Source organism: Agromyces neolithicus (assembly GCF_039529735.1).
GTDB classification, from domain to species: Bacteria; Actinomycetota; Actinomycetes; order Actinomycetales; family Microbacteriaceae; genus Agromyces; species Agromyces neolithicus.
In genome coordinates, this window is record NZ_BAAANJ010000006.1 from 111,896 (window position 1) to 227,238 (window position 115,343).

Annotated in this window: 103 protein-coding genes and 1 riboswitch (2 of these 104 running past the window's edge); of the genes, 31 read left to right on the forward strand and 72 right to left on the reverse strand. The window is 70.1% G+C overall.

Annotated elements, in window-relative coordinates:
- Window positions 1-46, reverse strand: the 5' portion of a protein-coding gene (glyA, locus tag ABD164_RS09380; protein ID WP_344295625.1) for a serine hydroxymethyltransferase. It extends 1,244 nt beyond the left edge of the window; 46 of the gene's 1,290 nt are visible here — the first part of the coding sequence; the start codon lies at window positions 44-46; its stop codon lies beyond the left edge, outside the window.
- 70 nt (window positions 47-116) lie between these two features.
- A riboswitch (ZMP/ZTP riboswitch) is annotated at window positions 117-198 on the reverse strand.
- A 155-nt stretch (window positions 199-353) separates the two neighbouring features.
- Here glyA and ABD164_RS09385 point away from each other — a divergent pair.
- On the forward strand, window positions 354-2,003 hold the full coding sequence (locus ABD164_RS09385; protein WP_344295626.1) for a beta-N-acetylhexosaminidase: 1,650 nt from the start codon (window positions 354-356) through the stop codon (window positions 2,001-2,003).
- 40 nt (window positions 2,004-2,043) lie between these two features.
- On the opposite strand, the gene ABD164_RS09390 is transcribed toward ABD164_RS09385, so the two are convergent.
- From ABD164_RS09390 to ABD164_RS09400, 3 genes are read right to left on the reverse strand one after another with little or no spacing between them, the layout of a single operon-like run.
- Window positions 2,044-2,952: a carbohydrate ABC transporter permease gene (locus tag ABD164_RS09390; RefSeq protein ID WP_344295628.1), complete on the reverse strand. Its 909-nt coding sequence runs from the start codon at window positions 2,950-2,952 to the stop codon at window positions 2,044-2,046.
- A 3-nt stretch (window positions 2,953-2,955) separates the two neighbouring features.
- Window positions 2,956-3,939 (reverse strand): carbohydrate ABC transporter permease, encoded by a 984-nt coding sequence (locus ABD164_RS09395; protein ID WP_344295629.1) that lies wholly within the window; start codon window positions 3,937-3,939, stop codon window positions 2,956-2,958.
- A 49-nt stretch (window positions 3,940-3,988) separates the two neighbouring features.
- Complete coding sequence (locus tag ABD164_RS09400) at window positions 3,989-5,236, reverse strand: extracellular solute-binding protein (RefSeq protein WP_344295630.1); 1,248 nt, start codon at window positions 5,234-5,236, stop codon at window positions 3,989-3,991.
- 401 nt (window positions 5,237-5,637) lie between these two features.
- Here ABD164_RS09400 and ABD164_RS09405 point away from each other — a divergent pair, with 401 nt between their 5' ends.
- The 10 genes from ABD164_RS09405 to ABD164_RS09450 all read left to right on the forward strand — a co-directional run bounded on the left by ABD164_RS09405 (window position 5,638) and on the right by ABD164_RS09450 (window position 15,242).
- Window positions 5,638-6,507 (forward strand): SIS domain-containing protein, encoded by an 870-nt coding sequence (locus tag ABD164_RS09405; RefSeq protein WP_344295873.1) that lies wholly within the window; start codon window positions 5,638-5,640, stop codon window positions 6,505-6,507.
- Between the two features lie 5 nt (window positions 6,508-6,512).
- Window positions 6,513-7,493: an ROK family protein gene (locus tag ABD164_RS09410; protein ID WP_344295631.1), complete on the forward strand. Its 981-nt coding sequence runs from the start codon at window positions 6,513-6,515 to the stop codon at window positions 7,491-7,493.
- Complete coding sequence (locus tag ABD164_RS09415; protein ID WP_344295633.1) at window positions 7,490-8,482, forward strand: 1-phosphofructokinase family hexose kinase; 993 nt, start codon at window positions 7,490-7,492, stop codon at window positions 8,480-8,482. The genes ABD164_RS09410 and ABD164_RS09415 overlap by 4 nt, the downstream gene beginning before the upstream one ends.
- The gene (locus ABD164_RS09420) at window positions 8,479-9,366 is read left to right on the forward strand and encodes a class II fructose-bisphosphate aldolase (RefSeq protein ID WP_344295634.1); all 888 of its coding nucleotides are present in this window, start codon (window positions 8,479-8,481) and stop codon (window positions 9,364-9,366) included. The genes ABD164_RS09415 and ABD164_RS09420 overlap by 4 nt, the downstream gene beginning before the upstream one ends.
- Window positions 9,363-10,151 (forward strand): DeoR/GlpR family DNA-binding transcription regulator, encoded by a 789-nt coding sequence (locus tag ABD164_RS09425; protein ID WP_344295635.1) that lies wholly within the window; start codon window positions 9,363-9,365, stop codon window positions 10,149-10,151. Before ABD164_RS09420 ends, ABD164_RS09425 begins: the two co-directional genes overlap by 4 nt.
- On the forward strand, window positions 10,148-11,308 hold the full coding sequence (locus ABD164_RS09430; protein ID WP_344295637.1) for an N-acetylglucosamine-6-phosphate deacetylase: 1,161 nt from the start codon (window positions 10,148-10,150) through the stop codon (window positions 11,306-11,308). The genes ABD164_RS09425 and ABD164_RS09430 overlap by 4 nt, the downstream gene beginning before the upstream one ends.
- A gap of 343 nt (window positions 11,309-11,651) precedes the next feature.
- The gene (locus ABD164_RS09435; RefSeq protein ID WP_344295638.1) at window positions 11,652-13,412 is read left to right on the forward strand and encodes a sigma-70 family RNA polymerase sigma factor; all 1,761 of its coding nucleotides are present in this window, start codon (window positions 11,652-11,654) and stop codon (window positions 13,410-13,412) included.
- Window positions 13,413-13,452: 40 nt separating this feature from the next.
- The gene (purU, locus tag ABD164_RS09440) at window positions 13,453-14,328 is read left to right on the forward strand and encodes a formyltetrahydrofolate deformylase (protein WP_344295640.1); all 876 of its coding nucleotides are present in this window, start codon (window positions 13,453-13,455) and stop codon (window positions 14,326-14,328) included.
- A 34-nt stretch (window positions 14,329-14,362) separates the two neighbouring features.
- A complete protein-coding gene (locus ABD164_RS09445) occupies window positions 14,363-14,731 on the forward strand; it encodes a YrdB family protein (RefSeq protein WP_344295641.1) in 369 nt (122 codons plus the stop codon).
- Window positions 14,732-14,774: 43 nt separating this feature from the next.
- A complete protein-coding gene (locus ABD164_RS09450) occupies window positions 14,775-15,242 on the forward strand; it encodes a DUF2867 domain-containing protein (protein WP_344295642.1) in 468 nt (155 codons plus the stop codon).
- 50 nt (window positions 15,243-15,292) lie between these two features.
- On the opposite strand, the gene nagB is transcribed toward ABD164_RS09450, so the two are convergent.
- From nagB to ABD164_RS09500, 10 genes are all read right to left on the reverse strand, one after another.
- A complete protein-coding gene (gene nagB / locus ABD164_RS09455) occupies window positions 15,293-16,078 on the reverse strand; it encodes a glucosamine-6-phosphate deaminase (protein WP_344295644.1) in 786 nt (261 codons plus the stop codon).
- The gene (locus tag ABD164_RS09460; RefSeq protein WP_344295645.1) at window positions 16,063-16,974 is read right to left on the reverse strand and encodes an ROK family protein; all 912 of its coding nucleotides are present in this window, start codon (window positions 16,972-16,974) and stop codon (window positions 16,063-16,065) included. The genes nagB and ABD164_RS09460 overlap by 16 nt, the downstream gene beginning before the upstream one ends.
- Window positions 16,971-18,599: a glycoside hydrolase family 3 N-terminal domain-containing protein gene (locus ABD164_RS09465; RefSeq protein ID WP_344295647.1), complete on the reverse strand. Its 1,629-nt coding sequence runs from the start codon at window positions 18,597-18,599 to the stop codon at window positions 16,971-16,973. Before ABD164_RS09465 ends, ABD164_RS09460 begins: the two co-directional genes overlap by 4 nt.
- Window positions 18,596-19,528, reverse strand: a complete 933-nt coding sequence (locus tag ABD164_RS09470; protein ID WP_344295648.1) for a carbohydrate ABC transporter permease — start codon at window positions 19,526-19,528, stop codon at window positions 18,596-18,598. Before ABD164_RS09470 ends, ABD164_RS09465 begins: the two co-directional genes overlap by 4 nt.
- Window positions 19,525-20,490: a carbohydrate ABC transporter permease gene (locus tag ABD164_RS09475; protein WP_344295649.1), complete on the reverse strand. Its 966-nt coding sequence runs from the start codon at window positions 20,488-20,490 to the stop codon at window positions 19,525-19,527. Before ABD164_RS09475 ends, ABD164_RS09470 begins: the two co-directional genes overlap by 4 nt.
- Before the next feature lie 121 nt (window positions 20,491-20,611).
- Entirely contained in the window at window positions 20,612-21,907 is a 1,296-nt protein-coding gene (locus tag ABD164_RS09480; RefSeq protein ID WP_344295650.1) for an extracellular solute-binding protein, read from the reverse strand.
- Window positions 21,908-21,980: 73 nt separating this feature from the next.
- Window positions 21,981-23,168, reverse strand: coding sequence for an ROK family transcriptional regulator (locus ABD164_RS09485; RefSeq protein ID WP_344295874.1), 1,188 nt, complete (start codon window positions 23,166-23,168; stop codon window positions 21,981-21,983).
- Window positions 23,169-23,474: 306 nt separating this feature from the next.
- Complete coding sequence (locus ABD164_RS09490; protein ID WP_344295652.1) at window positions 23,475-25,370, reverse strand: heavy metal translocating P-type ATPase; 1,896 nt, start codon at window positions 25,368-25,370, stop codon at window positions 23,475-23,477.
- A 195-nt stretch (window positions 25,371-25,565) separates the two neighbouring features.
- Window positions 25,566-26,783, reverse strand: coding sequence for an NADP-dependent isocitrate dehydrogenase (locus ABD164_RS09495; RefSeq protein WP_344295654.1), 1,218 nt, complete (start codon window positions 26,781-26,783; stop codon window positions 25,566-25,568).
- A 147-nt stretch (window positions 26,784-26,930) separates the two neighbouring features.
- Entirely contained in the window at window positions 26,931-28,727 is a 1,797-nt protein-coding gene (locus ABD164_RS09500; protein ID WP_344295656.1) for a sensor histidine kinase, read from the reverse strand.
- A 179-nt stretch (window positions 28,728-28,906) separates the two neighbouring features.
- Between ABD164_RS09500 and ABD164_RS09505 the strand changes: the two genes are divergently transcribed.
- Together ABD164_RS09505 and ABD164_RS09510 are read left to right on the forward strand one after the other, a co-directional pair.
- The gene (locus tag ABD164_RS09505; RefSeq protein WP_344295658.1) at window positions 28,907-29,359 is read left to right on the forward strand and encodes a GNAT family N-acetyltransferase; all 453 of its coding nucleotides are present in this window, start codon (window positions 28,907-28,909) and stop codon (window positions 29,357-29,359) included.
- Between the two features lie 5 nt (window positions 29,360-29,364).
- On the forward strand, window positions 29,365-29,691 hold the full coding sequence (locus tag ABD164_RS09510) for an MGMT family protein (RefSeq protein ID WP_344295660.1): 327 nt from the start codon (window positions 29,365-29,367) through the stop codon (window positions 29,689-29,691).
- Between the two features lie 98 nt (window positions 29,692-29,789).
- On the opposite strand, the gene ABD164_RS09515 is transcribed toward ABD164_RS09510, so the two are convergent.
- Both ABD164_RS09515 and ABD164_RS09520 read right to left on the reverse strand, forming a co-directional pair.
- On the reverse strand, window positions 29,790-31,580 hold the full coding sequence (locus ABD164_RS09515) for a sensor histidine kinase (protein ID WP_344295661.1): 1,791 nt from the start codon (window positions 31,578-31,580) through the stop codon (window positions 29,790-29,792).
- Window positions 31,580-32,245, reverse strand: coding sequence for a LuxR C-terminal-related transcriptional regulator (locus ABD164_RS09520; protein ID WP_344295663.1), 666 nt, complete (start codon window positions 32,243-32,245; stop codon window positions 31,580-31,582). The genes ABD164_RS09515 and ABD164_RS09520 overlap by 1 nt, the downstream gene beginning before the upstream one ends.
- Window positions 32,246-32,469: 224 nt before the next feature.
- On the opposite strand from ABD164_RS09520, the gene ABD164_RS09525 reads away from it, so the two are divergent.
- Window positions 32,470-33,798, forward strand: coding sequence for a type III PLP-dependent enzyme domain-containing protein (locus ABD164_RS09525; RefSeq protein WP_344295665.1), 1,329 nt, complete (start codon window positions 32,470-32,472; stop codon window positions 33,796-33,798).
- A gap of 62 nt (window positions 33,799-33,860) precedes the next feature.
- On the opposite strand, the gene ABD164_RS09530 is transcribed toward ABD164_RS09525, so the two are convergent.
- Together ABD164_RS09530 and ABD164_RS09535 are read right to left on the reverse strand one after the other, a co-directional pair.
- The gene (locus tag ABD164_RS09530; protein ID WP_344295666.1) at window positions 33,861-35,666 is read right to left on the reverse strand and encodes an ABC transporter ATP-binding protein; all 1,806 of its coding nucleotides are present in this window, start codon (window positions 35,664-35,666) and stop codon (window positions 33,861-33,863) included.
- Window positions 35,663-37,600: an ABC transporter ATP-binding protein gene (locus ABD164_RS09535; RefSeq protein WP_425545933.1), complete on the reverse strand. Its 1,938-nt coding sequence runs from the start codon at window positions 37,598-37,600 to the stop codon at window positions 35,663-35,665. Before ABD164_RS09535 ends, ABD164_RS09530 begins: the two co-directional genes overlap by 4 nt.
- A 508-nt stretch (window positions 37,601-38,108) precedes the next feature.
- On the opposite strand from ABD164_RS09535, the gene ABD164_RS09540 reads away from it, so the two are divergent.
- Genes ABD164_RS09540 through ABD164_RS09555 form a run of 4 tightly spaced genes read left to right on the forward strand, consistent with a single transcriptional unit; the run spans window position 38,109 to window position 45,720 of the window.
- Window positions 38,109-41,171, forward strand: a complete 3,063-nt coding sequence (locus ABD164_RS09540; protein WP_344295667.1) for an FtsX-like permease family protein — start codon at window positions 38,109-38,111, stop codon at window positions 41,169-41,171.
- Window positions 41,168-43,987 (forward strand): FtsX-like permease family protein, encoded by a 2,820-nt coding sequence (locus ABD164_RS09545; protein ID WP_344295668.1) that lies wholly within the window; start codon window positions 41,168-41,170, stop codon window positions 43,985-43,987. The genes ABD164_RS09540 and ABD164_RS09545 overlap by 4 nt, the downstream gene beginning before the upstream one ends.
- A gap of 3 nt (window positions 43,988-43,990) precedes the next feature.
- The gene (locus tag ABD164_RS09550) at window positions 43,991-45,043 is read left to right on the forward strand and encodes an ABC transporter ATP-binding protein (protein WP_344295670.1); all 1,053 of its coding nucleotides are present in this window, start codon (window positions 43,991-43,993) and stop codon (window positions 45,041-45,043) included.
- On the forward strand, window positions 45,040-45,720 hold the full coding sequence (locus tag ABD164_RS09555) for an ABC transporter ATP-binding protein (RefSeq protein ID WP_344295671.1): 681 nt from the start codon (window positions 45,040-45,042) through the stop codon (window positions 45,718-45,720). The genes ABD164_RS09550 and ABD164_RS09555 overlap by 4 nt, the downstream gene beginning before the upstream one ends.
- A gap of 125 nt (window positions 45,721-45,845) precedes the next feature.
- Here the strand turns inward: ABD164_RS09555 and ddaH are convergent, their stop codons facing one another.
- The 7 genes from ddaH to ABD164_RS09590 form a co-directional block, all read right to left on the reverse strand.
- The gene (ddaH, locus tag ABD164_RS09560; RefSeq protein ID WP_344295673.1) at window positions 45,846-47,105 is read right to left on the reverse strand and encodes a dimethylargininase; all 1,260 of its coding nucleotides are present in this window, start codon (window positions 47,103-47,105) and stop codon (window positions 45,846-45,848) included.
- A gap of 29 nt (window positions 47,106-47,134) precedes the next feature.
- Window positions 47,135-48,229 (reverse strand): Glu/Leu/Phe/Val dehydrogenase family protein, encoded by a 1,095-nt coding sequence (locus ABD164_RS09565; RefSeq protein WP_344295674.1) that lies wholly within the window; start codon window positions 48,227-48,229, stop codon window positions 47,135-47,137.
- Between the two features lie 284 nt (window positions 48,230-48,513).
- Window positions 48,514-50,124, reverse strand: a complete 1,611-nt coding sequence (gene purH, locus ABD164_RS09570) for a bifunctional phosphoribosylaminoimidazolecarboxamide formyltransferase/IMP cyclohydrolase (RefSeq protein WP_344295676.1) — start codon at window positions 50,122-50,124, stop codon at window positions 48,514-48,516.
- Window positions 50,121-50,714, reverse strand: a complete 594-nt coding sequence (purN, locus tag ABD164_RS09575; protein ID WP_344295678.1) for a phosphoribosylglycinamide formyltransferase — start codon at window positions 50,712-50,714, stop codon at window positions 50,121-50,123. The genes purH and purN overlap by 4 nt, the downstream gene beginning before the upstream one ends.
- 9 nt (window positions 50,715-50,723) lie before the next feature.
- Entirely contained in the window at window positions 50,724-52,046 is a 1,323-nt protein-coding gene (locus tag ABD164_RS09580; protein ID WP_344295679.1) for a cell division protein PerM, read from the reverse strand.
- 31 nt (window positions 52,047-52,077) lie between these two features.
- On the reverse strand, window positions 52,078-53,610 hold the full coding sequence (locus tag ABD164_RS09585) for a hypothetical protein (protein WP_344295680.1): 1,533 nt from the start codon (window positions 53,608-53,610) through the stop codon (window positions 52,078-52,080).
- Window positions 53,611-53,664: 54 nt separating this feature from the next.
- A complete protein-coding gene (locus ABD164_RS09590; RefSeq protein WP_344295682.1) occupies window positions 53,665-54,213 on the reverse strand; it encodes a hypothetical protein in 549 nt (182 codons plus the stop codon).
- Window positions 54,214-54,553: 340 nt separating this feature from the next.
- Between ABD164_RS09590 and ABD164_RS09595 the strand changes: the two genes are divergently transcribed.
- Window positions 54,554-56,419, forward strand: a complete 1,866-nt coding sequence (locus ABD164_RS09595) for a hemagglutinin (protein WP_344295683.1) — start codon at window positions 54,554-54,556, stop codon at window positions 56,417-56,419.
- A 148-nt stretch (window positions 56,420-56,567) separates the two neighbouring features.
- Here the strand turns inward: ABD164_RS09595 and sucD are convergent, their stop codons facing one another.
- Window positions 56,568-57,470: a succinate--CoA ligase subunit alpha gene (gene sucD, locus ABD164_RS09600; RefSeq protein WP_344295684.1), complete on the reverse strand. Its 903-nt coding sequence runs from the start codon at window positions 57,468-57,470 to the stop codon at window positions 56,568-56,570.
- A 37-nt stretch (window positions 57,471-57,507) separates the two neighbouring features.
- Window positions 57,508-58,674 carry an ADP-forming succinate--CoA ligase subunit beta gene (gene sucC / locus ABD164_RS09605; RefSeq protein WP_344295686.1) on the reverse strand — a complete coding sequence of 389 codons (1,167 nt, stop codon included), beginning with the start codon at window positions 58,672-58,674 and terminating at the stop codon, window positions 57,508-57,510.
- A 289-nt stretch (window positions 58,675-58,963) separates the two neighbouring features.
- Between sucC and ABD164_RS09610 the strand changes: the two genes are divergently transcribed.
- On the forward strand, window positions 58,964-59,803 hold the full coding sequence (locus ABD164_RS09610) for a helix-turn-helix domain-containing protein (protein WP_344295687.1): 840 nt from the start codon (window positions 58,964-58,966) through the stop codon (window positions 59,801-59,803).
- Window positions 59,804-59,866: 63 nt separating this feature from the next.
- Window positions 59,867-60,448 (forward strand): dihydrofolate reductase family protein, encoded by a 582-nt coding sequence (locus ABD164_RS09615; protein WP_344295688.1) that lies wholly within the window; start codon window positions 59,867-59,869, stop codon window positions 60,446-60,448.
- Window positions 60,449-60,590: 142 nt separating this feature from the next.
- Here the strand turns inward: ABD164_RS09615 and ABD164_RS09620 are convergent, their stop codons facing one another.
- The 3 genes from ABD164_RS09620 to ABD164_RS09630 all read right to left on the reverse strand — a co-directional run bounded on the left by ABD164_RS09620 (window position 60,591) and on the right by ABD164_RS09630 (window position 65,750).
- Complete coding sequence (locus tag ABD164_RS09620) at window positions 60,591-61,658, reverse strand: FUSC family protein (RefSeq protein WP_344295689.1); 1,068 nt, start codon at window positions 61,656-61,658, stop codon at window positions 60,591-60,593.
- Window positions 61,655-64,123: an ATP-dependent helicase gene (locus tag ABD164_RS09625; protein WP_344295690.1), complete on the reverse strand. Its 2,469-nt coding sequence runs from the start codon at window positions 64,121-64,123 to the stop codon at window positions 61,655-61,657. Before ABD164_RS09625 ends, ABD164_RS09620 begins: the two co-directional genes overlap by 4 nt.
- Before the next feature lie 568 nt (window positions 64,124-64,691).
- On the reverse strand, window positions 64,692-65,750 hold the full coding sequence (locus ABD164_RS09630) for a glycerophosphodiester phosphodiesterase family protein (RefSeq protein WP_344295691.1): 1,059 nt from the start codon (window positions 65,748-65,750) through the stop codon (window positions 64,692-64,694).
- 153 nt (window positions 65,751-65,903) lie between these two features.
- On the opposite strand from ABD164_RS09630, the gene ABD164_RS09635 reads away from it, so the two are divergent.
- Window positions 65,904-66,713, forward strand: a complete 810-nt coding sequence (locus ABD164_RS09635; protein ID WP_344295693.1) for a Bax inhibitor-1/YccA family protein — start codon at window positions 65,904-65,906, stop codon at window positions 66,711-66,713.
- Window positions 66,714-67,084: 371 nt separating this feature from the next.
- Here the strand turns inward: ABD164_RS09635 and guaA are convergent, their stop codons facing one another.
- From guaA to ABD164_RS09650, 3 genes are read right to left on the reverse strand one after another with little or no spacing between them, the layout of a single operon-like run.
- On the reverse strand, window positions 67,085-68,677 hold the full coding sequence (gene guaA, locus ABD164_RS09640; protein ID WP_344295694.1) for a glutamine-hydrolyzing GMP synthase: 1,593 nt from the start codon (window positions 68,675-68,677) through the stop codon (window positions 67,085-67,087).
- The gene (locus ABD164_RS09645) at window positions 68,674-69,153 is read right to left on the reverse strand and encodes a DUF3817 domain-containing protein (protein WP_344295695.1); all 480 of its coding nucleotides are present in this window, start codon (window positions 69,151-69,153) and stop codon (window positions 68,674-68,676) included. Before ABD164_RS09645 ends, guaA begins: the two co-directional genes overlap by 4 nt.
- 9 nt (window positions 69,154-69,162) lie before the next feature.
- A complete protein-coding gene (locus tag ABD164_RS09650) occupies window positions 69,163-69,756 on the reverse strand; it encodes a TetR family transcriptional regulator (protein ID WP_344295697.1) in 594 nt (197 codons plus the stop codon).
- 106 nt (window positions 69,757-69,862) lie between these two features.
- On the opposite strand from ABD164_RS09650, the gene ABD164_RS09655 reads away from it, so the two are divergent.
- Entirely contained in the window at window positions 69,863-70,273 is a 411-nt protein-coding gene (locus ABD164_RS09655; protein WP_344295698.1) for a VOC family protein, read from the forward strand.
- A 33-nt stretch (window positions 70,274-70,306) separates the two neighbouring features.
- Here ABD164_RS09655 and ABD164_RS09660 read toward each other — a convergent pair whose 3' ends face one another.
- The 6 genes from ABD164_RS09660 to ABD164_RS09685 form a co-directional block, all read right to left on the reverse strand.
- Window positions 70,307-71,233, reverse strand: coding sequence for a S1C family serine protease (locus ABD164_RS09660; RefSeq protein ID WP_344295699.1), 927 nt, complete (start codon window positions 71,231-71,233; stop codon window positions 70,307-70,309).
- Between the two features lie 60 nt (window positions 71,234-71,293).
- A complete protein-coding gene (locus ABD164_RS09665; protein ID WP_344295701.1) occupies window positions 71,294-72,109 on the reverse strand; it encodes an SURF1 family protein in 816 nt (271 codons plus the stop codon).
- Window positions 72,109-72,633, reverse strand: coding sequence for a cation:proton antiporter regulatory subunit (locus ABD164_RS09670; RefSeq protein ID WP_344295702.1), 525 nt, complete (start codon window positions 72,631-72,633; stop codon window positions 72,109-72,111). The genes ABD164_RS09665 and ABD164_RS09670 overlap by 1 nt, the downstream gene beginning before the upstream one ends.
- A 31-nt stretch (window positions 72,634-72,664) precedes the next feature.
- Entirely contained in the window at window positions 72,665-74,395 is a 1,731-nt protein-coding gene (locus ABD164_RS09675; protein ID WP_344295703.1) for a glycerol-3-phosphate dehydrogenase/oxidase, read from the reverse strand.
- 162 nt (window positions 74,396-74,557) lie between these two features.
- Entirely contained in the window at window positions 74,558-75,682 is a 1,125-nt protein-coding gene (locus ABD164_RS09680; RefSeq protein ID WP_344295705.1) for a GuaB3 family IMP dehydrogenase-related protein, read from the reverse strand.
- Window positions 75,683-75,691: 9 nt separating this feature from the next.
- Window positions 75,692-77,392, reverse strand: a complete 1,701-nt coding sequence (locus ABD164_RS09685) for an ABC-F family ATP-binding cassette domain-containing protein (protein ID WP_344295706.1) — start codon at window positions 77,390-77,392, stop codon at window positions 75,692-75,694.
- Between the two features lie 131 nt (window positions 77,393-77,523).
- Here ABD164_RS09685 and ABD164_RS09690 point away from each other — a divergent pair, with 131 nt between their 5' ends.
- The gene (locus ABD164_RS09690) at window positions 77,524-78,690 is read left to right on the forward strand and encodes a MalY/PatB family protein (protein WP_344295708.1); all 1,167 of its coding nucleotides are present in this window, start codon (window positions 77,524-77,526) and stop codon (window positions 78,688-78,690) included.
- Between the two features lie 183 nt (window positions 78,691-78,873).
- On the opposite strand, the gene guaB is transcribed toward ABD164_RS09690, so the two are convergent.
- Window positions 78,874-80,376 (reverse strand): IMP dehydrogenase, encoded by a 1,503-nt coding sequence (guaB, locus tag ABD164_RS09695; RefSeq protein WP_344295709.1) that lies wholly within the window; start codon window positions 80,374-80,376, stop codon window positions 78,874-78,876.
- A 352-nt stretch (window positions 80,377-80,728) separates the two neighbouring features.
- Between guaB and ABD164_RS09700 the strand changes: the two genes are divergently transcribed.
- From ABD164_RS09700 to ABD164_RS09715, 4 genes are read left to right on the forward strand one after another with little or no spacing between them, the layout of a single operon-like run.
- Window positions 80,729-81,994, forward strand: coding sequence for a branched-chain amino acid ABC transporter permease (locus tag ABD164_RS09700; RefSeq protein WP_425545934.1), 1,266 nt, complete (start codon window positions 80,729-80,731; stop codon window positions 81,992-81,994).
- Window positions 81,995-82,005: 11 nt separating this feature from the next.
- Window positions 82,006-82,986 carry a branched-chain amino acid ABC transporter permease gene (locus tag ABD164_RS09705; protein WP_344295712.1) on the forward strand — a complete coding sequence of 327 codons (981 nt, stop codon included), beginning with the start codon at window positions 82,006-82,008 and terminating at the stop codon, window positions 82,984-82,986.
- On the forward strand, window positions 82,976-83,884 hold the full coding sequence (locus ABD164_RS09710; RefSeq protein WP_344295713.1) for an ABC transporter ATP-binding protein: 909 nt from the start codon (window positions 82,976-82,978) through the stop codon (window positions 83,882-83,884). The genes ABD164_RS09705 and ABD164_RS09710 overlap by 11 nt, the downstream gene beginning before the upstream one ends.
- Complete coding sequence (locus ABD164_RS09715) at window positions 83,871-84,644, forward strand: ABC transporter ATP-binding protein (protein ID WP_344295714.1); 774 nt, start codon at window positions 83,871-83,873, stop codon at window positions 84,642-84,644. Before ABD164_RS09710 ends, ABD164_RS09715 begins: the two co-directional genes overlap by 14 nt.
- Before the next feature lie 455 nt (window positions 84,645-85,099).
- Here ABD164_RS09715 and ABD164_RS09720 read toward each other — a convergent pair whose 3' ends face one another.
- From ABD164_RS09720 to groES, 3 genes are all read right to left on the reverse strand, one after another.
- A complete protein-coding gene (locus ABD164_RS09720) occupies window positions 85,100-86,404 on the reverse strand; it encodes an ABC transporter substrate-binding protein (RefSeq protein WP_344295716.1) in 1,305 nt (434 codons plus the stop codon).
- A gap of 265 nt (window positions 86,405-86,669) precedes the next feature.
- Window positions 86,670-87,626, reverse strand: coding sequence for an EamA family transporter RarD (gene rarD / locus ABD164_RS09725; protein ID WP_344295717.1), 957 nt, complete (start codon window positions 87,624-87,626; stop codon window positions 86,670-86,672).
- Between the two features lie 178 nt (window positions 87,627-87,804).
- Complete coding sequence (gene groES, locus ABD164_RS09730) at window positions 87,805-88,101, reverse strand: co-chaperone GroES (protein ID WP_108595970.1); 297 nt, start codon at window positions 88,099-88,101, stop codon at window positions 87,805-87,807.
- A 183-nt stretch (window positions 88,102-88,284) separates the two neighbouring features.
- Here groES and ABD164_RS09735 point away from each other — a divergent pair, with 183 nt between their 5' ends.
- Window positions 88,285-89,472: a class I SAM-dependent methyltransferase gene (locus ABD164_RS09735; RefSeq protein WP_344295719.1), complete on the forward strand. Its 1,188-nt coding sequence runs from the start codon at window positions 88,285-88,287 to the stop codon at window positions 89,470-89,472.
- Between the two features lie 51 nt (window positions 89,473-89,523).
- Here the strand turns inward: ABD164_RS09735 and ABD164_RS09740 are convergent, their stop codons facing one another.
- The 10 genes from ABD164_RS09740 to glmS all read right to left on the reverse strand — a co-directional run bounded on the left by ABD164_RS09740 (window position 89,524) and on the right by glmS (window position 97,544).
- Window positions 89,524-90,018 carry a DUF4190 domain-containing protein gene (locus ABD164_RS09740; protein WP_344295720.1) on the reverse strand — a complete coding sequence of 165 codons (495 nt, stop codon included), beginning with the start codon at window positions 90,016-90,018 and terminating at the stop codon, window positions 89,524-89,526.
- 17 nt (window positions 90,019-90,035) lie between these two features.
- Entirely contained in the window at window positions 90,036-90,731 is a 696-nt protein-coding gene (locus ABD164_RS09745) for a DUF4190 domain-containing protein (protein ID WP_344295722.1), read from the reverse strand.
- Between the two features lie 46 nt (window positions 90,732-90,777).
- On the reverse strand, window positions 90,778-91,263 hold the full coding sequence (locus ABD164_RS09750) for a DUF4190 domain-containing protein (protein WP_344295724.1): 486 nt from the start codon (window positions 91,261-91,263) through the stop codon (window positions 90,778-90,780).
- 148 nt (window positions 91,264-91,411) lie between these two features.
- Window positions 91,412-92,467: a tRNA (adenosine(37)-N6)-threonylcarbamoyltransferase complex transferase subunit TsaD gene (gene tsaD / locus ABD164_RS09755; RefSeq protein WP_344295726.1), complete on the reverse strand. Its 1,056-nt coding sequence runs from the start codon at window positions 92,465-92,467 to the stop codon at window positions 91,412-91,414.
- A complete protein-coding gene (rimI, locus tag ABD164_RS09760; RefSeq protein ID WP_344295727.1) occupies window positions 92,464-93,015 on the reverse strand; it encodes a ribosomal protein S18-alanine N-acetyltransferase in 552 nt (183 codons plus the stop codon). Before rimI ends, tsaD begins: the two co-directional genes overlap by 4 nt.
- Window positions 93,012-93,647, reverse strand: a complete 636-nt coding sequence (gene tsaB / locus ABD164_RS09765) for a tRNA (adenosine(37)-N6)-threonylcarbamoyltransferase complex dimerization subunit type 1 TsaB (RefSeq protein WP_344295729.1) — start codon at window positions 93,645-93,647, stop codon at window positions 93,012-93,014. Before tsaB ends, rimI begins: the two co-directional genes overlap by 4 nt.
- A 10-nt stretch (window positions 93,648-93,657) precedes the next feature.
- Window positions 93,658-94,158, reverse strand: a complete 501-nt coding sequence (gene tsaE / locus ABD164_RS09770) for a tRNA (adenosine(37)-N6)-threonylcarbamoyltransferase complex ATPase subunit type 1 TsaE (protein ID WP_344295731.1) — start codon at window positions 94,156-94,158, stop codon at window positions 93,658-93,660.
- Entirely contained in the window at window positions 94,155-95,309 is a 1,155-nt protein-coding gene (alr, locus tag ABD164_RS09775; RefSeq protein WP_344295733.1) for an alanine racemase, read from the reverse strand. Before alr ends, tsaE begins: the two co-directional genes overlap by 4 nt.
- Window positions 95,306-95,674 carry a holo-ACP synthase gene (locus ABD164_RS09780; RefSeq protein WP_344295734.1) on the reverse strand — a complete coding sequence of 123 codons (369 nt, stop codon included), beginning with the start codon at window positions 95,672-95,674 and terminating at the stop codon, window positions 95,306-95,308. The genes alr and ABD164_RS09780 overlap by 4 nt, the downstream gene beginning before the upstream one ends.
- Before the next feature lie 19 nt (window positions 95,675-95,693).
- Window positions 95,694-97,544: a glutamine--fructose-6-phosphate transaminase (isomerizing) gene (glmS, locus tag ABD164_RS09785; RefSeq protein ID WP_344295736.1), complete on the reverse strand. Its 1,851-nt coding sequence runs from the start codon at window positions 97,542-97,544 to the stop codon at window positions 95,694-95,696.
- An 84-nt stretch (window positions 97,545-97,628) separates the two neighbouring features.
- Here glmS and coaA point away from each other — a divergent pair, with 84 nt between their 5' ends.
- Entirely contained in the window at window positions 97,629-98,585 is a 957-nt protein-coding gene (coaA, locus tag ABD164_RS09790; RefSeq protein ID WP_344295738.1) for a type I pantothenate kinase, read from the forward strand.
- A 211-nt stretch (window positions 98,586-98,796) separates the two neighbouring features.
- Here coaA and glmM read toward each other — a convergent pair whose 3' ends face one another.
- From glmM to ABD164_RS09870, 16 genes are all read right to left on the reverse strand, one after another.
- Window positions 98,797-100,158 (reverse strand): phosphoglucosamine mutase, encoded by a 1,362-nt coding sequence (gene glmM / locus ABD164_RS09795; RefSeq protein ID WP_344295740.1) that lies wholly within the window; start codon window positions 100,156-100,158, stop codon window positions 98,797-98,799.
- Window positions 100,159-100,181: 23 nt separating this feature from the next.
- A complete protein-coding gene (gene rpsI, locus ABD164_RS09800; protein ID WP_344295741.1) occupies window positions 100,182-100,667 on the reverse strand; it encodes a 30S ribosomal protein S9 in 486 nt (161 codons plus the stop codon).
- Window positions 100,668-100,709: 42 nt separating this feature from the next.
- Window positions 100,710-101,156 carry a 50S ribosomal protein L13 gene (gene rplM, locus ABD164_RS09805; RefSeq protein ID WP_344295743.1) on the reverse strand — a complete coding sequence of 149 codons (447 nt, stop codon included), beginning with the start codon at window positions 101,154-101,156 and terminating at the stop codon, window positions 100,710-100,712.
- 136 nt (window positions 101,157-101,292) lie between these two features.
- Window positions 101,293-102,213 carry a tRNA pseudouridine(38-40) synthase TruA gene (gene truA / locus ABD164_RS09810; RefSeq protein WP_425545935.1) on the reverse strand — a complete coding sequence of 307 codons (921 nt, stop codon included), beginning with the start codon at window positions 102,211-102,213 and terminating at the stop codon, window positions 101,293-101,295.
- A gap of 189 nt (window positions 102,214-102,402) precedes the next feature.
- A complete protein-coding gene (gene rplQ, locus ABD164_RS09815) occupies window positions 102,403-102,954 on the reverse strand; it encodes a 50S ribosomal protein L17 (RefSeq protein WP_344295745.1) in 552 nt (183 codons plus the stop codon).
- Between the two features lie 43 nt (window positions 102,955-102,997).
- Window positions 102,998-103,984 (reverse strand): DNA-directed RNA polymerase subunit alpha, encoded by a 987-nt coding sequence (locus ABD164_RS09820; RefSeq protein WP_022893850.1) that lies wholly within the window; start codon window positions 103,982-103,984, stop codon window positions 102,998-103,000.
- A 175-nt stretch (window positions 103,985-104,159) separates the two neighbouring features.
- Complete coding sequence (gene rpsK / locus ABD164_RS09825) at window positions 104,160-104,558, reverse strand: 30S ribosomal protein S11 (RefSeq protein WP_092668574.1); 399 nt, start codon at window positions 104,556-104,558, stop codon at window positions 104,160-104,162.
- A 32-nt stretch (window positions 104,559-104,590) separates the two neighbouring features.
- On the reverse strand, window positions 104,591-104,971 hold the full coding sequence (rpsM, locus tag ABD164_RS09830) for a 30S ribosomal protein S13 (RefSeq protein WP_344295747.1): 381 nt from the start codon (window positions 104,969-104,971) through the stop codon (window positions 104,591-104,593).
- Window positions 104,972-105,206: 235 nt separating this feature from the next.
- Entirely contained in the window at window positions 105,207-105,320 is a 114-nt protein-coding gene (gene rpmJ / locus ABD164_RS09835) for a 50S ribosomal protein L36 (protein WP_129520984.1), read from the reverse strand.
- Between the two features lie 68 nt (window positions 105,321-105,388).
- Window positions 105,389-105,610: a translation initiation factor IF-1 gene (infA, locus tag ABD164_RS09840; protein WP_011186713.1), complete on the reverse strand. Its 222-nt coding sequence runs from the start codon at window positions 105,608-105,610 to the stop codon at window positions 105,389-105,391.
- 222 nt (window positions 105,611-105,832) lie between these two features.
- Entirely contained in the window at window positions 105,833-106,984 is a 1,152-nt protein-coding gene (locus tag ABD164_RS09845) for a mannitol-1-phosphate 5-dehydrogenase (protein ID WP_344295750.1), read from the reverse strand.
- The gene (locus ABD164_RS09850) at window positions 106,981-107,421 is read right to left on the reverse strand and encodes a PTS mannitol transporter subunit IIA (RefSeq protein ID WP_344295751.1); all 441 of its coding nucleotides are present in this window, start codon (window positions 107,419-107,421) and stop codon (window positions 106,981-106,983) included. Before ABD164_RS09850 ends, ABD164_RS09845 begins: the two co-directional genes overlap by 4 nt.
- Window positions 107,422-107,524: 103 nt before the next feature.
- Window positions 107,525-109,063, reverse strand: coding sequence for a PTS mannitol transporter subunit IIBC (locus ABD164_RS09855; RefSeq protein ID WP_425545936.1), 1,539 nt, complete (start codon window positions 109,061-109,063; stop codon window positions 107,525-107,527).
- A 19-nt stretch (window positions 109,064-109,082) separates the two neighbouring features.
- Window positions 109,083-110,762, reverse strand: coding sequence for a phosphoenolpyruvate--protein phosphotransferase (gene ptsP, locus ABD164_RS09860; RefSeq protein ID WP_344295754.1), 1,680 nt, complete (start codon window positions 110,760-110,762; stop codon window positions 109,083-109,085).
- 42 nt (window positions 110,763-110,804) lie between these two features.
- Complete coding sequence (locus ABD164_RS09865) at window positions 110,805-111,071, reverse strand: HPr family phosphocarrier protein (protein WP_344295756.1); 267 nt, start codon at window positions 111,069-111,071, stop codon at window positions 110,805-110,807.
- Window positions 111,072-111,159: 88 nt separating this feature from the next.
- Window positions 111,160-111,471 carry a PTS sugar transporter subunit IIB gene (locus ABD164_RS09870; RefSeq protein WP_344295757.1) on the reverse strand — a complete coding sequence of 104 codons (312 nt, stop codon included), beginning with the start codon at window positions 111,469-111,471 and terminating at the stop codon, window positions 111,160-111,162.
- 164 nt (window positions 111,472-111,635) lie between these two features.
- On the opposite strand from ABD164_RS09870, the gene ABD164_RS09875 reads away from it, so the two are divergent.
- Window positions 111,636-113,585 carry a BglG family transcription antiterminator gene (locus tag ABD164_RS09875; RefSeq protein ID WP_344295758.1) on the forward strand — a complete coding sequence of 650 codons (1,950 nt, stop codon included), beginning with the start codon at window positions 111,636-111,638 and terminating at the stop codon, window positions 113,583-113,585.
- On the opposite strand, the gene map is transcribed toward ABD164_RS09875, so the two are convergent.
- The 3 genes in view from map to secY are tightly spaced (at most 5 nt apart) and all read right to left on the reverse strand, a layout consistent with a single transcriptional unit that may run on beyond the window.
- Window positions 113,582-114,409 (reverse strand): type I methionyl aminopeptidase, encoded by an 828-nt coding sequence (gene map, locus ABD164_RS09880; protein ID WP_344295760.1) that lies wholly within the window; start codon window positions 114,407-114,409, stop codon window positions 113,582-113,584. The genes ABD164_RS09875 and map overlap by 4 nt on opposite strands.
- A 5-nt stretch (window positions 114,410-114,414) precedes the next feature.
- Window positions 114,415-115,062, reverse strand: coding sequence for an adenylate kinase (locus ABD164_RS09885; protein WP_344295761.1), 648 nt, complete (start codon window positions 115,060-115,062; stop codon window positions 114,415-114,417).
- Window positions 115,059-115,343, reverse strand: the end of a protein-coding gene (gene secY, locus ABD164_RS09890; RefSeq protein WP_344295762.1) for a preprotein translocase subunit SecY. Its footprint extends 1,038 nt past the window's final position; 285 of the gene's 1,323 nt are visible here — the last part of the coding sequence; its start codon lies beyond the right edge, outside the window — the gene reads right to left on this strand; its stop codon occupies window positions 115,059-115,061. The genes ABD164_RS09885 and secY overlap by 4 nt, the downstream gene beginning before the upstream one ends.

Sequence of the window (115,343 nt, forward strand, 5' to 3'; positions counted from 1 at the left end):
AGAGGGGGGCGTTCAGTAGTGATTGGGACGTGGCGGACTCGGCCAAGACTGGCTCCTTATGACGGGTACGGACCAAACGAGGGTGCTGCCTCGTGCGACTCGCGCCACGAGGCATCCGTACCGGCCCAGGCGAGCGGTCGGTGCGTGCCGGTCGCTCCCCGATGGGAATCCATCTCAACGCCAGTCGCGACGCACGCAAGCATAGCAACGGATGTCCCGTGCGGGCGGCTTCTCGTGCCGCCGCGGCTCGGCCGGGCTGCCGGAAGGGACTGTCGGAACGACGCCGGGCCGTGGCAGGATGGCTCGCAACCTGTGAGTTAGGAATCCTTCCCTATCGCGATCCGAGGCCCCACATGCACCGACGCAGCACCGCCGCACGCGCTACCCTGCTCATCTCCGTGCTCACCGCCGCGGCCCTCGGGCTCGCCGGGTGCACCGCAGACCCCGACGAGAACGGACCAGCAGTGACCGGCATCATCCCCGCCCCCGCATCGTTCACGCTCACCGGCGGCCAACCGTTCACGCTCACCGCCGACTCGCGGCTGGTGGCCGTCGGCGACGGTGCAGCGGCGGCGGCCGAGACGTTCGCCGCACCGGCACGCGCCGCCACCGGGTTCGCCCTGCCCGTCGTCGAGGGCGAGGCCGCGGCATCCGACATCGCCCTCGTCGTCGCCGACGGCGAGGCCGACGGTGCGAACGAGGGCTACACGCTCGAGATCGGAGGCGACGGCGTGCGCATCGGCGCCGCGACCGCCGCCGGGCTGTTCTGGGGCACGCAGTCGCTGCGCCAGCTGCTGCCCGCCGACATCGGGCGAACGGATGATCCGACGCCGCCACAGGGCGGATGGGTCGTGCCTGCGGCATCGGTGGCCGACCAGCCGCGCTTCGCGTACCGCGGCGCGATGCTCGACGTCGCGCGCCACTTCTTCTCGGTAGAGGAGGTGCTGCGGTTCGTCGACGCGATCGCACTGCTGAAGCTCAACGTGCTGCACCTGCACCTCACCGACGACCAGGGCTGGCGCCTCGAGATCGAATCGTGGCCAGAGCTCACCGGCATCGGCGCATCGACGTCGGTCGGCGGCGCCGGCGGGGGCTTCTACACGCACGACGATTACCGCCGCATCGTCGCGTACGCCGCCGAGCGCTTCGTCACGATCGTGCCTGAGATCGACCTGCCCGGGCACACCAGCGCGGCGCTCAGCGCCTACCCCGAGCTGAACTGCGACGGGGCGGCGCCGGCGCCGTACGAGGGCATCGAGGTGGGCTTCTCGTCGCTGTGCGCCGCGCCCGAACGGGCCGATACGACCGACCGGTTCCTCGCCGATGTCACGCGCGAGGTCGCCGAGCTCACGCCGGGGCCGTGGCTGCACCTCGGCGGCGACGAGTCGCTCGCGACCCCCGCCGATGCGTACCTCGACCTCGTGCGGCGCATCGCGCAGGCTGGCGCCGCGACCGGCAAGACGCTGATCGGCTGGCACGAGATGGGCGCATCGCGCGAGCTGCCGCCCGGCACCGTCGGGCAGTACTGGAGCTTCGTCGAGCCCGCAGGCGATGCGGTCGCCCAGACGCGATCCTTCGTCGAACAGGGCGGCCAGGTCATCCTCTCGCCCGCAGATGTCGCCTACCTCGACATGACCTACGCCGGCGACCCGCAGACCCCGCTCGGTCGGCCGATCGGACAGGACTGGGCGAAGGGCCCGACGACGCTCGAGGAGGCCTACCTCTGGGAGCCGACGGCGATCGTGCCGGGCATCGGCGAAGACGACATCCTCGGTCTCGAGGCGCCCGTGTGGACCGAGACGCTGACGACGATGTCAGAGGTCGAGTTCATGGTGTTCCCGCGGATCGCGGCGATCGCCGAGCTCGCGTGGTCGCCACGGCCCGACGCAGACACGATCCGCGAGACCGGCGAGTTCTTCGCACGCGTCGCGCGGTTCGGGCAACACCTCGATGCGATGGGGGTCGCGTACCACCGGGTGCCCGAGATCGCTTGGGCCGAATAGCCTGGCGGGTTTCGATCGCGTTCAAGCAACGGTACGCCGCCTACTTGACGCTTCCGGCGGTGAGCCCTCCGACCAGGCGCTTCTCGATGATCATGAACAGCACCACGACGGGGATGATCGCGACGATCGAGACGCCGAACACGTAGTGCCAGCTCGTCTCGTATTGCCCGACGAACTTCGTGAGCGCGACCGACAGTGGCTGGTTGCCCGCGGTCGAGAGGATCACGAGCGAGGCCGCGAACTCGTTCCAGCACGCCACGAACGTGAAGACGATCGCGGTCACGATGCCCGGCCACACGAGCGGCAGGTTGATGCGGAAGAGCACCGTCATGCGCCCGGCGCCGTCGATCTGCGCCGCCTCGTCGACCTCCTTCGGGATGCCGGCGAAGAACGAGTGCATGATCCATACCGCGAACGACAGGTTGAACGCGGCGTTGATGAAGATCATCGCCGCCCACGTGTCGATCATGCCGAGCGTGACGAACTGGCGGAACAGGCCGGAGGTGAGCACGGCGGGCTGCAGCATCTGCGTGACGATCACCAGGAAGAGGAACACCATGCGGAACGGGAACTGCATGCGCGCGGTGTAGTAGGCCGCGGGCATGGCCACCAGCAGTACGAGCAGCGTCGCGAACACCGAGATCACGATCGTCGAGATGAGGTTCTGCACGAGGGGCGTCTCGGGCGTCGACCACATGTTGAGGTAGTTCTCCCAGTGCCACTCCGTGGGGAAGTAGGTGGGATCGACCGAGCGGATCTGCGCCTTGGTCTTCACCGAGCCGAAGAACATGATCACGTACGGCAGGGTGAACACCAGCAGCACGATGAGCCCGGCGAGCATACGCACGAGCACCTTGCCGATGGGGACCTGGTCTTCGGTGTAGCGGCGCTTGCGAGCGGATGTCGCGGGCGGGGCGATGGTCTCGAAGGCGGGGGCGGTGACGGCCACGGCTCAGACCTCCTTCATGGGCTTGACCACGCGCACGTAGATCGCGACGATGACGATGACGATGAGGAACGCGACGACCGAGAGGGCGCTCGCCACGTCGACCTTGTGCTGGTTCTGGATGTACTTGAAGATCATCGTCATGATGGTGTCGGCGTCGTAGCCGGGTATCGACCCGGTCATGACCTTCAAGATCGGCAGCGAGTTGAACACGTTGATGATGTTGATGAGCACGGCCACCGAGAGTGCGCCGCGCAGCTGTGGCAGCACGACGCTGAAATAGGTGCGCGCGGGGCCCGCGCCGTCCATCTTGGCGGCCTCGAGCACATCGCCCGGCACCGTCGCGAGACCCGCCAGGATCGTGTACGTCGTGAACGGCAGCGACACGAAGATCGCGACCACGATCGACCACGCGAAGGCGGTCTCGGGGTTACGGGTCCAGCCGTAGCCCTCGGGGGTGGCGATGAGCCCCACGTCGACGAGGAACTTGTTGATGATGCCGAAGTACGGCTCGAGCCCGTAGTAGACGACCATCGTCGTCATGACGACCGAGGCCGCCCACGGGATGATGACGGCCAGCCGCACGATACGCCGGCCGGGGAATGCCTTGTTGAGGATCTGGGCGAGGCCGAGGGAGATGACGACGGTCGCGGCGACGACGACGACCACCCACACGATCGTGCGCCCGAAGATCGGCCAGAAGTACGGGAAGGTGAAGACCTCGATGTAGTTGTCGAAGCCGACCGAGCCCTTGTCGAGCCCCGAGATCGAGATGTCGCGGGTGGAGTTGTAGAACATGACGACGGCGGGGAACAGCACGACGCCGAAGATGAGGATGAGGGCGGGGCCGATCCACGGCAGCGAGGCGAGCAGCTCGCGCCCGCCGCGGCGCGGCTTCGCGGCGCCGCCGCTGTCGGGCCCGCCGGGGCGGGGGCGGCCGTCGGCCGCCCCCGCCCCGGGGATCGATGACACATCGGTGGTGGTACTCATGGTTCGGTGGTCACCGATCCCTCCGGGGTGTATTGCGATGGAACGGGAATCAGCCGGCGTCGGCCTGCGCCTGGATCTCGGTGAGGACATCCTGCGCGGGCTTGGTCTGGAGCTGCCCGAAGAGCGCCTTGAACGCGCCGTCGGTCACCGACCAGGCCGGGTTGGTGCTCGGGTAGAACTGCGCGTCGGGCAGCACCTCGAGGAACGGCGCGAGCGCCTCTTCGCCCGAGAGCTGCTCGGCGCCCGACTTCGTGACGGGGAGGAAGCCCTCGGTCTGCACCCACGGCACATAGACATCGGCCGTGTAGTAGTAGTCGAGGAACTTGGTGATGGCGTCCTTCTTGTCGCCGTCGTTCTCGAATGCCATGAGCTGGTCCATGACGCCGAGCGTGAACGGGCTGCCGTCGGCCGTGGGAATCGGCACGATCGAGTAGTCGAGTTCGGGGTTGCCCTCTTCGATCTGGCCGACGGTCGGCGGAAGGCCCACCTGCATGCCGATCTTGCCCTGCACGAAGATGTCCATGAGCGGCGAGCGGTCGGTCGAGCCGGGGTCGGCCTGCGTCGCGCCGGCGTCGATCATCTTCTTGATCTGCTCGGCACCGGGCAGGTTCGCGGGGTCGTCGACGGTGATCGCGTCGGCGTCGCCGAACGTGCCGCCGCCGCCCCAGAGCCACACGGCCGCCTCGGCCTGCGCCTCTTCTGAACCGAGGGGCATGCCGTAACCGGCCACACCGCCGCCGAGTGCCGAGACCTTGGTTGCGGCGTCGAGCAGCTCGTCCCAGTCGGTGGGCGGCGCCGCGACGCCGGCCTGCTCGAGCAGCGTGTTGTTCACGAACAGCGCACGGGCCGACGCGATGAGCGGCAGCGCGTAGGCGGTGCCGTCGACCTCTGCGTTCGCGAGGAACGACTCCTGGAAGTCGCCGAACGTCTCGGCCGAGACGACCTCTTCGGCCGGGTACAGCAGCTCATCGGCCGCGAAGCCGGCGAAGGGGCCGCCGTTGTAGATGTCGGGTGCCTCACCGCCCTGGATCTTCGTCGCGATGACCGACTCGAGGTTGTCCCACGACTGCACCTCGAGCTTGACGTCGATGTCGGGGTTCGCGTCTTCGAAGCCGGCGATCACGTCTTCCCAGAGGCCCTGGGTGTTGTCGGAGTAGCTGGGCACGAGCAGGTCGAGGGTGGTCGAGCCGCCGGCGTCGCCGCCGTCGGTGCCACCGCCGAAGCCGCATGATGCGAGCGTCAGCGAGGCGGTGGCGGCGAGCGCCACTGCGGCACTGAGGCGCAGGGACTTCTTCATGGATGCTTCCTCACTCTGGTGGATGGGTGCACCGCCGAGCTGGAGCCTCGCGACGGTGCGTGTGTTCGTGAACACGCACTCTCAATCGTCGGAGTGGTGTTTCGTGAACGTTTCGCCGAGTAAACGATCATGTACGTTCAATCGACGCTCGGCAATCTACGACGAATGACTTATGCGCGTCAAGGCGCGGAAGCCATTTGTTATCTGATTTTGTTCAGAACCCTCACAAAACTCAGTCGTGCAGCTGTCGTGACGGAACGATCTTTTCGATGATCGATAGACATGGATTGCGGTCATCTGCAATCATGGATGCGTCATCACGTTGCGTTCCTCCGCGACGCACACCGAACCGAGTGGAGCACACCGTGTCCCTGCAGTCCGCACCCGCCCCCGCCGCGCACATGGCGGCCGAGCTCGCCTCCCAGCCCGACACATGGGCCCGCGCCGCCGACCTCCGCGACGAGCAGTCGCGACTGCCCGCGCGCGGTGCACGCATCGCCGTCGTCGGCTGCGGCACCTCGTGGTTCATGGCCCAGTCGTACGCGTGGCTGCGCGAGACCGGCGGCCACGGCGAGACCGACGCGTTCGCAGCATCCGAGGCCTTCGTCGACCGCGGCTACGACGCGGTCGTCGCCCTCACCCGATCGGGCACCACGACCGAGGTGCTGCAACTCGTCGAAGGCCTGCGCGGTCGCGTCCCCACGATCGGCGTCATCGGCGACGCGGGCTCACCCCTCGTCGACCTCGTCGACGAAGCCATCACCCTGCCGTTCGCCGACGAGCAGTCGGTTGTGCAGACCCGCTTCGCCACCACGGCACTCGCGCTGTTCCGTGCCTCGCTCGGCGAAGACCTCGGCGGCGCCATCGCCGACGCGAGCAGCGTGATCGCCGACGACCTCGACCCGGTGCTCGTCAACGCCGAGCAGTTCACGTTCCTCGGTCGCGGCTGGTCGGTCGGGCTCGCCCACGAGGCCGCCCTCAAGATGCGCGAGGCCTCGCAGTCGTGGACCGAGTCCTACCCCTCCATGGAGTACCGCCACGGCCCCATCGCGATCGCCGCACCCGGCCGGGTCACTTGGCAGTTCGGCCATGCACCCGATGGCCTCGCCGCCGATGTCGCCGCCACGGGCGGCCGATTCGAGGCGAGCGCGCTCGACCCCATGGCCGAACTCGTGCGCGCGCAGCGCGTCGCGCTCGCTCGCGCCCAGGCAAAGGGCCTCGACCCCGACCAGCCGCGCAACCTGACGCGTTCCGTCGTGCTCGAGGCGTGAAGCCCATGACGACCGCCGATGCGCCGGGGCCACTCGGCCCAGGCGTGCCGGTGCTCGCGTTCGACGTCGGCGGCACCGATACGAAGTCAGCCCTCATCGGTGCCGACGGCGCGGTGCTCGGCCTACGCCGCACGCCGACCCCGCTCGATCCTGCCGACCCGGCCGGCGCCGTCGTGGCGTCGATCGGGACGCTCGCCCGCGCGCACCTCGACGAGGCTCCGGGCATCGCGCCCGTCGCCGTGGGCGTCAGCGTTCCGGGCCTCGTCGACGAGGTGTCGGGCGTCGGCATCTTCGCCTCGAACCTCGGGTGGCGCGACGCGCCCATCCGCTCACTCGCCGAGGCCGCCACCGGCCTGCCCGTCGCCTTCGGTCACGACGTGCGCGCCGCCGGCGACGCAGAGCACCGTCTCGGCGCAGCGCGCGGCTACGGCGATGTCGTGGTGCTCGCGATCGGCACCGGTATCGCGAGTTCGCTCATCCTCGACGGCCGCCCCTATGCGGGCGGCGGGTACGCCGGGGAGTTCGGTCACTCGCTCGCCGACCCCCTCGGCGAACCGTGCGCGTGCGGCGCGATCGGCTGCCTCGAGACCATCGCCTCCGCGGGCGCGATCGCACGACGGTACCGACAGGCGTCGGGCAACCCCGCGACCGGTGCGAAAGACGTACTCGCCGCCGCCACCACCGGCGACCCCGTGGCGAAGCGCGTCTGGAACGACGCCGTCGAGGCGCTCGCGCAGGCCCTCGCCCGGCTGGTGGCGAACCTCGCCCCCGAGGCCATCGTCATCGGCGGCGGACTCGCCCAATCGGGAACCGCCCTGTTCGAACCGCTCGGCGAGCGGCTCGATGCGCTGCTCAGCTTCCATCGGCGCCCCGCCCTCGTGCACGCCCAGCTCGGCGACGACGCGGGCCTGCTCGGCACCGCCCTCGCGGCGCGCGATCTCGCCGCCGCGCGCGCAGCTTCACGCACGACTGGGGTCGCCTCGTGATCGTCACCGTCACCCCGAACCCGGCCGAAGACCTCACCTGGCACGTCGACCGGCTGCTGCCGGGCGAGACCCACCGGGTCGCCGCGGGCGCGTCGCGCGCGGGCGGCAAGGGCATCAATGTGGCTCGGGTGCTCGCGGCCGAGGGGCACGAGGTGATCACGCTCGCCACCGCCGGCGGCGCGACCGGCGCGCGCCTCGCCGACGACCTCAGCCGCAGCGGCCTGCACCACGCACTCGTGCCGATCGCCGGCGAGACCCGCCGCAGCATCGCGATCGTCGACGAGACGAGCGGCGAGACGAGCATCCTGAACGAACACGGCGCGGCCCTCTCGCCGGCCGAAGCGGCGGCATTGGTCGCCGAGGCCGCGCATCTCGGGCGCAGGGCCTCGGTCGTCGTCATCAGCGGCAGCCTGCCGCCCGGGCTCGATCCCGACGCGATCGCGGCGCTCGTCGCTGAGCTCATCGCCGCCGGGGTCGCCGTCGTCGTCGACACGAGCGGGCCCGGCCTGCTCGCCGCGGCGCGGGCGCGCGCGACCGTGCTGAAGCCCAACCGCGACGAGCTCGCGGCCGTCACGGGCGAGTCCGACCCGGTCGCCGGGGCACGGGTGCTGCTCGACGAGGGCGCTCGCCTCGTGGTCGTCTCGCTCGGCGCCGAGGGGCTGCTCGTGCTCGACGCGTCGGGCGAGGCCCGGGGCATCCGTGCTCGCCTGCCCGAGCCGTTGCACGGCAACGCCACCGGCGCCGGCGACGCCGCCGTCGCCGCGATCGCGGCCGCCCTCGCCGAGCACGGCGAGCTGCGCGACGCCGGCGACGCCGATACCACGGCCGCGCGCCTCGCCATGGCCCGCAGGGCGACCGCGTGGTCGGCCTCGGCCGTGCTCATGCCGCTCGCCGGCGCCCTCTCGCCCGATCACGCGGCGCTCGAAGCCCAAGTCGTCGTCACCACCCTCGAACCCTCCGAACCACAGCAACCCCGGGAATCCGCATGACGCTCACCGCCACCCGCACGATCCTCGACGCCGCCGCGGCGGCACGCACGGGGGTGGGCGCCTTCAACGTGCTGCACCTCGAGACGGCAGAGGCGCTCGTGGGCGCCGCCGAAGACACGGGGCTGCCCGTGATCCTGCAGCTGTCCGAGAACTGCGTGCGCTACCACGGCGGCTTCGAGCCGATCGCACGTGCGACGCTCTCGGTGGCCGAGGCGTCGAGCGCAGCCGTCGCCGTGCACCTCGACCATGCCGAAGACCCCGAGCTCGCACTCGTCGCGATCGAGCACGGTTTCGGCTCGGTCATGTACGACGGCGCGAAGCTCGACTTCGCCGACAACGTCGCCACCACGCGCCGGGTCGTCGAGCGTGCCGCACTCGCGGGCGTGCTCGTCGAGGCCGAGCTCGGCGAGATCGGCGGCAAAGACGGCGCCCATGCACCCGGGGTGCGCACCGACCCCGACGAGGCGGCGCAGTTCGTCGCCGAGACCGGCGTCGACGCGCTCGCGGTCGCGGTGGGCTCGTCGCACGCCATGACCGAGCGCAGCGCCGCACTCGACCTCGAGCTCATCGCGCGGCTGCACGCCGCAGTGCCCGTGCCCCTCGTGCTGCACGGATCGTCGGGCGTTCCCGACGACACCATCGTGCGGGGCATCCGTTCGGGCCTCACGAAGATCAATGTGTCGACGCACCTGAACGGCGCGTTCACCGGCGCGATCCGCGACTACCTCGCGCGGCACCCGTCGGCCGTAGACTCGCGAAAGTACGTCGCGGCCGGCCGCGAGGCGGTGCGGCTCGAGGCCGGTCGCCTGCTACGACTGTTCGCGTCGGCACAGTCCGCATCGGCACAGTTCGCGCCGGCACCTGAGGGAAGCGAGATCGGATGAACCGTGCGGAACGCCTGAGCGCCGTGCTCGACCTGCTCGCCGAGACCGGCCAGGTCGAGGTCGACCAGATCATCGAGCGCCTCGACGTGTCGCCCGCGACCGCACGTCGCGACCTCGACGCCCTCGCGAGCCAGCAGCTGCTCACGCGCACGCGCGGCGGCGCGGTGGCGCACTCGGTCGCCTACGACCTGCCCATCCGCTACAAGAACCAGCAGCACCCCACATCGAAGGCGGCCATCGCCCGGGCGGCGAGCAACCTCGTGCCGCGTGGCGCGGTGATCGGGCTGTGCGGCGGCACGACCGCGACGGCGATCGTCGAGCAGCTGCTCACCCGCGGGGACATCATGGAGCCCTCGGCCGATCCCGGGCTCACCGTCGTCACCAACGCGATCAACATCGCCATGCAGCTGGCCGTGCGCCCGCAGATCAAGACGGTCGTCACCGGCGGTGTGGTGCACGCACGCTCGTACGAGCTCGTCGGCTCGTACACCGACGCGGTGCTCGGCAGCATCACGCTCGACTTCGCGTTCATCGGCGTCAATGGCATCGATCCCGTGGTCGGCCCCACCTCGCACGACGAACGCGAGGCCGCGGTCAACGCGCTCATGGCGTCGCGCGCGGCGCACGCCGTGCTCGTCGCCGACTCGTCGAAGATCGACAAGCGCGCGTTCGCGTCGATCGGCCCGCGACGGCTCTTCTCGACGCTCATCACCGACAGCGGCGTGACGCCAGAGCAGCGGGCACGCCTCGCCGATCAGGGCTACGACGTTATCGTTGCCGAGTGAGGTCTTCTTCTTCCACGGTCGTCCACTCCGCCCGGCTCGTCAGCGGGTTCGACACCGTTCCCGACTCGTGGGTTCGGTTCGAGGGCGAGCTCGTCGCCGCACGGGGCATCGGCGACAGTTGGCGCGAGGCGCTCACGCCTGACGCGGTCGTGACCGACGCCGCGGGGCGGCTGCTGGTGCCCGGATTCATCGACATCCACTGCCACGGTGCCGGAGGCGCCTCGGTCGATGACGGCGAGCAGGCGATCGAGACGGCGCTCGCGGTGCACAACGCGCACGGCACGACGCGTTCGGTGCTCTCGCTCGTGACTGCGGGAGTCGAACCGCTCGCCGCTCAGCTCGAGACCATCGCCCGCGTCACCGCACGCGACCCGCGCGTGCTCGGTGCGCACCTCGAGGGCCCGTTCCTCGACGCCGAGTTCCGCGGCGCACACGACCCTTCCCTGTTGCGCCCTGCCGACACCGTCTCGGTCGCCCGGCTGCTCGAGGCCGCCGACGGCACGCTGCGCCAGATCACGATCGCCCCTGAGCACGCAGGTGCTGCCGATGCGATCCGCCGGTTCACCGAGGCGGGCGTGCGCGTCGCCGTCGGGCACACCGGCGCCGACTTCGCGACCGCGCTCGCGGCGTTCGACGCCGGCGCGTCGATTCTCACGCACGCGTTCAACGGCATGCGCGGCATTCACCACCGAGCGCCAGGGCCGGTCGTCGCGGCGATGCGCGCCGACCACGTCACCCTCGAGGTCATCAACGACGGCGTGCACGTGCACCCCGAGGTCGTGAACCTCGCCTTCGCCGGGGCACCGGGGCGCGTCGCGCTCATCACCGACGCGATGGCGGCGGCGGGCTCGGCCGACGGCACCTACCTGCTCGGCTCGCTCGAGGTCGTCGTCGAGGCGGGCGTGGCGCGGCTCGCTCGCGGCGGCTCGATCGCCGGCTCGACCCTCACGCAAGACGAGGCGCTGCGACGGGCGGTCGTCGACAGCGGAATCGCACTCGAACACGCCGTGGCGGCGCTCACGAGCGTTCCCGCCGCGGCCATCGGCCGCGAGCGCGACCTTGGGCGACTCGACCCCGGGTTCGCCGCCGACGCCGTGCTGCTCGGGGATGCACTCGACGTGCAGGCGGTGTGGGGCGCGGGCGTGCGCCTCGGCTGAGCAGGGCAGGGCAGCCGGGCGAGGCGGGGCCCCGAGGCGTGTTCCCCATCGCCCCCGGGCCCCAGCCCGTTCGATCGGATGACGCTCCCCCGGGACATCCGACCACCGCCGGTTTCCCGGCGTCCGTCTCACGAGTTCGGGTCACGGAAGACGGCGGTTCCTGAGGGCCCGCTTGCGCATGCCCTCACCTGAGAGACGGGTGGCTGCGGGATCCATGACGCGATTCTGAGAATTTTCTGCTGAAATGGGTGCACCCGCCGAGCGCGCCGTCATGATCCACCTGTCGGCGCGTCTCTTCAGGTGAAGCCCGTCACCTGAAGATCCGCACCCGAAGGAGCCCCGCGTGCCCCCGACACGCATCGAACACGACGCAGACGCGGCGCTCATCGAGCGCACGCGCCAAGGCGAGAGTTCGGCGTTCGCGCAACTCTGGCAGCGGCACTCGGCATCGGGTCGCACGGTCGCTCGCTCCTACAGTTCGCTCGACCCCGACGATCTCGTCTCCGAGTCGTTCACCCGCATCTACGACGCGATCCTCGCGGGCAAGGGCCCGACGACGGCGTTCCGGCCCTACCTCTTCACGACGATCCGCAACACGGCGGCCAGCTGGGGTCGGGCGCGACACGAGACGAACCTCGAGACCCTCGAGTCGTTCGAAGACCCCGACACCAGCGAGGCGGCCACGCTCGAGGCGCTCGATCGCTCGACGACCGCACAGGCGTTCCGGTCGCTGCCGAGCCGCTGGCAGGAGGTGCTCTGGTACAGCGAGGTCGAGGGAATGTCGCCGCAGCAGATCGCGCCGCTCGTCGGCATGAGCGCCAACAGCACGGCCGCGCTCGCGTATCGCGCGCGCGAGGGGTTGCGCCAGGCGTGGATCCGCGCGCACCTGAAGCACGCGACCGAACCCGAGTGCCGGTGGACCATCGACCGGCTCGGCACCTACACGCGCGGCAAGCTGCGCGCGCGCGACACCGCCAAGCTCGAGACGCACCTCGACGACTGCGCCCGGTGCACGATCGTCGCCGCTGAGGCACGCGAGGTCGGTTCGCGGCTCGCGCTCGTGCTGCTGCCTCTGGCCGCGGGCATCGGCGGGGCGACCGCATATTCCGGATGGCTCTCACAGGGCGCCCCCGTCGCCGACTACGCGATGGGCGCGGCCGGGGTCGGTGCCGCGGCCGGCGCAGCCTCTGGTGCCGCGTCGGGCACGGGGGGTGCGGCCGGGGTCGCCGGCGCGGGGTCAGCGGGCGCTGCGGGTGCTGCGGGCGGCGCGGGTGCCGGTTCTGCGGGCGGCGGTGCCTCGGGCACCGGCATCGCGATCGGCGCCGGCGCCGCCGTCGCGGCGGCGGTCGCCGCCGCGGCCGTCATGCTGCCTGGCCTCATGGCCCCTGACGAGCCGCCGGCACCCGCACCGTCAGTCGAATCGCAGACGCAGCCGGAGGCGCCCGCACCGGTCACCCTGCCCGGGCCGACGCCGGTCGCCGAAGCTCCGCTGCCGCCGCGCACGGTCGGGCCCGACACCGTACCGGTGCCGGCGCCCGTGGCGGCGCCCGCACCCGCCGCGCCGCCACCGCTGCCCGCCGAGCCGATCGACACGAGCGCACCTGCGCCGACAGTCTCGTCGGTCGACACCGCCGGAGGCATCGCGCAGCCCATCGTGAGCGGCACTGCAGAGCCGGGTGCGACCGTCGCCGTCGCCGCGGACGCGGGTTCGTGGACGACCGTGGCAGGGTCATCCGGTGCGTTCTCGCTCGAGACGACCGGTCTGCCGGCCGGACACTCCGACCTCGCCGTCACGCAGACCGACGTCGCCGGCAACGTCTCGGAGCCCGCGCTCGTCGGCGTCGACCTGGTCGCGCCGACGCTCGTCATCGACTCGAGCGACACCCGGCGGCCGATCATCACGCTGTCGGGAGTGAGTGCGGCGACCGTCGAGATCCTCTTCGACGGCACCGTGACCGAGATCGTCGCGGTCGACGGCGGCAGCGTCGAACTGCGCGGCAGGGTGCTCTCGAACATCATCACCATGGCCGATCCAGAGATCTCACTGCGTTACCTCGTCGACGGCCGCGCGGGCGCCTGGGCCACCGCGACCTACGCCGGCTGAGCTCCGCGCGACGGGGCCCGAGCCCGGGTACTCTTGGCGGATGACCACGCCGCCGCCCGCGCCTGAGCACCTGCACCACTGGGTCGTGACCCTCAGCTGCATCGACGGCCCCGGCATCGTGCACGCGATCTCGGGCGCGATCGTCGCAGCGCGCGGCAACATCACCGAGAGCCAGCAGTTCGCGAGCCTCGACACGGGCCGGTTCTTCATGCGCCTGCAGGTCGAGTCGCAGGCCTCACGTGACGAATTCGAGGCGGCGCTCGCGCCCGTCACCGAGCGGTGGCAGATGCAATGGCACCTCGACGAGGTGGGTCGTGCGCTGCGCACCCTGGTGCTGGCGTCGACCGCCGGGCACTGCGTGAACGACCTGCTGTTCCGCCAGCGGGCGGGCCAGTTGCCCGTCGAGATCCCGCTCGTGCTCTCGAACCACGGCACGCTGCGCGACCTCGTCGACTTCTACGGGGTGCCGTTCGAGTCGCTCGCGGTGACCGATGCGGCGTCGAAGGCCGCGTTCGAGGCGCGAGTGCTCGCCGCGGTCGACGAACACGACATCGAGCTCGTCGTGCTCGCGCGCTACATGCAGATCCTCTCACCCGAGCTGTGCGACGCGCTCGCCGGCCGGTGCATCAACATCCACCACTCGTTCCTGCCGGGCTTCAAGGGCGCGAACCCCTACCGGCAGGCGCACGCCCGCGGGGTGAAGCTCATCGGCGCCACCGCGCACTTCGTGACCAGCGATCTCGATGAGGGGCCGATCATCGAGCAGAACGTCGTTCGCGTCGACCACTCGCGCAGCCCCGGCGAGCTCGTGGCCATCGGTCAAGATGAAGAGAGCCGCACGCTCAGCCAGGCCGTGAAATGGTTCGCCGAGCGGCGGGTGCTGCTCGACGGCGCACGCACCATCATCTTCCGCTGATCCGGCCGCGCCGCCGCCGGTAGGCTTGAGGGTCGTGAGCACCGCACCAGCAGACCCCCAGCAGCCGAAGATCGGCCCGAACGACGTCCTCCGATTCTTCCTCGAGCTGTTCGCGTTCGTGTCACTCGGCATCTGGGGCTTCCTGGCGTTCCCGCTGCCGTGGCCGGGGGTGCTCATCGGCATCGGCGCTCCGCTGCTCGCGATCCTCGCATGGGCTCTTTTCGTGTCGCCGAAGGCGGTGTTCCACATCGACCCGTTCGGCAAGGCGCTCGTCGAGATCGCCGTGTTCTCGGCGGCGGCCATCGGGTGGTGGACACTCGGTCAGCCGATCGTCGCGGTCGTGTTCGCCGTCGTCGCCGCGGTGAGCGGCATCCTGCACGGCCGCAAAGAGCTGGCAGGCTGAATCCCGGCCGCCGCTCGCGGCCCACTGTTCGAGAGGCGTTCGCATGGCATCGACCGGTCCGGTGTTCAACAGCCTCGTGTTCGACGAGATCGCGGCGCCTGATCATCTCGACCTGATCGCGGTGCCGTTGCCGCGGCGCGCGCCCGTCGATCCGGCGATCTGGGCGAGCGAGCTCTTCACGATCCCGTCGACCCCCGTCTGGGTGCGCGCGGCATTCCTCGTGCGGCAGGCGCTCGCACCCCTCATCGGAGTTCCCCGGGGTGATCGGGCGACCGCGTTCGCGGTGCAGCGGGTCGTCGGCGAGGAGGCGCTCATCGTCACGCCCGATCGGCACCTCGATTTCGCCTGTGCCGTCGGTGTCGACGTGGAACGCCGCCTCGTGCGGGTGGTCACCGCGGTTCGCCTGCACGGATGGCGCGGCCACGTGTACTTCGCACCGGTCAAGCTCGCGCACCCGCTCGTCGTCACCTCGATGCTGCGCCGAACGGCGGCGCGCCTCGGCCGCGCCTGACGAGTGGGGCGGCGGTCGAGTGGGGCAGCGGCCGGGCCGGGCTCAGGCCGTCAGATGCCCTGCCATGCGGGCTTGTTCGCGTAGGCGTACCGGTAGTAGTCGAGGTTCTCGAGCTGCGACGCGGCCGCCTCGTCGACGATGACCGTGGTGTGCGGATGCAGCTGGATCGCCGAGCCCGGCTGGTTCGCCGACACCGGGCCCTCGACGGCCGCAGCGACCGCGTGCGCCTTCGCCTCGCCGAACGCGAGCAGCACGAGGTGCCGGGCCCGCAAGATCGTGCCGATGCCCTGGGTGATGCAGTGCATGGGCACGTCGTCAGGGCTGTCGAAGAAGCGGGCGTTGTCGACGCGGGTCGGCTCGGTGAGGGTCTTCACCCGCGTGAGCGACGCGAGCGACGAGCCGGGCTCGTTGAACCCGATGTGCCCGGTGCGGCCGATGCCGAGGATCTGCAGGTCGACTCCCCCGGCGGCCGTGATCGCCGCCTCGTAGTCGGCGCCGGCGTGCTCGATGCCCGCCGGGTCGCCGTTCGGCACACGCACGAGCTCGGGGGTGAGCCCGAGCGGCTCGACGACCTCACGGGTGATGACCGCACGGTAGCTCTCGGGGTGACCGGCCGGCAGGCCGACGTACTCGTCGAGCGCGAACCCGCGCACCCCGCGCACGTCGATACCGTCGGCGGCGATGCGCGACGCGAGCGCACGGTAGGTCGCGAGCGGGGTCGACCCGGTCGCAAGGCCCAGCACCGCATCGGGCTTCGACCTGATGAGCGACACGATCGCACCGGCGACGAGCGCGCCCGCGGCATCCTGATCTTCGACGACTACGACTTCTGCCATTGATCTGCTCCAACCAGCGCAGCACCGACGGCTGCTGCCGGGAATCCGAGGGGTAGGACCTGCACGCGAGCCGCGAGGTCGAGCGATGCGAGGAACGCCGACTCGGCGGCCCACCCGTTCAGGATACGGTGCGTTCCCTCGAGGAGCGATTCGGCGAGCGCGGCGAGGCCGCCACCGATGACGATGCTGTCGACGTCGGTGGTCAGGGCCAGCAGCCGCGCGGCAGCGGCGACGCCGGTGAGGAACCGGTCGCGCACGTCGATCGCCCGGGCATCGCCGGCCTCGGCCGCGTCGAACAGGTCTCGGGCCGGCAACGCGGCCGAGGTCGGCCACATGCGCGCGATCGCCGAGCCCGACGCAAGGGTCTCGAGGCAGCCGCGTTGGCCGCAGCCGCACTTCTCCCCCGCGGGATCGACGGGGATGTGGCCGATCTCACCGGCGACGCCGCGCCCGCCGCGCAGCAGCCTGCCGTCGAGCACGATGCCCGCCGCGAGCCCCGTGCCGAGATTCAGGTACGCCATCGAATGCGTCGCGCCGAGCAGGTGGTGGGCGCCGAGGGTCGCGGCCTTCACGTCGTTCTCGATGCGCACGTGCACCCCGAGCCGATCGGCGAGGCGCGGGCCGAGGTCGAGTCCCTCGAGTCCGAGGTTCACGGCGTGCGCGACGCGCCCACTCTCGCTGTCGACGGCGCCCGGAATGCCGATTCCGATCGACGAGAACACGGATGTCCCGGCCCCGGCGATCTCGGCCATCCGCGCGACCGTGCGCACCGCGGTCTCGATGACCTCTTCGGCGCCGAAGCCCGTGGGCATGCGCACCTGCTCGCTCAGGTCGCCGTGGGCACCGATCACGACGGCGGCGGTCTTCGTGCCGCCGATGTCGATGCCGAGCCTCACGGCGCGGCCGGCGCGGTCGCCACTGGTGCAGCGGTCTCGGTCGGCGCGGTGGTCGCCGCGGTGGTCGCCGCCGTGATCGGCGACGCGAGCCCCTGCTCGACGAGCGCGATGAGGGCCTCGCCGACGAGACGGGAGGCCCCGAACGTGGCGACGTCGGCGTAGGCGCGGTCGTGCGACGGCCAGCCCATGTCGATCACGACGACATCGGCACGGTCGATGCGCAGAGCGTCGATCGCGGCCCGGGCGAACGCGTGCCGGTGCAGGTCCTTGCCGATCACGAGCACGGTGCCGTCGTCGGGGATGCCGGTGACGACCCCGGTCGCATCGTCTCGTCGGTCGCCGGGCTCGTCGTCGGCCACGGCGATCACCGGCACCCCGGCGAGCCACGACGGCGTCTCGCTCGCCGCCTCCGCGGCGAACGGGCCCCAGGGTGCGATGCCGATCGCGATGTTGGCGATGGTGTCGACTCGCACGACCGCGCCGATGCGCGAGGTCTGCGAGAGGCGCGAGCGCGCGGCATCCGTCATTTCGAACGCATCGACGACGCGCGCGATGTCGGCGGCCTCGTGGACGGGCTCGATCACGCTCGACGCCGTAGTGCCGGCAGCCACCGCGGGGGCACCCGTGGCGAGTCCCCGCACGCGGGCTGCCGCATTGCGAACGCGGTCGGCGGGGAGCCGTCCCGACGCGATCGCGGCCTCGACGGCCGCCACGATGTCGGCGATCTCGTCGTCGGTGTTGTCGGTGCCGATGCAGAGCAGGTCGCACCCGGCGGCGAGGGCGCGCACGGCCGCTTCGGGGATGCCGTGCGCACCGCTCGCCCCCGCCATGTCGAGCGCGTCGGTGACGATGACGCCATCGAACCCGAGCTCGCCGCGCAGCAGGCCCTGCAGGATGCGCGGCGAGAGGGTGGCCGGATTGTCGGCATCGAGCTGTGGCAGCAGGATGTGCGAGGTCATGATCGTGCGTGAGCCGGCCGCGATCGCCGCACGGAACGGTGCGAACTCACGGGCGCGCAGCGTCTCGACCGGTAGGTCGACCACCGGCAGCTCGAGGTGCGAGTCGGTCGCAGTGTCGCCGTGGCCGGGGAAGTGCTTCGCGCTCGCCGCAATGCCCGTCTGCTGCAATCCCTCGATCCAGGCCGCGGTGTGCCTGGCGACGAGCTCGGCTTCGGCACCGAAGCTGCGCACGCCGATGACCGGGTTGTCGGGGTTCGCGTTGATGTCGACGTCGGGGGCGAAGGTCAGCGTGCAGCCCGTGGCGACGAGCGCGTCGCCGACGGCGGTCGCGATGCGGCGCGTGAGTGCGACGTCGTCGATGCGGCCGAGCACGGCGTTGCCGGGGAAGGGCGCGCCGCGGTCGTAGAAGAGCCGGGTCACGTCGCCGCCCTCCTCGTCGATCGCGATGACCGCGACGGGGTTCGCGGCACGCAGGGTCGCATTCAGGGCACCCAGCTGCTCGGCCGACTCGACGTTCTGCCCGAAGATGCACACGCCGCCGAGGCCGTCGTGCAGGCGGTCGAGCACCCAGGCGGGCGCCTCGGGTCCGTCGAATCCGGGCAGGAGCGTCGTCAGGATGTCCCGGCGCAGGCTGGTCGCGTCGCCGGTCGCAGTCGCCGTGGTCATCCCTTGACGGCCCCGCTCACGAGTCCGCTGCTCATGCGGCCCTGCACGATGAGGAAGAAGACGATCACCGGGACCGCGACGAGCGTCGATGCCGCCATGACCTGACCCCAGTCGGTCTCACGCGTCGCGCTGGCCTGGATGAACCCGCGCAGCCACAGCGGCAGCGTGTGCATCTGCTCGGCGGGCAGCAGCACGAGGGCGACGGTGAACTCGTTCCACGCCTGCAGGAACGCGAAGACGCCCGACGCGACGAGCCCAGGGGCAAGCAGCGGGAACGTGATGCGCATGAAGGCCTGTGTGCGGCTGAGGCCGTCGACCATCGCCGCCTCCTCGAGGTCGGCGGGGACGCCCGCGACGAAGCCCCGCAGCATCCAGACGGTGAACGGCACGACCGCGGCGGTGTAGATGATGCTGACGCCGATGACGGAGTTCAACAGCCCCACGCTCGAGACCATCTTGTACTGCGCGATGAACAGGCCCTCGGCCGGGAGCATCTGCACGATGAGCACGGCGAGCACGAAGGTCTTGCGGCCCCTGAACCGGAACCTGCTGATGGCCACCGCCGCGAGGAACGCGAACAACAGGCAGAAGAACACGGCGATGAGCGTGACCGAGAGGCTGATGCCGAGGGCGGAGAAGAACGAGCCGTCTTCGAGCACGTTCTCGTAGTTCGCGACGGAGCCGCCGAACGGCAGGAACGTCGGGATGAACGACTGCAGCGTGCGGTTGGGCAACAGCGACGAGTTCATCATCCAGTAGACGGGGAACACCCACGCCAGCGAGATCGCGAAGGCGAGGATCGTGAGCAGCACACGGCGGGGGCGGAAGCGCCGGCTCCACCGCGTGCGGGTGCGCACGCCGGCGATGGGCACCGCCGACGCGGTGGCCCCGAGCTCTCCGCCCGTGGGGATCGTGACGGAGGTGGTCATGACTGTTCGTCCTCCTTGAGCAGGGAGCGTACGTAGAACCAGCTGATCGCCAAGGTCAGGGCGAGCACGAAGATGGAGACCGCCGAGGCCATGCCGAAGTCCTGGGATCCGGCCCCGAGCTTGTAGATGTAGGTGCCGAGCAGGTCGAACTCCGAGGCCTTCGACCCGGCGTCCTGCAGCATGGTGATCTGCGTGAACACGCGCAGGTCCCAGATGAGCTGCAGCAGCAGCACGATCATGATGACCGGCCTGATCATCGGCAGGATGATGTGGCGCAGGCGCTTGGCGCCGTTCGCGCCGTCGAGCTGGGCGGCCTCGATGACCTCGTCGGACACCTGTGTGAGGCCGGCGTACACCGAGAAGGCGACGAACGGCACCGACATCCAGATCACGATGATGCTCGCGACGATGAAGAAGGTGAGCGGGTTCGACAGCCACGAGAAGCGGTTCATGTCGACGCCCGGAATCATGTCGAGCAGGTAGTTCACGAGGCCGCGACGGCGGTCGAAGAGCCAGATCCACACGGTCATCGCGGCGACGACGGGCATCGCCCAGGCCAGCAGCAGCGAGACCTGCAGCGTCAGTCGCGCGGTGCGGCCGACGGCCGTCATCAGCACCGCGAGCAGCACGCCGACGACGAGCGTCAGGGCGGCGGTGATGAAGCAGAACAGCAGGGAGCGGCCGACGACCTGCCACATGGTGGGGTCGGTGGCGAGGTCGATGTAGTTCTGCAGGCCGACGAAGTCGGCGGGCTTGCCGAACTGCTGCTGGATGCCGAACTCCTGCATCGACGTGATGCCCTGCCACACGAGCGGGTAGCCCATGCCGATCAACAGGATGGCGATGGCGGGGATGAGGAGCAGGTGCGGCACGGAGATGCGGCGACGCTTCGCGTCGGGCGTCGGGCGCGGCTTCTTCGCGGTCGGCGCGGCGGTGGTGCCAGGGGCGATGGTGTCGGTCACGGTCTCATCCTCCTTTCGGTGTGGAGCGGGTCGTGCGAGGTTCAGGGGTGGGGCCGCGGGCGAAGTCTCGCCCGCGGCCCCGAGTAGTGCAGGTCGCGGATGCCGGGGCATCCGCCTCGTGCTAGTTGAGCAGCTCGTTCAGCTTCTCGTCGTACTCGGCCGCGAGGTCGGCGACGTCGCCGCCGGCCGAGACCTTGCCGAAGAACTCCTCGAGGATGCCCGCGCCCTCGACCGCCGCCCAGCCGGGTGCGGCGGGGGTCAGCTTCGAGCCGGCGGCCGACTCGATGAGGGCCTTGGCGAACTGGTCGTCGCCGAGGCTCGACGCATAGTCGAGGTTCGCGGGGCCGAGCCCGTTCTTGCCGAGCATCTGCTGGTACTCCTCAGAGAAGATGATCTTCAGGAGTTCCTTGGCGCCGGCCTGGTTCTCACTGGCCGCCGACACGGCGATGTTCGATCCGCCCGCGAAGACCGGGGCGACCCCGCCGTCGACGCCGGGGAGCACGAACGTGCCGAACACGTCGTCGTTCCAGGTCGCGACCGTCTTGGTGGCGTCCTTGGGGTCGGGCGCGAGGTCGCCGATCGACCAGTGCGCCCATCCGGGAGCGATGATCGTCGCGGCCTCGGGCTTGCCCGTGGCGTCGTTGTTGTTGATGTTCACCCACGGGGTGCTGTCGAACTCGGTGACCGGGGCGTTCGAGGCGCCCACGAACAGCTCCTGGAACTGCTCGAGGCCCGTGACCGACTCGTCGGACGACAGGGCGCCGACCCACTCGTCGCCGTCCTTCACGGCGAGGTCGCCGCCGTTGGCGAAGATCCACGAGATGCCGTTGCGCCAGTCGGAGCCGCCGAGGTAGAAGCCCGACTGGGCGTCGGTGCGCAGCGCCTTCACGGTCTCGCCGAACTCGTCGAGGGTGGTGGGAACCTCCTTGCCCGCCGCAGCCCAGATGTCCTTTCGGTAGAAGTTGTAGCGCGAGCCGAAGTAGTACGGCAGCGCGTACTGAGCGCCGTCGACCTCGCCGACCTCGACGAACGACTGGAGCAGCTTGTCGCCGCCGAGCTCGTCGTACATGTCGGAGAGGTCGGTGAAGGCACCCGCGTTGGTGAACGTCGGCGACCACGTGTTGCCGATCTCGGTGACGTCGGGCGTGTTCGCGGCGTCGGGGAGCGCGGTCGTGAGCTTCGCGACGGCATCGCCCCAGCCCTGCTCCTCGATCGTGAGCGTGCCGCCGGTGACGTCGGCGTACTCGGACTTCAGGTAGTCGCGCAGCTCGTCGGGCGTGTCGCCGCCCATGAGCCACAGCGTGATGTCCTGACCTTCGGCAGACCCGTCATCGGCGGGCTCGCCGGTCGCGCTGCAACCGGCGAGAACAAGAGCTGCGGCGGTTGCGATCGCCGCGACTGCGTACTTTCTCTTCATTGCGATTTCCTTCTCTTGGGGGGTGTGGTGCGCCGGATGCGGTTCGGGTGAACGCGTCCGGCTGGCGGGCCTGCTATGAGACCCCGAGTTGTCCGGAGAGGACCATGACGGCCGCGCCGCGCAGCACGATGTCCTGCGCCTGCTCGGACATCCGGAGCCTCAGATCACGGTTGAATTCCGCCATCGTCCGCTTCCGGAGGGTGTCGACGGCCGCCTCGTGGAAGGCACCGTCGAGCAGTTGGGCGGGGCCGCTGAGCACGACCTCCGACAGGTTGAGCGCGCCGACGACCGGCGCGAGCACGATGGCGAGCCTGCGGCCCGCTTCGCGCAGGATGTCGTCGCGAGCGGATGCCCCGGCCGAGTCGTTCTCGTCGAGCTCGGCGAGTTGCGCCGTGAGCCTCGGTGCCGAGATCCATGCCTCGAGGCATCCGTCGCGGCCGCACACGCAGTGAGGGCCGCCGTCGGTGCCGACGACGACGTGGCCGATCTCGCCTGCGGCGAAGCCGCCGCCGATGACGGGACGACCGCCGACGATGAGCCCGGCGCCGACACCGTGGCCGATCTTGATGAGCAGCAGGTCGTCGACGGCGGTGGCGCCATGCTCGGCGAGCACGGCGACGTTGGCGTCGTTGGCGACGTGCACCGGCAGCGAGGTCGCGGCGGCGACGCGTGCCTGCAGCGGAAGGTCAGTCCAGCCGAGGTTGGGCGCCGAACGCACGACACCGAGCGGATCGACGACACCCGGCGAACCCACCCCGATGCCGAGCACCGGGATCGTCGCGGCGTCGACCAGTTGCCTGACGAGCGCATCGACGAGGGCGAGAGCCGCCTCACCGGTGACGCCGTCGCGTGCAAGCTCGGCGTGCGCGACGATGCGTCCTTCGAGGTCCATCACCGCCCCGCGGAACACCTCGTGTTCAGACAGGTCGACGCCGACGATCTGGAACGCCGCGCGGGCGATGTCGATGAGGGTCGCGGGCTTGCCCGGCCGCGCGTCTTCGCGCTGGCCGAGTTCGATCACGAGGCCCTCGGCGATGAGTTCGGCGACGAGGTCGGAGATCGTGACCCGAGTGAGGCCGGTCTCGCGGGCGAGGTCGGCGCGGCTCTGCCCGCCCGAAGTGTAGAGCGTCTGCAGCACGAGCGCGCGATTGTGGCTGCGAGCATGCTCGGGCAACACCTTGCTCGTGGGGCGCAGGGCTCGTGGCCGTGTGAAGATCGGAGCGCCGGCGAACGGCGCCGTGAGCAGGTCGGAGGCACCCATCTGAGTGGGGGGCGTGGGCTCCGAGGGGATCGGGCTCCGCTGCGCATCCGTTGCGTTCACGTTTGTTAGTAAACCTTACGAACAAACTCAGCGCAAGTCTTCACCCCGATCTCCCCGAGGCGTTACCGACTTGTAACCGGTCGAGCGGGTGCCAGCCCGCCCGGATTTATTCCATCCCGAAAACAGGAAGACACGCCGCACCGACCGCGAGAACAGGAAGACACGCCGAGCGGATGCCCCTCCATGCCTGTTTTCGGAACCAGATTGCCGGGCCACTCTCAGCGCGACGCCAGCGGCGCGACGCCCTCAGCGACCCGCGACCGCACCCCGCGAAACCACCCCGGCAGCGACATCCGACCGCCCTGCCGCCTTCGCGTCGCGCCGCCCGCCGATGGCGCGCAGCGCTGCGAGGATCGTGACCAGGTCGACCACCTCCTGCAACAGCGCCCCCACGGTCGCCGGGATGAAGCCGAATGCCGCGACCAGCATGAGCCCGACGCTCACGATGATGCCGATCCAGATGCTCTGCAACGCGATGCGCACCGTGTCGCGGCCGATCTCGACGGCCTTCGCCACACGCGAGATGTCGTCGACGAGGATGACCGCCGACGCCGACTCGCTCGCCGCCGTCGCGCCCTTGGCCCCCATCGCGATGCCGACGTCGGCGGCCGCGAGCACGGGCGCGTCGTTGACGCCGTCGCCGACCATGATCACGGGGCGCTCGGTGATCGCTGACACCTCGTGCACCTTGTCGACCGGCAGGCAGTCGGCGCGCACACGCGTGATGCCGAGCTCGGCGGCGATGTGGTCGGCGGTCGCCTTCGCGTCGCCGGTGAGCATCATCGTCTGGTGCACTCCGAGGGTGTCGAGCCGCTCGAGCGTCGAGTGCGCGTTCGAGCGCAGCCGGTCGCTCGCGAGCAGCGCCCCCGCGTAGCGGCCGTCGATGGCCACGTACACGGCGAGCTCACCAGGCGCGATGGCCGTCCGTGAGGCATCCGGCGCGTGCTCGCGCACGAACGCGAACTTGCCGACGACGACCTCGCGACCGTCGATCTTCGCCTGCACGCCGTTGGTCGCGGCCTCGCGCGCCCACTCGGCGTCGGCGAGCGGCAGGTCGCGCTCACGGGCCGCCTCGATCATCGAGGCGGCCAGCACGTGCGATGAATACTGCTCGGCGGATGCCACGGCCGCGAGCAGTTCGTCGCCGCCGAAGCCGCGCGTGGGGCGAACCGCCACGAGGGTGGGCTCGCCGCGCGTGAGCGTGCCCGTCTTGTCGAAGACGGCGGTCTTCGCGGCCGAGAGCTGCTCGAGCACTCCCCCGCCCTTGACGATCACGCCGTTGCGGGCGGCGCGGCTCATACCGCCGATGAATGCCACCGGCGCCGCGATGAGCAGCGGGCACGGGGTCGCGAGCACGAGCACCTCGGCGAACCGCACCGGGTCGCCCGACAGCCACCACGCCACCCCGGCGAGCGCGAGCGAGAACAGGGTGAACGGCACGGCGTAGCGGTCGGCGAGGCGCACGACGGGCGCCTTCGACTCGCTCGCCTCGGCGACGAGCGCCACGATCTGCTGGTACTGGCTGTCGGCGGCAGTCGCCGTCGCGACGATCTCGACGGCCGACTGCCCGTTCACGGCACCGCTCAGCACCGCGTCGCCCGCACGTTTCTCGGCGGGCACGCTCTCGCCCGTGATCGACGACTCGTCGAGCGTGGTCTCGGCCGACCGCAGGGTGCCGTCGACCGGCAGGATCTCGCTCGGCCGCACGAGCAGCACGTCGCCCGGCCGCACCTGATCGGCCGGGATCTCGACGATGTCGTCGCCCTCGAGGCGGTGCGCGAGCTGGGGTGCGCGGGTCAGCAGCGCGTCGAGCTCGCGCTTCGCACGCCGGTTGGCGTAGTCCTCGAGCGCCTCACCACCGGTGAGCATCAGCACCACGAGCAGCGCGGCGATGTACTCACCGACCGCCACGGTCGCGACGATGGCCGTGACCGCGAGGATGTCGAGCCCCCAGTGCCCGCGCAGCATGTCTCGCACCATGCCCACCGCCTGCCATGCGGCGATCGCGAGGGCGTAGCCGCTGAAGATCCACGGCACGGCACTGCCCGCGTCCATGAGGGCGAGCACGATGCCGAGACATCCGATCGCGAGCGTCAGCGTGACGACCCAATATCGGCGAACGAGCTTCAGGAGGCGAGCCATACTCCCATCCTGCCCTGCCTTCCCGACCCACCCGAAGACGCGTCGTCCCGGAAACAGGAAGACACGCCGAACGGGCTCCGAGAGCAGGAAGAAACGCCGAGCGGATGCCCCGGCATGCCTGTTTTCGAAACGCGTCGCCGACACGAAAGGGGCGGATGCCGCAGCATCCGCCCCTTCGTGGAACGCGACCGCAGACTACGCCGCTACGCGAGCCTTGAGGTTCGCCGAGAGGGTCGCGAGGAACTCCTCAGTCGTCTGGTACGTCTGCTCGGGGCCGACGAGCAGCGCCAGGTCTTTCGTCATCGCACCCGACTCGACGGTCTTGATGACGACGTCTTCGAGGGTGTGCGAGAAGTCGATGAGCGCCTGGTTGCCGTCGAGCTTGCCGCGGTGCGCGAGGCCGCGCGTCCACGCGTAGATCGACGCGATCGGGTTCGTCGAGGTGGGCTTGCCCTGCTGGTGCTGGCGGTAGTGGCGCGTGACCGTGCCGTGCGCCGCCTCGGCCTCGACGACCTTGCCGTCGGGCGTCGCGAGCACGCTCGTCATGAGGCCGAGCGAGCCGAAGCCCTGCGCGACGGTGTCGCTCTGCACGTCGCCGTCGTAGTTCTTGCACGCCCAGACGTAGCCGCCCTCCCACTTGAGGCTGGCTGCGACCATGTCGTCGATGAGGCGGTGCTCGTAGGTGAGGCCTGCCTCGTCGAACTTCTGCTTGAACTCGGTGTCGAAGACCTCTTGGAAGAGGTCCTTGAAGCGGCCGTCGTACGCCTTGAGGATCGTGTTCTTCGTCGAGAGGTACACCGGGTAGTTGCGGTCGAGGCCGTAGTTCAGCGAGGCGCGCGCGAAGTCCTTGATCGACTCGTCGAGGTTGTACATGCCCATCGCGACGCCCGAGCCCGGCGACTGGAACACCTCGAACTGCTGCGGCTCCGAGCCGTCTTTCGGGGTGAAGGTCATCGTGAGCGTGCCCTCGCCCTCGAAGCGGAAGTCGGTGGCGCGGTACTGGTCGCCGAACGCGTGGCGGCCGACGATGATCGGCTTGTTCCAGCCGGGAACCAGGCGCGGGATGTTCGAGATGATGATCGGCTCGCGGAAGATCACACCGCCGAGGATGTTGCGGATCGTGCCGTTGGGCGAACGCCACATCTTCTTCAGGCCGAACTCCTCGACGCGGGCCTCGTCGGGCGTGATCGTGGCGCACTTGACGCCGACGCCGTGCTTCTGGATGGCGTGCGCCGCGTCGATCGTGATCTGGTCGTCGGTCTCGTCGCGCTTCTGGATCGAGAGGTCGTAGTACTCGAGGTCGATGTCGAGGTACGGGTGGATCAGCTGGTCCTTGATGGCCTGCCAGATGATGCGCGTCATCTCGTCGCCGTCGAGCTCGACGACGGTGCCTTCAACCTTGATCTTCGACAAGAGTGTCTCCTTGGATTGTCGGGGAATGGGGAAAGTCGTTGGGCGTGAGCACGCCGTCGACCAGCTTACCGCGTTCGTCGAATATCTCGACATCGAGACATCCGGCTCGAAATCAAGAGATCCCACGGAACGTTGTGCGCACGCGGATCACGCAGGCAACCGCGCGATGACCGTCGTGCCGGCGCCACGCGGGCTCTCCACCTCGAACGTGCCGCCGGCGGCCTCGACCCGGTCGGCCATGCCCGTCATGCCCGAGCCGGTCGCATCCGCTCCCCCTGCGCCGTTGTCGCGGATCGTCACCACCAGCTGGCCGTCACCGTGGGCGATGCGCAGCCAGGCGCGGCTCGCGTGCGCGTGTTTCGCGACGTTCGCGAGCGCCTCCGAGGCGACGAAGTAGGCGGTCACCTCGACGATCTCGGGCAGCCGCCCCACGTCGGAGACGACCTCGACGGGAACGGGGCAGCGGCCGGCCAGCTCGGGGAGCGCCATCGCAAGGCCCCCTTGGCTCAGCAGCGAGGGGTGGATGCCGTGGGCGAGCTGCCGCAGCTCGGCGAGGGCGTCGCCGAGCTGCTCGATCGCGCTCTCGACCTCGGCTTCGAGCTGCGGGTCGGCGACGATGTTGCGCCGTTCCGCAACCGAGCGCAGGGTGATCGCGAGGGTGACGAGCCGCTGCTGGGCCCCGTCGTGCAGGTCGCGTTCGAGGCCCTTGCGCGCGGTGACGGCGGACTCGGCGATGCGCTGCCGGGACTGCCGCACGTGCTCGAGCGTACGCTCGACCTCGGCACGCAGGCGGCTGTTGTCGATCGTGAGGCGAAGCGCGCTCGAGATGCCGTCGAGCAGGCGGGTGTTCTGCGTGAGCACCTTGTCGTGCAAGATGACCGCGATGGGCGCGCCCTCGCGCGAGGTGATGGCGAGCGTTCCTTCGCCCGCCGCATGGGCTTCCGCGGTCTCACCTGCCGCATCGGCGTACCGGCCCGACGATTCATCCCACCAGTACACGCGCATCGACTCGTCCCCGAGCACCGTCTTCAGTGCTTCTGCCCACTGCCCCCGATCGGCCCCCTCGCGCGTGATGCGCATGAGGTCGGCCACGCGCACGCGCATGTTCCGGGCGTGGATGACGCCGGCGACATAGGCGATCGGGATCGAGGCGACCGTGAAGAGGGCGACGGTGTCGATAACGATGTCGGCGGAGGTGCCGGCGAGCCGGAACGCCTGGATCACCACGAGCATGATGGTCCACGAGAGCAGCGCGGCCGGCATGATGAACGCGACCGCCCGCGCCGGCACGCTGCCCCGCACCCATTGCAGCAGCAGCCGTGCCGAGACGACGATGACCACCGGGATGCCGATCCCCCGGTAGATCAGATCCGCGATCGCCCACGGCACGGGATCGTCGGTGATCGCGTACGCGTTGGGCACGCAGATGCAGTCGTCGGCCTCGGGCTGCCGCAACAGGAGCGTCGCAACGAAGAACGCCGCGCTCAGGACGATCATCGCGACGGCGACGAACCTGTCGAACCGTCCCGAGAACATGCCGAACGGGTAACTCAGAACGATCAGCATGAGCACGACCGTCCAGCTCAACTCGACGCCGGCCACGATCGGCCAGACCGCACCGTACGACGAGACGACGTTCAGGAACGTCTGCGGTATCCATGCCACCGGGAAGACGACCATGAGCAGCGCGGCGATTCCCGCGCGGGCGCCCCGGGTCGACCAGATCGCGCCGGCGCAGAGCGCGAAGACGACCGCGACGAAGAGGTGCACCGTGACCCAGGTGGGGTCGGGCCGAAGGTACGCGGGCGCGGCAAGGAACCCCGACACCTGCATCGCCGCGTTGAGGGCGATCGCCGCCACCACGGCGACGGTGCGCACGGCCACGGTGCGCACGGCGACGGTGCGCACGGCCAAGGTGCCGGACGTCGCGCTGCCCTCGGGCATCCGTCGCCCCCTCTCGTGGGCACCCCGAGCGGCCGCACGGCCGCTGAAGCCGACGATACGCCCTCGATCGTCGGCGGGGCGACGCGGATTCGAGCGCGGTGGGTCGCACTCGTTCGCGACGCCCACCTCTGCCGCACCCGGCTACCGACTTGCGCGCCCGACAGGTTAGCCTTGGCAGCATGGCTGAGCTGAGACTGGAAGACCTGTCCGCGTCGAACATCGTTGCCGCGAACTCGCTTTCGCTGAAGCCCGGCCAGGAGCAGTTCATCGCCCCCGTCACCTATTCGGCCGAAGCCTCGGTCGTGAACCCCGACACCGCCTGGCAGCGGGTGGCGCTGCTCGATCAGCGCGTCGTGGGCTTCATCCACGGCAATTTCGACCCCGAGAACCCTCATGAAGAGTTCCGCGCCTGCATCTGGCGCATCAACGTCGACGCCGAGGTGCAGGGCAAGGGTGTCGGCCGTTTTCTTGCGACGGCCCTCGCCGAAGAGGCCAAGCGCCGCGGGTTCGATCGCATCACCGTGTTGTGGGAGCCGGGCGAGCTCGGCCCCGAGGCGTTCTTCCACCGCATCGGCTTCGTCGACATCGGCGAGACCGCCTATGGCGACGTGATCGGCGCACTCGAGCTCTGACGCTCGTGGCGCGCGCCGTACCCGAACAGCCGCAGGGCTTCGTCGAGGCGGTGCTCGCCGTCGTCGCCGACATCCCGCCGGGCCGGGTCGCGACCTACGGCGACGTCGCCGCGCTGCTCGGTTCCCGAGGCGCGCGCGCCGTCGGGCAGGTGATGGCGAGGTACGGGTCGGATGTCCCGTGGTGGCGTGTCATCCGTGCCGGCGGCCACCCTCCGACTGGCCATGCCGAGCGCGCTCGCGCGCATTACGACCGCGAGGGCACGCCGTTGCGCGCCTCCGCCGGCGACGACGGCTACCGCATCGATCTCGCCGCGGCTCGCTGGCGCCCCTGACCCCCGACGCACCCGACGGCCGAGTAGCGAGCGGAGCGAGTGTATCGAGACCCAGCGAGGTGTCGATACGGCGCTGGCGCGCCTACTCGACCGACGAGTCAACCCGCGGCGGCGAGCGGGATCCGCACGGTGATGGTGGTGCCCGCCCCCGGCGGACTCTCGACGGTGATCGTGCCGTCGACGGCGTCGACTCGGTCTGAGATGCCGACCATGCCGCTGCCCGCGGGCGAGGCGCCGCCGATGCCGTTGTCGCGCACGCCGAGTTCGAGGACGCCCCGCTCGTCGAGATTCGCCCGAACCCAGGCGCGCGTCGCCTTCGAGTGCTTGGCGATGTTCGCGAGTGCCTCGGCGACGACGAAATACGCGGTCGACTCGACCACGGCGGGCAGCCTGCCCTCGGGCTGCACCTCGACGACGACCGGCACCGGGCACCGGCCAGCGAGCTCGGGCACGGCGAGCGCGAGCCCGCCCGACGTGAGCAGCGAGGGGTGGATGCCGTGGGCGAGCTCGCGCAGCTCTTTGAGTGCGGTGTTGAGCATGGTGATGGTGCCGTCGAGTTCGACGCCGAGCGGCTCGACGCCCCGGTCGCGGGCCTGGTTGGCGGCGAGCCTGAGGCGCATGCCGAGTGACACGAGCTGTTGCTGCGCCCCGTCGTGCAGATCGCGCTCGAGCTGGCGCCTGGCCTTCTCGGCACCTTCGACGATGCGGCTTCGCGACTGCCTCACCTGTTCGAGGGTGCGCTCGATCTCGGAGCGCAGCCGCCCGTTGTCGACCGAGAGCCGCAGTGCGCTCGAGACGCCGTCGAGCAGGCGCATGTTGTCGGTGAGCACCTTGTCGTGCCGGATGAGCGCGATCGGAATACCCGTGGGCGACACGACGGGCAGCAGGCTGTGCTGGCCCACTTGACCGGCGGCGTCGCCCTCGAGCGGCTCGCCGCTGGCATCGGCATACCGGCCGTGCTCCTCGTCCCACCAATAGACCCGCACCGAGGCGTCGCGCAGGGTGCGCGCGAGCGATTCGGCCCAGAGGCCGCGGTCGGCGCCCTCTCGCGTGATGCGCATGAGATCGGCGACCCGCGCGCGCATGTTACGGGCGTGCGCGATGCCCGCGACGAAGCTCACGGGGATCGACGCGATCGCCACGAGCGAGATCGTCAGCATCACCTCATCGGCGGTCGTCTTCACCGCGTAGGTGATGGCGTACCAGGCGAGTGTCACGGCCCACGCGAAGAGCGCGATCGGCATCAGGAACGCGACCGTGCGCGCCGGAACGCTGCCGCGCACCCACCTGACGAGCAGCCGGCCTGCGATCACGAGCGCGAGCACCGCGCCGATGCCGCGGAAGCCGTAGTCGACGGCGGTGTACAGCGCGGGCAGGTCGGCGACCTGGTAGACATTCGGCACGCAGTCGCACGTCGCGGGATCGGCGGGCACGTCGATCAGGAGCACGACGGCGAAGAAGTAGATGACGGCCGAGCCGAGCGCGATCCCCGCAATCCACCGGTCCATGCGATCACCGAACCACCCGCGCGGGTACACGAGCACGATGAGTCCGGCGATGAGCCCCCACCACAGGTGCATGCCGTACAGCAGCGGCCACAGCCATCCGAGGTTCTCGACGACATGGAAGAAGGTCAACGGAATCCACAGCACCGCGAACGCGACCATCAACCGTGACGGCACCTTCGCCGGTCCGATGCTCCACGCCACGCCGGCGCACGCGAGGAACACGAGCGGCACCAACGAGTGCAGCGTCGTGTACGACACCTCGGGCCGATCCTCGGGTGACGTGATGAGCCAGCCCGAGACCTCCATGCTGAGCGACAGCACGGCCACCAGCGTGATGACGATCGTGCGCTTGATGATCCGGCCCTTGCGGCCGGGCGCCATCACCTCTCGCCGAGGAGCGTCAGCACCGCGAGCACCCGTCGATGGTGCTCCGGGGACTCCTCGAGGTCGAGCTTCTGCAGAATGCTGCGCACGTGGGTCTCGACCGTCTTCAGGCCGAGGAACAGGGTCTGGGCGATGCCGCCGTTCGAGTAACCCTGCGCCATGAGCTCGAGCACCGACCGCTCGCGTTCGGTGAGCCGTGAGAGGGGGTCGTCGGCGCGGGTGCGGTGCACGAGCTGCTCGACGACCTCGGGGTCGACGACCGACCCGCCGGAGGCGACCGTCTCGATCGCGCGCACGAGCGTCTGCGGCTCTGAGACGCGCTCCTTCAGCAGGTAGCCGGTGCCGCTGCCGGCGCCCATGACGCGCAGGGCGTACTCGGGCGTCGCGTACATCGACAGCAGCAGCACGCCGATCTTCGATCCGTTCGCGCGCATCTGCTCGAGCGCGACGATGCCCTCGTCGCGAAAGCTCGGCGGCATGCGGATGTCGAGCACCGCAGCGTCGAGGTCGAGCTCATCGATGACGTCGAGCAGTTCCTGACCGGTGCCCACCGATGCGACCACTTCGATGCCGCCGCCCTCGAGCACCTTCGAGATGCCCTCGCGCAGCAGCAACGCGTCATCAGCGATACCGACGCGCAGGGGGACGGTCGGATCAGCCATCGAACCTCCGTTCAGCGAGCATGGGCCATCGACGAGCGGTCGCCCCGCTTGACGCGACTGTACCGCGTTCCGGGCCGCCGCCGCGCCCCCATTCAGGGGGTGCCCTGATGCGCACCGCCCCGGAACGCCCTTGACGAACGGCATATGAGCTTCAGTGCATGCCCTCGACAGGTTCGGGGGTCCCATGGATGCCGCGACACGGTGCCTCGGCCACGATCGTGGACATGTTGAGCAGCGATTCCCCCCGCACCACTCGCACGGGCCCCACGCAGATGCACCTCGCCGACGTGCTCGTCGCACGTCCCCGCCGTATCGCGTCGCGGCTGATGCACCACACGGCACCCGCGACGACCGCCGATCGCGCGCCGCACCGCGAGCTCGTTCGCCGTGACCTCGCCGAGTACGCGAACCGCATCGACCTCGACGGCGTGGTGCGCCGGCACGGCAGCCCGCTGCTGGTGCTCGACACCGACCGGCTGACCACACAGCTGCTCACCCTTCGCCGCGAGCTTCCCGACGTCGCCATCCACTTCGCGACCGGCGCGCTCCCCCATGCCGCCGCTATCAGCGCGATCGACGCGTTCGGGGCCGGCTTCGCCGTCGCGTCGCGGTGCGAGATCGACCTCCTCGAGCGCGCCGGCGTCTCGATCGCGCGTTGCCTGCACAACCACCCGATGACGTCGATCGCCGACATCACGGGGGCCTACCTGCGGGGCATCCGCACGTTCGTCGTCGACAGCACCGCCCAGGTCGCGAAGTTCCGCGAACTGCCAGAGGTCGCCGTGCTCGTCAGGCTGGCGTTCCCGGCGAAGGGCGACCGATCGCCGAGCTTCGGGGTACGGCCCGAGGATGCGCCGGCGCTCGTCGACCACTGCCTGCACGCCGGGCTGCGGGTGGCCGGATTCACCTTCGACGTCGGAAGCCAGACGCGTTCGGCGTCGCCGTGGCAGCGCGCGATCCGCGGATCGCTCGCGCTCATCCGCGAGCTCGAGCAGCGCCACTCGATCCGGTTCGAGCTGCTCGACCTCGGCGGTGGGCTCCCGGTCGAGTACGACCAGCCGGTACCGGCCCTCGCCGTGCTCGCCCGCAGCATCCGTGAGGAGCTCGCCGCGGCGCCTGCCCACCTGAAGATCGCGATCGAACCGGGCCGGTTCGTCGCAGCCCCCGCCGCGACCCTCGTCACCCGGGTCGTCGGCACGGCCGATCGGCCCGACGGGCGTTGGCACTACCTCGACGAGGGCGTGCACGGCGCGTTCTCGAGCGCGGGTGCCGCCGGCGCTCACCCGCTCGTGTTCGCGGCCTCCGAGCTCACCGATCAGCCCACCCTCGATGAATCCGCCGAGCGCGCGACCCGCCGCCGCGTCGCACGCGGGCACGTACCGGTCACCCTCGCCGGCCCTACCTGCGACAGCGACGACGTGATCGCACGCCACATGCCGCTGCCGTCACTCACCGTAGGCGACCTGCTCGTGAGCCCCATGATGGGCGCATACACCGCCGCCACGAGCTGCAACGGCCTCACCCCGACGCCGTTCGTCGTCATCCCCGGCTGACCGTTCGAACCCATGACCCGAGCCGACGCGAGAGCGCCGGGCCCGGGTCATCCGTTCGCCGCCTACACGAGCGAGTCGCGCCAGGCCGCGTGCAGCGCCGCGAACCGGCCTGTGCCGCCGATGAGGTCGTCGGGCGTGCCGTCTTCGACGATGCGTCCGTGCTCCATGACGAGCACCCGGTCGGCGATCGCGACCGTCGACAGACGGTGCGCGATGATGACGGCGGTGCGGTCGGCGAGCAGCTTCGTGAGCCCCTCTTGCACGAGGCGCTCACTCGGGATGTCGAGCGACGAGGTCGCCTCGTCGAGGATGAGCACCGCCGGGTTCGCGAGGAACGCACGCGCGAACGAGATCAGCTGCCGCTGCCCCGCACTCACCCGCCCGCCGCGCTTGTTCACATCGGTGTCGTACCCGTTCGGCAGTCCCTCGATGAACTCGTGCGCGCCCACGGCCTGTGCTGCCCGCACGATCTCGTCGAACGACGCGTCGGGCTTGCCGAGCGCGATGTTGTCGGCCACCGAACCAGAGAACAGGTAGGCCTCTTGGGTGACCATGACGATCGCGCGCCGCAGGTCTTTCGGGTGCAGGTCGCTCAGTGCGACACCGTCGAGCGAGACGACGCCGTCGCTCGGGTCGTAGAACCGGGCGATCAGCTTCGCCAGGGTCGACTTGCCGGCACCCGTCGACCCGACGAGCGCGACCGTCTCGCCTGCGGGGATGTCGAGATCGAACCGGGGCAGGATGACCCTGCCCTTCGTGTAGGCGAACTCGACGGCCTCGAACCGCACATGGCCGTCGGCGTTCCACAGGTCGACCGGCTTCGCCGGATCGGGCACGCTCGGCTGCTCCTCGAGCACGCCCGAGATCTTCTCGAGCGCCGACGACGCCGACTGGTAGCCGTTGTAGAACATCGCGAGGTCTTCCATCGGGTCGAAGAAGCGCTTCGTGTAGAGCACGGCGGCGAGCAGCACGCCGACCTCGAGCGACCCGTCGATCACCCGGAACCCGCCGAGCAACAGCGTGACCGCCACGGCGGTGTTGCCGATGAACGCGAGGCCCGGGTTGAACACGGCGAACAGGCCCAGCACCTTGGCGTTCACGTCGCGGTAGTCCTCGGTGAGCTCGCCGAACTCCACCTCGTTGCGGCGCTCCTTGCGGAACGCCTGCACGGCGCGGATGCCGGTCATGGTCTCGACGAACTGCACGATGAGCTTCGCCGAGGCGACGCGCGAGCGCCGGAACAGCGCCTGCGAGCGCATCTGGAACCACCGGGTGAGAATGCCCAGCGGCACGAGCGCGACGAGCAGCACGAGCCCCGACTGCCAGTCGAGCAGCACGAGCGCGACCGCCGTGAACACCATGTACATGAGCCCGCGCACGAGCATCGTGAGGCCCTCGTCCATGAGCTCGCGAATCGCGTCGAGGTCGCTCGTCTGCCGCGAGATGATGCGGCCCGACGTGTACGACTCGTGGAACTCGAGCGACAGCCGCTGCGTGTGCAGGAACACGCGCGTGCGCAGGTCGATGAGCACCGCCTGGCTGATGCGTGCCGAGAGCCTGATGTACGCCGAGATGAGGAACGCGCCGACGATGCCCGTGATCAGGTAGGCGAGCCCGGCGAACGCCGCCGGGTACCAATTCTGTTCGATGAGGGCCGGGATGCCGCTGTCGATGCCGTACGCGATGATCGCCGGCCCCGCCACCTGCGCGGCCGATGACACGACGACCGCGGCCGCGGTCAGCCAGAGCCTGCCCTGCAAGGGCTTCAGCAGCGAGCCGAGCAGGCGCCGCGAACGCAGACGGATCTGCCGCGACTCGGCAGTGGAGTAGTCGTCGCGCTCTTCGCCCTGCACACCGGTGACGCTCATGATGCCGCCTCCTCTCGTTCGAACTCGGTCGGTCGCGTGGTCGTCGGTCGAGTGACGTCCGGCGAAGCAGGACGCGTATCGAGACCCTCCCTGTGGCGCCCACGCCGCTCTTCGTCTTCGAGACTCGAGATGACGAAGCGGTAGTGCTCGCTCTCGCGCAGCAGCTCGGAGTGGGTGCCGACCGCGGTGACGCGCCCGCCTTCGAGCAGCGCGACCCGGTCGGCGAGGGTCACCGTGGACGGCCGGTGGGCCACGATGAGCGCGGTCGTCGAGGCGAGCACCGAGCGCAGCTCGGCCTCGACGCGGGCCTCGGTCGCGACATCCAGTGCCGACAGCGGGTCGTCGAGCACGAGCACGGCGGGCTTCGCGGCGACCGCGCGCGCGAGCGCGAGTCGCTGGCGCTGGCCGCCCGACAGGCTCATTCCCTCTTCGCCGACCTTCGTGTCGACGCCGTCGGGCAGGTCGTAGGCGAACCCGGCCTGCGCGATGCGCAGCGCCTCGGTCAGCACCCGCTCGGCCTCGGCCACGACGGCGGGCGCGTCGCCCGACAGCTCGGGCCGGCCCAGCAGCACGTTCTCGCGCACCGACGCGCTGAACAGCGTCGCGTCTTCGAAGGCCATCGCGACGTGCGTGCGCAGCTCTTCGCGGCTGAAGGCGCGCACGTCGACCCCGTCGACGGTGATCGACCCCGCCGTGACGTCGTAGAGCCGCGTCGTGAGGGCCGTCATCGTGGTCTTGCCGCTGCCGGTGAGGCCGACGAGGGCCATCGTCTCGCCGGGCTCGACCACGAGGTCGACGCCGTCGAGCAGGTCTCCGAAGCGGTCGGGCGAGTCCTGGTAGCGGAAGCGCACGCCCGAGAACGCGAGCTCGCCCTTGGGACGGTCGAGGTGCTTCGGGTCGTCGGGGTCGACGATCGTGTTCTCGCTGTCGAGGATGTCGAAGAAGCGGTCGGTCGCGGTGCGCGCGTCGAGGGCGAACGCCAGGAAGAAGCCGATCGACTCGATCGGCCACGCGAGCACGGTCGCGGTCGCGAAGAACGCGACGAGCTCGCCGACGCTGAGTTGCCCGTTCGCGGCGAGCCAGACGCCGACCATGAGGCAGATCGCGAGCGCCACGGTCGGCACGATCATGATCCACACCCAGATGTTCGCGTCGAGTCGCGCCTTCTCGATCTCGGTGCGGCGCAGCGACTCGGCCTGCGCGCGGAACGTCGACAGCGCGTGCTTGCCGCGCCCGAACGCCTTCAGCACGCGGATGCCGTGCACCGACTCCTCGACGGCGGTCGCGAGGTCGCCGGCCTGGTCTTGGCTCAGGCGCGACTTCTCGGAGTACTGCCCCTCGAACTTCCAGCCGGCCCACCAGAGCGGCAGCGAGCAGACGAGGAAGATGAGTCCCAGCATCCAGTTCATCGACATCAGAATGCCCACGCCGACCACGATGATCACGAGGTTCGCCCCGGTCAGCACGAGGCCGAACGACAGCCACCGGCGAATGAGCCCGAGGTCGCTCACCGCCCGCGAGAGCAGCTGGCCGCTCGGCCAGCGGTCGTGGAAGCTCACGGGCAGGTCTTGCAGCTTCGCGTAGAGGGCGTTGCGCATGCGCGCCTCGACCTTGGTGCCCGGCCCGACCACGAGCCAGCGCCGCAGCGAGTACAGCACCGCCTCGACGGTGCCGAGCGCGAACACCAGCAGCGTCAGCGGAAGGATGGCCGCCGCGTCGCCGTGGGCGAGGGGGCCGTCGACGATCTGCGCCAGCACCTGCGGAATGGTCAGTGCGATGAGCTGGGCCACGAGCGCGGCCGCCATGCTGCCCGCGAACGCGGGCATGGCCGGTCCCGCGTACTCGCGCAGGCGCCAGAGTGCGCGCACGGTGGCCACGCGCTTGGTCGGTTCGGTCGCGACATGCGGATGCTGCGGCTGGACGGATTCGGACAAGTCCGGTTCTCCTCAGAGGGGATGCCGATCGCTCACGAGCGAGCCTGATCGGCGGGTGTGACGGTGAGTGTCGACGCGGAACGCGTCATTCGGGGCCGGCATCGACGACCGCATGGTCGGCGACGGCAGGGCCGCGAAACGTGCAGGCGAAGCCTGCGGCGGGGCCGGTGTCTACCGGGCGCGGCCTACGACGGGGAACGCCGAGCGACCAGCGCCATCGACCGCGACCGTGCTGGCATCGGTTTCTGTCTGCATGGTGTCCTCCTGCGTCGTGGTGTGCATCTCGCGTCGAGTCGTTCTGTCGAACCCTCGGGGCCGCCTGGGGTCGCCACGGCAGCCAGCCCTACAGCCTATGACGTCGCGGGACTGGCGTGCAAGACCGAGTTCCGGAGTAGGCTTCGGTGTCGTCGTCACGCGGGCCAGCGTGCCGCCGCCCCGCATCGAGGCTGCCGCGCTCCGGTCCCTGCACCCGCCCGCGTGCCCGGCCCGATCGACGAGGAGCGCGCGCGTGGGAGCTGCACAGACGGCGTTCGCACGCGCGAACGCCCGCCTCGGTGTGCTCGCCGGCATCGCGGCAGTCGTCATGCTGCTCGCCGGCCTCGGCGCCGGGGTCGTCGACGCCCTCACCGGCGCGGCGACGGGCGGCCTGCGCGCCGGCCTCGCCGCAGCGACCGGCACCGACGGCGCTGCGCGCTGGCAGATCCGGCTCGCGGCCGACCCCGACGCCCAGGCCGAGGCCGCACGCGAGGTGCTCGACCGCATGCTCGTGCGCAACGGCGCCACCTGGAGCCGCAGCGTGCAGACCGCGCCGGTCGCGGCGACCGTCGGCACGGCGGGGGCCGCGCAGGGCGGGCAGCCGTTCGGCGCGGTGCTGCTCGCCGACCCGACGCTGCGCGATCGCGCCGACCTCGTCGACGGGGCGTGGGCCGACACCCCCGAGTCGATCGGCGCCGCCGACGCCGAGGGCGCCCGCGCGACGACCTTGCACGCCGGTGCGGCCGCCGAACTCGGGCTCGCGACGGGCGACCTGGTCACGGTCGGCGGTGACGACCCGCGTTCATTGCTGGTCGTCGGAACGTGGCTGCCCGTCGATGCCAACGATCCGGCGTGGTTCGGCGAGCCGATCGTCGCAACGGGCGCGATCGAGGGCGGGTTCGGGCCGTTCGTCGTCGACGAGGGTGCGCTGACCGATGTGCCGGCCGCGGTCGTCGCACGCTGGACCGCCCTGCCCGACACCGCCGCTCTGACGCCCGATCCCGCCGCGGCGCTTGCCGCCACCCTTCCGAACGTCGAGCCCGCCCTGCGCGACCTGCCCGAGCTCGGCTCGAGCGGGCTCGGCGCCTCGGGCGACCTCGGCGCCACGCTCACCCGGCTGCTTGCGGGCATCGGCGCGGTGCGGGCTGTGGCCCCGCTTCCGGTGCTCGTGCTCGCGTTCGCGGGCATCGCCGCCCTGAGCCGGCTCGCGACGCTGCTCGGCTCGGCGCGACGCTCGGAGACGACCCTGCTGCGCGCCCGAGGCGCCTCGGCCGTGCGCCTCGCGGGCTCCACGGCGCTCGAGGTGCTCGTCGTCGGTGTGCCCGCCGCCGTCACCGGCGTGATCGCGGCCGAAGCGGTGCTGGCCCTCACCCGCCCCGGCGATGCCCGAGATCAGGCGATCGCGTGGGCCGTGGCATCCGTCGCACTGATCGCCGCGGTCGCGATCGTCGCGGGCCGCGCCTTCATCGACGCACGCCGCCCGGTGGTGCGCGGCTCGGGCGACGAGGTCGGCCGCGCGCCGCGCGCCGCGGTCGCCGGTGGTGCCCTGCTGGTCGCCGTGGCGGCAGCGATCGCCCTGTGGCAGTTCCAGCTCTACGGGTCGCCGCTCGTGACGAGTGCATCGGGCCGTGTCGACGTCGATCCGGTGGCGGTGCTCGCGCCGGTGCTCGTGCTGCTCGCCCTGTCGCTGTTCGCACTCGGGCTCACCGGACCGGTCGGCGCCGTGCTCGAGCGCCTCGCGGCCGCGCGCCCCGCGCTGGTGCCCGCGCTGCCCATGCGACAGCTCGCGCGCCGTGCCGCGCTCTACGCGTCGGCGTCGTTCGTCACGATGCTCGCCGTCGCCGGCCTCACGCTCACGGCCGCGTTCGCCGGCGCGTGGCAGTCGATCGACCATCAGATGTCGGCCCTCACCGCCGGCGGCGAGGTGCGGGTGGCGTTCGCCGGTCGCGACCTCGTGCGCGGCCCCGACCCGCTCGCGCTCGCCGACCCGTTCGCCGACGTCGACGGCATCACGGCCGACGCGCCCGTCTTCCACGGCGAAGTGCGCCTCGGATCCGATCCCGCGACCCTGGTGGCCGCGCCGGTCGACGAACTCGCCCGGGTCGCGCCCGGCATCGCCGCCGACGCCGCGGCACACCCGCTCGCGGCGTCGGCGGCCGCCGCGGGCGTCGCACTGCCCGAGGGTGCGTCGACGCTCGGCGTCGACGTCACGCTCCAGGCACCCCCCGGCACCGGCGGGCGGGTGGCGGTGTCGGCCTGGCTGCTCACCGAGGGCGGCGCCGCGACGCGAACGCCAGCGGGCGAGGTCGAGATCGCTGCGGGCGGCGGCCCGGTCGAGATCGAACTGCCCGATGCCCCGGGCCTGCGGCTCATCGGCCTGCAGGCGTCGCTCGTGGACGCCCCGGGAACCGAAGGCCTGCGCGTCGAGCTCAACCGCCTCGAGGTCGACGGCAGCGGCATGGCGAACGGACTCGCCGTCGACGGCCCGGTGCTGCTCTCGTCGGCCGAACCCGAGGCCCGCGCGAACCTCACCGCCGGCGGCAACGACCCGTTGCCCGTGGTGCTCGCCGGCGAGCTCGCCGCACGCATCTCGGCCGAGGTCGGCGACCGGTTCACGTTCCGCATCGTCACGGGCGGGGCCGAGCTCGACGCCGTCGTCGCCGGCACCGTGCCCGTCGTGCCGACGGCGGGCACGAACGCCGTGTTCGCCGACCTCGGCGCACTGAGCCGCGCCGCCTTCGACGAGGGCGGCGGCGTGCCGGCATTCGGGGAACGGTGGCTCGCGACACCCGACCCCGATCGAGTCGCGCGCACGCTCGAGACCGACCGGCGCTCGGCACTGTCGGCCACGACCCGCGCCGACGTTTCGTCGGCCACGCTGATCGGGCCGGCGGTCGCCGCCCTGTGGGCTGGAACCGCAGGTGCCCTCGCGCTCGCCGCCATCGCGCTCGTCGCGCTCGCGAGCGCACTCGGCTCGGCGCGGTTCGGCGAGGTCGTCGTGCTGCGCGCGCTCGGCGTGCCCCCGCGCACGCAATCGCGGTCGAGGGCCGCCGAGCTCACGGTCACGATCGGCACGGCCATCGTCATCGGTTCAGCCATCGGCGTCGTGACGGCGCTGGTCACGGCGCGCGAGCTCGCATACGCCGCAGTCGCCGGTACGCCTGCATCGGTGCAGGCGCCGTTCGCGATCGCGTGGGTGCCATGGCTGATCGCGGTCATCGTGTTCGTGCTGCTCGCCGGGGCCGTCATCGCCCTCGCGGCGCGTTCGGTGCGGCGCCTCGCCGCACGCCCCGGGCTCCGGCAGGAGGAGCGATGAGCGCGCGACACCACTCGCACCTGACGTCGGCGGGCCTGCTGCGCCGGCAGTTCCTCGCCGCGCCTGTCGCGTCGATCCTGCTCGCGCTGCTCGTGCTCGCGGGGGCGCTGCTCGCGACCGCGGTGCCGCGCGCCATCGCCGCGATGCACACGGCGGCACTCGGCGAGCGACTCGCCGAGTATCCGGCTCGCGAGCTCGACGTGCTCAACTCGACGCGGGCCCAGCCCGGGCTCGGCCCGTCGGCCGGCGGCACGACCCTTCCCGACGGTGTCGACGAGGTGTGGGGGGCGCACGAAGAGCATCTGTTCGACATCCGTGCACGCATGCCCGGGCCGCTCGCCGCCGTCACCGGCGACCCGCTCACCGTGCTGTTCAGCGGGCCGTCGGACGCGCGGCCCGAGGGAGCTGCGGCCGGCGGCATCTCGTACCAGTTGTTCACCGGATTCGACCCGCGGCTGCGCGAGCACGTCACGCTCACGAGCGGCGAGTGGCCCGAAGTGCTCGTCGGCAGCGCCCCGCCCCCGCCCGAGGTCGACGACGGTTTCGCAGCTCCCCCGGTGCCCACCCCGACCGACGAGCCGATCGAGATCGTCTTCGCCGACCCCGTCGCCGAAGAGATGGGATGGGAACTCGGCGAGGTGCGCACACTCGCCGTGGGCGCTGAGCCTCAGGGGGTTCGCCTCGTCGGCACGTTCGACGCGGTCGACCCGAGCGACGGGTTCTGGACCCACGTGCCCGTCGCACTCGAGCCCTCGGTGGCGTTCTCGGCCGCCGGTGACCTGCGCATCACCGGACTCGGCTTCGCCGACCCGAACTCGTGGGCCGCCTACGTGCAGACGCAGCCGCAATCGACGATGGACTCGTGGTTCCCGACCCTGACCGATCGGGTGCGCGCCGATGAGTCGGCCGAACTGCGCGCCGCGGTCGACGAGTTCACGAGCCGGGCCTACCAGCTCGGCACCGGCTTCGGCGACTTCGCATTCTCGCCGGTCGGTGAGGTGACGTTCTCGAGCGGGCTCTCCGACGCGCTCGAGTCGGCGGCCATCACCGCCGGGGCCACCGACGCGGTGCTCGCGACGATCGCCTCCGGTCCGATCGGCGTGATGGTCGCCGTGCTGCTGCTCGGGGCGCGCGTGGTGTTCGAGCGGCGGCGCAGCGGGCTCGAACTCGCGGCGGCCCGCGGTGCTTCAGACGGCCGGCTCCGAGGCATCCTCGGGCTCGAGGGCGTCGTGATCGGCGTGCCCGCCGCAGTCGTCGGCGGCGCGTTGGGCACCCTCATCGTGCCGGTCGACGCCGGGTGGGGCGCGTGGATCATCGCCGCGGTGTTCGCGCTCACGCCCGCAGCGCTGCTCGTCGCATCGGTGCCGGCACTCAGCCCGCTGCGGCGTGCGCGCGCCGATGTCCAGGTGCGCGGCGGCGCCCGCCACCGGTGGGTCGCCGAGGCGGCCGTGGCGGTCGTCGCGATCACGGCCGTCGCGCTGCTGCTGCGGCGCGGCCTCGCGACATCGGCGGCCGAGGTCGGCGTCGACCCACTGCTCGCGGCCGTGCCACTCCTGCTCTCGCTGCTCGTGTGCCTCGTCGTGCTGCGCCTCTACCCACTGCCGCTCGCCGCGCTCGTGCGGCGCAACAGCCGGCGCAGCGACCTCGTGCCGTTCCTCGGTTCGGCACGCGCACTGCGCGACCCGTCGGCGGGCATCGTGCCCGTGCTCACAGTGGTCGTCGGCGTCTCGGTCGCGGTGTTCTCAGCGGTGCTGCTCGGCACGGTGCAGACCGGCGTCGAACGTGCCGCCGACGCGCGTGTCGGCGCCGACGCGGCCGTCACCGGCACCCCGTTCACGCTCGAGCAGCAGGCCGCGTTCGCCGAAGTGACCGGAGTCGAGGCCACCGCGCCGGTGTACTCGACCGCACCGAGCACCATCGAGATCGACGGCCGGGTGCGCACGACGACGCTCATCGTGGTCGACGCCGACGAGATGCGGCGCGTGCAGGCGGGGCGCGTCAACGCGACGCCGCTGCCCGACGAACTCGTCGGCGGCAGCGGAGTCGACGGCGACCCCGCCTCCCCCGTTCCGGTAGTGATCTCGCAGGCCGTCGCCGACTCGATCGAGGGCGCCGACTCCGTCGAGCTCGACGGCGAGGAGTTCGACGTGCTCGCGGTGGTCGACGGCCGCACCGCATACTCGCCGCGGGCGAGCTGGGTGCTCATGGACCGTTCGCACGCCGCGCGGTTCGTCGACTCGTTCGTGCCGCGCACCGTGCTCGTGCGGTTCGCGCCCGACGCCGACGCCGACGCGGTCACCGACTCCCTCGTCGAGATCGCCGGGCCGAACGCCACGGTGGTCACCCCGGCGATGGTGCTCGACGGCCTGCGCGGGGTGTCGACGACGAGCGGACTCGTGCTCGCGCTCGTCGCGGCGATCGTGCTGTCGAGTCTGCTGACTGCGCTCGCGATCGTGCTCACGCTCGTGGTGGGCCGCCCTGCGCGCGACCGCCTGCTGCCGTTGCTCGCGACCCTCGGGCTGCGCCGCCGCGGCGAACGCGCGCTCGTCGCGTGGGAGATCGGGCCCGTCGTCGTCGTCGCACTCGTCGCGGGCGCGCTGCTCGGCGCCGCGCTGCCGTACGTCGTCGTGCAGGGCGTCGACCTGCGATCGTTCACCGGCGAAGACGCGCAGCCCTCCGTCGTCTTCGATCCCGCGCTCATCGCGGCGGTGCTCGCGGGCGCCGCAGTCGTCACGGCTGCGGCAGTGCTGCTCGCGTCGCGTATCGGGGGCGACGGCAACGCCTCGCGCGCGTTGCGCGCCGAAGAGGAAGGATGAATCATGGCCACCGCGCCTGAACCGCACATCCTGTGCACCGACCTCGTGCGCATCTTCACCGCAGAGGGCGTCGAGGTGCAGGCCCTGCAGGGGCTCAACCTGCGTGTCGACCCGGGCGAGATGGTCGCCGTGGTCGGGGCGTCGGGATCGGGCAAGTCCACGCTGCTGACCATCCTCTCGGGCCTCGACACGGCCACGGCCGGGGCCGCCCGGGTCGCGGGCCATGACCTGCTCACCATGGGCTCGCGCGAACGGGTCGCATATCGGCGGCACACCGTGGGCTTCGTGTGGCAGCAGACCTCACGCAACCTGCTCCCGTACCTCACTGCCGCCGAGAACATCGCCCTCGCCATGAACGTGGCCCGCGGCCGACGCGGGGCGGCCCGTGCCGCCCGCATCGAAGAGTTGCTCGAGTTGCTCGAGGTCGGCGACGCGCGCGATCGCCGCCCCGGCGAGCTTTCGGGCGGGCAGCAGCAGCGCGTGGCGATCGCCGTCGCGCTCGCGAACGACCCGGTCGTGCTGCTCGCCGACGAACCCACCGGTGAGCTCGACGAGTCGACTTCGGCGGCCGTGCTCGAGGCGATGCGCAGCGTCAACCTCGAGCTCGGCGTGACCACCCTCATCGTCACGCACGACCCCGGGGTCTCGGGGCACGTGCGGCGCACCGTGCAGATTCGCGACGGTCGCACGTCGACCGAGGTGCTGCGCTCCACCCGCGTCGACGAGCACGGCGAAGAGCAGCACATCGCCGAGGAGTTCGCGGTGCTCGACCGCGTCGGCCGGCTGCAGCTGCCGCACGAGTTCGTGCAGTCGCTCGAGCTGCGCGACCGCGTTCGCCTCGCACTCGAGCCCGACCACGTCGGCGTGTGGCCGGGTCACGACGGGCGAGCCGATGGCCCGGCCGGGCGGGCCCCGAACTCCGATGCCCCCGACTCGCCGAGGCCGCGAGCGCGGCACGCGGCCGGGGCATCCGACACCGAAACCGTCGCCGAACCTGCGGCGGTGGCATCCGACACCGAATCCCATGCCGATTCCCGACCCGAGGAGGAACGATGAGCGCGCTGCGCGCCGAATCCGTGAGCCGGGTGTTCGAGGGTCGCGGCGGTGCGGTGCACGCCGTCGACGACGTGTCGCTCGAAGTGCACCCGGGCGAGCTGCTCGTCGTCACGGGCCGCTCGGGCGCCGGCAAGACGACGCTGCTGAACCTGCTCGGCGGCCTCGATCGGCCGACCTCGGGCCGGGTGCGGCTCGGCGACGACGAGCTGTCGGCGCTCGGCGAGGATGCCCTCGCGACCGTGCGACGCGACCGGCTCGGCTACGTGTTCCAGTCGTTCGGGCTCGTCCCGGTGCTCTCGGCTGCCGAGAACGTCGAGGTGCCGCTGCGCCTTGCGCGCATGCAGCCCGCCGAACGCGAGGCACGGGTGGCCGAGTCGCTCGAGCTCGTGGGGCTCGCGGCGCACGCGGCGCAACGCCCCTACGAGCTCTCGGGCGGCCAGCAGCAGCGTGTCGGCATCGCGCGGGCGCTCGCCGCGCGTCCGCAGGTGCTGCTCGCCGACGAGCCGACGGGCCAGCTCGACAGCGGCACCGCCGCCACCGTCATGGACCTCATCGGCGAGCTCGTGCACGCCCGCGGCGTCGCCGCCGTGGTGACTACGCACGACGCCGCACTCGTCGGCCGCGCCGACCGCGTGCTCGAACTGCACGACGGACGCGTGCGCACACATGATCTCTGAGCCGGCGCCGAGTCGCAGGAGGATTCAGGCGACTCGCCGCGTGCCGACGGCGCGTCGCACCGATCATCCTTCAACTCAGCGAGCGCAGCCCCGCCCAGAGCGCAGCCCCGCCCAGAGCGCAGCCGTCAGCGCACCCGCACCGACATGCACGTGACGCATCCCTCGAGCTTCTCGAACTCGCCGATGTCGACGGTGACTACGCGGTAGCCGAGCGCCGACAGCTTCGCAGCCGTCTGCGGTGCCGACGCCGACATCAGCAGCGACGTCGGGCCGAGTTCGACGACCGCCACGCCCTCGGGCTCAGGCACGGGCAGGAAGGTCGCGAAGACGCTCGTGACATCGAGCAGTGCAGGATCGCCGATGATCGTGCCGTCGGGCAGTGCCGTCGCGGCGCTCTTCAGGTGCAGCGCCTTGGTGATCGGCACGGCGACGACCTGGTAGCCGTGCGGCGTCAGCAGCTCGCGCAGCTGGCGGATGCCCTCGGCGTTCGTGCGCGACGACGCGCCGACGTAGACGACGGGCCCGACCTTCAGCACATCGCCGCCCTCGAGCGTTCCCGGCGCCTCGATGCGCTCGACGGTGATGCCCGCGATCGCGCGCACCGTGCGCTCGACGGCATCGACCTCTGGCCGGCGCGACTCGGCCCCCGGGTTCGTGATCACCGCGAGGTCGCCGAACATCACGACCGTGTCCTCGACGAACACCGAATCGGCGAGTTCGGGCGCGGCGTCGATCTCGACGGTCTCCCAGCCCTCTGCTGCGAGCGCGGCGACGTAATTGTCCCACTGCTCGTCGGCGAGGTCGTGGTCGATGGGGCGGCGCTCGAAATGCGTGAGCTCGCCCTCGTCGAGGTTCGACGCGGGGATGCGCACGAGCGCGATGCGACGTGGTGGCCACTCGGGCGTGTGCCCGAGGACGCCCCGCATGACGCGCGGCGCGATGAAGACCTCGGCGAGGATCACCGCGAGGATGAAGATCAGGTTGAGGCTCACGAGCGAGCTGATCACGAACACGAACAGCGCCCCCGAGAACGGGTTGCGCGACGTGGCGCCCACCGTGAACGTCGTCGCGATGAGCGCCGCGAGGCACGACGACGCGAACCCGGTGAGCAGTGCGAGGAACCACACGCGGGTCGCACCGAGCGCGTTCGCGACCACGAGCAGCACCCAGCTGATCGTGGCCGCGAGCGCGAAATGCCCGAAGACCCGCCCGAACACCGTGGGCGCCTGCCCGTTGCCGATGAAGAACGCGAGCACGGCCGCGGCGAGCGCGATGAGCGCGACCGCCGCGGCCGAGAGCAGTACGGCCACCGTGCGTCGCGCCGGGCTCGCCTCGGGCGTGTACCGGGCAGGCGCCGACGACGGTGATGGAACGGGGGAGGTCATGGCACGAGCCTACTGGCCGTGCCGCGCCCTCAGCGTGCGGCGTCGAGCCGTGCGCGGGCGAGTCGCTCGGCCGCTTCGAGCGTCGTCGAGCCGCGCTGCTCGGCGTCGCGCAGCACGGCGACGACCGTTTCGCCGATGCCGGCGATGCGCGCGTCGAGTGCGGCCTGGTCGGCGTCGGGTTCGCTCGCCACGTCGAGGTAGATGACGCCGCCGGCGTTGACGACGAAGTCGGGCGCCCACACGATGCGGCGCTCGGTGAGCAACCGCGCGACGTCGCGCGAGGCGAGCTGATTGTTCGCGGCACCGACCACGGCACGCACGCGAAACTCGTCGACGACCTCGGGCGTCAGCACGCCGCCGAGGCCGCACGGCACGAACACGTCGGCCTCGACGCGGTGCGCGTCGGCCGGGTCGACCCACGCGGCGCCGAGCTCGTCGGCGAGGGCACGCTTGTCGGCCGCGACATCGGTGACCGTCAGTCGCGCACCGGCGGCCGCGAGGCTGCGCGCGAGGCGCCCGCCCACCTGGCCGAGGCCCGAGATGACGAGGTGGCGGCCGGTGGCGTCGGTCGAACCGAACACGTGGCCGAGCGTCGCGATGATCGAGGCGTGAACGCCGGCTGCGGTCGCGTCGGCGGGCTCGCCGACGCCGCCCTGCTCGGCCGGCAGGCCGCAGACGTGTTCGGTGCGCTCGTGCACGACAGCCATGAGCTCGGCGCTGGTGCCGACGTCTTCGGCGGTCATGTAGGCGCCGCCGAGCGACTCGACGGCGTCGCCGAGGTCGAGCATCGCGTCGCGCTTCTGCGCGTCGTCGAGCGTGACGCCCGCGGGGATGGCCACGACCGACTTGCCGCCGCCGCGCGCGAGGCCCGCTGCGGCGTTCTTCATGGTCATCGCCTGCGAGAGGCGCAGGGCGTCGGCGAGACCGTCGGTCCAGTGGCTGTAGCGCCAGAGTCGTGCACCGCCGAGGGCCTGGCCGAGCCGCGTCGAATGCACGGCCACGATGATGGTGAGGCCTGAGCGAGGGCCGCGGGTGATGAGCACCCGTTCGTGGTCGGGCGCCTCGGTGGGAAGTGCTGCGTTGACCTCGGCGGCAGGGGGAGCCGGGGCATGTGTGATCGTCATCGATCGTTCTCCTCGAATCATCCGCTTCGTGGGCGGAACGGTGCCCGCGCCTCGTGAGCGCAGGTTCACTTCAAGGGTACCGCCGCGCGCATGCCTCGGCGCGCATCGGAGACTCCTTGAGCCCTCCCATCCCTCCCGACTCTTCCCGGCTCCAGCGCCGCCACAACCTCGGAGATACGCCGTGAATCGGAGTCGGATCGCCGCATCGCTCCGATTCGGCGCAGATCTCCGAAGTTGCGGCGCGCACCCCGTACCCGCGCGCACGCCTCGGCGCGCATCGGAGACTAGTGGAAGAAGTGCCGCTCGCCCGTGAAGTACATCGTGATGCCGGCCGCGCGGGCCGCCGCGACGACCTCGTCGTCGCGCACCGAGCCGCCGGGCTGCACGACGGCGCGCACGCCGCCGTCGATGAGGATCTGCAGTCCGTCGGCGAACGGGAAGAAGGCGTCGGATGCCGCGACCGAGCCCGCGGCGCGATCGCCCGCCCGCTCGACCGCGAGCTTGCACGAGTCGACCCGGTTGACCTGGCCCATGCCGACGCCGACCGAGGCGCCGCCTGAGGCGAGCAGGATCGCGTTCGACTTCACGGCGCGGCAGGCGGTCCACGCGAACTCGAGGTCGGCGAGGGTGGCCGCGTCGACGGGGTCGCCCGCCGCGAGGGTCCACTCGGACGCCGGCGAGAACCGCCGGTCGGCCTGCTGCAGCAGCGCGCCGCCCGACACCTGGCGCAGCTCGACCGCCGTGGGCGTGAAGCCCTCAGGCAGCGTGAGCAGGCGGATGTTCTTCTTCTGGGTGAGCAGCTCGACGGCCTCGGCCTCGAACGCCGGCGCCACGAGCACCTCGGTGAAGATCCCCGAGACGGTCTGGGCCATCTCGCGGGTCACCGTGCGGTTGGCCGCGATCACGCCGCCGAACGCCGAGACCGGGTCGCACTCGTGCGCGCGACGGTGCGCGTCGGCGATGGGGTCGGATGCCCCGGGCGACGCCACGGCGATGCCGCACGGGTTCGCGTGCTTGATGATCGCGACGGCGGGCTCGTCGAAGTCGAATGCGGCCCGCACGGCCGCGTCGGCGTCGACGTAGTTGTTGTACGACATCTCTTTGCCGTGCAGCTGCACGGCCTGGGCGATGCCGGGGCGGCCACCCTGCGAGGCGTAGAGCGCCGCCTTCTGGTGCGAGTTCTCGCCGTAGCGCAGGTCGGCGTCTTTGGTCCAGCTGCCGCCCACCCAGGCGGGGAACGGCGACTCCGCTGCAGGCTGGTCGGGCGCGACGACGCTGCCGATGTACGACGCGACGGCGATGTCGTAGGTCGCCGTGTGCCGGAACGCCTCGCGCGCCAGCGCCGCGCGCTGAGCCAGCGTGGTGCCGCCCGCCTCGACCGCCGCGATGATCTCGTCGTACCGGTCGGGTGAGACGACCACCGCGACGTTGGCGTGGTTCTTCGCCGACGCCCGCACCATGGCCGGGCCGCCGATGTCGATCTGCTCGATCACGGCGTCGGGCTCGGCGCCCGCGGCGACGGTCTCGGTGAACGGATAGAGGTTCACGACGACGAGTTCGAAGGGCTTGATGCCGAGCTCGGCGAGCTGGCGTTCGTGGTCTTCGAGGCGCAGGTCGGCGAGCAGGCCCGAATGCACGCCGGGATGCAGGGTGCGCACACGGCCGTCGAGGTGCTCGGGGTACCCCGTGACCTCGGGCACCTGGGTGACGGGCAGCCCGGCTGCGGCGATCGCCGCGGCAGTGCCGCCGGTCGAGACGATCTCGACGCCCGCGCCGTCGAGCGCCGTGGCCAGTTCGACGAGCCGGCGCTTGTCGCTGACGGCGACGAGCGCCCGGCGCACGCGCACACGATCGCGGTGACGGTAGAGGCTCGAGTCGATCGAATGCGTGCTCATGATCTCGCGAGTTCCTTCAGGTCGAGGTGCGAATTGGCGATGTCGAGCACGGCTTCGATGAGCAGGCGTCGCTCGACGGGCTTGATGCGGTCGTGCAGGGTCGACTCGGTGTCGCCGGGCAGCACCGGGATGCGCTCCTGCGCGATGATCGGGCCGCCGTCGACCGAGTTGTCGACGACGATGAGGCTCGCACCGGTCTGGTCGACCCCAGCAGCGAGCGCGTCGCGCACGGCGTGGGCGCCGGGGAACTCGGGCAGGTAGGCGGGGTGCGTGTTGATGAGGTGCGGCGAGAACGCGTCGACGACGGCGGGCGGCACGAGCCGCATGAGCCCCGACAGCACAACGAGGTCGGGCTCCCAACGACGAACCTCGTCGATGAGGGCGGCGCCCCACGAGTCGCGGTCGGGGTAGGCGGTGAACGGCACGCTGAATGTGGGAATGCCGAACTCCTCGCCGAGCACGAGTCCGTCGGCCTGCCGGTCGGCGCCGATCGCGACGACCCGGGCGGGGAACTCGGCGTCTTCAGCGGCTTCGAGCAGTGCCCGGAGGTTGGATCCAGCGCCCGAGATCAGCACGACGAGCTTCTGCACCTCTCGAGCCTACCGGTTGCCGTTCCCTGAACCTGTCGAAGGGAGCCCAGACGAACGGTCCGGCGTCGCCGAAGTACGACCGGTGGTCGGCGCCCGCGTCTGCATTCGGGCGGTGAGACCGCCGGCGATCGATCCGACACCGACCGTCGCGGCAGCGACGCCGGCGACGACCCAGGCATCGGGCCCGACATCTGCGAGCCGTCCCGGACCGGCCGCGCCGCCCGACCACCATGCGAGCAGTCCGAGCACGACCCCCGCCACCGCTGCCGCGCCCGCGCCGACCGCGATCGGCCGCCACCACGGCACCGCTGCGCCCGGCGAGGCGGGCCCCGCCCCGGGCCATCCGTCGCGCACGTCACCCTGCACCAGCCAGGCGCCGATGAACGCGGCGAGCACGGGCACGAGCAGCCACAGGACGCCGACAAGGGGCGCGGCAGCGGGGATCGCGCCGAGCAGCGGAATGCCGGGAACGGGCCCGAGCAGGGTGCCCCCGGGCGCCACGACCGTTCCGGTGCCGAGAGCGAACCCTGGACCGAGCATCCAGGCCGCGAGCCACACCACCAGGTTGGGGAGGAACGCGAGCTCGCCGACGAGCAGAGCGATGCCCCCGTCGACGCCCGCGCCGAGCGACTGCGAGAGACCGGCGATCGTCGTGTAGTCGAGCGCGATCAGCACGGCAAGCAACCCCGCCGCGACAGCGAGCAGCGCGAACGCGGCGCCCGCGCCGATGCGCACCGCCGCGGTGATGGCATCGAGCACCCCGCGCGGAAGATCGCCGAGTCGTTCGCGGAAGAATCCCCCGGCGGCATCGGTCGGCGAGGGTTCGCGCAGCGTTTCGGCGACCGCGCCGATCGCCACGCCGATCGTCACCGTGACGGCGGGAAGCAGTGTCGCCTGCCAGATCGAGGCGCGCGCCACGTCGGCCCCGGCGACGATCGCGAGGGTGGCGCCGACGGCAGCGTAGACGACGACGGCCGCGACCGCGCCGGTGATCGAGTGACCGCCCGCCGCCGAACGGCGCCCGATGCGACGACCCGCCGCGACCGACAGCAGCGCGAAGCCGAGCAGCGCGATCGTGATCGCGAACGGCTGGTCGGCGCCGGGCAGGCCGAGGCCGCCCGCCGTGATCGGGTCGAGCTGCACGGTGAGGTCGACCCCATGGCCGAGCAGCCACACGTCGGCGGCGGCACGCAGGAACACGGTCACGTCGACCGTGAGCCCGTACTGCACCGCCCACAACAGCATGAGCGGCACGAGGGCGATTCCGAGTCCGATGAGCGCTGCGACGGCGGCCTCGAGGGCGGCCAGCAGGGCGATCGTCGTGCGTCTCATTCCTCGGGGAGCCTATCCCGAGGCGGCCGCGTCAGCCGACAGGACGTGCGGGGTCGGTCGGATGCCCGCTCGCCTCCGTCGCGTCGCCGGCGTCGAGCACCGACGTGTCGCCGAGCGCGGCGTCGGATTCGGGTTCGGATTCGGGCTCGATGACAGCGGTGTCGGATGTCGCGACCCCGGTGCTCGCGTCAACCGCGGCACCCTCCGATTCGAGCTCGGCGACCTCTGCGGGCGGCCTTCGCAGCAGTTCGACGATCACCACGGCGATGAGGGCCAGAACGACGGTCCAGATGACGGCACTCACGGTGACCGGCCGGTTGAAGAGCACCACGGCCGCGGCGATCACGGCGATGGCGATGTAGACCGCGCCGCGCCAGCGGTCGAGGCCGATGCCGAACGAGCCGGTCGTCACGCCGTGCCGGGCGGCAGCCCTGCGTGCGCTCGCGAATCCTGCACCGGCGAACTCCCTGGCCGCTCGCGCCGGGCGCCACGGGCCCGAGAACCAACCGATCACGGCGACGAGCAGTGAGAGCACGAGGAACGCGACGATGGTCGAGAGCATGAGCTCGACGAGGCCGTCGAACAACACCGACGCGGTGTCGGACGGCATGATCGACGGGCTCACGGTGCCGATGAAGAACGTGCGGCCGATGCCAAGGCCTGCGGCGAGGATGAGCATGGTCAGGGCGAGCCCGGCCGCAGTCCACACGAGCGCCACGGTGCGACGTTTCGCGACGAACACGCCCGCCGCGAGCAGTGCGAGGCAGACCCAGGGCAGCCACGTGCCGACGGCCACCGCGAGTGCATAGATGGTCTGGATCAGCACGAACGCGTCATTCTGGGCGATGACGATGCTGCGCTCGACCACGGGGATGTTGGCGGCGAAGGCGACCCCCTGTTGCTCGAGGCGGTCCTTCACGGCCTCGATGACCGGGCCGAGCTGCACTGAAACGGTGCCGTCACCGCCGATCGCGAGCGCGGCGTTCGGATCTCCCTGCACCGCGGCCACGAAGGCCTGGTGGCTGCGGGTGAGCGCCGCGCGCCAGATCTCGGCGAACGCCGGCGACTCGATGAGCCGGTCGACGATGCCCGAGACGAGCGACTGCAGCCCCTGGGTGGCCGGCGCCTCGAGCAGGCCGAGCGCCTGCTCGGCGCGCGGCGGCAGGTCGAGCTGCTTGAGGCCGTCGAAGAGGTCGGAGGTCAGCGTCGGGATGTCGACCTGCTCCTCGATCGCTGCGGTGACCTGGTCGCCGATGTACGACTGCACCGCTGGTTCTTCAGCGAGCGGCGCGAACGTGGCGACGAACTGGTCGGTGTCGACGAGTTGGATGCGCGCCCACGCCGAGATCACCGCGACGGGTGCGAGCAGCAGTGCGACGACCACGAGCACGACGGCGGCGACGGTGCGCCCGCGTCGGCGCTTCACTGGCGCTGCCGGCTCGGATGTCGCGGCCAGACCCTCACCGAGATCGGCGGTGGCAGTGGCATCGGAACGCAATCGTGCATTCTCGGCCTCGAGTTGCGCGATGCGCCCCTCGAGTTCGGTCTTCGTCATCGCAGCCATGAGGACCCCCTCTGGGATGAGGCTAGCGTCAGCGGCGAGCAGAGCGCATCACGCTCAATGGATGAATGCCTTCAGTCCGATCATGACGACGCCGAACGCCGCGGTGGCGAGGGCGCCGACGACCTGCATGGGCCACGCCGCCCCACGCCGCCGGAACGCGATGAACCCCAGCACGGCCAAGACGACGACGCCGGCCCACAGCGCGGTCCACAGCGCGAGTGCGTCGTCGATTGCGCGAGTGGCCCCGAGCAGCAGGATGAACAGCGGGATGAATGCCGACAGCAGCAGTCCGAGCGATCGCCGCAGCGAGGCGCTGAAGGCCTCCCGCAGGCCCAGGTCTTCGTCGTCGTCGAGCCCGTGGCGCGCCACGGTGCCGGCGTACACGTGCGCCGCCCAGAACACGATCACGGTACCGAGCACCTTCCAGAACACCGGCCAGACGCTCGCCTCGCCCGCACTGGCGACGACGATCATGCCCGACACGAGGATGACCCCGTACACGGCCTCCTCGGTGATGAACGCGGAACGCACCAGGAACGCGGCCGCCTCGTTGCCGGAACCCTCGCCACGCCGGCGCGACGCCTCGGGTCGCTCTCGTTGCATGCAGCCACTTTCTCACGATGCAGTCGTTCGCGCCTGTGTCCCCCGTTTTGGGTAGTGAGATTCACTCATATTCACTTCTCGCGGGGGCCGGCGAGGAGTAGCCTGCGGCGTGAGCCTGAGACTCCTCTCGGGTTCGATGCGCCCGGTCGACGATCACACCCGAGTGTCGACCGGGACCGACAGTCACCCGCACGTAGATCGCGCCCGCGCACCGCCGCACCGTCTCCACCGAGAGGACGCGTCCGAATCGACCGATTCGGACTGAATCCCCAACCCGGAGGCGATGATGCCATTCACAACCCGAATCCGAACATCCGACAAATCCACGAGGACGCGTCGGGTGCTCGCTGCAGGAGCGGCGAGCTGTCTTGCTGTCGCGATGATCCTGGTCGCGAGCCCGGCGCTCGCGGCGGACGGCCCGTTCGACATAGACGGCGTCGTGCCGGACGGCGGAACCACCGAGATCACCGATGTGTTCGGCAACGTGAAAGAGCTCGGACCGCTCAACTCGAGCACCACGAAGATCGGCGTCATCCACGATGATGCCGTGCCCACTCTGGGCGACACCAACCCGAACGCGCAGGTCGACCTGCGCCGAGCCTGGCTCGACGTCGAGAAGGAGGCCATCACCGACGACGACTGGCTGTACTTCGCCTGGGAGCGTGACAAGAACACCGGCAGCGGCTTCATCGCCTACGAGTTCATGAAGGAGAAGGCTCCCGCCGCCTGCGCCTACGAGACGGCGACCGAGGAAGACCTGATCGCCGACTGCAACCCCTGGGCCAACCGATCCGATGGCGACTTCATGATCCTCTGGGACCAGCAGGGCGGAAGTCTCGACCTGTTCCTGCGGGTCTGGGACGACAGCACGGGCACGCTGCTCCTCGGCGCGCCGACCGCGCTCAACGCCACAGTGTCGCAGGCGGCCTACAGCGCCGACGGGTTCCGTGGTGAAGCCGCCGTCAACCTGACGGACACCATCTTCGGGGGGTCCACCGCGTGCCTCTCCTTCGCCAACACCATTCCGAGCACGGTGACCGGCAACTCCGACACCGCGGACTACAAGGACACGATCCTCGCGACGACACCGCCGATCAGCAACTGCACCTCGACCACGGTGACCACGCCGAAGACCGGTGCCGGTGCCGGCATCCCGATGGGCGGCCTGTCGATCGGCACGGGCGTCGTACCCGTGAAGGACTCGGCTGTCGTGAGCTTGACGGGTGGCACAGCCACCCCGGCGGGCTCGGTGGCGTTCCACCTCTGCAAGGTCGACGCACCTGCTTTGTGCACCGCCGGAGGGACGAGCGTCGGCTCGACGAACCTCACGGGCGCTGCGTACCCGGTGACCGTTTCGTCGCCGACCGCCTACGTCACATCCGCCGGCCGGTATTGCTGGCGGGCGGAGTTCACCGGCGATGCTGCCAACGGCATCCCCGGCTCGAGTGACGCAAGCGCGACGGAGTGCTTCATGGTGAACCCGGTGACGGCGACCTTGGCGACCACCGCTGGTGCGGACGTCTTCCTCGGCAACGCCGTGACGGACTCGGCAACCCTGGGCGGGACGGCCACCCAGCCGGCCAACCCGGTCATCAACCTGACCGGCACTGCGGGGCCCGCGGCTGGAGGCACGATCACCTTCAAGCTGTTCGGGCCGGACGACTGCTCCACGCTTGCCTACACGTCGACCACGGTGGCAGTCAGCGGTGACGGCACGTACAACTCGCCTGCTCCGCAGTTCGTACCCACCGCTCCCGGCGAGTACCACTGGGTCGCCGTCTACAGCGGCAACCTGCCGAACACCGTCGGGCTCACCCACAACGCCGCGTGCACCGATGCCGACGAGGATGTGGTGGTCAACACCGTGCCCTCGACGCTGTCGAGCGCGCAGAAGTGGGTGCCGAACGACTCGGTGACCGTGTCGGCGCCTGCAGGTGGCAATCTGGCGGGCAACGTCGACTTCGAGCTGTTCGACAACGCGATGTGCACCGGCAGCCCCATCTACACGGAGCTGAACGTGGCCGTGGCCGGAGCCTCGCCGCAGACGGTGTCGACGACCAACACCACGCCTCAGCTGGTGAGCGGATCGTTCTCGTGGCGCGTCAACTACGACAGCACCAACCCGGCGCAGGAGGACATCGGCGCCACCTGCCACGAGACGTCGGTGCTGACCATCACGAACGGGGGTGATGTCAGCAGTCAGTGAGGTGAGCAGATGCTGATCCCGCTCGCCTGAGAATCGACATCGCGATCGATCCGTGACGTGAGAGGGAGTGCATGACGAAGCTGCCCCGCCGGGTTTCCGGCGGGGCAGCTTCATGCGAGCAGCGGATGTCGCGACATCCGCTCATCTCTTACAACGCGGCGTAGACCTCACGCAGCAGCTGCGCGGTCTCGCTGGGCGTCTTGCCGACCTTGACTCCGGCGGCCTCGAGTGCCTCTTTCTTGGCCTGGGCGGTGCCCGCCGAGCCCGAGACGATCGCGCCGGCGTGGCCCATCGTCTTGCCCTCTGGCGCGGTGAAGCCTGCGACGTAGCCGACGACGGGCTTCGTGACGTTGGCCTTGATGAAGTCGGCCGCGCGCTCTTCGGCGTCGCCGCCGATCTCGCCGATCATGACGATGGCCTTGGTTTCGGCGTCGGCCTCGAACGCGGCGAGCGCGTCGATGTGCGTCGTGCCGATGATCGGGTCGCCGCCGATGCCGATGGCGGTCGAGAAGCCGAGGTCGCGCAGTTCGTACATCATCTGGTACGTGAGCGTGCCCGACTTCGAGACGAGGCCGATGGGGCCCTTGCCGGTGATGTTCGCCGGGGTGATGCCGACGAGGGCCTCACCGGGGCTGATGATGCCGGGGCAGTTCGGGCCGATGATGCGCGTCTTCTCGCCCTTCTCCTTGGCGTAGGCCCAGAACTCCGCAGAGTCTTGCACGGGCACGCCCTCGGTGATGATCACGAGCAGGGGGATCTCGGCATCGATGGCCTCGACCACGGCGTCCTTCGTGTACGCCGGGGGAACGAAGGCGATCGAGACATCCGCACCCGTCTTCTCGATCGCCTCGGCGACCGACGCGAAAACGGGCAGCTCGACGGGGTTGCCGGCCTGGTCGTTGTGCAGCACCGTGGTGCCCGCCTTGCGGGCGTTCACGCCGCCGACCACCTGGGTGCCCGCCGCGAGCATGCGCGCGGTGTGCTTCGAGCCCTCGCCGCCGGTGATGCCCTGCACGATGACCTTGTTGTCCTTGTTCAGGAAGATCGTCATTGTTGGAGTCCTGTTCCTTCTCTGCGACGACGGCCGACTACGCGGCGTTCGCCAGCTCGGCGGCCTTGTCGGCGCCCTGGTCCATGTTCTCGGCGAGGGTGACGAGCGGGTGCGCCGCCTCCTCGAGGATGCGGCGGCCCTCGTCGACCTTGTTGCCGTCGAGACGCACGACGAGAGGCTTGTTCGCCTCTTTACCGAGCTCGGCGAGCGCGCCGACGATGCCCTTGGCCACCTCGTCGCACGCGGTGATGCCGCCGAACACGTTCACGAACACGCTCTTGACCTGCGCGTCGCCGAGGATGATCGACAGGCCATTGGCCATGACCTCGGCCGACGCGCCGCCGCCGATGTCGAGGAAGTTGGCGGGCTTCACGCCGCCGTGGTTCTCGCCCGCGTAGGCGACGATGTCGAGCGTCGACATGACCAGGCCCGCGCCGTTGCCGATGATGCCGACCTCGCCGTCGAGCTTGACGTAGTTGAGGTCGAGCTCTTTCGCCTTGGCCTCGAGCGGGTCGGCGGCCGCCTTGTCTTCAAGCAGCGCGTGGCCGGCGTGACGGAACTCGGCGTTCTCGTCGAGCGACACCTTGCCGTCGAGGGCGATGATGTTGCCGTCTTCGTCGAGAATGAGCGGGTTCACTTCGACGAGCGTCGCGTCTTCGCCCTTGTACACCTCGTAGAGCTTCACGAAGACGTCGGCGACCTGGTCGACGAGCTCAGCCGGGAAGTTCGCGGCGACCGCGATCTCACGTGCCTTCTCGACGGTGACGCCCGCGATCGGGTCGACCTCGATGCGAGCGAGCGCCTCGGGCTTCTCGACCGCGAGCTGCTCGATCTCCATGCCGCCCTCGACGCTCGTGAGCGAGAGGTACGAGCGGTTGGCGCGGTCGAGCAGCACCGAGAAGTAGAACTCCTGCGCGATGCGGGCGCCGCCCGCAACCATGACGCGCTTGACGACGTGGCCCTTGATGTCGAGCCCGAGGATGGCCTTGGCGGCCTCGTACGCCTCGTCGGGGGTCTTCGCGACCTTGACGCCGCCGGCCTTGCCACGGCCGCCGGTCTTCACCTGGGCCTTGACGACGACGACACCGCCGAGCTTCTCGGCAGCGGCTCGCACCTCATCGGGCGTATCGGCGACGATGCCGGGGAGCACCGGCACCCCGTACTTCTCGAACAGGTCTCTGGCCTGGTACTCGTAAAGATCCACGCTCTACTTCCAATCGATCCGCACGCGCGGTCGCGCACAGGGGCTGGTGGGTTGTGGCCCGGCCGTGCCGATTCATGCCGTGCCGAATCATCTCGACGTCAAGATAAGTTGGGCCGCCCTCCATGGTACTGCCTGCTGCGGCGAGCCGAGAATCGAGCGGATACCGCGGGGTGCGGTCCCCCGGACGACCGGTGCCCCGAGGCATGATCTGGTCGAACGTTCGGCACCGCCCCACTCGATGCCTGCAGCGGCGCGTGATGCCTGATGGGCCGTCGGCGATAATGTCGGCGTGGAGTATGTGTCGAGGGTGCCCGGTCCGCAGCTCGACGGGATGATCGACGACCTCTACTACCTGGAGGGTGACCCGCCGTACTCCCGGTTGCTGCTGCCGGCGGCGCCCGCGCCGCTGCTCATCGTCAACCTCGGGGCGCCGTTTCTCATCCGCGCCGGCACCGACGTAGAAGCCGTGGAATACAGCGACGGCTGCGCGGTCACCACGCCCACCCGTGCGTGGGAGTTCGGCTACCCAACCCCGACCCGGTCCGTGGGCGTCCACTTCAGGCCGTGGGGGCTGGCACCGTTCCTTCCGGTGCCCGCGGCCGAGTTGTGCGACCGACCGGCGACGGTGGAACAGATCTGGGGCCGGCCCGCTATCGCTGAGTTGCGACACCGACTGACCTCGGCGGACGCACCGCACGAAATGTTGATGTTGCTCGAGGAAGAACTGGTGCGACGGCTGCGCACGATCAACGGCTTGGACATCGTCCGCCACATGAGCAGCGCCATCGCGGAAACCGGCGGAGCGGTGCCGATCAGCGAACTCGGCGCGGCAGCCCGCGTCAGCAGCACGTACTTGGCGAAGCGATTCAAGGAGGTCGTCGGCGTCACGCCGAAGCGGCTGGCGCGAAGCTACCGATTCACCGCCACCGTGCTGGCGATCAACGTAGCCGCACCTATCGACTGGGGCGACGTTGCCGCTGGCGCAGGCTACTTCGACCAGGCCCACTTCGTCCACGAGTTCCAGGAGTTCACCGGGCTCACGCCGACCCGCTATGTCGAGGTCCGGCAACGCTTCATCCGCGAACATCCCGACCACGCGCTGGAGGGCTGGCCGCTGCCGGCCGATTGATTTCTTACAAGAGCGCCGACTCACGACCCGCGAGACTGGGGACTTCGAGCAAAGGAGAATCCCATGGGGAACGTGGTCATGAACGCGTCGGTCTCGGTGGACGGCTTCATCGCGACTGAGAACGACGATCCCGGCGCACTGTTCGAATGGTTGGTCAACGGTGACGTGCCGTTGGACGACAGTGGCGTACTGAACGTGTCGCAAGCGTCCTACGACCACATCCGGCCGTACTGGGACCAGATCGGGGTGACGATCGCCGGCCGCCACAGCTTCGACATCACCGACGGCTGGGACGGGAAGCCTCCGAGCGGGATCGACCACGTCGTCGTCGTGACGCACCGCCCGGCGCCCGAAGGGTGGGACCCCGCCGCGCCCTTCCACTTCGTCGACGGCATCGAGGCGGCCGTGACCAGGGCTCAGGAACTCGCGGGTGACCGCATCGTCGAGGTCGCAGCCGGCGACGTCGGCGGCCAGATGTTCGCCGCAGGCCTGGTCGACGAGGTGCGCATGGATGTCGCCCCCGTCGTTTTCGGGTCGGGCAAGCGCTACTTCGGCTCCGTCGACGCGCAGCACCTGCTGGAAGACCCAGACGTAGTTGTCCAGGCCAGCCGGGTGCTTCACCTGCGCTATCGGGTGCGCCGCTGAGTTCGCGACGAGAGACGCCGCGTTCGGCGTGCAGCATCGCCACGCGGTTGTGCACCACGTCGGCGCGGTCGGGACGGGCGGCCGCGGCGCCACGACCGCCGCGGCCACGCGATGACTCGCTCGCGACGCTCCTGTTCCATGATCAGCGCCCGTCGGCCGGTGCGAGCCGGCCCCACCGCGACTCGACGAACCTGCCGGCGAGCACGAGCACCACACCCACCGCACAGCCGATCACCGTCTCGATCACACGATCGACGAGCAGCCCGCCGGGGTCGCTCGGCGACGCGATCCACGACACGACGAGCGCGAGCGGGGTGACGAACAGCATCGCGGCGCCATAGTGACGCCCGACGAGCACCTCGGCACCGAACTGCGCGATGCCGATCACGATGATGAGCACCCAGACCGGCGGGTCGGGCCAGAGGATGAGCGCGGTCACGAGCACGCCGCCGATCGTGCCGAACACGCGATGGCGCGCGCGAGTGAGCGAGTGCGCTGCGCCCGGCGGCGGCACCACGGCGATCGCACCGACGACGGCCCAATACGGATGTCCCACCCCGAACGCGAGCGCGACCGCCCCTGCCCCGACAGCGGCGAGCACGACCTGTGCGATGTTCAGCCAGACCGCCCGGTCACCGAGTGCGTCGAACCGAGCCGGCGGATGCTTCGGCAACTCTTTCAGCACGGCCCGCACCCGCTCACCGCCGAACCGGCGCAGCATCCACCCCGAGACGGAGAGGCCGAAGGCGAAGGCCGCCGACAGCGCGGTGATCGCGATGCGCACGGCCACCTGGTCGGTCGGCGTTGGCACCTCGGCGCACACGAGCAGGGCGAAGACGAAGAACAGGGTGGTCGGCGGGCCGAGGCGCGCCACCGCCACGACGAGCGTGCCGACGATGAGCACGGCGACGAGTGCGAGCGCTTCGGCCCAGAGCGGTGCGTCGGCCGCGGCGAGCAGCGTGCCCGCCGCAACGCTTGCGACCAGCGCGACCGCAGCCGTGCCGACGGTTCGCGCGCGTGCGCGGTAGTGCTCGCCTCGCCCGAAGATCGCGGTCATGCCACCGAACGCAGCGTATGGGGCGAGTTCGACGTGCCCGAGCATGAGCAGCACGACGAGCGGAATCACCGCGGCGAGCGCGGCGCGAATGCCGACCTCGAACTCGAGGGTGCGCAACGCACGCAGGCGCGAGGCGGCGCCGGTCGGGCTCACAACTTCTCGATCGGCGCGATCTTGATGAGGAGCTTCTTCTGCCCGGCGGTGTCGAAGCTCACGTGCGCGATGCGCTTGGTGCCCTCGCCGGTGACCTGCGTGACCTTGCCCTCACCGAAGTCGGAGTGGCGGATGCGGTCGCCGGCCTCGAGGGTGAGGTCGCCGTTGTCGCGCACATTGCCGGTGACCCGGTTGGCCCATTCGGTCTTGGGCTTCTCCGAGCGAGTGACGCTGAACCGCTCGAGGTCGCGGTCGCGGGTGCCCCACGCCCCGCCGGGCCGGCGCGCGTTGAGCGCGCGCGGCTGGGTGCCGCCGCGGCTCGTGGCCATGCCGGGCGACTGCCGCCAGTCGATGAGCCCCTCGGGGATCTCCTGCAGGTACCGCGACGGCATGGCCACGGCGACCTCGCCGAACTGGGCACGACTCATCGCGAGCGAGAGGTGCAGCTTCTTGCGCGCGCGGGTGATGCCGACGTAGAAGAGGCGCCGTTCTTCGGCCGGGCCGCCCGGCTCGGAGGCCGACATCTGGTGGGGCAGCAGCCCCTCTTCGAGGCCGGTGAGGAACACGGCGTGGTACTCGAGGCCCTTGGCCGTGTGCAGCGTCATGAGCGAGACCGTGCCCGACGCGTCGTCGATCTCGTCGGCGGCGGCCACGAGCGACACCTGGGTGAGGAAGTCGACGAGCGTCGCCCCGGGGTTCTCGCGGTCGAAGTCGCGGGTCTGCGCGACGAGCTCTTCGACGTTCTCGGCACGGGTCTCGTCTTGCGGGTCGCGGCTGTTGCGCAGGGTCTCGAGCAGCCCCGAGCGCTCGACGAGGAACACGAGCACGTCGGAGACCTTCGACGCTCCCTGGTTGGTGCCGGCCGCCATGCCCTCGGCCGAGGGCACGAGCATCGCCGCCGCCTCGTCGAGCACGGTGGCGAGCGTCGTGATGGCGGAGGTGACCTTCGGGCCGAGGCCGAGACCGTCGGCCGCGCGCATCGCCTCGCGGAACGACAGCTCGTTCTGCTCGGCGAAGCTCGCGAGCGCCGTCTCGGTTGCGGGGCCGATGCCGCGCTTGGGCGTGTTCAGGATGCGTCGCAACGCGAGCTCGTCGAGCGGGTTCGCGACGGCGATGAGGTAGGCCATCGCGTCTTTGATCTCGGCGCGCTCGTAGAACTTGGTGCCGCCGACCACGCGGTAGGGTAGCGCCGAGCGCACGAAGATCTCTTCGAGCGCACGGGTCTGCGCGTTGGTGCGGTAGAACACGGCGATGTCACGGTAGGCGACGCCCGCGCGGTGCAATGACTCGATCTCGTCGGCGACGAACTGCGCCTCGTCGTGCGCCGTGTAGCCGGTGTACCCGATGATGGGGTCGCCGTCGCCGTCGGCCGTCCACAGCTTCTTGTCTTTGCGGTCGAAGTTGTTCGAGATCACCGCGTTCGCCGCCGACAGGATGTTCTGCGTCGACCGGTAGTTCTGCTCGAGCAGCACGACCTTGGCGCCCGTGAAGTCGCGCTCGAACTCGGAGATGTTTCGGATGTCGGCGCCGCGGAACGCGTAGATCGACTGGTCGGAGTCGCCGACCACCGTGAGGCTCGCACCCGGGATCGCCCCCGAATCGTCGGCGATGCCGCGCACGAGGATGCCGTGCGCGTCGAGCTCGTCGACGATCTCACGAGCCACCGGGCGAGTGAGTTCGCGGATCAGCGAGTACTGCGCATGGTTCGTGTCTTGGTACTCGTCGACGAGGATGTGCCGGAACCGCCGCTGGTAGAGCGCCGCGACCTTCGGGAACGCGCGGAACAGGTAGACCGTCTCGGCGATCAGGTCGTCGAAGTCGAGCGCACTCGCGTCGCGCAGCCGCCGCGTGTACTGGCGGAAGATCTCGAGGAACATGACCTCTTGCGGGTCGTTCATGTTCGCGTTGCGCGCGAACGTCTCGACGTCGGCGAGCTCGTTCTTGAGCTTCGAGATCTTCGCCTGCGCGCTCGCGGGCGTGAACCCCATGGTGTCGGCGTCGAGCTCTTTGATGATGCGCTTGAGGATCGTGCGCTGGTCGGCGGAGTCGTAGATCGTGAACGTGCTCGACAGCCCCAGCGACTCGGCCTCGCGACGCAGGATGCGCACGCACGCCGAGTGGAACGTCGAGATCCACATTCCGGATGCCCCTTCACCGAGCAGCGCCTCGACGCGCTCGCGCATCTCGGCAGCGGCCTTGTTGGTGAACGTGATCGCGAGGATCTGGCTCGGCCACGCCTCACGGCTCTCGATGAGGCTCGCGATGCGGTGGGTGAGCACGCGGGTCTTGCCCGAGCCGGCGCCCGCGACGATGAGCAGCGCCTGCCCGCGGTACTCGACGGCCTCGCGCTGCTGGGGGTTGAGCCCGTCGGTGAGGCGCGAGCCGATGGAATTCGGGGTACCAGCGGATGCCGTCGGCGCCTCGCGCCAGCCGGCCGGGTCGTCGGGGTCGAGGATCAGCGTCATGTCCCCTCAATTCTAGGCGCGGCATCCGACACCCACCCCGTACCCTCGCCGTCAACCGCCCTCCCTGCGCCCACGCCCTCGCCCTCGCCCGCCCTCCGGGCCCTACCGACCCTCGTGCCGTCGAGTCACCCGAAACGGTCGTCAAGCCCCGGCACGAGCGACGATTCGAGGTGAGTCGCAGCAACCGAGGGCGGCTGTGGAGAACCGCCGCCTTCACCGGCGCGCGTGTGGCAGCCTCGGCCAATGCCGCGCCCCCGCCCCCTGCCGCACGAGCTCGCCCTCGCCCCGTTCAGCGTGGTCGAGGCGCGGAGTCATGGCGTGACCCCTCGCCGACTGCGCGCGCCGCCTCAATGCCCTCGCGCGGGCCGGTTGGCACGTCATCAGAGTGCACCGCGAGACACCGAGCGACACGATCCTCGAGTTGCTCGACCACTCGCCGCGCCGCAGCGGCTGGCGCCCGTGACGCACCGACCTTTCGCGAGTCGAGTGGTCTCGATACGGCGCTGGCGCGCCTACTCGACCGACGAGGTGACGCGCCTGCTCGACCGACGAGGACGAGGTAGCGCGCCTACTCGACCGCCGCCGCGCGCGCGTCGACGCCGAGGTCGGGGTGGTCGACGAAGATGCCGTCGACGCCGGTCGCCAGCACCTCGGCGAACTCGGCGGCCCAGTCGCCGTAGGCGGCGCGCACGCTGCCACGCCGAAAGCGAGGTTCGAGGAACCGGTTCTCGGGGCGAAGCGTCCACGTGTACACCTCGAGGCCGGCAGCGTGCGCGGCCTCGACGAGTCGGGCCCCGGTCAGAGGCCCGGCGTGCGGGTCACCCGCGGTCGCGGCATCCGTCGCCTTCGACGCGGCGATGAGCCGCCCCTTGCCCACGCTCACGCCGTCGAACCGACCGGTGAGCGCCGCGAGCCCTGCCGCCGTGACGAACGCGTCGTACTTCGGCGCCTGCCGACCCTGTTCGAGCACGAGATCCCACGGCACGCCGCGCCCCTCGATGAGAAGGACCCGCTTGCCCCGGATGCCCCGTGCCCCGAGCCGGTCGAGCAGGGTCGGTTCGAACGCCTCCATGATGAGCCGCTCGTCGCCCGCGCCCCAGCCTGCGGCGTCGAGTTCGGCCGCGAACAGCTCGTCGAGCGGCAGCCCCAACCCCGCGAAGTGGGCGGCGTGCTTGAACTCGGCGACCATGCGGATGAGCCGGCGCTGCTCGTCGGCGGCGGTGTCGATGAGCGCGAACAACTCGCGCAACCGCATGATCGGGTAGCGCCCGTCGAAGCTCGCGCTCGGCTGCCTGACGCCGCCGAGCCGCTCTCGTGCGCGCAGGGTGGCGAGCTCGGCCCACGTGAAGTCCTCGGTGAACCACCCGGTGAGGGCGACCCCATCGACCGCGCGTGTCGTGCGTCGGCCGGCGAATTCAGTCCGTGTCGCGACATCCGTGGTGCCCGAGATCTCGTTCTCGTGACGCAGCACGAGCACGCCGTCGCGCGTCGCGACGATGTCGGGCTCGACTGCGTCGGCGCCGAGCGCGAACGCCAATTCATACGCCGAGCGGGTGTGCTCGGGGCGGTAGCCCGGTGCGCCCCGGTGGCCGATGACGAGCGGATGCTGGGCGAGGTCGGGCTGCATCCGCCCAGCGTAGTCAGCACCACCGCCAACGCCGCGGAATTCCGCGAGAACTCACGGCGTTGTCCCGAAGAACTCGGGTAGATTTGTCACTGGCACGGATGCCGCATCCGCGCCGATCCCCCGCACCGACGACAGCCGAAAGCAGAGGAACCCATGGCTCTCGACAATCCCGCATTCGCGCGGAATTCCGCCTTCTCGCAGCAGGGAGCCGTGGCCGCAGCGCAAGACATCTCGGCACAGCAACTGCAGGAGATCTACAACCAGCCCTCCACGCCGCCGGCCGGCGAGACGATGGCCATCGACACGACCATCCAGAAGTCGGTCGCGGCCTTCGGCCTGCTGCTCGTGGGCGCGGCCATCGGCTGGGTCACCACCGAGTCGCTGCCGTTCCTGTGGATCGGCGCCGGCATCGTCGGCTTCGTGCTGGCGCTCGTGAACACATTCAAGAAGCAGCCGTCACCGGCGCTCGTGCTCGCCTACGCCGGCGTGCAGGGCGTCTTCGTCGGCGGCATCTCGGCCTGGTACGAGGCGATCAGCCCCGGCATCGTCGGGCAGGCCGTCATCGCCACCCTCGTGGTGGTCGGCGTCACGCTCGCGCTCTTCGCCTCGGGCAAGATCCGTGCGTCGAAGAAGGCCACGAAGATCTTCCTGATCGCCATGGTCGGCTACCTGGTGTTCTCGCTCGTGAACCTCGGGCTCATGCTCTTCGGCGTGACCGACAACGCCTTCGGGCTGCGTTCCGAAGAGATCTTCGGCATCCCGATCGGCCTGATTCTCGGCGTCCTCGTCGTCATCATGGCGGCCTACTCGCTCGTGCTCGACTTCGATTTCATCCAGCAGGGCGTGCGCAACCGCGCTCCGAAGAAGTACGAGTGGATGGGCGTGTTCGGCATCATGGTCACCGTCATCTGGCTCTACCTCGAGATCCTGCGCATGCTCGCGATCGTGCAGTCGAGCGACTGACCTCCTCCGCTGGTCGAGTAGGCGCGCAGCGCCGTATCGAGACCTGAACGGCCGCCCCTGCGCCTGTCGAAGGGGGCGGCCGTTCGTCGTTTCAGGATGGGGTGCCAGGGCGCGCCGAGTTGCAGGAGCGTCTGCGCGACACGCCGGTACTGTGCGGCATGTCGCGCAGACGCTCCTGCGACTCGTCATGCGCTGAGCCGTCGGAGCTGATCGACCCGGGCCATCGCCGCGGGATGAGCGCCGACGACGCCGGCCGTGCCGCGTCGTGCGGGAGCAACCTTGGGCGACGGGAGCAACCTGCGAAGCTTGCTCCCGCCGGCTAATCTTGCTCCCGCGCGTCGCTCACGCTGGTGCGACGTCGGGCGCGCCACTCACTCCCACTCGATGGTTCCCGGCGGCTTCGACGTGACGTCGAGCACGACCCGGTTGACCTCGGGGACCTCGTTGGTGATGCGATTCGAGATGCGCGCGAGCACGTCGTAGGGCAGCCGCGTCCAGTCCGCGGTCATGGCGTCTTCAGACGAAACGGGTCGCAGCACGATCGGGTGACCGTAGGTGCGGCCGTCACCCTGCACGCCGACCGATCGCACGTCGGCGAGCAGCACGACCGGGCACTGCCAGATCTCCTGGTCGAGACCTGCGGCGGTCAGTTCTTCGCGCGCGATCGCATCGGCCTCGCGCAGCAGGTCGAGACGGTCACGGGTGACCTCGCCCACGATGCGGATGCCGAGACCCGGCCCCGGGAACGGCTGGCGGCCGACGATCGCCTCGGGCAGCCCGAGCTCGCGACCGATGGCCCGCACCTCGTCTTTGAAGAGCGTGCGCAACGGTTCGACCAGCTCGAACTGCAGGTCTTCGGGCAGGCCGCCCACGTTGTGGTGCGACTTGATGTTCGCGGTGCCCGTGCCGCCGCCCGACTCGACCACGTCGGGATACAGCGTGCCCTGCACGAGGAACTTGATCGGCTCGCCCGAGGCGGCGGCCTCGGCGATGAGGTCGCGCTCGGCCTGCTCGAACGCCCGGATGAACTCGCGCCCGATGATCTTGCGCTTCTCCTCGGGGTCGCTGACCCCGGCGAGCGCGTCGAGGAAGATGTCGGCGGCGTCGACGGTGACCAGGCGCACACCCGTCGCAGCCACATAGTCCTGTTGCACCTGCTCGCGCTCGCCCTTGCGCAACAGCCCGTGGTCGACGAACACGGCGGTCAGCTGGTCACCGACGGCCTGCTGCACGAGCGCCGTCGAGACGGCCGAGTCGACCCCGCCCGAGAGCGCCGAGATCACGCGGGCCGAGCCCACCTGCGAACGGATCCGCTCGATCTGCTCGGCGATGACGTTGCCCGAATTCCAGTCGGCGGGAATTCCCGCCGCCCGGTGAAGGAAGTTCTCGATGACCTGCTGGCCGAACGCCGAGTGCTTGACCTCGGGATGCCACTGCACGCCGTAGAAGCCCTGCTCGTCGTTCGCGAACGCCGCCACCGGCGTCGTCGCGGTCGAGGCGAGCACCTCGAAACCCTCGGGCGCCTTCGAGACCGAGTCGCCGTGGCTCATCCACACGATCTGCGCCTCGGGCTGGCCGGCGAGCAGTGTGTTGTCGTCGTCGGTGCGCGCGGTGACCGCGGTCGAGCCGTACTCGCGGTGCCCGGTGTGCGCGACCTCGCCGCCGAGCTGCTGCGCCATGACCTGGAAGCCGTAGCAGATGCCGAGCGTCGGCACGCCGAGCCGCAGAATGCCCTCGTCGAGTGCGGGCGCGCCCGCCTCGTAGACCGACGACGGCCCGCCCGAGAGCACGATGCCCACCGGATTCTTGGCCGCGACCTCGGCTGCCGTGATCGTGTGCGGCACGATCTCTGAATACACGGATGCCTCGCGCACGCGCCGCGCGATGAGCTGGGCGTACTGCGCGCCGAAGTCGACGACGAGCACGGGCCGCTGTTCGGTCGACGGCTGCTGCGGTTCGGTCACTGCGGTGCCTCCACGGATTCGGCGGTGCTGGACGGGACGGCCTGACTCGCGGCATCGGCTGCCGCCTCGGTCTCACGCGACGCCAGGTATGCGCGCACCTCGCGCCCGATGCGCGCCTCGAGGAAGAACGACAGGAACGGGATGATGCCGCCGAGCGCGATGAGGATGAAGCGCGGGAACCGCCAGCGCATGAGGCTCCAGAGGCGGAAGTCGCTGAACAGGTACAGCACGTAGAACCAGCCGTGGGCGATGAGGATGCCGGTCGAGAGGTTGACCGCGATCACCGTGTCGACCGGCACGAACGCGAGGAACCCGTGCGGCCCGCCGAGCTCGAGCTCGAGCCCGAAGGCGTACTTCATGATCATCTCTGCGCAGAGCAGCAGCAGCATGACACCGGTGATGACCGAGGCGACCTGGTAGAGGCGAAGCGCCCCGCGGATGCGCGGCAGATCGGCGAGTTTGGGCTCGAGGGGCATGCGAACAGTCTACGTGCCGCGTACGGGCGCGAGACCGCGCAGCATGCGGCGCACCACGTCGACGGCGGCGTCGATGCCCCGCTCGTGGTCGTGGGCGCGCGCGTTCACGAGTGCGACCTCGTTGAGCGCGCCCGACAGCAGTGCGGCGACCGTGTCGAGTTCCCCGTCGATGACGCCCGCATCGGCGAGTTCGGCCACGCCGGCATCGAGGTGCCGCACGCTGGTGTCGAGGTCGCCGTCGCGCCACGCGTCCCAGCCGAGGACCGCGGGCCCGTCGACGAGCAGGATCCGCCGGACCTCGGGCGCGAGACTCGCCTCGAGGAACGCGCGGCAGCCGGCGAGGAAGTCGCCGAGCACGTCGTCATGCCCGGATGCCGCGTGCTCGACGGCCTCGGCCACACCCGCCTGCGCCTGCTCGACGACCGCCTGGAACAGCCCCTGCTTGCTTCCGAAGTGGTGGTACAGCGCCCCCCGGGTGAGCCCGGCCTCGGCGACGAGGTCTTCGAGCGCCACGCCGGCGTAGCCCGACTCCGCGAATCGCCGCGTCGCGATCCGCACGATCTCGGCGCGGGTGCGCTCGCGCTGTTCGGCCTTCGTGGCCATTCGATCCCCCTTCGAGCACTTGACATACACACTGTATGTCATAGTCTAAGTATACATACAGACTGTACGTATCTTCTCGAGAGCGTACCGACGAAGGGACCGACCGATGCTCCGCAGCTGCTACCCCGTCCTCTGCACCCCCGATGTCGCCGCGAGCGCGGCGTTCTACCGAGAGCACTTCGGATTCGAGTCGGCGTTCGAGGCCGACTGGTACGTGAGCCTTCGGCATCCCGACTCCGGCGACGAGCTCGCCCTGCTCGACCCGGCGCACCCGTCGGTGCCGGCCGGCTACGGCGAGGCGGCTCGGGGCGTGCTCGTGAATCTCGAGCTCGACGACGTCGACGCCGTCGCGGCCCGGCTCGAGGCGGCCGGCGTGCCGGTCGTGCAGGCGCTGCGCAGCGAGCCGTTCGGCCAGCGCCATGTGATCGTCCGCGACCCGGGCGGCGCGCTCGTCGACGTCATCACCGAAATCCCGCCGGCGCCCGAGTTCGCCGAGGCGTTCGGCATCGACGTCTGAACCTCGCGATCCACGAGGCATCCCGTCGACGCGTCAGGATGCGTCGATGAGCTCGCGCGGAACGACGAACACGTCGACGAGCGCACCGTTGCGCCAGACTGTCATCTCGACCTGCCGGTCGATCGCGTCCTCGACCATCAGCCGCTGGATCGACGTCGACGTCACGACCTCGTTCCTGTCGAGCGACACCACGATGTCGCCGCGGTGCACTCCGGCGAGCTCGGCGGGGCTGTTCGGGGCGACGCCCGCCACCTGCAACCCGGTCGGCGAGCCGATGCGCGCCGCGAGCTCGGGTGCGAGCTGCACCTTCGCGCCGATGATGCCGAGCCACGCCCGGCGCACCCGTCCGGTGCGCGTGAGCGTGGCGATGATGTCTCGGGTCGCGCGGTTGATCGGCACGGCGAGCCCCAGACCGATGCCGGCGACGGCGGTGTTGACGCCCACCATGCGGCCCGAGCCGTCGGCGAGCACGCCACCCGAGTTGCCGGGGTTCAGCGCGGCGTCGGTCTGGATCACCTCGTCGATGACCCGGCCCGACGCCGTCGGCAGCGAACGTCCGAGGTTCGAGACGATGCCCGCGGTGACACTGCCCGCGAGCCCCATGGGGTTGCCGAGCGCCACGACGAGCTGACCGACCCGCAGGCCGGCCGCGTCGCCGAGCGGCACGGGCGGCGGCACGGGGCCCCGCGCCCGCAGCACCGCGAGATCCGAGAGCACGTCGCGGCCGACCACGTCGACGCCCACCGAGGTGCCGTCGGTGAAGGTCGCCTCGGCCGACCGTGCCCCGGCGACCACGTGGGCACTCGTCAGCAGCACGCCGTCGTCGGAGATGACGCTCGCGCTGCCCGCGCCGTCGCCCCGCGACGAGTGCACGGCGAGGCTCGCGACGCTCGGCAGCACGCTGCTCGCCACTCGCGTGACGACCGCGGAGTAGGCGTCGAGCGGGTCTTCGGTGCTCACACGCCCATCATCGACCCACGAGCGGCGACGGGAACCCCGGTTCGCCCGAGGCGGAATCGATCAGGAATCGGCTCCAGGGCCGACCGGCTCGGCCGGCGCGGCGTCGGCCTGCGCGGCTTCGGCCGCCTCCTCGCGCTCGCGCTCGACGGCGTCGCGCACGAGCCGGTACCAGAGGTACACGGCGAAGCCGGCGAACACGACCCACTCGACGGCGTAGAAGATGTTGAGCCAGTTGAGCTCGACCGACTGCTCGGGCGGCGGCGACGAGATCACGTCGAGGCCGTCGATGGGCTCTGCCGCGGTCACGTACCCGAAGTACACGGGGCGGTCGTCGAAGTCGGCCCAGATGTTGATGAGCTGGGCGACCGCGACGGTGGTCATCGCGAACGGGTCGCCGTCGTCGTCGGGCACCACGGGCGCCTCGCTCGGCAGGAACCGCCCCGCCACCGTGACGACTTCGGCGGCATCGATGCCGGCATCGAACCGGTCGGCCGCATCGCGCGCGCCCTGCTCGTCGGCGTTCCAGCCGAGCGCGATGGGGATGCCTCCCGCCGGGCCATCCGTCACCTCGAGATGCGCGACCGGCCAGAAGCCGGCGACGCCGTCGTTCAACCGGCCCTCGACGAGCACCGTGTCGCCGGGCACGAACGTGCCCGAGACCTCGACCAGTTGGCCGGTGGCCGATTGCGGGGTGGGTACGTCGGGCATGGCGAGGCCCGCGAACGGACGGATGTCTTCGGTGGGGCGCTGCTCGACGGTGGCCTGCACGACCGCGCGTTCGACCTGCCATTGCCCGAGCGCGGCGAACGCCGCCGCGATACCGAGGGCGAGCAGCAGCGCCAGCACCCACCGGGGGCGCAACATCATCTGCAGCATCAGGCGTCGGAACTCTCGGCTGGCGTCGCGTCACGCGGATCGACGAGCGTGTCGCCCTCACGCATGGCGCGGAAGATCTCACGGATCGCCGGCACCGGACCGGCGGCGACGAGGCTGTCGCCCTCGGCCATGACGAAGTCGGCGGTCGGCGCCGAGTGCGCGTGGTCACCGCGCACGACGGCCACGAGCGCGACCCCTTCGACGTCGGGGACTTCGCCGAGGGCGCGGCCCGCGATCGCGTCGTCGTGGTCGACCGTGAACCAGTGGATGGGAACCCCCGGCAGGTGCTCGAGTTCGGCGATCGATTCGACGACTCGGGTGCCGCCGAGCAGGTCGGCGAGCGTGTACGCCTCGTCTTCTTCGAGGCGAAGCGTGGAGGCGTGCCGGTCGTCGTCGCCGTGCCGCATGACGACGTCGCTCGAACCCGTGCGGTGTGCGACGACCGCGAGTTCGACCCCGTCGACCGTCGTGAACGAATGCATCACGCCGACCCCGGGAAGGGCGACCCGGCGAACCTCGACCATGCCTCCAGTCTAGGCGGGCGCTGCGGGCGCCTCAGTCGACCTTCACGATGTCGGGCGCCTCGAGCCGCACGCGGTCGGCCGACTCGTCGTCGGGCTGCTCCTGCGATGCGCGTTCGGCGGCGACCCGCTGCAGGTAGCGCTCGACCTCGAGGGTCTCGCGCGCCTTGTCCCACCCGAGCACCTTGGCCATGAGCTTCGCCGCGACCGGCGCGGCCGACACGCCCCGGTCCCACGCCTCGATCGAGATGCGGGTGCGTCGCGCGAGCACGTCGTCGAGGTGCAGCGCACCCTCATGCGATGCCGCGTAGACGATCTCGGCCCCGAGGTAGTCGTCGGCCCCCGGCAGGGGCTCGCCGAGCTTCGGATCGGACCGTATGAGGTCGAGCAACTCGTCGGTGAGGGTGCCGTACCGGTTCAGCAGATGCTCGATGCGCACCTTGTGCACGTCGAACGCGCGAGCGATCTTGCCACGCTTGTTCCACGCGGCCTGGTAGCCCTCGGCACCGAGCAACGGGATGTCTTGCGTCGTCGACGGGGGCACCTTGCCGTCGAGCGCATCGACGGCGGCGTCGATGGCGTCTTTGGCCATGACCCGGTACGTGGTCCACTTTCCGCCGGCGATCACCACGAGTCCCGGCACGGTGTGGGCGACCAGATGTTCGCGCGAGAGCTTCGAGGTCTGGTCGCTCTCGCCGGCGAGCAGGGGACGCAGCCCTGCGTACACCCCCTCGACGTCTTCACGCGTGAGCGGGACCGCGAGTACCGCGTTCACGTGCTCGAGCAGGTAGTCGATGTCGGCGGCCGTGGCCGCCGGGTGCGCCTTGTCGAGATTCCAGTCGGTGTCGGTCGTGCCGATCAGCCAGTGCCGGCCCCACGGGATGATGAACAGCACGCTCTTCTCGGTGCGGAAGATCATGCCCATCGCCGACTGGATGCGGTCGCGCGGAACGACGAGGTGGATGCCCTTCGACGCGCGCACCTTGAAGGTGCCGCGCTCCCCGACCATGCGTTGCGTGTCGTCGGTCCACACACCGGTGGCGTTGACGACCTGTTTTGCGCGCACCTCGAAGCGCTCGTCGGTCTGCAGGTCGTGCGCTTTCACGCCCACGACGCGCTCGCCGACCTTGAGGAACCCCTCGACCTTGACCCGACTCGCGACGTGTGCGCCATAGAACGAGGCTGTGCGCGCGAGCGAGGCCACGTACCGGGCGTCGTCGACCTGCGCGTCGTAGTAGGTGAGGCCGCCGACGAGGGTGTTGGGTGCGAGCGACGGGATCGCCTTGTGCACCTGGCGCTTCGACAGGTGCCGGTGGTGGGGCACTCCGGGCGGGCGCCCGCCCGTGTAGCTGAAGATGTCGTAGAGCATCATGCCGGCGCCCACGTAGAGGCGCTCGATGAACCGTGTCTTCACCGGGTAGAGGAACCGCACGGGCTTGACGAGGTGCGGTGCGAGCCGCTGCAGCAGCAGGCCGCGTTCGATGAGCGCCTCGCGTACGAGCCTGAAGTCGAGCTGTTCGAGGTAGCGGATGCCTCCATGCACGAGTTTCGACGACCGGCTGGAGGTGCCCGACGCCCAGTCGCGTGCCTCGAGCAATCCGGTCGAGAGCCCGCGCGTGACCGCGTCGAGCGCCGCGCCGGTGCCGACGATGCCGCCGCCCACCACGAGGATGTCGAGCTCTTTCTCTTTCAGCCGCGCGATCGCGGCCTCGCGCTCGTCGGGCCCGAGCTTGCTCGAACGCGTCACCGGCTTCAGTCTGGCCATCGTGCCACCCCATCCCCGCGGCCTCGCGGCTGCGTCGCGTGATCGATTCCAACGCTACCCGAGCATGTGCGGGTTGAGGAGGGCGCGGAGCGTACGTCTCGAAAGCCGTGGGTTGAGGAGGGCGGGTTTCGAGACGGCCGTGGCGCGCCTAGTCGACCAACGCTACGACCCCAGGTACGGCTCGACGATGACCTCGACACGCTGGAACTCCTTCAGGTCGGAGTACCCGGTCGTCGCCATCGATCGGCGCAGCGCGCCGACGAGGTTCGCGGTGCCATCGGCCGCGGGTGCCGGGCCGTAGAGCACCTCTTCGAGCGAGGCGACCTGGCCGACCTGCACGCGCTTGCCGCGCGGCAGCTTGGAGTGGTGCGCCTCGGCACCCCAGTGGTAGCCGCCGCCCGGAGCATCGGTCGCGCGCGCGAGCGCGGCGCCGAGCATGACCGCGTCGGCACCGCAGGCGACGGCCTTGACGATGTCGCCGGATGCCCCGACCCCACCGTCGGCGATGACGTGCACGTAGCGCCCGCCCGACTCGTCGAGGTAGTCGCGACGCGCGCCGGCGACGTCGGCGACCGCGGTCGCCATGGGGGCGTGGATGCCGAGCGTGGCCCGCGTGGTCGAGGCCGCTCCCCCGCCGAAACCGACGAGCACGCCCGCGGCGCCCGTGCGCATGAGGTGCAGGGCGGCCGTGTAGGTGGCGGCGCCGCCGACGATGACGGGGACGTCGAGCTCGTAGATGAACTTCTTGAGGTTCAGCGGCTCTTGGTTCTTCGAGACGTGCTCGGCAGAGACCGTGGTGCCGCGAATGACGAACAGGTCGACTCCCGCCGCGACGACCGTCTCATACAGCTCTTGCGTGCGCTGCGGCGACAGCGCGCCCGCGACCGTGACGCCCGCGGAACGGATCTCGGCCAGTCGCGCGGTGACGAGCTCGGGCTTGATCGGCTCGGCGTACAACTGCTGCATGCGCTCGGTCGCACGCTCGGGCGCGAGGTTGCGGATCTCGGCGAGCACCGGCTCGGGGTCTTCGTATCGGGTCCACAGGCCCTCGAGGTCGAGCACACCGAGCCCGCCGAGCTTGCCCATCATGATCGCCGTCTGCGGCGAGACGACGGAGTCCATGGGTGCGGCGAGGAACGGGATGTCGAACTGGTAGGCGTCGATCGACCAGCTCACCGAGACGTCTTCGGGGTCGCGGGTGCGACGGCTCGGCACGATCGCGATGTCGTCGAACGCATAGACTCGACGGCCCCGCTTGGAGCGGCCGATCTCGATCTCCTGAGTCACCGTTCAACCCTATCGAACCCGTGCGACGCGCCCCTCGTCCCAGACCGGGACATCCGTCTCGACGACCTCGCCGTCGCTTCGGAACACGACGAACCGATCGAAGCTGCGCGTGAACCAGCGATCGTGGGTGACCGCGAGCACGGTGCCGTCGAATCGCATGAGCGCGTCTTCGAGCGCCTCGGCCGACACGAGGTCGAGGTTGTCGGTCGGTTCGTCGAGCAGCAGCAGCGTGACACCCGAGAGCTCGAGGATGAGGATCTGCAGGCGCGCCTGCTGGCCGCCCGAGAGCGACTCGAAGCGCTGCTGGGCCGCTCCCGCGAGCCCGTACCGGTCGAGCGCCGAGCTCGCGGCCTCGCGCGCCATGCCGTCGCGGTTGGCGTCGCCCCGGTGCAGGATGTCGAGCAGGGTGCGCCCGTGGAACTCGGGATGCTCGTGGTTCTGCGCGAACCACCCCGGCACGACACGCGCCCCGAGCACCGCCCGACCCTCGTGCGGCACGCGCACGAGGGTCTCACCCACGGTCGTGACGTGGCCGAGCATGCGGTCGGGCTCGGTGCCGCCGGCCGCCAGCAGGCGCAGAAAGTGCGACTTGCCCGATCCGTTCGACCCGAGCACCGCCACGCGGTCGCCGTACCAGACCTCGAGGTCGAACGGCCTCATGAGCCCGGTGAGCTCGAGGCCCTCGCACACCACCGAGCGCTTGCCCGTGCGGGCGCCGCGCAGCCGCATCGAGACGGCCTGCGCGGGTGGGCGCTCCTCGGGCGGCCCGGCCTCCTCGAACTTGCGCAGCCGGGTCACGGCGGCCTGGTACCGCGAGGCCATGCCGTCGTTGTACGTCGCCTTCACCTTCATCGTCTGCACGAGCGTCTTCAGCGCAGCGTGCTGCTCGTCCCAGCGGCGACGCAGCTCGTCGAGTCGCGCGAACCGGTCGTCGCGGGCCGCGTGGTACCCCTCGAAGCTGCCGCCGTGCACCCAAGCGGTGTTGCCTGCGGCGCCGAGCTCGATCGTGACGATGCGGTCGGCGGCGCGCGCGAGCAGCTCGCGGTCGTGCGAAACGAGCAGCACGGTCTTCGCCGTCGCGCGCAGCTGCGCCTCGAGCCAGCGCTTGCCGGGCACGTCGAGCGAGTTGTCGGGCTCATCGAGCAGCAGCACCTGCTCGGGCCCGCGCAGCAGCGCCTCGAGGGCGAGCCGCTTCTGCTCGCCGCCCGAGAGGGTCGCGAGCTCACGCCGTTTCGCACGCTCGAACGGGATGCCGAGCGCCGCCGTGGTGCAGTGGTCCCAGACGACCTCCTGGTCGTACCCGCCCGCCTCGGCGTACTCGGCGAGCGCGGTCGCGTAGCGCATCTGCGTCGCGGTGTCGTCGAGTTCGATGAGCGCGTCCTCGGATGCCTCGAGCTCGAGTGCCGCGTCGCGCACGCGTTCGGGCGCCACGGAGACGAGCAGGCCCCACACCGTCTCGGGTGCCCCGTCGATGGTGCTCCCGGTGCCCACGAACTGATCCATGACCCCGAGCCCGCCGTCGACCTGCACGCTGCCCTCGTCGGGGCGCAGGGCGCCGCGCACGATGCGCAGGAGCGTCGACTTGCCCGCGCCGTTCGCGCCGATGAGCGCGGTCGTGCGCCCCTCGGTGACGCGGAAGGCGAGGTCGGCCAGCAGCGGCCGACCGTCGGGGAGCGAGAACGAGACGCCGTTGACGTCGATGAAGCCCATGGGTGTGATTCCGTTCGATTCGCGATACTGGCCGCCCGCACGACATGCACCGCGGCGCGAAGACAGCCGATCAGCGTATCGCGTGGTGCGCAGCCGTGCCACTCCCCCGTTCGGTGCGGCAAGCTGGGGGCATGCATCGCATCGCCGCTGAACCGCTCGACGTCCTCCGCACGCGCACCAGCGCGAAGTGGCGCAGCTACGCCGACGACGTGCTGCCGCTACCCGTCGCCGAGATGGACTATCCCCTCGCCGAACCGATCGCCGAGGCGCTGCACGCGGCGATCCGTCGCTCCGACACGGGCTACAACGAGGGCAGCCGACCCGTTGCCGAGGCATTCGAAGGCTTCGCCGCGACACGTCTGGGCTGGCAGGTCGACCCAGCTCGCGTGACGTGCACCGGTGACGTCAGCATGGGCATCGTCGAGGTGCTGCGCCGGGTCACGAACCCCGGTGACGGGGTCATCATCACGCCCCCGATCTACCCGCCGTTCTTCGACCTCGTCACCGAGGCGTCGGGCGTCGTGGTCGAGGTGCCCATGCTCGGCGGCATCGACGAGGGCTGGACCCTCGACCTCGACGGCATCGATGCGGCGTTCGCCGCCGGTGCGAAGGCGATGGTGCTGTGCAATCCGCACAACCCGATCGGCCTGGTGCCCGATGGCGTGCAGCTGGCTGCACTCGCAGACATCGCCGCCCGGCACGGGGTGACGATCGTCTCCGACGAGGTGCACGGGCCGCTCGTGCAGCCGGGCGTCGACTACACGCCGTTCCTCAAGGCGTCCGACGCGGCGCGCGAGCACGGTGTCGCCATCACCTCGGCATCGAAGTCGTTCAACATCCCGGGGCTCAAGTCCGCGCTCATCGTCACCGCGAGCGAGCGGGGCGACCGCGTGCGTGCGGCACTGCCGTACGAGGTCGAGTGGCGCATGGGCCAGTTCGGGGCGATCGCCTCGATCGCCGCGTTCACCAAGGGCGGCCACTGGCTCGACGGCGTGCTCGGCAGCCTCGACGACAACCGGCGCCTGCTCGCCGACCTCATCACCGACGAACTGCCGGGTGTGCGCTACCGCATGCCCGACGCGACCTACCTCGCCTGGCTCGACCTGTCGGCACTGGGCTGGGGCGACGACCCCGCGGCGTACGCCCTCGAGCACTCGAAGGTCGCGCTCGGCATCGGAACCGCGTTCGGATCGTCGGTCGGCCGAGGACACGTGCGGCTGAACTTCGCCTGCACGCCAGAGGTGCTCGACGAGGCGATCACCCGGCTCGCGGAGGCACGGGTCTCGTCGGTCGAGTAGGCGCGCAGCGCCGTATCGAGACGAGCGTCTCGAAACCCGTCGGTCGAGTAGGCGCGCAGCGCCGTATCGAGACCAGCGTCTCGAAACCCGCCGGTCGAGTAGGCGTGCAGCGCCGTATCGAGACCTCGTTCGCGGCTGGGTCTCGATACGCTCGCTTCGCTCGCTACTCGACCGACGGACGCGCTATCTGGTGTAGTTCGGCGCCTCGACGACGATCTGCACGTCGTGCGGGTGCGACTCTTTCAGCCCGGCCGGGGTGATGCGCACGAAGCGGCCCTTCGCCTTCAGTTCGGCGACGGTGCGAGCACCGACGTAGAACATCGACTGGCGCAGCCCGCCGATGAGCTGGTACGCGACCGCCGAGAGGGGGCCGCGATAGGGCACCTGCCCCTCGATGCCCTCGGGGATGAGCTTGTCGTCGGATGGGACATCGGCCTGGAAGTATCGGTCTTTCGAGTACGACGTCTTCTGTCCGCGCGTCTGCAGGGCGCCCAGCGACCCCATGCCGCGGTAGGCCTTGAACTGCTTGCCGTTCTGGAAGACGAGCTCGCCGGGGCTCTCAGCAGTGCCGGCGAGCAGGGAGCCGAGCATGACCGTGTCGGCGCCGGCGACGAGCGCCTTCGCGATGTCGCCCGAGTACTGCAGGCCGCCGTCGGCGATGAGCGGCACTCCGGCCGGCTTGGTGGCCTTGGATGCCTCGTACACGGCCGTGATCTGCGGCACGCCCACGCCGGCCACGACACGGGTTGTGCAGATCGAGCCGGGACCCACGCCGACCTTGACGGCATCGGCGCCCGCGTCGACGAGTGCCTTCGCGCCCTCGTACGTCGCGACGTTGCCGCCGATGACGTCGATGTGGGCGAACGTGGGGTCGGCCTTCAGTCGGCGGATGACGTCGAGCACGCCGGCCGATTCGCCGTTGGCGGTGTCGACCACGAGCACGTCGACGCCGGCGTCGCGCAGTGCCTCGGCACGCTCCCAGGCGTCGCCGAAGAAGCCCATGGCCGCACCGACCCGCAGGCGCCCCTCAGCGTCTTTGGTGGCATTCGGGTACTGCTCGGACTTGTCGAAGTCCTTCACCGTGATGAGGCCCGTGAGGTGGCCCTCGTCGTCGACGAGGGGAAGCTTCTCGATCTTGTGCTCGGCGAAGATGGCGAGCGCCTCGTCGGGGTTCATGCCGACCCGCCCGGTGATGAGGGGCATCTTGGTCATGACCTCGCTGACCTTCGTGGTGGCCTTCTCGAACTCGGCGACGAATCGCATGTCGCGGTTCGAGATGATGCCGACGAGCTTTCCGTCGTCGTCGATCACGGGCAGGCCACTCACGCGGTAGGTCGCGCACAGCGCGTCGACGTCGGCGACCGATGCGTCGGGCGTCGTCGTGACGGGGTTCGAGACCATGCCCGACTCGCTGCGCTTGACCCGGTCGACCATGTCGGCCTGGTCGGCGATCGAGAGATTGCGGTGCAGGATGCCGATGCCCCCCTGGCGCGCCATCGCGACCGCCATGCGGGTCTCGGTGACCGTGTCCATGGCGGCCGACAGGAGCGGCGTCGCGACCTGGATGCGACGGGTGAGCTGCGAAGCCGTCTCTGCTTCACTCGGGATCACGTCGGTGTGACCTGGCAGGAGGAGGACGTCGTCGTATGTGAGTCCCGTGAATCCGAACGGATCTGCCTGATCCATGACTTCCCTTCGTGTCGTGCGCAGTCGGTGGCGCGCCCAGCTGTGGCGTGCTCGAGGCGAAATGCGGGTGCATCAATGTTAAGCGAGTTTGCGCCGCGGGCATTCCCCGGATAACAATCGAGGGCTGATTGCGCTCAGGTACGAAACACATGAGACATAATCGGCACGTACTGTCGACGATGTTGTCGACAGTAAGGACCGGTCCCGAAGGTCCACCAGACCTTCGGAACCCCTTGGAGGTGCAGTGGAACCCACGCAAGCAGTCGTCCGACGGTCACCCGGGAGGTGGCTCATACTCCTCGGAATCCTGTTGTCCGCACTCACCCTGTCCGGCATCGCAGCGTCCCCTGCGATGGCGGAGGAAGTGAGTACGGCATCAGCGACCGAAGAGCCCGCAGCGACCGAAGAGCCCGCAGCGACCGACGCGCCCGCGGAGGAGGACTTCGAGTTCCACTTCCGCGGCAACGTGCAGTACAACAGCGAGCCGCTCGAAGGCGTGCGCATCCAACTCGAGGGCAACGGCTTCGAAGCCGAGACCGAGACCGATGCCGACGGTCGCTGGGAGATCGGCGTGCCCGAGAAGGCCACCTATGAGGTGACGCTCGATGAAGACACCTTGCCCGAGGGGGTCGTCGTCGCCGATGGCGGCGCGACCCGAGAGGCTGAATTCGGCCTCACGCGCAACGCCTCGGTCAACTTCTTCCTCGGAGAAGGCGAGCGGGTCACGGTCAGTTTCTGGGACCAGTTCCTGCAACGCGCCGTGAACGGCCTGAACTTCGGGCTCCTGCTCGCGCTCGCCGCCATCGGCCTTTCGCTCATCTTCGGCACGACCGGACTGTCGAACTTCGCGCACGCCGAGCTGATCACGTTCGGCGCCCTGATGACCTTGACCTTCGGAAACACCCTGGGCGTGCCGATCTGGCTCGCCATCATCATCGCGGTGTTGCTGAGCGGCGTGCTCGGGTGGGTGCTCGATGCGGGCATCTGGAAGCCGCTGCGCAAGAAGGGCATCGGCGTCATCCAGCTGATGATCGTCAGCATCGGCCTTTCGCTCGCATTGCGGTACCTCTTCCAGTTCTTCTACGGCGGGCAGACGCAACAGCTCGTGGGCGCGACCGGTGTCGCCAGGTTCTCGATCGGGCCGATCTCGCTCAGCTGGATCGACCTCGCGAGCATGCTGGTCAGCATCGTCGTGCTGTTGGCCGTCGCCTTCTTCCTGGTGCGCACCCGCATCGGCAAGGCGACGCGAGCCGTCGCCGACAACCCCAGTCTCGCCTCGGCGAGCGGCATCGACGTGAACTTCGTCATCCGCATCGTCTGGGTGCTCGGAGCGGCGTTGGCCGGTCTGTCGGGCATCCTCTGGGCGTACTTCCGCCCCGGCGTCAGCTGGGACATGGGCTTCCAGATCCTGCTGCTCATCTTCGCCGCGGTCGTCCTCGGCGGCCTCGGCACCGCATTCGGCGCGCTCGTCGGCGCCGTCATCGTCGGTCTCTTCGTCGAACTGTCGACGCTGTGGCTGCCGAGCGATATGAAGTACGTCGGCGCACTGGTGATCATGGTCGTCGTGCTGCTGTTCCGGCCTCAGGGAATCCTGGGTCGTCGAGAGAGAATCGGATAGGAGGCCCGCACATGGATTGGGGAGCAATCTTCGGAAATGCGGCCGTCGAGCTGATCAGCCCGACCACCGCCGCGTACGCACTCGCCGCGCTGGGTCTTGCGATCCACTTCGGCTTCACGGGCCTGCTGAACTTCGGCCAGGCGGGATTCATGCTGCTCGGCGCCTACGGGTACGCCATCCCGGCCCTCAAGCTGGGCTGGCCCTTCTGGGCCTGCGTGCTCACGGCTCTCGCCGCATCGGTGATCTTCGCGCTCATCCTCGGTATTCCGACGCTGCGGTTGCGCGCCGACTACCTCGCGATCGTGACGATCGCCGCGGCCGAGGTGCTGCGGCTCATCTTCACGACGAACGAGTTCGACGCGGTGACGGGTTCTGCGAATGGCCTCTCGGGCTTCCAGACCGACCTGCTGGCGCTGAATCCGTTCCCAGAGGGCCGCTATGGCTTCGGGCCGTTCGTGTTCGACAACCGGGTCTGGTTCTTCCTCGTGATCGCGTGGATCGTCGTCGCGATCGCCGCCGTCTTCACCTGGCTCATCATGCGCAGCCCGTGGGGCCGCGTCGTCAAGGGCATCCGTGAAGACGAAGACGCGGTGCGCTCGCTCGGCAAGAACGTGTACTCGTACAAGATCCAGAGCCTCGTGCTCGGTGGTCTCCTCGGCACCCTGGCCGGCATACTCTTCGTACTGCCGCGAGCGGTCGTGCCGTCGTACTTCCAGCCGACGCTGACCTTCTTCATCTACGCCATCCTGCTGCTGGGTGGCGCCGCCACCATCCTCGGGCCCATCGTCGGTTCGATCGTCTTCTGGGTGCTGCTGTCGTTCTTCTCGGGATTCGTCTCCCGTGCGGTCGAGGCCGGGTGGCTTCCGTTCATGTCGCAGGTGCAGGCCGGCCAGCTGCGGTTCATCCTCGTGGGGGTCGCGATCATGTTGATCGTGGTGTTCATGCCACAAGGCATCCTCGGAAACAGGAAGGATCTTGCTTTTGTCAAGTGAAACCACCTCCTCCCGGCCAGTGAAGACCACCGGCCTGCACGTCGGCGACGCGGTGCCCGGAGCGAAGAAGCACGACCCGATCCTCATCGCCGACAGCGTCAAGCGCACGTTCGGCGGCCTGACCGCGGTCGACATCGAGCACGTCGAGATCCCCCGTGGCGCGATCACGGCCCTCATCGGGCCCAACGGTGCGGGCAAGACGACGTTCTTCAACCTGCTCACGGGCTTCGACAAGCCCGACACCGGCACCTGGTCGTTCGACGGTCGCTCGCTCGCCCACGTACCGGCCTACCGGGTCGCGCGCATGGGACTCATCCGTACCTTCCAGCTCACGAAATCCCTCGCGCTGCTGTCGGTCATGGAGAACATGAAGCTCGGCGCGAAGAACCAGGTGGGCGAGAACCTGTTCCGCTCGCTCATCCCCGCGATCTGGCGAAAGCAAGATGCTGAGATCGAAGCCAAGGCCATGGACCTGCTGACCCGGTTCAAGCTCGACGCCAAGAAGGACGACTACGCGGCGAGCATGTCGGGCGGGCAGCGCAAGCTGCTCGAGATGGCGCGAGCGCTCATGAGCGACCCGACCCTCGTGATGCTCGATGAGCCGATGGCGGGGGTGAATCCCGCACTCAAGCAGTCGCTGCTCGATCACATCCTCGACCTCAAGGCCTCCGGCATGACCGTGCTCTTCGTCGAGCACGACATGCACATGGTGCGGCACATCGCCGACTGGGTCATCGTCATGGCCGAGGGCAAGGTCGTCGCCGAAGGCGACCCGTACACGGTGATGGAAGACCCCGCCGTCGTCGACGCCTACCTCGGCGCGCACCACGACACCGATCTGGGTACCGACGCCGAGCACGTCGAAGCACTGAAGGAGCTCATCGATGACGAACAGTAGTCCAGCACCCGCCGTCGCCGAGCCGCCCGCCGCCGACCTCGTGGTCGAGGTGCGGAATGTGGTCGCCGGGTACCTTCCCGGAGTGAACATCCTCAATGGATGCTCGTTGAAAGCCGCGCAAGGTGAGCTCATCGGCATCATCGGCCCGAACGGCGCCGGCAAGTCGACGCTGCTCAAGTCGATCTTCGGGCTCGTCAAGGTTCGCGAAGGCGGAATCTACCTTCACGGCGACGAGATCACGAACCTCAAGGCCAACAAGCTCGTCGGCCAGGGTGTCGGTTTCGTCCCCCAGACAGAGAACGTGTTTCCCTCGCTCACCATTCAAGAGAACCTCGAGATGGGCCTCTACCAGAAGCCGAAGGGCCTCAAGGAACGCCTCGAGTTCGTGACCGAGATCTTCCCCGAACTCGGCAAGCGGCTCACGCAGCGGGCCGGCTCACTTTCGGGCGGCGAACGTCAGATGGTGGCCATGTCGCGCGCGCTGATGATGGGTCCGCACGTGTTGCTGCTCGACGAGCCATCGGCCGGTCTCTCGCCGGTTCGTCAAGACGAGGCGTTCATGCGCGTCAAAGAGATCAACCGCGCCGGCGTCACGACCATCATGGTCGAGCAGAATGCCCGCCGCTGCTTGCAGATCTGCGACCGCGGGTACGTGCTCGACCAGGGTCGCGACGCCTACCATGGCACCGGCCGTGAGCTCCTGAACGATCCCAAGGTGATCGGGCTCTACCTCGGCACACTCGGCCAAGACGACGAGTAGGTCGAAGACACGAAGGGGGCGGACCGCTACGGCGGTCCGCCCCTTCGTCGTTGCGCTCGGGGTACCTCGAGAGTGCAGTCACCGCCCCCTCAGCGGCGCGGAGAGCACTCTTGATGGGGCCGACAGAGCGCTCCCACACTCCCCACACCCATTACGGGCCGAGAGTGCAGTCGCTCCGCCCTTCAGAGGCCCGGAGTGCACTCTCGACAATTGGGCGGTGTGAGGCAACAACACTGGCAGCTTGGCGTCACCCGCGCCCGACGGCGTTGGCGCAGCGCCCTCCGCCCGGGCCCCTCGCGCCCTGCCACCCGCCGCATCCGCAACGCGCGCAGCACCCGCCGCCGCCCGGGACGCCACCCGCACCGCGGCGTGCACCACCCGCAGGCGCCCGCCGCTCGGACACACGAAAGCGGGGCCCCGGCTGACGCCGGGACCCCGCTCACTCACTCAGCGGATCAGCCGTCGCCGATGCGCGAGTAGGTGTTGTCGTCGGCGAACTGGAAGATGCCGATGGTCGCCTCGGTCGGGTCGCCATTCTCGTCGAAGGTGATCGGACCCGAGGGGCCGTCGTAGTCGATCTGCTGGCCCTCGGCGAGCAGCGCGACACCTTCTTCGAAGCTGGTGACCTTCTCACCATCGCCCGAACCGCCCGAGACCTGACGCAGGTACTTCGAGATCTCGGCACCATCGGTGCTGTTGGCCGCGTAGGCCGCGAGCGCGATGAGCGTGACCGCGTCGTACGACTCAGCCGCGTAGCTGTAGTCGGTCAGCGCGGGGTCGACCGTGAGGAGGCGGTCGGTGAAGTCACCGAGCGTGCCCACGTCGAGACCGGGGAGGGTTCCCTTCGCGCCGGTGATGAGGCCGGGTGCGAAGTCGGCGCTGTAGTCGAAGAGGTTTCCGTCGACGAAGTACAACTTGTCACCGGGGAAGCCCGAGCCGACGAGCGCCGGGGTGATGATCTTCGACTGGTCGAACGTGATCAGTGCGATCGCGTCGGGGTTGGCGGCGGTCACTTCGGCGATCTGCGCGTCGAAGCTCGAGTCGCCCTCGTTGAAGAGCGCCTCTGCCACGACCTCGCCACCGGCCGCCTCGAACGCGGTCTTCGTGAACTCCTGCAGGCCGGTGCCGTACGCATCGTTCAGCACGATCATGCCGAGCGTTGCGTTGCCGTCTTCGGCGATCAGGTTGCCGAGCACCTCGCCCTGCAGCACGTCGGACGGAGCCGTGCGCCAGTACAGGCCGTTGTCGTCGTACGTGGTGAAGTCGGCAGAGGTGTTCGCCGGCGAGAACTGGACGACGCCGGCCGCGACGATCTGGTCGATGACCGTCTTCGAGACACCCGACGAGGCCGCGCCGATGATGGCCGAGACGTCCTGCGAGAGCAGGTCGGTCACCGAAACGGTGGCGATGTCGGTGGTGGTGTCACCCGAGTCACGGAACTGGATCTCGACAGCGAGGCCGGAGTCAGCGGCGTTGACGTCGTCGGCGCCGAGCTGCACACCGGCTTCCTCGGGCGGGCCGAGGAACGCGAGCGTACCACTCTGCGGGAGGATCGTTCCGAGGTTGAGCGCGAGGTCGCGCTCACCTTCGGCGATGGGCAGGGCGTCGCCGGCGTCACCAGTCGGTTCTTCCGATTCGGCCGGCGGCGTGCCGCCCTGGGCGCACGCAGAGAGGATGAGGGTGCTGACGCCGGCGATGGCGATACCCGTCCAGACTGCGCGAGCCGAGCGCTTGGCCGAGGCCTTCGCGAATACGCTCATGTTGCTCCTTGGGACTGAAGGAAATTGGTACACAATGCAGCGCCGTATTGACGCCGTTGTTCGACAGTATTCCGGGCGTTGGGCGGAAACAAGACGCCCCGGTCACAACCGTGTAACACCGCCGGAATCGTTACCTTCCCGACATTCAACCCCCGCTACGACGCAGGGAATCGTCGCAAATCGCGTTCGGCACGCGCGGATCGCGCATCGAGGCATTCGCCGTGCCGTGCCCGGAACGGAGTTGCTCGCGGACGCGATCCGCGGCTCAGACGGGCTCGACGACGACTCGACGCGAGGCACGCACGCCACGCAGCAGGTCGACCGTCAGCACGATGAGCGCGAGCCAGACGAGACCGAAGCCCACCCATCGCTCGGGCGGCATCGGCTCCTGCAGGACGAGCACGCCCACGAGGAACTGGATGAACGGGGCGAAGTACTGGATGAACCCCATGTAGATGAGCGGAAGCCGGCGCGACGCCGCGGCGAACAGCAGCAGCGGAACGGCGGTCACCGCGCCGGCCGAGACGAGCAGCACCGTGTGCCATGCGCCGGCGGTGCCGATGGTGAGCCCCGTGGTCATGCCGACGAACACGAGCTGCACGATCGCGAGGGGGGCGAGCCAAGCGGTCTCGAGGGTGAGCCCCGACACCGCATCGACCTTCGGCCCCACTCGCTTCTTGATGAGGCCGTAGAAACCGAACGAGAACGCCAGCACGAGGGCGATCCAGGGCAGCTGTCCGTAGCCGACGGCCAGCACGATGACGGCGACGATCGAGATGCCCACGGCGACCCATTGCGTCGCATTCAGCCGCTCACGAAGCACGACGACCCCGAGCAGCACCGTGACGATCGGGTTGATGAAGTACCCCAGTGCGGCCTCGACCACCTGGCCGTTGAGCGTCGCATAGACGTAGGTCTGCCAGTTCACGAAGATGAGCAGCCCGGCGAGCCCCATGGTGAGCACGACCCGGCGGTCGCGCAGGAGCGCCGCGAACGGCCGCCATGCCCGCGTCACCGCGATGAGCAACCCGCAGAACACCAGCGAGAACAGCACCCGCCACGCGACGATCTCGAACGGGCCGGTGGGCTCGAGGGCGATGAAGTAGATGGGCAGGATGCCCCAGAGCCCGTAGGCCGCGATGGCGAAGCCGAGACCCGAGCGGCTGAGTCCTCGGACGTGCTTCACCGATGAATCGGTCGCGGGCTCGGGGCGAGATGACATCAGCACAGATTACGCCAGCCCGCCGCCCGAAGGCGTACTGCACGCCTGCCGTTCGTCGTCGACTTCGGGTCACGGGCGTGCACGATGCGGGTGACGGATGTCGCGACATCCCGTACCCGCAAACGACGAAGCCCGGGCACCCTCACGGGCGCCCGGGCTTCGAGTCGGATCGTGTCGCTCAGCGAACGACGACGGCGAGCACGTCGCGCGCGGAGAGGACCAGCAGGTCGTCACCGCCGAACTTGACCTCGGTGCCGCCGTACTTCGAGTAGATCACCTTGTCGCCGACAGCGACGTCGAGCGGAACGCGGTTGCCGTTGTCGTCGATGCGGCCGGGGCCCACGGCAACAACCTCGCCCTCTTGGGGCTTCTCTTTCGCAGTGTCGGGGATGACCAGACCGGAAGCGGTGGTCTGCTCGGCCTCGACCTGCTTGATGACGATGCGATCCTCGAGCGGCTTGATGGAAACCGACACGGTTGACCCCTTTTCTCAATGAAGGAACTGTCTTGACGAAGACTTGGTTTAGCAGCCTCACGGTGAGAGTGCTAAGGCGAGTCTATTCGCGATTTGGCACTCGTGCAACGTGAGTGCCAGCCCTTCGGCCGGCTCGAGGACCGCCAGACGAACTCCCGCCCGGCCGGGTGCTAGCGTGGCCGGGTGGATCGCGCCGAGCTCGTCGAGCTGCTCTCGCCCGAGGGGCTGCGGCTGCTCGACGGCCTGCCCGAGTGGGACGCGAAGGCCGACATCGTCAAGACCGTCGCCGAACTGCGCAAGCAGGGCCACCCACCCGGGCTCGTCGCGACGGTGCTCAGCCAGGCGAAGCTGCGGCACCGTGCTCAGGCGAAGTTCGGTCCGTTCGCGTCGCGCATGCTGTTCACCGAGCCGGGGCTCGAGCAGGCGACACGCCTTCAGGTCGCGGCCCTGCACGCCGGGCGATTCGCGCGCGCGGGCGTCGGGCACGTCGCCGACCTCGGCTGCGGCATCGGCGGCGACGCCCTTGCGATGGCGGCCATCGACCTCGAGGTCACCGCAGCCGAGGCCGACGAGGTCACCGCGGCGATCGCCGCGTACAACCTCACCCCGTTCCCGCGGGTGCGCGTGCTGCACCAACGCGCCGAGCAGGTCGCGCTCGGCGGCATCGGGGGCGCCTGGCTCGATCCGGCCCGGCGCACGACCACGGGCGGCACGACCACGAGAATCGCCGATGCCGCCGCATACTCGCCCGGTCTCGACTTCGCGTTCGGGCTGGCCGATCGAATGGCCGTCGGCGTGAAGCTCGGCCCCGGCACCGACCGCGACGTGATCCCGGCGGGCGCAGAGGCGCAGTGGGTCTCGGTCGACGGCGACGTCGTCGAGCTCGGCGTGTGGTTCGGCCCGGTCGCACGGCCCGGAATCGGTCGTGCCGCCCTCGTCATCCGCGGCGACTCCGCGAACGAGCTCACCGCGCCCGCCGACTCCGACGACGCGCCGGTCGGCCCGCTCGGCGACTACCTGTACGAGCCCGACGGGGCGATCATCCGCGCCCGCCTCATCGGCGATCTCGCGCGTGCCAACGGGGCGTGGATGCTGAGCGCCGGCATCGCCTACCTGACCGCCGACACGGCGTTCGACTCGCCGTTCGCGCGCGGGTTCCGCATCGTCGAGCGGCTTCCGGCCGAAGAGCGCCAGCTTCGCCAGGCGTTGCAGGCACGCGGCATCGGCACGCTCGAGATCAAGAAGCGTGGCGTCGACGTCGATCCGGCTGCACTGCGCACACGGCTGAAGCTGCGCGGCGCCGAGCGCGCCACGCTCGTGCTCACGCGCGAGCAGGGCCGACATGTCGCGCTGCTCGTCGAGCGGCTGTAGCGGCGAGCGCCGCAGCGGCGGCACCGCCCTCGCGCTCGGGCCCGGCCGACCTCAGTTGGGCAGCGCGCCGAACACGATGGCGTAGTAGCCGATCCACACGGCCGAGAACACGAGCCCCGTGAGACCGGTGCCGATGCCGACGAACGACAGTGTGCGACCACCGGCCTCGCGACGCAGGCCGAGCACCCCGAAGACGATCGCGGCGATCGAGAGCGGCAGCATCCACCCGACGAAGAGCGAGGCCACCGCGCCGATCGTGCCGGCGACCGCGGCCACCCAGCTGAACGCGCGTCGTTGGGTCTGCACTTCGGCGGCCTCGACCAGGTCACCGCCGGGGCGGTGCACGACGAGCAGCTGACCGGTCGAGATCTTCTCGAGCTGCCCGGTGTCGAACGGCACGTCGAACTCGCGGACGGCCGGATTCGCGCGCAGGGTCGGCTCGGCCGGAGCGTCGGCGACGGGCGGCAGGGATGCTCCCGGCTCGCCCCCCTCGACGCTCCGGTCGGGCTCCAGGTCGTCGGGTGAGTTCGACTCGCGGTCGGTCATGCGTTGCGCTCGGGTCGTCAGTACGAGGACGCGCCCACGGTGCTGGCGCCGAACAGGAGGCCCCACAGGATGAACGACAGCAGCGCGATGCCGAGCCCGACGAAGCCGAGCACGAGGCCGGTGAGCCACATGCCCTTGGCCGCGGGCTCTTTGCGCTTGCCGATGAAGCCGAGCACGACGGCGGCACCCGGGATGAACAACTGCATGAAGCCGCCCACGAAGGGGATGAAGACGACGAACGAGCCGACGACGCCCACGATTCCTGCGATGAGCGAGATGAGGCTGTACACCGGAGTGGGCTTGCTCGGCGTCGTGCCGTAGGCGGGCGCGACGTAACCGGGCGTGCCGTAGCCGGTCTGCGCCCCAGCCAGGGGCGCGCCGTATGCAGGTGCCGCCGCAGCGGCAGGCGCCCCGTAGGCCGGCGGAGCAGGAGGCGGAGGTGTCGCGGCACCGTAGCTCGGCGGCTCGGGAGCCGCGGGCGGAGCCGGCGGGGCGGGCGGTTCGGGTGCGGCCGGCGGCTCGGGCGCCGACGGCACCTCGGGCGCGGGCGGCACGTCGGGCAGCGACGCGGACTCCGCCGCGGCCGACACGTCGGCTGCAGACGCGGAATCGACGGCGCCCGTCGCCTCTGCTGGCTCGGGCACGTCGATGCCCTCGGGCACGTCGCCCTCGGCAGGGTTCTCGGGCAGGTCGGGGTTCTTCGGATCGCTCATCAACGGGCTCTGCTCTCGGTGGTCGTGTGCGAGTTCAGCGTCGCGCTCAGTTGACGTAGAGGTTCGGGTTGGCGGCGATCGTCGCGATGATGGCGAAGAACACGATCGTGCCGATGATCGCGAGGACGATGCCGACGTAGCCGATGATGAGCCCGGCGACGGCCATGCCACGGCCTTGTTCACCCGTCTTCTTGATCTGGCTCAGCCCGATGTGGCCGCAGATGACACCGGCGATGGATCCGATGAACGGGAGGATGACGAACGCCGAGATCGACGCGATGAGCGAGACGATCGCGAGGACGTTGGTCTTCGCGGGGGCACCGGCGGGCTGGCCGTAGCCGGGTGCTGCCTCGCCGTAGGCGGGCGCTGCGGGCGCGCTGTACGCGGGGGCGGCGGGAGCGACCGGCGGCGTGCTGGCCGGCGGAGCGGGCGGCGTGCTGGCCGGCGGAGCGGGCGGCGTGCTCGCCGGCGGAGCCGGCGGCACGGGCGGGATTCCGCCTGCGGGCTGCTCGGGAAGATTCGGATCAGTCACTGTGGTCCCCTTGGTGCGCTGTGTGGGCGAGGCCGCCGGACGGCGGATCGCTGGGCGCGGCGATGCCGCGACACCTCGTGATACGCCTTCACACTATCGCGCGGCGCCCACCCTGCACAGGGACCGCGCCATGCCGGCGCGCTCCACGTCAGGCGACGCGGATCTCGGTCACGGGAAGCGTGGAGTCGGCGCCGAACCCGAGGCCCGACGGCGCATGTCCGGCCATCACCAGTTGCGACGCGAGCGCGGCGATCATCGCGCCGTTGTCGGTACAGAGCGACAGGGGCGGTACGCGCAAGGCGATGCCCGCGGCATCCGTTCGCGCCTCGGCGACCTCGCGCAGCCGCGCGTTCGCGATGACGCCCCCGCCGAGCAGCAGGCGCGGCACGCCGAGGTCGGTGCACGCGGCGACGGCCTTCGTGACGAGCACATCGACGACCGCCTCACGGAAACTCGCGGCCACGTCGGCCAGCGGCACCGGCTCGCCGGCGGCCTCGCGCCCCTCGACCCATCGCGCGACCGCCGTCTTCAGTCCCGAGAAGCTGAAGTCGTAGCGGTGCGCCGCCTGGTCTTTGGGCTGGGTCAGTCCACGCGGGAACCGGATCGCATTCGGATCGCCGCCGATCGCCGCCCGGTCGATCTCGGGGCCGCCGGGGTAGGGCAGGCCGAGCAGCCGCGCGACCTTGTCGAACGCCTCGCCCGCCGCATCGTCGACGGTCTCGCCGAGCAGCTCGACGTCGCTGACGAGATCGCGCACGAGCAGCAGCGAGGTGTGCCCGCCCGAGACCAGCAGTGCGACCGTCGGGGTCTCGAGCGGGTCGGCGGTGTCGAGCAGGTCGGCGCCGACGTGGCCGACGAGGTGGTTGACGGCGTAGATCGGCACGTCGAGCGAGAGCGCGAGCGCCTTCGCGGCGCCGACGCCCACCATGAGCGCGCCGGCGAGCCCGGGACCACTCGTGACGGCGACGGCGTCGAGGTCGTCGAGCGAGACGGATGCCTCGGCGAGCGCCGCCCGGATCGTCGGCCCGAGCGCCTCGAGGTGCGCCCGCGCGGCGACCTCGGGCACGACCCCGCCGTAGCGCGCGTGCTCGTCCATGGACGAGGCGATGGTGTTGGCGAGCAGCGTCGTGCCGCGCACGATGCCGATGCCCGTCTCATCGCACGAGGTCTCGATGCCGAGGATGAGCGGTTCGGTGCGGTTCATCGGGCGTCCTCGGGCGACGTACTGCCCGCTGCGGGTGCGTCGGCGGGACGCGCGACGGCCGGCTTCACGGTCAGCCGCATCAGCACGGCGTCGACGCCCCGCCGGTAGTACCTCGGCCGCACGCCGATCTGCTCGAAGCCGAGCGAGTCGTACAGCGATCGCGCGATGGGGTTGTCGGCCCGCACCTCGAGGAAGAGTTCGGCGATGTGCCGGCGCCGCGCCGCGGTGATGAGCGCGTGCATGAGGCCCCGCCCCAGGCCGAGCCCCCGACTCGCGGGGGCGACGGCGATGGTCTGGATGTCGCCCTGCTCGCTGCCCGACGGCGCGAGCAGGCCCGCGTATCCGAGCAGGGCCGGACCGGGCGCATCGGTCGCCGCATCACCCGCCGTGATCGGCTCGTCGACCGCGACGAGGTAGTAGCCGTGCGGGCTCTCGATCTCGCGCCGCATCGCCTCTTCGGGCCAGGCGTCGTCGGTGAAGGTCTCGCGCTCGAGCTGCATGATCGCATCGAGGTCTGAGAGCTTCGCGCGGCGCATCAGCACGCTCACTGCAGCACCCGCTTTCCGGGGGAGGGCGTCACGTCGGGTGCGCGCAGGTAGAGCGGGGCGTCATCGGCGAGCGGAAGCCGGCCGGCCGCGAACGCGAGCTCGGCGAGCATGCCGATCGCGCCGGCCGAGACGACCGTCGCGTCGAATCGGATGCCCCGCGCCGCGGGCACCTCGTCGCGGGGCGCGAGTTCGGGGCCGAGCACGCGCACGGGCAGCCCGTCGGCGTCGAGGCCGTCGTACTCCGAGACGGCGAACTCGCGGCGACGGGCGTCGGTGACCACCTGCAGCGGGCCGGTGTCGCCGGCGCGATAGCGACTGAATGCGATCGCGTCGTGGCTGACCACTGGCACGAACGGCCGCCCGATGCCGAGCGCGAACGCGTGTGCGGCCGCGATGCCGACGCGCAGCCCCGTGAATGGGCCGGGGCCCATTCCTGCGGCGACGCCGGAGAGGCGGTCGCGGCCGATGCCGGCAGCCATCATCACGTCGCGGATGAAGCCGCCGATCACCTCGGCGTGGCGCATGGTGTCGTCGGTGCCGCTCTCGGCGAGACAACTCACGGCACCGGTAGCGCCGTCGCGGTCGACCACGGCGACACTCGTGCCCGTCGAGGTGTCGATCGCGAGGAGCATGACAGCAAGCCTACGCCGACGCGGCGTACGGGCCGCCCGACCAGCGCGGCCCGATTCCGCGCACCGTGATCGTTCGCGGCTCGTCGGCGTCGAGGTCGTCGTCGCCGAGCGTGTCTGTCGCGAGGCTCGCGCCCGTGGGGCGCTCGATGACGATCTCGAGGCGGGAGTCGCTCGCGTCGTCGACGAGGCCTGCTCCCCACTCGACGACGACCACCGAATGGTCGAAATCGAGGTCGAGGTCTTCGATGAGGGCGGCATCGCCGAGCCGATAGGCGTCGACGTGCACGAGCGGGGCGCCGCCCGCGAGGCTCGGGTGGGTTCGGGCCAACACGAACGTGGGGCTCTGCACCGGGCCACGCACGCCGAGCCCGGTGCCGATGCCGCGCGTCAGGGTGGTCTTGCCGGCGCCGAGCGCACCCGTGAGCACGACGAGGTCGCCGGCACGCAACTGCCTGCCGAGCTCGCGACCGAACGCCTCCATGGCCTCGGTGTCGACGACCTCGAATCTCATCGGGCGCCGCCGACGTAACGGCGCGGCACCCGCGGGCCGATGCGCGTGACGATCTCGTAGCCGATCGTGCCAGAGGCCTCGGCCCACTCGTCGGCGGTCGGGGCGCCGCTCGCCGGGTCGCCGAACACGACGACCTCGTCACCGACCGCAACGGGTGCGTCGCCGGCGTCGACGATGAACTGGTCCATCGCGACCCGTCCGACGACCGGGCGCCGGGCTCCCGCGAGCAGCACCTCAGCGCCGCCGCCGGTGGCGTGGCGCGGAATGCCGTCGGCGTAGCCCAGCGGCACGAGCGCCAGGGTCGTCGCGGAGTCGGCGTGCCAGAGGTGACCGTATGACGCGCCCGCCCCAGCCTCGACGCGGCGCACCGCGGCGACCCGCGCACGCAGGGTCATCGCGGGGGTCAGCCCGAGGTCGGTGCACGTGGTGCCGTCGCCGAAGGGGGTGAGCCCATAGAGGCCGATGCCGATGCGCACCACGTCGTATCGGGCGCCCGGGTCGCGGATCGCCTGCTCGGACGAGGCGAGATGGCGCACGGTCGGTTTCAGGCCGGCCGTCGTCGCGTGTTCGAGTGCCCGCTCGAACGCCTCGCGCTGGGCGGCGTCGACGTCGCGCGACGTGTTCGCGAAGTGACTGAAGATGCCGGCGACCGCCACCCGCCCGGCGTGCTCGAGCTCGACCGCGCGCGCGACGACCGCCGGCCAGTCGGCCTCGGGCACGCCGTTGCGGCTGAGCCCGGTGTCGATCTTCAGGTGCACGGCGGCGGGCCCGCCCGACGCGGCGAGCCCGGCAGCGGCGGCCGCACGTTCGAGCTGGTCGAGGCTCGAGACGCCGATCTCCACGCCGGCTCCGACCGCGGTCGTGAAGTCGGCGTCGGGGTCGTGCAGCCACGCGAGGATGGGTGCGTCGATGCCGGCAGCACGCAGTTCGAACGCCTCGCCGAGGTCGGCGACGCCGAGCCGCGTCGCACCGCCGGCGAGTGCCGCCCGCGCGGCCTCGGCCGCTCCGTGCCCGTAGGCGTTGGCCTTGACGACCGCCATGACCTCGGCGGGCGCCACGCGTTCGGCGATGGTGCGCGCGTTGCGGGCGATGGCGTCGAGGTCGACGACGGCCTCGCGGAAGGGCGCGTCGCCGGCGTGGCCGCCGGTCATCGCGCCGCGTCCCCGACGGATTCGAGGATGACGAACGCGCTCGCGATGCCGGCGTCGTGGCTCATCGACAGGTGCACCCGGTCGATGCCGAGCTCGCGCACGTGGGCGGCGAGCCCGCCGGACAGCTCGAAGTCGGGGTTGCCCTCGGCGTCTTGCACGATGGTCATCTCGTGCCAGCGGATCACTGCGTGGCCGCCGAGCGCCTTGATGAGCGCCTCTTTCGCGGCGAAACGGGCAGCGAGCGAACGCGCCGGGCGACCCCGTTCGCTCTGGGCGAACAACCGCTCGATCAGGGCAGGCGTGCGAGCCACCGAGCGCTCGAAGCGCCGGATGTCGACCACGTCGATGCCGATGCCGGCGATCACGCCGCGCCCGTGCCCTGCATCACTCGACCGTGACGGACTTCGCCAGGTTGCGCGGCTGGTCGACGTCGAGTCCCTTGGCCTGCGCGAGCTCCATCGCGAAGATCTGCAGCGGCACCACGGCCAGCAGCGGTTCGAACAGCGGGGCCGCGAGCGGGATGCGCAGCACCTCGTCGGCGAACGGCAGCACCGCCGCGTCGCCGGCCTCGGCGATCGCGATGACCCGTGCGCCGCGCGCCCGGATCTCTTGGATGTTCGACACGACCTTCGGGTGCAGGTTGGCCGAGCCGCGCGGGCTCGGCACCACGACGAAGACCGGCTGGCCCGGCTCGATGAGCGCGATGGGGCCGTGCTTCAGCTCGCCGGCGGCGAAGCCCTCGGCGTGGATGTACGCAAGCTCCTTGAGCTTGAGCGCACCCTCCATGGCGATCGGGAAGCCGACATGCCGGCCGAGGAAGAGCACCGATCGGGTGTCGGCCATCCAGTGGGCGAGCTGCTCGACCTTCTCGGCCTCGCCGAGCACGGCCTGCAACTTCTCGGGCACCGCCGCCAGCTCGCCGAGCTGCGTCGCGAGCTCGTCGGCCGACAGGGTGCCGCGCACGCGAGCCAGGTGCAGCCCGAACAGGTAGAGCGCCGCGATCTGCGCGACGAACGCCTTCGTCGACGCGACCGCGACCTCGGGGCCGGCGTGCGTGTAGACGACCGCGTCGGACTCGCGCGGAATGGTCGCGCCCTGCGTGTTGCAGACCGAGATCGTGCGCGCGCCGTTCTCGCGGGCGTACTTCACTGCCATGAGCGTGTCCATGGTCTCGCCTGACTGGCTGATCGACACGACGAGCGTGTGCTCGTCGAGCACCGGCTCGCGATAGCGGAACTCGTGGCTGAGCTCGACCTCGACGGGAACTCGCGACCACTGCTCGATGGCGTACTTCGCGACCATGCCGGCGTACGCGGCGGTGCCGCACGCGATGACCGTGATGCGACGGATGGCCCGCAGCTCATCGTCGCCGAACGACGCGAGCTCGGGGATGACGACCTGGCCGTCGACGACACGACCCCGCAGGGTGTTGGCGACCGCATCGGGCTGCTCCGACACCTCTTTGCGCATGAACGACGACCATCCGCCCTTCTCGGCGGCAGAGGCATCCCACTCGATCTCGAACGGTTCGACCTCGACGGGCTCGCCCGCGAAATCGGTGACGGCGACCGCGCCGGCCGTGATCTCGACGATCTGGTCCTGACCGATCGCGACGGCGCGCTTGGTGAACTCGACGAAGGCGGCGACATCGGAGCCGAGGAAGTTCTCGCCCTCGCCGAGCCCGATGACGAGCGGCGAGTTTCGGCGGGCGCCGACGACGACCCCGGGCTCGTCGCGATGCACCGCGAGCAGGGTGAACGCACCGTCGAGGCGCGAGACGGTGTTGCGGAAGGCCTGGCGCAGGTCGCCCGTGGCCCGATACTCCTTGCCGAGCAGCACGGCGGCGACCTCGGTGTCGGTCTCGGACTCGAACGTGAGGCCCTCGGCCAGCAGTTCGTTCTTCAGGTCGGCGAAGTTCTCGATGATGCCGTTGTGGATGAGCGCGAGGCGGCCCTCGTCGCCGAGGTGGGGGTGCGCGTTGCGGTCGGTGGGGCCGCCGTGCGTCGCCCAGCGCGTGTGGCCGATGCCGGTGCCGCCGCGGTGCAGCGGGTTCGCCTCGAGCTCATCGGCGAGCACCTGCAGCTTGCCGGCGCGCTTGGCCGTCTCGATCGCACCGTCGTCGTCGACGACGGCCACTCCCGCCGAGTCGTAGCCACGGTATTCGAGGCGGCGCAGGCCGCCCATGAGCACGTCGAGGCTGTTGCGCTCTCCGACATATCCGACGATTCCACACATAGCGGCCAATTGTAGTGGCGCGAGACTGTGCACTCGCCCCGCCCGCCTCGCTGGGGGCGCCGACCGCCGCACTACAGTGGAACGGTGCCCGACCCGCAGAGCCCGTCGTCGCAGACGGCGCACCTCTCTCCCTTCGTCGAGCTCGGTCGGGCCGACTGGGCCGCGCTCGCGCCGTCGATGTCGTCGCCCCTCCGCGAGACCGAGATCGTGCAATTGCGCGGCCTCGGCGAGCCCCTCGACCCACGCGAGGTCGCCGAGGTGTACCTGCCGCTCAGCCGGCTGCTGAACCTCTACGTCGGCGGCACGAAGTCGCTGCACAAGGTCACGAGCGAGTTCCTGCGCGAGCGGTTCGAGTCCACCCCGTTCGTCATCGGCGTGGCCGGCTCGGTCGCGGTCGGCAAGTCCACCATCGCGCGCCTCCTGCGCGAGCTGCTCGCCCGGTGGGAGCACACCCCGCACGTCGAGCTCATCACGACCGACGGGTTCCTGTTCCCGAACGCCGAACTCGAGCGGCGCGGGCTCATGGCGCGCAAGGGATTCCCCGAGTCGTACGACCGGCGCGCCCTGCTGCGTTTCGTCAGCGAGGTCAAGGCCGGTGCCGCAGAGGTGCGGTCGCCGTTCTACTCGCACCTCGCCTACGACATCGTGAAGGACGCCCACATCACCGTGCGCAGGCCCGACGTGCTCATCGTCGAGGGACTCAACGTGCTGCAGCCGCCGGGCCCTGGCCACCGGCTCGCGGTGAGCGACCTGTTCGACTTCACGATCTACGTCGACGCCCGCACGAGCGACATCGCCCGCTGGTATGAAGAGCGATTCCTCAAGCTGCAGCGCGGCGCATTCGCGAACCCGCGCTCGTACTTCCACCGCTATGCGAGCCTTTCCGAGACCGAGGCGCGCCAGCGCGCCCGCGAGATCTGGCAGACCATCAACGAGCCGAACCTGCTGCAGAACATCCGGCCGACGCGCTCGCGCGCCTCACTGGTGCTGCGCAAGGGCCCCGATCACGCCGTGTCGAGCGTGCTGCTGCGAAAGCTCTGACCCCAACCGTCGGTCGAGTAGCGCGAAGCGCGTATCGAACCGTCGGTCGAGTAGCGCGAAGCGCGTATCGAACCGTCGGTCGAGTAGCGCGAAGCGCGTATCGAACCGTCGGTCGAGTAGCGCGAAGCGCGTATCGAGACCCCGCGCGAGGCTCTGAAACGACGAGCGGATGCCCCGTGAGGGACATCCGCTCGACCGTGAACGTTCGCGCTCAGACGGTGAGACGCACGCGCACGACGTCGGCGAGCGTGGACGCGTGGCGCTCTGCCGTCTCTTGCTCGGATGCCTCGACCATGACCCGCACCATCGGCTCGGTGCCCGACGGTCGCAGCAGCACCCGGCCGGAGTCGCCGAGTTCGGCCTCGGCAGCAGCTACGGCCGAAGCGATCTCAGCGTCGGCATGCAACGAGTGGTGGTCGACCCCGCGCACGTTGACGAGCACCTGCGGGTAGACCGTCATGACCGAGGCGAGCTCGGCGAGGGTCTTGCCCGTGCGCGCCATCTCGGCCACGAGGTGCAGGCCCGTGAGCACGCCGTCGCCGGTCGTCGCGTACTCGGACATGATGACGTGACCCGACTGCTCTCCGCCGAGAGCGAGCTTGCCGGCGGCGAGCGCCTCGAGCACGTACCGGTCGCCGACCTTGGTCTCGATGACGCGGATGCCGTGTTCGGCCATCGCGCGCTTGAGCCCCAGGTTCGACATGACGGTGACGACGAGCGTGTCGTCGGTGAGCTTGCCGCGCTCTTTCATCGAGAGCGCGAGGATCGCCATGATGCGGTCGCCGTCGACGATGTTGCCATCGGCGTCGACCGCGAGGCACCGGTCGGCGTCGCCATCGTGGGCGATGCCCACGTCGGCGCCGTGCTCGAGCACGGCGGCCTGCAGCTTGTCGAGGTGCGTCGAGCCGACGCCGTCGTTGATGTTGATGCCGTCGGGGTCGGCGCCAATGACGACGACCTCGGCACCCGCGTCTTTGAACGTCTCGGGCGAGACGCCTGCCGCCGCGCCGTGGGCGCAGTCGAGGACGACCTTGATGCCGTCGAGGCGATGCGGCAGCGTGCCGAGCAGGTGCACGACGTAGCGGTCTTCGGCGTCGGCGAACCGCTGGATGCGGCCGACGCCGTCGCCGATGGGCGCGAGCTTCTGCTTGCCGAGGTACGACTCGATGCGGTCTTCGACGACGTCGGGCAGCTTGGTGCCGCCGAACGAGAAGAACTTGATGCCGTTGTCGGGCGCAGGGTTGTGCGACGCCGAGATCATCACGCCGAAGTCGGCCTTGATCGAGTCGATGAGGTACGCCGTCGCGGGGGTCGGGATGACCCCGGCATCGAGCACGTCGACGCCGGAGCTCGCGAGGCCGGCCGAGACCGCCGCGGTGAGGAACTCGCCGCTGACGCGCGGGTCGCGTGCGACGACCGCCACGGGCCGGCGACCCGCAGCGCGGAGTTCGTCGGCGTGGCGCCCTTGGGTGAGGACGGCAGCAGCCGCCTGGGACAGGCCCAGGGCCAGGTCAGCCGTGAGGTCACGGTTGGCCAGGCCCCGGACACCGTCGGTGCCGAAAAGCCGAGGCATAGAGGGGAGCCCGGAAGCGCGGATCAGCGCTTCGAGAACTGCGGAGCCTTGCGCGCCTTCTTGAGACCGGCCTTCTTGCGCTCGATGACGCGGGCGTCACGCGTGAGGAAGCCCGACTTCTTGAGCGTCGGACGGTTGTTCTCGCGGTCGATCTCGTTGAGCGCACGCGCGATCGCGAGACGCAGGGCGCCGGCCTGGCCCGAGGGGCCGCCACCGGTGATGCGCGCGATCACGTCGTACGAGCCGGTGAGCTCGAGCACGGTGAACGGGTCGGTGATGAGCTGCTGGTGCAGCTTGTTGGGGAAGTACTGCGCGAACTCACGGCCGTTCACCGTGATGCCGCCGGCACCCGGGACGACGCGCACGCGGGCGATGGCCTGCTTGCGGCGGCCGACGGCCGCACCCGAGACGTTGAGCACGGGACGGGGGGTTGCCGGAGCCTCTGCGGGGGTGCTCTCGGTCGTGTAGCTCTCGGGAGCCGCTTCGATCTGGTCTGCGATCTTCGCCATTTTGGTGTGAATCCTTATTTCGAGAACGTCGAGGGTGCCGAGTTACTGGGCGACCTGGGTGAGGGTGTACGGCTTGGGCTGCTGAGCCGCGTGCGGGTGCTCAGGGCCGGCGTAGACCTTGAGCTTCTTCAGCTGGGCCCGGCCGAGCGAGTTCTTCGGGAGCATGCCGCGGATCGCCTTCTCGACGGCGCGGACGGGGTTGCGCTCGAGAAGCTCTGCGTAGCCGACGGCCTTGAGCCCGCCCGGGTAGCCCGAGTGGCGGTAGGCCTTCTTCTGCTCGAGCTTCTGACCGGTGAGGGCCACCTTCTCGGCGTTGACGATGATGACGAAGTCACCGGTGTCGACGTGGTTGGCGAAGATCGCCTTGTGCTTGCCGCGCAGCAGGGCTGCGGAGTGGCTCGCGAGACGACCGAGCACGATGTCGGTCGCGTCGATGACGACCCAGTCGCGCTGGATCTCGTTCGACTTCGGGGTATAGGTGCGCGTCACGGAAGTGCTGCTTTCTGATCGAGTGAGGGGTTCGTGAATCCCACTCCGGGGGGAGTTCGACGGCGATGCCGGCGAACGCCCTGGTGGAGGGCTCAACTTCGGGCGCCGCTGCAGAGAACGGCACCAAAGGGCAAGCTTAGCCGATGAGGCCGTCGACGTGCAATTCGCGCCGCGCTCGCGTCTGGCCGGCGCGCGCCTCGAGCTCGTGGTCGTCGGGGTAGCCGACCTCGGTGAGCACCAGGCCCTTCGCGGGCATCACCTTGAATGCGCTGGTTCGCTCGGCCGCCTCGAGCAGCACCTGCGGGTCGGATGCCGCGAGCCGGCCCTCCCCCACCGCCACGCACGCCCCGACCAACGCGCGAACCATCGAGTGGCAGAACGCGTCGGCCTGCAGCGACGCCACCAGCACGCCGTCGGCGGCGCGTCGCCACTCGAACGACTGCAGCGTGCGGATCGTCGTCGCGCCCTCGCGCGGGCGGCAGAATGCGGCGAAGTCGTGCAGTCCGAGCAGCGACCTGGCAGCGGCATCCATCGCCGTGACGTCGAGCGTTCGCGGGTGGGCGACGGTGCGTCGGCGCTCGAGCGGATCGCGAAGGGCCGCCGCGTCGGCCACGCGGTACTCGTAGCGGCGCCACACGGCGGAGAACCGCGCGTCGAACCCGGCGGGCGCGCGTTCGGCGTGGGTGATGACGACGTCGGCATCGGCGCCGATGATGCCGGTGAGGCGTCGTGCGAGGGCGGCCTCGGGCGTCGCGTCGGCCTCGCTCCCGCGGCGCGGGCGCGCGACGGCAGCGAGGGCGGATTCATCGACATCGGCATGGGCGACCTGGCCGAGCGCGTGCACGCCCGCATCGGTGCGGCCGGCGACGGTGATGCGGGGCGAGGTGCCCGTGCGACGGAACAGGGTGGCGAGCGCGTCCTCGAGCACGCCCTGCACGGTGCGCAGGCCGGGCTGGCGGCTCCACCCCTTGAAGTCGGTGCCGTCGTAGGCGATGCCGAACCTGATGCGAACGACGGATGCCGCGGCATCTGCGTCGTCGGGCATATTCGCGGGCATGCGTCCAGCCTACGGTGAGGAGAATCACGACCCCGCTCGCGCCTATGACGCTGGAGTGAGTGGCGTTCGAGCGAATTCATTCGATCACTCCGACGGCATCGGTTCGCTCGGGCGCGAACCGCATGATCGCATCGACGACGAAGGGCCCGGATGCCGCAGCATCCGGGCCCTCGCGAGCTGAACTCGTGGCTACTTCGCCTCGGCGGGCTCCTCGACTGCAGCCTCGGCGTCGGCGGGGGCCTCTTCGGCAGCAGCCTCGGCGGTCTCCTCAGCAGCAGCCTCGTCGGCGGCGGGGGCCTCTGCGGCCTCCTCGACGACCTCGGGCTCGTCGGCGACGGGCACCTCGGCAGCGGCCGGCTTGGCGGCGCGCTGCTTCTTCACGACGGGCTCGAGCACGAGCTCGATGACCGCCATGGGCGCGTTGTCGCCCTTGCGGTTGCCGATCTTCGTGATGCGGGTGTAGCCGCCCTCACGGTCGGCGACCTGCGGGGCGATCACGGCGAAGAGCTCGTGTACGACCGCCTTGTCGCCGATGACGGCGAGCACGCGACGGCGGGCGTGCAGGTCGCCGCGCTTCGCGAAGGTGACGAGGCGCTCGGCGAGCGGACGCAGGCGCTTGGCCTTCGTCTCGGTGGTGGTGATGCTCTTGTGCGTGAAGAGCGCAGCCGCGAGGTTCGCGAGCAGCAGGCGCTCGTGCGCGGGTCCGCCTCCGAGGCGGGGGCCCTTGGTGGGCTTCGGCATGGTTCGTTATCTCCAGGTAGTGAGGGGTCGGGCAGGCCGGGGCCTAGTTCTCGTCGTCGAAGCCCGTGTAGAAGTGGGCGCCGTCGAAGCCGGGAACCGAGTCCTTCAGCGACAGGCCCATCTCGGTGAGCTTGTCCTTGACCTCGTCGACCGACTTCTGGCCGAAGTTGCGGATGTTCATGAGCTGCGATTCGCTCAGGGCGACGAGCTCGGACACCGTGTTGATGCCCTCGCGCTTGAGGCAGTTGTAGCTGCGCACCGAGAGGTCGAGGTCTTCGATCGGGATCGAGAGCTCGCTCGAGAGCACGGCGTCGACCGGCGCGGGGCCGATCTCGATGCCCTCGGCCGCGGTGTTCAGCTCGCGTGCGAGGCCGAACAGCTCGGTGAGGGTGCGACCTGCCGAGGCGATCGCGTCACGGGGCGTGATGGCCGGCTTCGACTCGACGTCGACCACGAGGCGGTCGAAGTCGGTGCGCTCGCCGGCACGGGTGGCCTCGACGCGGTAGGTGACCTTGAGCACCGGCGAGTAGATCGAGTCGACCGGGATCTGGCCGGCCTCGGAGTACTCGTTGCGGTTCTGGCTTGCCGAGACGTAGCCGCGGCCGCGCTCGATTGTGAGCTCGAGCTCGAACTTCGCCGAGTCGTTGAGCGTCGCGATGACGAGCTCGGGGTTGTGCACCTCGACGCCGGCAGGGGCCGAGATGTCGGCGGCGGTGACCTCACCGGCGCCCTGCTTGCGCAGGTAGGCGGTGATGGGCTCGTCGTGCTCGCTCGAGACGACGAGGTTCTTGATGTTGAGGATGATCTCGGTGACGTCCTCTTTCACCCCGGGAACCGTCGAGAACTCGTGGAGCACGCCGTCGATGCGGATGCTCGTCACGGCCGCGCCGGGGATCGAGGAGAGGAGGGTGCGACGGAGCGAGTTGCCCAGGGTGTAACCGAAGCCCGGCTCGAGGGGCTCGATCACGAAACGCGAGCGGAACTCCGAGATGTTCTCTTCGGTGAGCGTCGGGCGCTGTGCGATCAGCACTGTTGATTCCTTTCGGCAGGGTGTCCGCTATATGACACCTGCGAGGTCGAGGATCTTGAGTTGTGTGAGAACGTGTCGCCGGTCGAGTAGGCCCGTCAGGGCCGTATCGAGACCGCGGATGCCGCGGGAGGCCTCGATACGGGCGCGGGCGCCCTACTCGACCGACGTTGGAGTGTCAGACGCGGCGGCGCTTCGGGGGGCGGCAGCCGTTGTGCGCCTGGGGCGTCACGTCGTTGATGCTGCCGACCTCGAGGCCTGCGGCCTGGAGCGAGCGGATCGCGGTCTCGCGGCCCGAGCCGGGGCCCTTGACGAAGACGTCGACCTTCTTCATGCCGTGCTCCTGCGCCTGGCGGGCGGCCGACTCTGCGGCGAGCTGTGCGGCGAACGGGGTCGACTTGCGCGAGCCCTTGAAGCCGACGCCACCCGAGGAGGCCCAGCTGATCACGGCACCGGTGGTGTCGGTGATCGAGACGATCGTGTTGTTGAACGTCGACTTGATGTGGGCCTGGCCCACTGCGATGTTCTTCTTTTCCTTCTTGCGCGGCTTGCGAGTAGCCGCCTTGGGTGCTGCCATGTGTGAAATCTCCTAGATCTGGCGACGAGCGGTTACTTGCGGCCGGGCTTCTTCTTGCCGGCGACGGTGCGCTTCGGGCCCTTGCGGGTACGAGCGTTGGTCTTGGTGCGCTGGCCGCGGACCGGGAGGCCGCGGCGGTGGCGCAGGCCCTCGTACGATCCGATCTCGACCTTGCGGCGGATGTCGGCGGCAACCTCGCGGCGGAGGTCACCCTCGACCTTGAAGTTGGCCTCGATGTAGTCGCGCAGGGCGACGAGCTGGTCGTCGCTGAGGTCCTTGACGCGGATGTTGCCGTCGATGCCGGTCTCGCTGAGCGTGGTGAGCGCTCGCGTGCGGCCGACGCCGTAGATGTAAGTCAGTGCGATCTCCACGCGCTTCTCGCGCGGGATGTCGACTCCTGCCAGACGTGCCATGTGTGGCTTCTCCTGTTTCGAAGTGGAGGTGTGGAGCAATGCCGGTGCCCGGGCCTCCGACCCGAGGTGTCACCCGCGTGAGCGGGATCTGGCATTGCCGATGCGGTGTTCAGTTGTGATGAGCGGATGCCTCGTGGTGGAAGCTTCCTCGCCGTCGAGGTCTCGATACGGCGCTGGCGCGCCTACTCGACCTCGAGCCTCCGGTTGAGCCCGCTTCGCGGCCTCAACCTTCGGCTCAGCCTTGGCGCTGCTTGTGGCGCGGGTTCTCGCAGATGACCATCACGTTGCCGTGGCGGCGGATGACCTTGCACTTGTCGCAGATGCGCTTGACGGAGGGGTTGACCTTCATGGTGTTTCCTTGGAATTCGCTGTCTTCGTACCCGCGGGGTGCCGCGGGCCGTTACTTTCCGGCAGCCGTTACTTGTAGCGGTAGACGATGCGCCCGCGCGTCAGGTCGTACGGGCTCAGCTCGACGATCACGCGGTCTTCAGGGAGGATGCGGATGTAGTGCTGGCGCATCTTTCCTGAGATGTGCGCGAGAACCTTGTGCCCGTTCGTGAGCTCTACCCGGAACATCGCGTTCGGGAGTGCCTCGATGACCGAGCCTTCGATCTCGATGACGCCGTCTTTCTTGGCCATAGCCTCACTATCGCTTGGAGTTTGGGATGCTGGTCGTGCGATGATGCCGCATGCGATCGCCGTCAGGTCGACGCCGTCTGACCGAGTCGTGCTGACCAGGTCATGAGGCATGCCGAAGCGGGCGTGCAGAACACCAAGGGTCAACTCTAGGTGATTCCAGGCGATTTCGCCAGTCGAGCCCGATCGCGCCCGGGGCGGGCCCGCGGTCGACCGATCGCAGCGCTAACGGGCCGACGCCGCAGCGGCCACGGCTTCGACGAGGCCGTCTTCGAGCGGATGTCCTGGAGCGATGCCCATCACCTCGTGCACGATCTGCACCGGGCCGCGGGTGCGGAGCGCGTGGCCCAATTCGACGCTCTCGGGGTCGGCCGGCACATCGAACCGCAGCGCCGCCGTGATCGCCGCGAGCAACCCGTCGACTGGGCGTCCGCGCTCGGCCAGCTCGGCGGCCGGGCCGATGAACCGCTCGTTTCGGCCGAGCTTGCGCCGCGGCTGGCGCCCGACCCGCTCGACGGTGTCGGGCAGGTCGGGGTTGCGGAAGCGCTCGAGGATCGTGAACCGGTACGCCGTCTGCTCGGCTTCGGTGAACGCGTGCTTGGCGATGATGAGCGCCGACGTCTCGCCGAGCGCGCGTTCGACGGCGCCCTCGACGACGGGGTCGGCGAGCGCGTCGCTGATGCGCGTATGCCCCGCGAGGAATCCGAAGTAGGCGGTGGCGGCGTGCCCCGTGTTGACGGTGAACAGCTTGCGCTCGATGTACGGCGCGAGGTCGTCGACGAAGTGCGCGTCGGCGATCACCGGGGGCGTGTCGCCGAACGGCGATCGCTCGATCGCCCACTCGAAGAACGTCTCCACGGTGACGTCGAGCCCGGCGTCGGCCGCCTGGGCGGGCACGATGCGGTCGACCGCGGTGTTGGCGAACACCGCGCGCGCTGCGAGCCGGGGCCACTCGTCGGCACCCGAGAGCGCGGCCATCTCGTCGCGCAGCAGGTCGGTGGCGTTGATCGCGTTCTCGCACGCCATGACGGCGAGCGGCGGGGCGTCGGCGCCACGGGCGCGCAGCGCCTCGACCACGTGCGGAGCAATGAACTTCAGGACGTTCGGGCCCACTGCCGTGGTCACGACGTCGGCGTCGGCGAGCTCGCGGGCGAGGCCCGCGGCATCCGTCGCACTGTTCACGGCGCGGCAGCCGTCGACGACGCGATCGCGTGCGCCCACGCCCACCTCGTGCACCGTGTAGCGATCGGATGCCGCGAGCTCGTCGATCAGCGCGCCGTTGACGTCGGCGAAGACGACCTCGTACCCGGCGTCGTGCAGGAGGAGCCCGACGAACCCGCGCCCGATGTTGCCAGCGCCGAAATGCACGGCCTTCATGGCTCGTTGACCTCTGAGAGCAGTGCGTGCAACTGCTCGGCCGAGGTGGCGGCGACGAGCCGCGCCACTTCGTCGTCGTCCGAGAAGATGATCGCGATCTTCGAGAGGATGTCGAGGTGCTCGTTCTCGATGCCGGCGATGCCGACCACGAAGCGAGCCTGATCACCGCCCCAGTCGACCGGCTCGTCGTACCGGATGACCGAGAGCGCCGACCGTCGGATCGTGTCTTTCGCCTCGTTGGTGCCATGCGGGATCGCGAGCAGGTTGCCCATGTAGGTCGACACCGACTGCTCGCGCTCGAGCATCGAGTCGATGTAGGCGGGGTCGACCGCGCCGGCTTCGACGAGGATCGCGCCCGCCTCGCGGATCGCGTCGTCACGCCCGCCCACGCGGGCGGTGAGCCGCACATTGGCAGCGGGCAGGATCTCTTCGGTCATCGGTTTCCCCTTCTCCTTCGACTGGAACGGCCGGCGCCGCGGCGGCCTCCGGATCGGAGACTGCCGCGGTGCCGGGTTGCCGCGCCGTGCGCGGCGCGATCGATCAGCGCACGCCCTCGCTTTCGAGCAGGTTCACGATCTCGTCGTACTTCGGCGAGTTCATGAAGTTCTCGACCGACACGTGCAGCGCGCTCGGCGACTGCAGCTTGGCGCGATCCGTGAGGTCCTGGTGGGTGATGACGAGGTCGACGTCGTCGGTGAGGTTGGCGATCGCCTTGTTCGTCACCGTCACGCTGTCGATGCCGGCCTTCTTGATCTTGTTGCGCAGCACCGTGGCGCCCATCGCGCTCGAGCCCATGCCCGCGTCGCACGCGAAGATGATCGTGTGGATCGGCTTGTGCTCGAAGGCCTCCTGCTCGCCCTCCGCGATGAGCCCGCCGCCCGCGGCGACACCCTCGGCCTGCAGGTTGTGCAGCACTCCGCTCTCTTTGCCCTTGTTCGCCTCGGTCTGGGCGATCGCCGCCGAGAGGTCGCCGGCGCCCTCCTTGGCGAGGTCGCGCTTGCGGCTCGCCCGCAGGATGATCGCGGAGATCACGAACGACACGGTCGCGGCCAGTACCACCGAGAGGATGACGCCGACGTAGCTGTCGGAGGCGGTCTGGATGAGCACCGCGAAGATGCTGCCCGGCGCAGCCGGGGCGCGCAGTCCGCTCGCGAAGATGACGTTCGTGGCGACCCCCGTCATTCCACCCGCGATCGCGGCGATGATCAGCATCGGCTTCATGAGCACATACGGGAAGTAGATCTCGTGGATGCCGCCGAAGAACTGGATGATGATCGCTCCGGGCGCACTCGCTCGCGCCATTCCAACGCCGAAGAAGGTGAACGCGAGCAGAATGCCGAGGCCGGGACCGGGGTTCGCCTCGATGAGGAACAGGATCGACTTGCCGGTCTCCTCCGACTGCTGGATGCCCAGCGGAGTGAAGACGCCGTGGTTGATCGCGTTGTTGAGGAAGAGCACCTTGCCCGGCTCGACGAGGATCGAGACGAGCGGCAGGAGGCCCGCCAGAACCAGCCAGTTGACCGCCGTCTCGAGGCCGTTGCTGATGAACTCGACGGCCGGCGCGAACGCGAAGAACCCGACGAGTGCCAGCAGCATACCGACGATGCCGGCCGAGAAGTTGTTGACGAGCATCTCGAAGCCCGCCTTGATCTTGCCCTCCCACAGCCGGTCGATTCGCTTCATGACCCAGGCCGCGAGCGGCCCCATGATCATCGCGCCGATGAACATCGGGATGCCCGCACCGACGATCACGCCCACGGTCGCAATCGTCCCGACGACACCACCTCGCGTGTCGTACACCATGCGACCACCCTGGTTCGCGATGAGCAGTGGCAGCAGGTAGGTGATCATCGGGCCGACGAGCCCGACGTTCTCGGTGCCGTCGGGGCTCGGGAACCCGCCGAGAACGGGAACGGGGAACGGACCTGCCTCGATGAACAGGGCGGTGATGAACCCCCACGCGATGAACGCCGCGATGTTCGGCATGATCATCCCGCTCAGGAAGGTTCCGAACTTCTGGACCGCGACGCGAGCTCCCCCCGGCCGCTTCGCGTCACTCGACGTCGATGTCGATGTCATGGCAATGCCTCTCTGGTGATCACGACGCGGCTTCGCGCGCCGTGGTGATCTCGGTTGCGACGGCCAGGGCCGCCGCTCGGGCTTCGGCCGCTCCCTCAGCGGCCAGGGCTGCCCCGGCGAGCGACTTCGCGTCGTCGGGGCTGTACCGCGCGAGGGAGGCGCGGACATCTGCGAGTGCCGATGGCGACATCGACAGGCTCGTGGCGCCGAGGCCCACGAGCACGACGGCGAGCAGCGGATCGGCGGCGGCCTCGCCGCAGATGCCGACGGGCTTGCCGAGTTCTTTCCCGGCGCGGCCCACGTCTGCGATGAGGCGCAGCACGGCGGGGTGCCAGGGGTCCTGCAGCTTCGCGACGGTGCCGAGCAGCCGGTCGGCGGCCATCGTGTACTGGGTGAGGTCGTTCGTGCCGATCGAGGCGAAGTCGCAGGCGGCGAGCACGTGGTCGGCGACGAGCGCCGCCGACGGTGTCTCGACCATGACGCCGGCGACGCGGATGCCGAGCTCCTTCGCGAGCGCCGTGAAGTAGCGCGTCTCGTCGACGGTCGCGATCATCGGCGCCATGACCCAGAGCTCAGCGTCGGTGGCGGCGTCGGCCGCGGCGAGCGCGGTGAGCTGCTCTCGCAGGATCACCTCGGAGTGCCGCAGCGCGCGGATGCCCCGGAGCCCGAGTGCCGGGTTCTCTTCGGGCGCATCGTTGAGGAACGAGAGCGGCTTGTCGGCCCCGGCGTCGAGCACGCGCACGACGACCTTCTTGCCGGCGAACGCCGAAAGCATCTTCGAGTACTGCGCCTGCTGGTCGGCGATGCTCGGCGCGGTGTCGGCGTCGAGGAAGAGGAACTCGGTGCGGAACAGCCCGACACCCTCGGCGCCGAGCCGCAGCGCCTCGGCGGCTCCATCGGCCGAGCCGAGGTTCGCGAGCAAGGGAACGGGCGTGCCGTCGGCGAGCGCGCCGGGCGTCACCGGAGCGGCCTCGAGGGCGGCGCGCTCGGCGATCCGCGCTTCGGCCGCCGCGATGTCGTCGGGTGTCGGGTCGGAGAGCACCAGTCCGTTGGCCGCGTCGACGATCACGATGTCGCCGTCGGCGAGGCTCGCGGCATCGGCCGCACCGACGATCGCGACGATCGACTTCTCACGGGCGAGGATCGCGGTGTGCGAGGTCGGCCCGCCGTCGACGGTGACGAGCCCCAGCACCTGGTCGAGATCGAGCGTTGCCGTGTCGGCGGGCGCGAGATCGCGGGCGACGAGCACGAACGGATGTCCCGGATCGGGCACGCCCGGAGCGGGTAGCTTCAACAGGTGCGCGATCACGCGCTGCGAGATGTCGTCGAGATCTGCGGCACGCTCGGCCATGTAACCGCCCATGCCGGCGAGCAGGTCGCGGTACGACGCGAACGCCTCGAAGACCGCGCGCTCGGCGGTCTTGCCCTCGTCGAGCCGCGAGGTGACGTCGTCGACGAGGCTCGGGTCTTCGGCGATCATCGCCTGTGCCTCGAGCACGTCTTGGGCGGCACCGCCGGCCCTGGCGCCCCGGCTCGTCAGCTCGGCCGCGACCACCGACATCGACGCCCGGGCCCGCTCGCCCTCGAGCTTCGGGTCGAGGTGGCTCGGCCGGTCGACGGGCTCGGGCAGCGGTTCGGCCATGCGCACGACCGGCCCCACCGCGACCCCCTGGCCGATTCCCGTTCCCGTGATCTGCATCAGGCGTCCCTTCTCGTCGGTTCGGTGCACCTACGCCCGGCGCTACTCGTCGTGGTCGGTGAGCAGCAGGCCGACGAGCTCGTCGAGCACGGCCTGCTCGTCGCCGCCCTCGACGACGAGGGTGACCTCGTCGCCGTGATCGATGCCCTGCGAGATGACGGCGAGGATGCTCGCCCCGTTGACCGGCTTGCCACCCGACTTGCTGATCGTGACCGCGGCACCCGAGGCGGCTGCGGCCTGCGTGAAGAGTTTGGCCGGGCGGGCGTGCAGGCCGTGAGTCGATCCGATTCGTACCGTGCGTTCAACCATGATTCGCGTTCCCATCGCTGGTGTCGGCTCCCTCGCCCACCGTATCGCCCGGTCACTCGCACGGGAGCCTGCTCGTGCGCGTGGTGGTTCATGAGCCGGCTCCCGCAGTTGCGAGGGCCAGGTCGAGTGCCTCTTCGCCGTCGGCGGCGCTTGATGCGCCCGACGGCAGTATGGCGAGCGGTACGGATGCCGCGACCGCGCGCTCGCGCAGGGCTGCGAGCTGCTCGGTGAGGTGTTCGCCCACGAGCAGCACGTCGGCACCCGGCAGGACCTCGTCGAGGCCCGCCGCGCTCGATGCCTGCGTGCGCACCGAGAGCCCGCGATCGGCTGCGGCGCGACGGATGCGATGGGCGATGAAGGTGCTCGAGGCGCCGGCGCCGCAGACCACGATGATGCGCATCGCCCGTGCCTCCTCGCAACCGGCAGCCCGGTCGTCGTCGATCGTGTCGGTCGCGGCCTCGACCGCTTGCGATGATTCTGCTCCGAAGTCGTGCGGGACTCCAGCAGATCGGCTTCCGCTCCCCCGGAAATTCCGTTCCGATGGCCGCGGCCGGGCGACGGCTGGTGGTTGACTTGCTGCACCGCTCGGCGCCGCGTGGACCGGGCAGCGACCCGGGAGCAGTGTTGGCCGAGAAGTGGGAGCGACTCGTCGAGGTCCTCGCCGACGACGACGGGTGGACGACCGCCGGCGCCCTCGCCGAGCGGCTCGGGGTCACGCCCCGCACCATCCGCAGTTACGTCACCCGTGCGAACGCCGAGGGCGCGACGCTGATCGCCTCGGGCCCGCAGGGGTATCGCCTCGACCGCGCGGCGTGGGCCACCCGCGGCAGGTCGCGTGCGCGCGACACCTCGCCGGTCGCCCGCTCGGTCGCCCTCATCCGCGCACTCATCGACGCCGACCATGGGCTCGATGTCTACGAGGTCGCACAGCGCGTCCACGTCAGCGAAGCGACGGTCGAAGCCGATCTTCGTCGCATCCGGGCGCGCCTCGAGGGCACCGGTCTCGCACTCGCCCGCCGCGGACCGGTCGTGACGATGACGGGCCCCGAGTCGGCGCGCCGGCGACTGCTCGGCGCGCTGTTCCGTGAGGAATCCGCTCGCGGGGCAGACGCATTCGACCAGTTGCGCGCGGCGTTCCCCCAGCTGCCGCAGTTCCGCGAGGCGCTCGTCGCCCGGCTCGCCGATGCCGGGTACGCCCCCAACGAGTACGGACTGGGCGATGTGCTGCTGCACATCGCGATCGCCCTCGACCGCGCAGCACGCGATCACCCGATCGACGACGCGACGGCCGTGGCCGGGACATCCGATTCGTCGCGACTCGACGACCTGCTCGACGCGCTCATCCGCGAGCACTTCGGGCGGTCGATCGGCGATGCCGAGCTCGCCCACCTCGCACGCCTGCTGGGCACCCGTGCGGCGACCCGGCTCGCCGCACCCGGGCGCGCCGTGCCCTCGTCGACGCGAGCCGATCTCGTGCAGGCGATCGTCTCACGCGCCGCCGACGAGTATCTCATCGAACTCGACGACGACGACTTCGTCGAGCGGCTGGCGCTGCACGTCGACCACCTCGTTGCACGGGCGAGCGAGGAGCGCTACTCGCGCAACCCGCTGACGGCGACGATCAAGTCGGCCTACCCGCTCACCTACGACCTCGCCGTGTACATCGCGAGCGAGCTGGCGCAGAGCGAGGGCATCGTCGTGAACGAAGACGAGATCGCGTACATCGCCATGCACGTTGGAGCGCACCTCGAGCAGCGCCGCTCCGCGCTCGATCGCGTGCGCGTCGCGGTCGTCGCCCCCGCGTACCACGACGTGCACACGGTGCTCGCCGAGCGGATACGGAGCGAGTTCGGATCCGACGTCGAACTCGTCGAGCTCATCGACCGAACCGATGTCGACTGGGCCGCGATCCGCGCCGAGCTCATCGTCTCGGTGATCGAGCCGACGGCGGCGGTCGAGCATCTCGTGCGCATCTCGCCGTTCCCGAAGGAGGCCGACCTCGCCCGGGTCAGGGCCGAGGTCTCGCGCATCCGGCGGGCACGACGGCACGCACGGCTCGTCACGGCGCTCTCGCGATACATCGCACCCGACCTGTTCGTGCGCGGCATGCGCGGCCTCGACCGTGAAGGGGTCATCACGACGCTCGGCGAGCGCATGATCGCCGCTGATGTCATCGACCGCGCATACCTCGACGGCGCGCTCGAGCGAGAGCGCATGTCGTCGACCGCGTTCACCGAGCACCTCGCGGTGCCGCACGCCATGACGATGACGGCCAAGCGCACGGCGATCGCGATCGCGATCGACGAGGTGCCGATCGACTGGGACGGCGCGCGCGTCAACGTCGTGGCGCTCATCGCCTTCTCCGAGGCAGGCAGGGCCGAGTTCCAGGATGTGTTCGACCAGTTCGTCGAGACCTTCTCGGAGCGTGAGAACGTGCAGCGGCTCGTGCACGGCGCCACCGACTACCAAGGGCTGCTCGCCGAGTTGTCGCGGCTCATGGAACCCGAAGGCTAGGCGATCGGAACCGGCTCGATGCCGAACGGGGCGAGCGCCGCCGCGCCGCCGTCTTCTGCGGTGAGCACCCAGATGCCGCCGGCGTGCACGGCGACGCTGTGCTCCCAATGGGCGGCGTCGGCGCCGTCGGAGGTCGTCACGGTCCAGTCGTCGTCGCGCAGGAAGGTGTCGATCGCACCGGCGACGATCATCGGCTCGATCGCCACGACGAGCCCGGGCTTCACGGCCGGTCCCCTGCGGTCGACACGGTAGTTGAACACCGGCGGCTCCTCATGCATCGAGCGGCCGATGCCGTGCCCGACGTAGTCGGTGAGAATGCCGTAGCTGCCGGCGTCGTACACGAAGTCCTCGATCGCCGCGCCGACCTCGTTGAGGTGCGAGGCGCGTGCGAGGGTCGCGATGCCGTGCCAGAGCGCGCGCTCGGTCACGCGCGAGAGCTGCTCGCGCGCGGCTACCACCTCGGGCCGCGACGGGTCGGGAAGCACGACCGTGAACGCCGCGTCGCCGTTCCAACCGTCGACCTCGGCGCCGCCGTCGACCGAGACGATGTCACCGGGGCGGAACGGACGGTCGCCCGGAATTCCGTGCACGACGTCGTCGTTGACCGAGACGCAGAGCGTGTGGCGATACCCGGGGACGAGCGTGAAGTTCGGCACACCGCCCGCCTGCCTGATGAACCGCTCGGCGGCCGAGTCGATCTCGAGCGGCGTCGCCCCGACGGTGACGAGTGCGCGCGCCTCGGCGAGCGCGCCCGCGGTGGCACGCCCGGCGTGCACCATTGCGCGGAGTTCGGCCGGCGACTTGTAGGGAGAGCGGCGGAACACCGCGGTCAGGCCGCGGCGCCGGGGTGGCGCGGCACGAGGCCTCGGGAGGAGAGCGCCTCGAAGATGCGGTGCGTGACCTCGTCGAGTGTTCCGACGCCGTCGACGCGCACGACGATGCCGCGGCTGCGGTAGACGTCGAGGATCGGAGCCGTCTCGCGCTCGTAGATCGCCAGGCGGTTCGCGATGACCTCTTCGGTGTCATCGGTACGCCCCTGCTCGACCGCCCGCTGACGCAGGCGGGCGATGCTCTCTTCGCGCGGCACCGAGAGCTCGATGACCGCGTCGAGCGACTCGCCGCGACCCTCGAGGAACGCGTCGAGGTGATCGACCTGCGTGCGATTGCGCGGGTAGCCGTCGAGCACGAACCCGCCTGCGGCATCGGGTCGGCTCAGGCGGTCGCGGACGAGCTCGCTCGTCAGGTCGTCCGAGACGAGGTCGCCCGCCTCGATGATGGCCTGCACGCGCTTGCCGAGTTCGGTGCCTCCCGAGACGTTCGCCCGGAAGATGTCGCCGGTGGCGACCTGCGGCACGTCGTAGGCCCCCGCGACGAGTACGCCCTGGGTTCCCTTGCCGGAGCCCTGAGGGCCGACGATCAGGAATCGGGCCGATCTGGTCGCACTCGAGCCGCCGTCCTGAGCCTGTCGCAGGGTCATCGGAGCAGTCCTTCGTAGTGTCGCTGCTGGAGCTGTGCGTCGATCTGCTTCACCGTCTCGAGGCCGACGCCGACGATGATCAGGATCGACGCGCCACCGAACGGGAAGTTCGCGTTGGCGCCGACGAGGGCGAGGGCGATGAGCGGGATCAGGGCGACGATGCCCAGGTACAACGAGCCGGGCAGCGTGATGCGCGTGAGCACGTAGTCGAGGTACTCGGCCGTCGGACGGCCCGCACGGATGCCGGGGATGAACCCGCCGTACTTCTTCATGTTCTCGGC

Coding starts and splice junctions, on each gene's coding strand:
- ABD164_RS09485 (WP_344295874.1), bottom strand. CDS start 23,168: ATGGGTGCCTCCGACCTGCTCACGGCGCCGTTCGCCGGCGCTCCGATC.
- ABD164_RS09650 (WP_344295697.1), bottom strand. CDS start 69,756: ATGGCCACGAAGGCCGAACAGCGCGAGCGCACCCGCGCCGAGATCGTG.
- ABD164_RS09585 (WP_344295680.1), bottom strand. CDS start 53,610: ATGGCTGCGATGACGAAGACCGAACTCGAGGGGCGCATCGCGCAACTC.
- rpsI (WP_344295741.1), bottom strand. CDS start 100,667: ATGGCGAAGATCGCAGACCAGATCGAAGCGGCTCCCGAGAGCTACACG.
- ABD164_RS09855 (WP_425545936.1), bottom strand. CDS start 109,063: ATGACATCGACATCGACGTCGAGTGACGCGAAGCGGCCGGGGGGAGCT.
- ABD164_RS09520 (WP_344295663.1), bottom strand. CDS start 32,245: ATGGCTGATCCGACCGTCCCCCTGCGCGTCGGTATCGCTGATGACGCG.
- ABD164_RS09420 (WP_344295634.1), top strand. CDS start 8,479: ATGACGCTCACCGCCACCCGCACGATCCTCGACGCCGCCGCGGCGGCA.
- ABD164_RS09655 (WP_344295698.1), top strand. CDS start 69,863: ATGCTCCGCAGCTGCTACCCCGTCCTCTGCACCCCCGATGTCGCCGCG.
- tsaD (WP_344295726.1), bottom strand. CDS start 92,467: ATGAACCGCACCGAACCGCTCATCCTCGGCATCGAGACCTCGTGCGAT.
- ABD164_RS09580 (WP_344295679.1), bottom strand. CDS start 52,046: ATGAGACGCACGACGATCGCCCTGCTGGCCGCCCTCGAGGCCGCCGTC.
- ABD164_RS09515 (WP_344295661.1), bottom strand. CDS start 31,580: ATGGCGCCCGGCCGCAAGGGCCGGATCATCAAGCGCACGATCGTCATC.
- ABD164_RS09740 (WP_344295720.1), bottom strand. CDS start 90,018: ATGACCGACCGCGAGTCGAACTCACCCGACGACCTGGAGCCCGACCGG.
- ABD164_RS09480 (WP_344295650.1), bottom strand. CDS start 21,907: ATGAAGAGAAAGTACGCAGTCGCGGCGATCGCAACCGCCGCAGCTCTT.
- ABD164_RS09615 (WP_344295688.1), top strand. CDS start 59,867: ATGGGGAACGTGGTCATGAACGCGTCGGTCTCGGTGGACGGCTTCATC.
- tsaB (WP_344295729.1), bottom strand. CDS start 93,647: ATGCTCCTCGCGATCGACACCTCGACGGGCACGAGTGTCGCCGTGGTC.
- ABD164_RS09700 (WP_425545934.1), top strand. CDS start 80,729: ATGGCGGAGGAAGTGAGTACGGCATCAGCGACCGAAGAGCCCGCAGCG.
- rpsK (WP_092668574.1), bottom strand. CDS start 104,558: ATGGCAGCACCCAAGGCGGCTACTCGCAAGCCGCGCAAGAAGGAAAAG.
- ABD164_RS09670 (WP_344295702.1), bottom strand. CDS start 72,633: ATGGTCGAGGTTCGCCGGGTCGCCCTTCCCGGGGTCGGCGTGATGCAT.
- ABD164_RS09635 (WP_344295693.1), top strand. CDS start 65,904: ATGGCTCTCGACAATCCCGCATTCGCGCGGAATTCCGCCTTCTCGCAG.
- ABD164_RS09845 (WP_344295750.1), bottom strand. CDS start 106,984: ATGAAGGCCGTGCATTTCGGCGCTGGCAACATCGGGCGCGGGTTCGTC.
- ABD164_RS09675 (WP_344295703.1), bottom strand. CDS start 74,395: ATGGCCAGACTGAAGCCGGTGACGCGTTCGAGCAAGCTCGGGCCCGAC.
- ptsP (WP_344295754.1), bottom strand. CDS start 110,762: ATGCAGATCACGGGAACGGGAATCGGCCAGGGGGTCGCGGTGGGGCCG.
- nagB (WP_344295644.1), bottom strand. CDS start 16,078: ATGGCAGAAGTCGTAGTCGTCGAAGATCAGGATGCCGCGGGCGCGCTC.
- ABD164_RS09625 (WP_344295690.1), bottom strand. CDS start 64,123: ATGACGCTGATCCTCGACCCCGACGACCCGGCCGGCTGGCGCGAGGCG.
- ABD164_RS09400 (WP_344295630.1), bottom strand. CDS start 5,236: ATGAAGAAGTCCCTGCGCCTCAGTGCCGCAGTGGCGCTCGCCGCCACC.
- glmM (WP_344295740.1), bottom strand. CDS start 100,158: ATGCCTCGGCTTTTCGGCACCGACGGTGTCCGGGGCCTGGCCAACCGT.
- ABD164_RS09525 (WP_344295665.1), top strand. CDS start 32,470: ATGTTGAGCAGCGATTCCCCCCGCACCACTCGCACGGGCCCCACGCAG.
- ABD164_RS09405 (WP_344295873.1), top strand. CDS start 5,638: ATGGCGGCCGAGCTCGCCTCCCAGCCCGACACATGGGCCCGCGCCGCC.
- purU (WP_344295640.1), top strand. CDS start 13,453: ATGACCACGCCGCCGCCCGCGCCTGAGCACCTGCACCACTGGGTCGTG.
- ABD164_RS09745 (WP_344295722.1), bottom strand. CDS start 90,731: ATGAGCGATCCGAAGAACCCCGACCTGCCCGAGAACCCTGCCGAGGGC.
- ABD164_RS09870 (WP_344295757.1), bottom strand. CDS start 111,471: ATGCGCATCATCGTGGTCTGCGGCGCCGGCGCCTCGAGCACCTTCATC.
- ABD164_RS09715 (WP_344295714.1), top strand. CDS start 83,871: ATGACGAACAGTAGTCCAGCACCCGCCGTCGCCGAGCCGCCCGCCGCC.
- ABD164_RS09465 (WP_344295647.1), bottom strand. CDS start 18,599: ATGACCACGGCGACTGCGACCGGCGACGCGACCAGCCTGCGCCGGGAC.
- tsaE (WP_344295731.1), bottom strand. CDS start 94,158: ATGAGATTCGAGGTCGTCGACACCGAGGCCATGGAGGCGTTCGGTCGC.
- ABD164_RS09410 (WP_344295631.1), top strand. CDS start 6,513: ATGACGACCGCCGATGCGCCGGGGCCACTCGGCCCAGGCGTGCCGGTG.
- rplQ (WP_344295745.1), bottom strand. CDS start 102,954: ATGCCGAAGCCCACCAAGGGCCCCCGCCTCGGAGGCGGACCCGCGCAC.
- ABD164_RS09450 (WP_344295642.1), top strand. CDS start 14,775: ATGGCATCGACCGGTCCGGTGTTCAACAGCCTCGTGTTCGACGAGATC.
- ABD164_RS09720 (WP_344295716.1), bottom strand. CDS start 86,404: ATGAGCGTATTCGCGAAGGCCTCGGCCAAGCGCTCGGCTCGCGCAGTC.
- ABD164_RS09395 (WP_344295629.1), bottom strand. CDS start 3,939: ATGAGTACCACCACCGATGTGTCATCGATCCCCGGGGCGGGGGCGGCC.
- ABD164_RS09645 (WP_344295695.1), bottom strand. CDS start 69,153: ATGCCCCTCGAGCCCAAACTCGCCGATCTGCCGCGCATCCGCGGGGCG.
- ABD164_RS09705 (WP_344295712.1), top strand. CDS start 82,006: ATGGATTGGGGAGCAATCTTCGGAAATGCGGCCGTCGAGCTGATCAGC.
- ABD164_RS09630 (WP_344295691.1), bottom strand. CDS start 65,750: ATGCAGCCCGACCTCGCCCAGCATCCGCTCGTCATCGGCCACCGGGGC.
- ABD164_RS09530 (WP_344295666.1), bottom strand. CDS start 35,666: ATGAGCGTCACCGGTGTGCAGGGCGAAGAGCGCGACGACTACTCCACT.
- guaB (WP_344295709.1), bottom strand. CDS start 80,376: ATGGATCAGGCAGATCCGTTCGGATTCACGGGACTCACATACGACGAC.
- truA (WP_425545935.1), bottom strand. CDS start 102,213: ATGCCCGCGAATATGCCCGACGACGCAGATGCCGCGGCATCCGTCGTT.
- ABD164_RS09470 (WP_344295648.1), bottom strand. CDS start 19,528: ATGACCACCTCCGTCACGATCCCCACGGGCGGAGAGCTCGGGGCCACC.
- rpmJ (WP_129520984.1), bottom strand. CDS start 105,320: ATGAAGGTCAACCCCTCCGTCAAGCGCATCTGCGACAAGTGCAAGGTC.
- ABD164_RS09850 (WP_344295751.1), bottom strand. CDS start 107,421: ATGACCGAAGAGATCCTGCCCGCTGCCAATGTGCGGCTCACCGCCCGC.
- ddaH (WP_344295673.1), bottom strand. CDS start 47,105: ATGACCTCCCCCGTTCCATCACCGTCGTCGGCGCCTGCCCGGTACACG.
- ABD164_RS09885 (WP_344295761.1), bottom strand. CDS start 115,062: ATGACCCTGCGACAGGCTCAGGACGGCGGCTCGAGTGCGACCAGATCG.
- ABD164_RS09385 (WP_344295626.1), top strand. CDS start 354: ATGCACCGACGCAGCACCGCCGCACGCGCTACCCTGCTCATCTCCGTG.
- ABD164_RS09505 (WP_344295658.1), top strand. CDS start 28,907: ATGGCTGAGCTGAGACTGGAAGACCTGTCCGCGTCGAACATCGTTGCC.
- purH (WP_344295676.1), bottom strand. CDS start 50,124: ATGAGCACGCATTCGATCGACTCGAGCCTCTACCGTCACCGCGATCGT.
- ABD164_RS09490 (WP_344295652.1), bottom strand. CDS start 25,370: ATGGCTCGCCTCCTGAAGCTCGTTCGCCGATATTGGGTCGTCACGCTG.
- ABD164_RS09590 (WP_344295682.1), bottom strand. CDS start 54,213: ATGCAACGAGAGCGACCCGAGGCGTCGCGCCGGCGTGGCGAGGGTTCC.
- sucD (WP_344295684.1), bottom strand. CDS start 57,470: ATGACGATCTTCCTGAACAAGGACAACAAGGTCATCGTGCAGGGCATC.
- ABD164_RS09685 (WP_344295706.1), bottom strand. CDS start 77,392: ATGGGCTTCATCGACGTCAACGGCGTCTCGTTCTCGCTCCCCGACGGT.
- glmS (WP_344295736.1), bottom strand. CDS start 97,544: ATGTGTGGAATCGTCGGATATGTCGGAGAGCGCAACAGCCTCGACGTG.
- ABD164_RS09565 (WP_344295674.1), bottom strand. CDS start 48,229: ATGACGATCACACATGCCCCGGCTCCCCCTGCCGCCGAGGTCAACGCA.
- ABD164_RS09555 (WP_344295671.1), top strand. CDS start 45,040: ATGAGCGCGCTGCGCGCCGAATCCGTGAGCCGGGTGTTCGAGGGTCGC.
- ABD164_RS09545 (WP_344295668.1), top strand. CDS start 41,168: ATGAGCGCGCGACACCACTCGCACCTGACGTCGGCGGGCCTGCTGCGC.
- ABD164_RS09500 (WP_344295656.1), bottom strand. CDS start 28,727: ATGCCCGAGGGCAGCGCGACGTCCGGCACCTTGGCCGTGCGCACCGTC.
- rarD (WP_344295717.1), bottom strand. CDS start 87,626: ATGTCATCTCGCCCCGAGCCCGCGACCGATTCATCGGTGAAGCACGTC.
- alr (WP_344295733.1), bottom strand. CDS start 95,309: ATGACCGGCGGCCACGCCGGCGACGCGCCCTTCCGCGAGGCCGTCGTC.
- infA (WP_011186713.1), bottom strand. CDS start 105,610: ATGGCCAAGAAAGACGGCGTCATCGAGATCGAAGGCTCGGTCATCGAG.
- ABD164_RS09425 (WP_344295635.1), top strand. CDS start 9,363: ATGAACCGTGCGGAACGCCTGAGCGCCGTGCTCGACCTGCTCGCCGAG.
- rpsM (WP_344295747.1), bottom strand. CDS start 104,971: ATGGCACGTCTGGCAGGAGTCGACATCCCGCGCGAGAAGCGCGTGGAG.
- ABD164_RS09865 (WP_344295756.1), bottom strand. CDS start 111,071: ATGGTTGAACGCACGGTACGAATCGGATCGACTCACGGCCTGCACGCC.
- ABD164_RS09550 (WP_344295670.1), top strand. CDS start 43,991: ATGGCCACCGCGCCTGAACCGCACATCCTGTGCACCGACCTCGTGCGC.
- ABD164_RS09665 (WP_344295701.1), bottom strand. CDS start 72,109: ATGCTGCAGATGATGTTGCGCCCCCGGTGGGTGCTGGCGCTGCTGCTC.
- ABD164_RS09690 (WP_344295708.1), top strand. CDS start 77,524: ATGCATCGCATCGCCGCTGAACCGCTCGACGTCCTCCGCACGCGCACC.